The sequence below is a fragment of the Komagataeibacter sp. SM21 genome, assembly GCF_041402665.1.
Taxonomy (GTDB): domain Bacteria; phylum Pseudomonadota; class Alphaproteobacteria; order Acetobacterales; family Acetobacteraceae; genus Komagataeibacter; species Komagataeibacter saccharivorans.
In genome coordinates, this window is the sequence record NZ_JBGLOV010000009.1 from 1 (window position 1) to 108,940 (window position 108,940).

Here is a 108,940-nt window from a genome sequence, read left to right on the forward strand (position 1 = left end):
GCGGGGCTGCGCCACCCGGACCAGCCTGCGTGCAAGGTCGGGACGGTCGAGTGTCTGGGTGAAGAAAAACCGCAGCGCCGACACGATGGCGTTCATGGTCGGTGTCGGCATGCCAGCCGCGTTCTGCTCAATCTGGAACTGGCGCACATCCTCGACTGTTGCCGTGTGGGGTGAGCGGCCCAGAAACGTGGCGAAACGGCCGACATCGCGAAGGTAATTGCGCTGCGTCTCCCGGGAGAACCGCCGCACCGCCATGTCATCAAGCAGGCGCTGGCGAAGGGGACTGATTGCAGCAATGCACAGGGACTCTGTCATCATCCGGCTCCTTCTGGTGGGAAGAAGCCAGAGTGCTTGGTCCAATCAGGACAGTTCCAAATAAAACAGATCGCTCACGCCGTGGTGACAGACCTGCACACCGCACCATCCCCGCGCAGCGGGTTCGTTCTCCCCTCCCTAAACAGCCTGTCGGATCAGCAGAAACAAAGCAGACAGGCTGTAGTCGCCTTCATGTCAGTCATAAGCAGAGCTGTTCAAGTTTCCGGAAAGCGGACGGTCTGCAGTAGTTCTCGTTATCCGCCGATGTCTTCCTCCAGACTTCTGATTGCTGCATGTGCAGCTGATCAGGAGAAAGTATCATGGAAAAGAAAACGCGTTTTCCGTCGCCTACGCTGAAGGCGTCCGTGCCCTGGAATGCAGGAAAAATGGTTGGCCCCAAGCGGGCGCTCAAAGAAAAGCACGTCTGGGCTATTCGGTTCTGGCTGGGGAGCGAGCAGCGTGTCAGAGACAGAGCTTTGTTTGATCTTGCTCTCGATAGCAAACTCAGAGGCTGCGATCTTGTCAGCCTTCGTATCGGGGACATCGTGACCAGCGGTCAGGTGCGTCACCGAGCCACGATCGTCCAGCAGAAAACGCGGCGACCTGTACAGTTCGAAATTACAGAAACAGCCCGGGAAAGCGTGCGAACCTGGCTGGAACACCGAGGTGGCGGCCTGAATGAATATGTTTTTCCCAGTCGCCTAAGCCCCAAAGCTCATCTGAGCACAAGGCAATACGCCCGGCTTCTGGACCAATGGGTTCAGGCGGTGGGACTGATCCCGGGGGAATATGGAACTCATTCGCTCCGCCGGACTAAGGTTGCCATGATTTACAAACGAACCGGTAATATCCGGGCCGTGTAGATTCTGCTGGGTCATTCAAAACTGGATAGTACGGTTCGATATCTTGGGGTGGACGTCGAGGACGCTCTGGCACTGTCGGAAGCCACCGATCTCTGAAATCGAATATGTCTCAGGAATTCTCTACCTCCTCCTTATGTGTACATGTTATGATGACGCACAAGGAGGAGACTATGAGCGAGCATCTTTCAGATAACGCACCACCCCCACAGAAAATCGGAGTTCGAGAGTTCCGAGGAAACCTGACAGCGTATCTGCGTCAGGTCAGACAGGGCAGCACGATCCTCGTGACGTCTCATGATCAGGTCGTTGCTGAACTGCGGCCGCCGGCTCCTTCCTATCGTCCCCGTCGTCAGCCAGGATCTCTTCGTGGACGGATCAGAATGAGCGAAGATTTTGATCAGACACCTCTTGACGTTCTTGAAAGCATGGAACGCGACCTGTGAAGATTCTACTCGATACGCATGCCTTGCTATGGTGGCTCTCAGACTCCGATCGACTGGGCGAGACTGCACGGGAGATCATTGCAGATCCGGCCCACGATATTCTGGTGAGTATCGTGTCACTATGGGAGATTGCGATCAAAATCCGTATCGGAAAGCTGGATGCGGATATGAATGATATTCTGGCAACCATTCCTGCGGAAGGTTTCTCTCTGCTGGGAATACAGCCCGAGCACCTACAGATCCTGATGTCTTTGCCTCTGCATCATCGTGATCCGTTTGACCATCTCCTGATGGCGCAGGCGCAAGCTGAACACGCCACATTCCTTTCAGAAGACGGACAAATGGATCATTACTTCATCAAGCGAATACGCTGTTCGTGAAGCAGAAACTGCCGTCAGAACACGCCTTCGTGCCAGACATAGGATAATCCCGTCTTCATCATGATAGCAGATGTGGCCGCAGGTACATCCATGCTGTGAGTTTCTGGCGCTTCCAGCACAAAGAGTATGAGGGTGCTAAACAAAAAGACCATAAGAGCGGCTAGATCGGGCATCAGTTCTCCGCTGTTGGCGGTTCGTCACCGTGTTTCGACAGGTCGGAGTTTGCGAAAATTGTGGGAGGCGGGTTTGAGCGTAGGTTTTTCGAAACATCGTTAACTCGCTTGAAACGGGGAAACATCGACATTCCCACAACCTCGACGAAAGCCTCTTGTGCTGCCCGGTAGCAATTCGGCATCAAGTTTCCACGCTTTACCAACTCATCCTCGCTTCTTGAAATGAGCTCCTTCAAAGCGGTACCCCGCCGCGAAAGTGGAGCAATAAACATTGGCACCATATCCCGGAGTTCAAGATCGATAAGAAAGTCGGAATAGTCGGCATGAACTACAGCGTGTCGTCAGTTAAGCAGGATGATGATTGAGGCGAACTGCACGGCTGCGAGGAAGGTCGATTTCAGTTTATCGTAGCGGGTTGCGATAGCGCGAAACTGCTTGAGTTTATTGAAGAACCTCTCAACAAGGTTCCGTTCGCGGTAGAGAGAAAAATCGGTTTTCCGTCGTGTCGTTCTGTTGCGTTTTGGCGGGATGACCGGGGTAATCCCGCGCTGTATCAGCCGATCGATCAACCTGTCCGCGTCATACGCCCTGTCAGCAAGGAAAGCATCCGGGTCGATGTTTTCCAGAAGTGGTTCTGTCTGGGTGATATCGGCATCCTGTCCCGGTGTGATGCCGAGTTCCACCGGATTGCCCAGAGCGTCGCAGATGGCATGGATCTTTGTAGTCAACCCGCCTCGTGATCGTCCGATGGCCTGATCCGTGCCTCTTTTTTGAGAGCTCCGGCACTATGCTGATGCGCCCGGACAATTGTGCTGTCGATCATCATGTATTCGTTGTCGTGATCAGCGGCCAGATAACGAAATATCCGTTCGATGACGCCGCTTTCACACCAGCGGCGCAGACGCCGGTGCACGTTTTTCCAGTCCCCGAAACGGGCAGGAAGGTCGCGCCATGGAATACCAGCGCGATAGCGATACAGCACCGCCTCCACGAACAGACGGTTGTCCACCGCAGTGCCGCCGACATAGCCTTCTCGACCAGGAAGAAGATCCTTTATCCGCTCCCACTGGTCATCGCGTAAAATATAGCGCCGCATCTGTCTGTTTCCCTCAAAAAACGGGAAAACAGTCAGCACACGCAGACACAAAGTACAACCCTCACATGCCACACTCAGGGCTTAACTGACGACACGCCGTAAGTTCTGACTGACAAGAAAACGGATGTATGATTCAAGGAAGTCATGATCCGAATGTCCCAATCCTACGCCAAACTCGGACTTTGCCGATACGAGTTTATTTTCGGCAATCTTCAAGGCGAGGTCCATGCCGAAGTAGAGAGACCGGCAGATATTTGTCATTCCGAGGCAGAACAGATCAAAGAACGAGATGTCGAAAGCTGCATTCTCGGTCGTTCGGGTCAGCATGCACTCGAGTACAGCAGAGATATCTCTTACATACTCTGCCTGAGTGAAACCAGCATTCATGAAGAGGTCTTGCACCGTGGCAGCCATGAAGTTGTTCGACTTGGGTATGACTATCTTGTTCCCAGGGGCTTTGCCGGTTCGAAACTCCTGACGGGCATCCACCCAGAAAGTTTCCTTGCGATCAGGATGATGAAGGATGAGGAGCACGGGCACAGGATAGTGCTCCCAATATTTCTGGTGTTTTTTGTTTGCGGTGTAGGAAACGCTGTAATCCGTTTCACTAATGAAATACGACTGCCCTGATTTGACTTGAACACCAACCATCATCCCGGTCGGTTCGCTGTTTTCGTCAAGGAACTCGATGTGCCCGTCGATGCCAAAATCTCCGGTCGAAGTTTCTCGCCAAATTAGTTCAAGGTCGGCCAACTTGGCCTGAACGGCGGCGATGCCTTTTCGTTCGGTCGCGTAGTTTCCCGGCATGGTTCAGATTTCCAATTTTTTCAGCACTTGCACGATTATCACTTAAGTCATGCTGCGTCTTGTCATGGAGGTCGCAGAAGGGCGGAGAGCCGCTTCAAGCGTCTTGGACGCAAATGTTAGCTTTTGGGTCTATTCCACCCCCCCCTTAAACCGCCTGTCCGTTCAACGTGGGCGGTGGAGACAGGCGGCAACCGCCTTCATATCGGTTATTCAAAGCCCTATGAGGGGAACCGAGAAGCGGACACGGGATGAAAAGAATGCCCCCAAACCCGATGGATCTTGTCGTTACACGCGTTGACGCATAAGGTCGCCAATATGGCGCAATGTATTATTTGTAATCATAGCCTTACATCACAAAACGATTCTGCCGAGCACATAATTCCCAATGCAATCGGTGGTTTTCGAAAGGTGTGCGGATTTCTTTGCGATCGCTGCAACAACACAACCGGGCACGACTGGGATGCAGTACTTGCCTCACAGTTGAACGGGCTTTGTCACTTTTTTGATATCAAGCGTGAGCGTGGGTCCATTCCGGATCAAACAATCAGTACAACAGCAGGCGAGACCTTCCGAATGCTCTCCCAAGGAGGCTTTTCGTTACCGAAACCGACTGTGGACAAAACAGAGGCAGGCGGCAGAACCCAATATCAAGTAGTTGCTCGTGACATGCCCGAGGCACGCAGAATTTTACGCGATCTTCAAAGGAAGTTCCCAAAGATTGATGTTGAGGCAGAACTGACAAAGGTACAAGCCGGGACTTCCTATCCTAAAGGGATGGTCGAAATTCCCTGTCAGATTGGCGGGCTCCAGGCAGGGCGCTCAATCGTCAAATCGGCCGTTGCCCTTGTGCATGACAGCGGGATACCAGCCGTAGCTTGTGATCAAGCACTTGTTTACCTTCGAGATCAAAATGCCCCTGCCTGTTTTGGCTATTACTCGACCACCGATCTACTAATCGAACGTCCCGTCGGCGTGCCTCTGCATTGTGTAGCAGTTTCGGGAAATTCGACCACTGGGATGCTGCTTGGTTACGTAGAATATTTCGGTTTTCTCCGGGCCGTGATCCTTTTGTCCGAAACTTATATTGGTCCCAATATCGAAAATTGTTATGCGATCGATCCTACCACAGGGATGCAATTCGATCTTTCGGTCCGCCTACAATTCTCTCAAGCCGACATGGTGGATATCTTTGATTATAAGCACTGTGACAATGAGGCCACTAAGCAAGCGGCCGACGCGGTCTTCGGCCCCGGTATGGCTCGTAAGCGACAGCGAGAACAATCGCACGCTGTAAAAAAAGCCGTTCAATACGCTTTCGAGAACTGTGGTGCACAGCCAGGCGACATACTGACCGAGGAACAACTCAGGATCATTGCCCAGCTCACGTCCGAAAGGTTAATACCCTTCATCGTCAATCTAAATCAGCCACGCCCTCTCCCGCCAAGCAGCAATCTGCGTTCGGACATTAAGGACCAATCAGGAACGTAACTAGATGAACGGGTTCGTAGATAGCTCTGCGCTTGGGAGCAGATGTTGTCGATCATACGAGTTTCCGGTTCTCCACTCTTACCAATTTGCAGCTGACATTCCGTTTACCCTCCCCCTTAGCTGCCCGTCTGTTCAGTGAATATCAAGCAGATAGGCGGTAATCGCCCTCATGGCAGACGATTTGTGTCGCTCTTATTTGCCTGATATCGGACTTTGGTCTCCGGCGTAACGCGCGGGTCTGGTTATGAGAGGCGATCGCTCGTCGGGGCACCCATGTCTACCTGACACAAAACGAGTTCGACGCCCTCGTTTCGTTCGTCTACAATCCAAGAAGAGGTTGGCCGGGTGTCCGTGCTGCTATCAACACCGGCGATAAACGCAAGGCCGTCAGGATCATCGAGGAGCAGCTGCGCTCGGGCGGCAGATATCCACGCATCCACCAGTTTCCGCAAAAACCGGCTTTGAAACGCAGGAGAAAACAAACTGACAAGATTTTTTATCAACAGGATCCGATTCTGCGATGAAGTCAAAATGTCTTGCGATCCACCAGTCGCAAGTGTCGTTGGTAGTGTTCTCCTGCAACCACACAACGTTCAGAAAACCCCACGGGATCAATAGATCCGTGGAGTTTCCGTTATTCGTATGTCAGATTGAATTCGATAATTTTAAATTGTGCCAGTTCATGTCTTGTTACGAATGCGCGAAAACCACCCTGATTTTTTTGAAGGTGGTGGATAAACCTGTGTGCCAGCAAGAGATTCAATGCGTTCGCAATTCCAGACACCATCGTCTATTGCTTGTTGGAGCATGGCCAATGTGACTGGCACTGTTATTATTTTGCGGACTGGTTTGCCCAGTAAAAGTTTCCAGATCAGAAATCGAAAAAAAACAAAGAGGATAACAGGGATAATTAATAAAACCTGTGTTTCATCATTAAAATATCGATAATAATCAAAATCCCCCACCTTGATTGAGAATGTTTCTGCATAAGATTCCATGAAGTAATGATCATCAATTCCGTCCAGACTAAGATCCTCTACTACTCTTGTTGACGGTTTAATTTCTTCCTCAGAAATTTCTTGTTCAGAAATTAAGAAATTTTTTAGTTTATCTGAGATAATATACATTTAAAAAATCCTGTCTTCAGATTTAACCAGACGATTATACTGCTGAACAGTATTATAAAAAATTTTCGATACATCGTAAAAGGTTATAGCAACACCTACATACGGCTGCAGATTTTGAATGTTCAGGGTGTCTCAAAATACAGGGGCTATTCAGAAGGCGGCTGCGGCTTCAGATGAAAACGGGTGATCTCGGATGGCCTGCCCAGCCGGAGTGCGAAGCCCGGCCACAGTCCGGTGCCGTTACTGACGTAAAGCGTCATGCCGCCAATATTGTAACGCCCGGAGACAAACCTGTTGTTGCCACGTGCAACGAGACGGTCGAGACCGACAATCATTCCGCCATGCGTATGTCCCGATAACTGAAGGGCGACACCCTGTGCGGCAGCGGCGCGCGCATCACCGGGCTGGTGGTCGAGCAGCACGACCGGCGCCCCGGCGGGACGGCCTGCAAGGGCCGCTGCCAGATCCGGGCCAGCCTGTCCATGCCCGGGCGCCGACCGGTCGGTGACGCCAGCAATGACCAGCTTGGCTCCGTCCCGTGTGATGACCGCATGGCGGTTCAGCAGCATGTGAAAGCCCAGTTCCGACAGGTGATGTATCCAGTCGGCGTAGTCGAAGAAATATTCATGGTTTCCCGGTATCGCCAGAACACCGTCCGGCGCATGCAACTGCGCAAGAGGGGTCACGTCAGCGCGGCGCATGGCCACCGAACCGTCAATGAAATCGCCCGTCACAACAATCATGTCGGCGCCAGCCGCGTTGGTGCGGTCCACAACTGCCTGTACCCATCTGGCGGGGAAAAGCCGACTGATATGCATATCGGTCAACTGGACCAGCCGATACCCGTCAAACGCTGGCGGCAGGCCGGGAATGGTGATGGTCACGTCCCTGACCGGTGGAACCCGCAGCGCGTTGGCGACACCGATGGCAGACAGCATGCCCGCAATCGCGCCCACGGTTGCCCGCGCGCCCGCCGGGATATGCACCGGCTGCCATGTCACCAGCGCAACCAGCAATGCGCCGAGATCAAGCGTGATCTGAAGCAGCGTGAGGAACAGGATCGCCCCAAACGCCCAGTTGAACATGATGACAAGAGGGCGGGGGAATTCTGGCGCGAAGATGGAACCCGAAGAAAGCCGGGACCAGTAATGATAGAGTGCGGCTACGACCACCAGTGCGGCTACGGGTATTTTCAGGCCCAGCGGAAGTGGTAACGGCCAGAGCCAGTTCAGGATCACGACAAGAAGGGGTAAACCGAAAACAACAAGGCGCATTACAATCAATATCCTCGCACGAAAGCGCAGGGAGACATCTTCCGTCCCCCTGCGCACGGGCCACACACAGTGGTAAAATGTCTGTCTGGTCGTCAGGTGTGCCCGTTATGCCAGAAACAGGGGCACTGAGGCTTCAGGAGAATTTTTCTCCGACCATTTCCTCGCTCTTTGCCCACAGGGCTTCGGCGTGTACGGGATCGACCGCGTAGGCCCGCACGCCCTCACTGATCAGGGTGAGTGACCTGTCATCGGGCACGACCGGGCTTACGTGGCAGTCTTCGCAGTAATGGCCGCCGACCGCATCAGCTTCCGCCACCACACCGGCCCAGACCGACGTGGCCGCCCCCTGCGGAATGGTCTTGAACTGGAACGGTGGTTTGCCGTCTGCTGCGGCCTGTTCATTGATCCTCGCCACCATCGCCTCGATGCCGCCTGCTGGCATATAACGCGTCAGTTCGGTCAGGATTCCACCCGGATGTATCGCCGTGGCGCGCACGCCGCGTGCGCGATGCCGTGCGTCAAACGCAACGGCAAAGAGGATATTGGCCGTCTTGGAGCGCCCGTAGGCGACGAAGGGATCGTACGGTGTATGCTCGAAATTCGGGTCTTTCAGGTCAACATCGGCAAAGCGATGTCCGGCCGAGGATACATTGACCAGCCGGGACCCGGTACGCATCAGTCCCGCAATCCGGTTGACGAGGACGAAGTGTCCCAGATGATTGGTGCCGAACTGGGTCTCGAACCCGTCCTTCGTATGGCCGAACGGCGTGGCCATCACGCCCGCATTGGCGATGACCAGATCGAAGGGCAGAGCGGTTGCGTTCAGCTTATCGGCGCAGGCGCGCACACTGTTCAGATCCGCGAGGTCAAGGGCGATCAGTTCGAACGTACCGCCCCCACGTTTAGCGTCGGCACGGACCTGCCCGATAGCATGTTCCGCTTTTGCCAGATTGCGTGCGGCACCCACCACCTGGGCGCCATGTGCGGCAAGGGCGCGCGCGGTTTCAACGCCCAGACCAGCGGAAACGCCGGTCACAAGGACACGTTTACCCTTCAGGGATACGCCGGAGAGGACATCTTCTGTCGTCGAACTCGCGCCAAAAATCTGTGTCATGGGTGGAACTCCTTAAAAGGATGCATCCGTTTTTTGCCGAAGTGGCATGCAGGGTGTTATATGGAGCATGGCTCCGCTTGATATATGCGGAGAGTCACTCCGTTTAACAAGAGGGAAACCGGTGACCGACGAAAAAAAGCCGCGCCGCCGACCGCGCAGCGATGGACAGCGCAACAGGGAAAACCTGCTGAAAGTAGCGAAAGCCGCGTTTACGGCGGGGGAAGTCGATATCCCGCTGGACGAGGTCGCCCGTCGTGCGGGGGTCGGGATCGGAACGCTTTACCGTCACTTTCCCAATCGCGATGCGCTGATCGAGGCGGTCTATCGCGCTGAACTGGACAGTCTGGCGGATGCAGCGCCAATCCTTGCCGCGCAGCATCCACCAGTGGAAGCGTTGCGGGCATGGATGCGGCTGTTCGTGGATTACATTGCCGCCAAGCTGGTCATCGCTCCCGCCCTCAACGGGCTGGCGGGTGGCACGGGCGCGCTCTACGCCCAGTCCGGCACGGTCCTGCAGGACGCGATCGAGAAACTCATGGCGGCAGCCGTTGCCAGTGGGGACATCAGCGCGGATATCGAGCCAGTCGACCTGCTCCGTGCCCTGGCGGGGGTTTCTAACTACGCTGCTGGTCCCGGCTGGGAGACCAGTGCGAAGCGCCTTGTCGATATTCTCATCGCCGGATCACGGGCGCCGACATCGTGATGCCGCGTGATAGAGAGTTATGTCGATAGTGCTCTCGGATAAACCGAATGTCCATTCATGGCCGGGAAGCATGGAAACCCGACATTCGATCGGACAGCCATGATGGCAGCATGCCTGAAAGGCCATATTGTATCGAAACGTCACAGCGCCGTTCTTGTGTTGATAATGATTATTATATTCATATAAGGAGGGGCACTGACGCAAGCTGTCAAGGAACCTTCAGGCTGTGGCCTCGACCGATCACCTTCTGGAAACCTATCTTGCGAACCGGCCCCGTTTCGTATCTTTCGCAACCTCCATGGTCGGCTGCACGGCACAGGCGGAAGATATTGTGCAGGATGCTTTTGTTCAGGTCGCATCCGTAAAAAGGCAGGGCATTGTTTTCAATCCCGTCGCATACCTGACCGCAATAATACGGAACCTCGCGCTTGATCATCTGCGTGCTGCGCACAGGCAGATTCCAACCGAAATCGATCATACCCTGCTGGCTGATACAGGTGCGGGGTCCATATCGCCCGAAGCCCATTGCGGGCACCGGCAGGAACTTCATTCCGTGGCGAATGTCCTGACCAGCCTGCCGCCACGCACCCGCCGCGCGTTCGAGATGTACCGCATCGGCGGCTATACATTGCAAGAAATCGCAACTGTTCTGGGCGTCTCCACCACACGCGTGCATAAGATGATCCAGACCGCGCTGGTTGCCTGTGCAACGGCCCTGCCAGATATGGAGCCGTAAAGATTTTTTTCTTACCGTTGAAAAACAGGTCCCTGTCACGTCCCTGTTTCTGGGAACACGCTCAACGCTACTGGCGTGGAATACAGGAGAGGGGCAGATGAGCATACAGCCAACACAGGACGCCGGGCGCGTCATGCTGGAAGCCGCCACCTGGAAAATCCGCCTTAATGAAGCACGGCATGATGAAACGGTACAGGCGGAATGCGCCGCGTGGCGTGCGCTGGACCCTGCCCATGAACGGGCATGGCGCCGGATGGAACGCGTATGGGCCGTCACTGGCGAACTGCTGCCACCCATGGTGCAGGCACCTGACCAGCGGCCCGCAACATCCTGCCCGCCTGCGGCCAGCAGGTCATACGCCCCCTTGCGACGCCCCTTGCGGATTGCCGCAGGCTGCATGCTCCCGTTGGCAGCCAGCCTTCTGGCCTTCGCCACGCCGGACCTCATGTTGCGCCTGCGGGCTGATTATTACACAAAAACCGGTGAAACCCGCACGGTTATCCTGTCTGACGCAACGGCCGTGACCCTGGCGGGCCATTCCGCCATTGCCGTGCATTATTCGGGTCGGGAACGGGGAGTTACGCTGCTGGCCGGGGAGGCGTTTTTCAACGTCGCGCATGACGACAAACACGACTTTGCCGTCAGGGCAGGAAATGTCACGGCCCGCGATATCGGCACCACTTTTGATGTGCAGATGACCGGCCCTGATGTGCGTGTTGCCGTGCGTGAAGGGATTGTGGACGTAGCACGCCAGTCTGACCCCGCCCTGCGCCTGACCGCAGGCCAGCAATGGACGGTCGATCAGCATACGGGCAAGACGCATCGCGGCGCGATCGACCCGGATGAAGTCGGTTCATGGCGTTCAGGGCAGATGGTTCTGAACGACGTACGGTTCTCCGAAGCGATCGAGGTTATGGGGCGCTACTATCCGGGTACCATCGTGACCCATGGCTTGGAACACGACACCATCCCGGTAGGGGGGGTATATGACCTGCGCCACCCCAGGGAGGCGCTGGAAGCCCTATGTGCGCTGCATGGGAACAGGCTTGTTTCGCTCCCCGCCGGCTTCACCCTGATACTGGCCAGCCACAATGCGCCCTGACGGGCCGGAACGGCAACCCGGCGCTTTTTGTCTCGAAGTGCGAAAAAAAGTTTCACCGCCCCGTTAAAAAAAAATCGTCTCAACGGACATGAATATACGCGAGTGCAATTCGTTTGCATTTGCCCTCAACCGTCTGCCCGTGAGATCTGATCATGCCGTGTGTTCTTCTGTCATGCCGTCGCAATCGCATCCGGCCTTCCCGAATCAGCCTGCTTACCGGCACTTCGGCATTGATGTTCGTCATGTGGAACGCCACGGGCCATCATGCCGTGGCGTCACCGGTCGCGGCCAGTGTCGCCGTCCCGCCAGCACCGATACAGCCATTCAGTATTCCTGCGCAGCCGCTGGCCCACGCCCTCGTATCCCTGGGCGCGCAGACGGGCATGCAGATCGCGTTCGATAGCGCCACGATATCGGATGTACGGTCAGGGTCGGTAACCGGGCAGATGACAACAGAACAGGCACTTTCCGGCCTTCTGGCAGGCACCGGCATTACGTACCGGAAAACCGGGGCGCATTCCGTCTCGCTCGTCCGCGCAGCTTCCTCCATCACCCTTGATCCGGTACGAGTGGAAGGACAGGGGAACGTGGGCGGCAGAAAAGGGTGGAAAGAAGAACAGATCGCCGTTTACGCCATATCGGGGCGCGCGGGCCTCGTGCCCAAGAATTCCAGTGCGGCCACCAAGACCGACACGCCACTGATTGAAACCCCGGAATCCGTGTCTGTCGTGACCCGCGCGCAACTGGACCAGCAGAACGCCCGCACCATAGCCGAGGCCCTGCGATATAATGCCGGCGTGTCGGGGGATGTGGCATCGGGCTACACCACGCGGTTTGATATGGTTGAAATCCGCGGCTTTCAGGGCGCTGCGGGCGCGGATGAGTTTGTTGACAACCTGCGCCTGTTCAACGGCGCCTATTACGCTACCCAGCAGATCGACCCCTATCTGCTTGACCGGATCGACATTCTCAAGGGGCCGCCTTCTGTCCTGTACGGGCAGTCCAATCCCGGCGGGGCCATTGTACTGACCACAAAACAGCCGACGGCCACCCCGGTTCACTCCGTCTCGGTCGAAGGGGGGACGTACGGCTACGTACGCGGCACCGCCGATTTTGGCGGACGGATAGACCGTGATGGCAAGTGGCTGTACCGCATAGCCGCAACCGCCACCACATCGGGCACACAGGATGAGCATACCCGCAACGAACGCTTCGGTGTCCTGCCATCGCTGACATGGACCCCCAATGATCGCCTGACCATGACACTTTCCGCCTTCTGGCAGCGTGACCCGCGTGGCGGAAATTTTGATACGGCCCCCCTGGAGGGCACCATCCTGCCCAACCCGAATGGCAAGATTTCGGACCATTTCTATCCTGGCGACCCGAATTTCGAGACCTACAAGCGCACCCAGACGGCCGTCAATTACCGCCTGAGCTACCGCATTGCGCCCAACTGGACCTTCAAGTCATTTGCCCGTTACGCCAATGTGGGGGCGTTTTTCCAGCAGGTGTCTTCAGGCGGGATGCTTGATGATGACAACCGGACGCTGGAGCGTGCGGCATACGGGTCAGAGGAGCATTTCGACACGATTACGGTAGAAGAACAGATCCTTGGCCATTTCCGCACCGGCCCGGTCAAGCACAATGTGATTATTGGCGGCAACTGGCAGAATATCCGTGATTCCGCCAATCTGTATTACGGCGATGCCCCCTCACTGGACGTCTTTGCCCCGACCTATGGGCAGAGCATTGGCAAGCTGGATCTGTACGAAGCACAGAGCATCACCACCAATCAGGAAGGCATATATGGCGAGGACCAGATGACATGGGGCAGGCTGCATGTGCAGGGGGGCGTGCGGCATGACTGGTCCACCATCGACACCCGTGACCAGACGGATAGCGGCGGCAGCTTTAACCAGTCGGATCAGGCCACGACGTGGCGCGGCGGCATTCTGTACGCGTTCCCCATCGGCCTGTCGCCTTACTTCCATTACGCGGAATCTTTCCAGCCCGCGAACAACCTGTCGTTCAACGGCACGCCATTCAAGCCGACCCGGGGGCGGCAGTTTGAGGTGGGGCTGAAATACCAGCCGCACAACTTCAACGGCTTCTTCACGCTGGCGCTGTATGACCTCAAGCAGAGCAACGTGCTGGTCACCGATCCCGTCCATATCGATTTCTATACCCAGACCGGCGGTATCCGTTCGCGGGGGATCGAACTGGAATCCCATGTTGACCTGACCCGCAACCTGAACATCATTGCGGCCTATACCTATCAGGACGTGGCCTATACGCGCGGCAGTGGCGACCTGACTGGCGAACGCCCGATTGCGGTGCCCAAGCAGACATTCTCGGTCTGGGGCCATTATGACCTGCGCAATGGCCCGCTGCGGGGTCTGGGGTTTGGCGCGGGCGTGCGCTACAACGGCAATACGCTGGTGGACAATACGCTGGAATACGTAACACCCAGCTATGTGCTGGTGGATGCGCAGGCACAGTATTCACTTGATGCCGTCGCCCCCCGCCTGAAGGGCATGCTGTTTCAGGTAACCGCGCAGAATCTGCTCAACCAGCGCTATTACCCCAGTTGCGCGGGTGCCGATACCGGTTGCTATATCGGTGCCAACCGCAATGTCATCGGCAAGGTGACTTATAGCTGGTAACTTCCATGCGGCTTTCCCGTTCAGCCTCCCACCCCGGCGCAAAGATTCGATAGCCACCTGTCCCAACCGGCGGCCACCCAGCTTTTTCATGACAGCAGGCCAGATCCAGAGACAGCGCCGGAGTACCTGCCCGGCTGGACAGTATTTCCGCAGCGCAATGGCTCCCCGGCAAGGCCCGGCCATGACGCTGACCGGTCCCTGATTGTCCCGTATCTGGTCCTGATGCGCGAGAATGCGGAATAACGGCAGTCATTCCCGACAGCCGGACGGTTACGCTCGATGCCGGAAACCAGACCGCCTGCTGTCTCGTTAGAGCGGGCACGGCCTGCCGTTCCAACCAAAGCGGCAGCCCTGTTACAGGCGCGGAGTATCCTGAACGTGTACGCTGAAACAAGTCATGAAAACGTTGAGTCCTGCCTGACCGAGGCACTGGTTATCCATGCATCGCGTGATCTGCGGCTGGACCCCATTCTCCTACCTGATCCCGGCCCCGATGAAGTGCAGGTGAATATGGCCTGGGGTGGCATATGCGGTTCGGACCTGCATTATTTTTCCCATGGGGGCGTTGGGGCGTCCGTACTGCACGCCCCCATGGTTCTGGGGCATGAAGTCTCTGGCACCATCAGTGCGCTGGGCAGTGATGTAAAAGGCTTTTCTGTAGGTCAGGATGTGGCCATTCATCCGGCGCGGCCCTGTGGTCACTGCCTCGAATGTGCGCGGGAACGGCGCAACCTCTGTCGCAACATGCTGTTTTTGGGAAGTGCCGCACGTGATCCCCATACCGATGGCGGCTTTCGCCGGTCCATGACTGTAAAGGCAGCACAGCTTCATTCCCTTCCTCCCGGCCTGACTCTTCGTCGGGCATGTCTTGCCGAACCTCTGTCCGTCGCCCTGCATGCCATTGCACGTGCGGGCGATGTGCGTGGTCGTAACGTGATGGTACAGGGGGCAGGACCAATCGGGCTGTTAATCGTGGCGGGACTGGTCCATCACGGGGCAAAACGGATCGTGGTAACCGATCTGGAAGATTTTCCACTACAGTGCGCCACCCGGCTTGGCGCAGACAGGTGCTACAACACCCGCCATACCGAGGTAGAGGAAGAATTCGATATCCTGTTTGAAGCTACAGGCGTGCCGACTGCGCTGCCTGCGGCCATAGGCCATACACGGCGGGGTGGCATACTGGTTCAGGTTGGCATGTTCCCGCCAGGGGACATACAAGTGCCCGTTGCACAGATCATCAACCGTGAACTCGATTTCAGGGGTACTTTCCGTTTTGACACGGAATTCGACGCCGCACTTGCCTTATTGGCTGAACGGCCTGAAATTGCCGATATTCTGGTCACCCAGCAGTTTCCCCTGCACGACTTTGCCGCGGCCTTTGCCCTGGCGCCAGACCGCAGGCAGGCAGCCAAAATCCTGCTGTCCCTGAACAGTTGAAGGGATGGCGCCCATTCTCGCCTGACCAAACCTGCGGGAATGGGTAAAAAGTCTGGCTTCCATTTGTACGGAACTGGTTATGCCCCGGAAACCAGCAGGCGTGTACTGGTCCGTTCATCGAAGGACTGGTTCGTGGTGACAATGAGGGCGGTCTGTTCATATAGAGACGACTGACCATACGGAGCCAACAGTCCGCCAGACTGGACAAAGGGCAGGGCACCCGGTTCGTCGAGGACGACAAAGTCCGGTCAGCCGGCCCATACGGGTACAGTTCGAGCCAGCGGCCGTGGCCAGATGGATTTTGCGGTACCCCATGCGTCCCACAGACACGACATTACACGTGAGACCGAGGAATCCACTCCGGGCCAACTGCATGCACCGATTCACAGGTCCCATCCATCGAGTTCCTTGTAAGCGCCGAAACTTCAGGTGCCGGGAGACACGCATCCGCGCGCATATTTCACCCAGAGATAATGTGGAGGGGTTACGGGATTGCTGGGCAAGGGGATAATCATAGGGAGATTTTGCGTAATCCCAGCAATGCGTATTTTTATCCCATAAGAAATCTTATGCCAATAAAAACCATCTTCATATCTGGCATCGCGTAACGCGCCTGATCCGGTGTCTGGAACCGTATGGGCCTGACAGACCTGTATGTTGCTCCCGTCCCACATATCAAACCGAACCGGCATTCGTATACCGGACACAGCGGGAACTGCATGCGGGGTGATGTCCCACATGCCTTACTCCCGCTGTTCGCTACCCGTTACACGTATCAGGTCGCATGCCCATATGTGGCCGTCAGCCGTTCGCGCAGATAGTCGCCTCCGGTGATGGGGGGATAATGGGGCGTGTCGCCCGCAGTCGTGACGATCGGTTCCACCAGCGCATCGGCATCGGGGTCCAGAAAGAATGCGACGGAATACCGTTCGCTTGCGGGCTTCAGCACACGGTGGGGTGTGGAGACATATACGTCATTGCTCCACCGCATCAGGCAGTCACCGATATTGCATACGAATGCCCCCGGTATGGCCGGGGCGTCGATCCAGTCGCCACCGCGCGGGCGGACCTGTAGCCCTGCCACACCATCAACCGCCAGTATGGTCACGTTGCCATAATCCGTATGGGCCCCTGCCCCCGGCGCACCGTCGTCGCGCGCTTCGGTTTCCGCCGCGCAGTAATGCAGCAGGCGTAATGTCGCCATGGGGTGGCGGAATTTATCGGCAAAGAAATCCTCAGACACCCCCAGATCCAGCGCAAATGCCCGGTGCAGCGATGCCCCCAGTGTCTGGCATGCCTGAAAATAACCCAGCATCCGTTCCCGCCAGCCCGGCAGGTCCGGCCACGCATTGGCAGGCTCCCCTTCCGCTTCACGCCCGATGTTGAAGGCTTCCTTGCGGTCCGGCAGGGCCGTCGTATCCAGACGTTCCACACCGTAGCCGACATACCCGCGATTATGCCCGACACGACTGCGGGCAATGCCTTCCTTCTGCGCATCTGGCAGGGCAAACAGGGCATGGGCGGCGTCAAAGACGCCCCGCATCATCGACGGGTCAACACCGTGGCCGGTGATGTAGAAAAACCCCGTCTCCCGGCATGCCTGCCCTATGGACCGGGCGACCGCCCTGCGCTCATCCGGCGCGCCATTCCGCAGGCGCGTAATATCAATGACAGGGATATCATGGGTCATGGGACTGATCCTCAGCGCTATCAGGAAGGGCATTGTTTCTGGTGCGCAGGCCGTGGCCTGCCTCCACCGATCCGGGCTGGTGCGTGCCACGCTGCCTCAGCCCGCGCGGACTGTGGCCCGTCATGCGCCGCACCAGACGCGACAGATGAAAGGGCGAACCGTATCCGCACAGTTCGGCAATCGTCGCCAGCGGCATATCCGTACGCAGGATCATGCGGATGGCCGCCTGCGTCCGTACATTCCAGACATGGCGCATGGGCGTGGTACCAAAGTGCCGGCGGAATGACGCAACCAGATGCGGCGGCGTCACCCCCCATACAGCCGCCAGACGGGCGAGGTCGAGTGGCTCGAAATAATGTGCCTCTACAAAGGCATGTACCTTTACCAGCCCTTCGGGCAGGACGGGACGCGCATCGCGTACGGTTTCAAACTGCCACGCCGCGAACAGCGCTTCCCCCAGTGCATTGCGCAGCATGTCGGTAGAAGGTGAGCTGGCCAGTCCACAGCCCAGCCCCTCGCGGAACAGGGCGCGCAGGCGTGGCGTTGCGGGCATGGACTGGGCGATCATGCCGGTATTGCCCCGGTCGTCCACCGGCAGCGGCGTTTCGCACCAGCATACATGGCTACCCGGCGCGTAGGAGGAAGAGCGCCCCGCCCAGTTGACAAACAGCCCGCATTCCCCCGCCACAAGCCCATGTTCACGCCCGTCGACCAGGGTGCGCATCGAACCGGTTTCCAGCAGCAGTATCCACGCATAGGGCTGTCCGGCCACCCGGAACTCCCCACCACGCGGATAGCCGATTTCCCCGAAGGAGAATGTGGCCCCCCTGTTCAGAAACGACAGCATGCCGATTGTCTTGCCCCTTCATTTCATACCCTGCAGGGATAGCGTCTCCATCCCGGTGATGAAATGACCGCACGGCACAAAAACATATCCGTAATTATGATTTCCTGATCGACCGCCAACTCCCCCGATGGTGCAGCCTTTACGGTCATGATTCCATCATGGTCCGACCGCGTTGAACGGCTGGAGGATGATCAGGGGCCGGGTAATCCGTCAGACCGGACACAAAAAACGGACCGGATAACCGGTCCGTTATGCTCGGGGCGTCGTTCCATTTAAGAAATCCAGCATCACAGCCGGGCGGAAATATCCCGTCCTTCAGGATGGCTGCCCCCGCAGTTAGGTCATAAGGGGCAGTTGGAACTGACTGGCCGCACGCCCATGACCGCAAGGGTCAAGATCATGGCGGGCGGCGTTACCATAGAGGTTGTTACAGGGGTGAATGGGCGGCTGCGTCCGCCTCGACCGCGCAACTGCGCTGGTCTGGCTTCGGTGCGGTGGGGCGCAGGGCTGCAAGTTCGCTGCGGGCAGCATCCATATCGGCCCGGAAATCGGCGTTACCGTGCAGGGCGGCAATCTCGGTCGCGCCCATCAGGTAGCCTTCCTGCACATCGCTTTCCCAATGCACGCCACACACGATGCGGCTTTCACCAAATACGCGGCCGCGCTGCATGATGGCGGTCGCGCGGTCCGGCAGCAGCTCCGCCAGGATCAGCGCGGTGCTCCAGCCCAGCATGGTATGCCCTGATGGATAGGCCCCGGATGTAGCCAGATGCGCCCGGTCCGCTTCAGTGCAGATGGGCTGGCTGTTGCCTACGAAGGGACGCGGGCGGTGCCAGTATGCCTTGCTGCTTTTCATGTCCGGTATTTCCGACACGTCCATTTTATGGACAAGGGCGGCCAGATGTGGCGCATGCGCGCTATCGATCACAAAACCCGCCGCACAGGAAAAAGCATGCAGCAGCGGGTCCTGATGCAGGTCCGCATCGGATGTGGCCAGTGCCCAGCGCGGGGTGCCCACCAGCGCGCGTGTTGAAGTGAAGGCATGGTCATCGGTGGCCTGCCGTGCCGTGCCGGGCTGGGGCGGTGGGGGAAGGAAGCGCGTGGCGTCCGGCTGCGTGGCGGGTGTGAAATAACCCTTCTCCTGCGCCGGATCGGACAGCGGATCATCAGCGGCATGACACAGGCCCGCTGTCAGAAGACCGCAGGCGACAAGGGCAGGCAGCAGGGGACGCAGGCCAATACCCTGCCAACCACGCCGACCCGCGGGGCGTGTGGTCACACCAGGACTGCGGACGGACAGGGCCACGTTCCCGTCTGCCTGAGACGAACCGGCGGAAACGGGGGGGATGGCGTCCATATGTAGGGTCATTACGGTCCTCATGCAGGGTGTCAGAACAGGTCAGGAACAGATACTGGCATCGGTGGAGATCAGGTTACGCACAGGTGGGGTCACGCGGAAAGTCCATTCCGAACGGAAATCCGGTGTAAGCGGTCGCAGATGGCATGCGGCTGCGATGGCGGGACTGCCAACAGGGAAAATGCCTGCATGTAGTGAGGTGATCACGCCCGGAAGCCGGGGAGCCGATGAGGCCGGGTTTTCCGTAATAACGGCATGTTCGCCCCTGCACCTGTCAGTGGGCAGATTGATGAAATTACGGACAAAACGGGCTTCAGGATGCCTGATCCATCCATTCATCACGCATGCACACTGGCGGATAGGCAGCCGTTCCTGTCGGCTGGGCAACCTGTCTTCAGTCAGCAGCATCCTTACTCCCGGTTCTGGGGCATTGGAAAAGATGGATGCTGTTTAGATGATTCTACGGCCCTGAAATTGTGATAGTTTCATGAAAAGGCGTTTTGCCCGGGCCCGTGCACATCGTACCAAGGACGTGATTGGCAGGCGACTGCCCCCTATGGTGGTCATCATGCCGCCTCCCGTTTCACGACGTAACCCGGTACGGCATCACGCCATGTTCCCCATTACCGGTATCAAGGCTGTGTCCCACCATCGGCAGCGCGCGATGGCGGCAGTTTTCACGGGTGCAGGCACGGCAGCCGGGACCGATGGGAATGATCATTTTCGGATCGTTCAGGTCCAGACCGGCGGAATAGACAAGGTGCCCCGCATCGGCAATGGAACACCCCAGCACCACGGCGGTCAGGCGCGGGCGGTCGAAATAGGACAGGCTGCTGCGCCCGACCGTACGTGCCACATTCAGGTAAACCGCCCCATCCGTGGTGCGCGACAACTGCACCTGTACCTGAAAGGGCGTGCTGAAGGCGCGAAAGATATTCCATAGCGGGCACGGCCCCCCGAAACGCGATTGCGTGAAGCGGTTGGCGCTGAAGCTTTTCAGGATATTCCCGGCAATATCCGTTTTCAGGAAGTAAAACGGTATCCCTTCATGTCCGGGGCGTTGCAGGGAACTCAAGCGCTGGCAGACCTGTTCGAAACTGACGCCGAAATGACGTTGCAGCCGTTCCACGTCATGCCGCAGGTCACGCGCCGCCTGCCGGAAGGCTTCGTAAGGCATGAGCAGCGCGCCTGCAAAATAATTGGTCAGATAGACACGGGCCAGTCCCTTTGCCTCCCGCTCGCGCAGGGGGGACCGGCGGATGGCGCGCTCAAACAGGGTCCGGTGTTCGATCTGGCCCAGGGCCTGCGCCATCCAGAACATGCTGCTTTCCGATGGCACCCCTTCCGACAGGAACAGCGTGCGGGCGCGACGGTCGAGCCGCCACATCAGGCCGCGCTGGCCCATATCGAGGTCAATGGCGGTCCGGATGCCGTGATGATCGAGAAAATAGCGCGAAAGCTGTTCAACGGGGCGGCCTTCATCAAGGCGGATGGAGGCGGCCTGCCGTTCGGCTACGCGGTCGATCTCGTCAAAATAATTGCGTTGTGCCTGAACCCAGTCCGCTACTGCTTCATATGGTTCAACCCGATCCGGTGCATCATCCGCCAGCGGACGAAAGGATACATTCCCCGTCAGGGCGGGCGTGGCCTGTTCCTGACGCAGCAGGTAAGCCCGGTACAGCCGCACGAACTGGGCGCACAGATCGGGCGCGGCACGCATCGCCGCCTGAATGTCGTCCAGTCCGATGGCGCCTGCATTGAAAACCGGATCGGTCAGGATTTCACGCAATGCCTGCGTGCCGCGTGCTTCCTCGGTATCGCTGAAGTAATCCGCGCCGACAGAGAATATATCGCACAGGGCGCTGACCAGGCGGGGCGGCACCGGGCGCTGGTCATGTTCAATCTGGTTCAGGTAGCTGCCCGAAACCTGTAACCGCTGGGCCAGTGCGCTTTGCGTCATGCCGGCGCGGCTACGCTGATGGCGGATGCGCGATCCGGCAAAGGTTTTGGTAACGGGCTTTTTCATCTTTGCAATCTTTGCAACTGGCGATCCGGCATTAGCCGCTTTCAACCGCAAGGTATCTTCCCCTGCAGGGCGAAATTAAGACACTCTGCGCCCAGTAAAGACCAGGAACAATAACAGGAAAATCCATGTCATCGCGGCATATCCCGAAAGTGATCGCATGCGATGACATGACAGCCGGAAAAGTGACGTACCCCCTGCCCTGTTCCAACAGGGTCCATGATCGCACAGGAAAGAACCCGGACCATGACCCCCATTACCGAGGATAATCGCCATATCGCAGCGGCGCCCATACCCGCATGGCTGCACGCAGGCACACAGGACCGAATGCCCGACCGCCATGGCTTCTGGCTGGCGCAGTCGCGTCGGGTTGTCTGGCATCGCCCGCCGCAGCGCATGGCGACGGCAAGGCCGGATCGGGATGCCCGCTGGTTTGAAGATGGCACGCTGAATGCGTCCGTATCCTGCGTTGACCGCCATCTGGCGGACCATGGCGACAGGCTGGCGATATTCTGGCGGGGCGAGGACGCCGGGCAGGTTGATCGTGTCACCTATCGCGACCTGCATGAACGGGTGTGCCGTCTGGCCAATGCCCTGCGCGATCAGGGGGTGCAGCGTAATGACCGGGTGATGATCCATCTGCCCATGGTGGTCGAAGGCATCGTGGCCATGCTGGCCTGTGCGCGGATCGGGGCGGTGCAGGTCCTGATGTCCGGTGATTTCACGGCGCAGGAAATGGCGGGCCATCTGGTGGATTGCGGCGCTGTTGCCGTGATTACGGCGGATGAGACAGGCCATGGCAGCCGATCCATACCGTTGAAAGCACGGATGGATGAAGCCCTGCACATTGCCGGTCCGGACAGCCATGTGCGGCTGATGCTGGTCGTAAGCCATACTGGAACGCCCGTTCCCATGACAGCCGGGCGAGACCATAAATTCAATGATCTGGTCGATTGGTACGAACCTGACTGCCTGCCGGAAATCATGCATGCGGAAGATCCGCTATTCATCCTGCATACCGCTGGAACCAGCCGGGGAATGATGCATGCGACAGGCCGGTATATTGTCTGGGCATCCTATGCGGTGGACAGTACCGCGAACGGTGCCGGAACACAGCCCGGCATTGCGCAGGTCGCACGCCATATCGCCCTTGTTTACGGTGCGCTCGCCAACGGTATGACCATCAAGATTCATGAGGGACAGCCCGCTACGCTGGCCGCGTAACCAAACGCACGACAAAGGGGCATATCCGGTCATGAGGCGTAAGACGCACGGACCGCATATGCCCCTTTTCGCTGCTCTGATTGCGTATCCTGTCAACAGATGCTGACAGGGACGAATGGAGGACCGCGAACCCCAATGTTTCCTATCGTGGTAATAGAAAACGTGCATAGGGTTTACCGCCCCCTTCTGTCAGGCACTGACGGGCAGGGTGCAGTCTGTCACATGCGGGAATATGGGTTGGATAAACCGGTTCTGTGTGCCGACGGGCTGCGGCGCATGCTCTTGCCCGCCCGTCCGGCATGTAGATCTCTAATCCTGCGGATGGCTACAGGGTGTAAAAGCCTGATCGAAAACGGGTCGGTCGACGTGGCCCCGGGAACGACAGTAACCGGATCACACAGGTCCGTGGCTCAATAAACCTGTCCGTTCCAGCATCATGCTGCGTTCAGGCATCCCCGGATGGGCTGCCGGTAAAACACCACAGCGCCAGTGCGGGGCCAAAGCAGTAGACAACGGCAGCGCCAATCAGCCACGGCATCAGGTATGTCAGATCCGTTTTCAGCACGAAGCGACAGATCAGGTTGGCGAGCCCCAGCATGATGATGATGCAGAACAGCACGCCCACATTCATCAAAAGCGTCCGACCGCCGTTGATCTCACGCAGTTTCTCTATCATTGCCTCGCCCTGTCTTTTCACCCCGCGGTGATAGCGGATCAGGTCGATCTTGACCAGTCGATGTATGGAACAGACAGGGCGGACTTCTGTTGCGATACGACCCGAGCCAGACGTGGCGGCTTTATCGGGGAAAGCCCCGTCCCTGTTCACGACAGATAACATCATCTGACGCGCGGGGCAGCGCCCGGTATTCTTCTGTGTTCCCGCCGGTCAGGACGGTCAAAGCCCGATAATGACGGCTACGGACAAACCGGTCCGCATAAGGCGACTTTTCCGTCCACCCTTGTCTACGTCATGGCGGTTGACAGAAAACACCCCCGATATCGGGGTGCTGAACAGACTTCGCCCGTGGGCACAGATCTGGCATCTGTACCCACGGGCGATAAATCATCTGCTTTCAGTCAGGTAAGGCGTAGTCGGATTTTAGAACTGTGCCGAAACCGAACCGAAGAATTCACGCGGCGCGGCCACGAACAGGTTGTCGTTGTTATCCCCGCTCACACTCGCGGCACCATAGACACCACCGATATAGTTCTTGTTGAACAGGTTGGTGATACCGAATGTCGTCTTGATGTTCTGCGCGAAACCGACCTTGCCGAAGTTATAGCTGCCGTTGAGGTTCGAGGTCCAGTAAGCCGGAATCTGCTCGTCATTCATATAGGTCATCTGACGGGCGCTGCTATAGGTTGCATTGAAGTTGAACATCGCCCGATGCCACGTATAGGTCAAGTTCGCCTTATACATGAACTTGGGATAGTAAACCTGATGCTTGCCCTTCAGGCTGGTTCCATCAGGCAGGCTGCCCTGATAGACCGCGTTGTTCCAACTGAAGCTGTTGGAGATTTCCAGACCACGCACGGGACGGATCGCCGCCATTACGTCGGCACCGTTCATCGTTTCACGACCCACGTTCGCCATTGCGCCATACTGGTTGTTGGTCGGCCCGGTCGTGACCGTCGCAAGGCGGTTGTAGTAATCGGTATGATAGAAATCGGCGCTGGCGCTCAGCAGTTTGGAGTTGTAGCGATACCCCACGACATAGTTCCATGTGCGTTCAGGGCGCAGGGTCTGCTTTTCTGCGTTGAACGCCTGCTGGGCGCTGACACTGGTGCCATTACCCAGCGCGCCCCATGCCGTGCCGGAACTGGTCTGCTGCCCGTAGTCGTAGGCGCGCATGTTTTCAGCAATGTCGAAATAGACTTCGTGGTGATCCTTGAAGTGGTAATCGAAATTGAAGTGCGGCAGGAAGGCGTTGGCTGCCGTCAGGCTACCGGCAGCCGGATGGCTGTATGTATAGCTGGTCGGATCAACCGACTGGACCAGCCATGGCATGACGGAGGCGGAGTTATCCTGACTCGTGCCGCCATGGGTCGTCTGCAGCATCGACTTGAAACCGGCGCTGACAGTCATGCCTTCAATGATGTGATAGGTGTCCTGCAGGTAGAATTGGAACGTGTTGGTATTAAACGAGTCCGAATACCACGTCGTAGCCTGCGATCCCTTGAAACCCGAAATTGAATTGTGCGCCGAGGTCAGGCCGTCTTCATACATACGCATCGGGTAGTTGAAGGTATCGTTTTCGTACCAGATACCCGTCTGGATGACGTTCTTGTGCACATTGATGGTGAAGTTCTGCGTAAAGCCGATACGGCGCACATCCGGGTGCCCCGTTTCCATCACCATCGGCACGCCCGTTGAAGGCGAGGTCAGGAACGGGTTGGTGCCGCTGTAATCACCGTTGGACACATGCGCATAGGCGACCGTCTTGGACGTCACGTTCGGGAAAAGCTGGAACTCTCCCGTAATGGCCGACAGGTAATTGCGCTGGGTCTGGGTGCCGTCATAGGCATAGTTTTCCATGTCCCCCACGCTGGGGTCGCCCGGCAGGGCCGAAACCCCGGGATAGCCCTGACCAATCTGCGCATAGCGCAGGGCGGTCGCGTAATCGGGCTTCAGGTAGTCGGCGTTACGGCCTTCGCGCTGCCACATGCCCTTGGTCAGGCCAAGGTAGTTGTACTGCTGAAAGTCCGAATAATCGAAAATCGCCGTGATCTTGCCGCGATCGCCAACCGGCTGGACCAGCTTGAAGTTGGCCTGCATTTCCTGCTGGTCGCCGTACCCCTTCCACTTGTCCTGATCGGTGCGGGCGAAGGAGGCATAGAACTTGGTGCCCGTGGAATTCAGGACGCCACTATCCACGCGGCCGAACGTACGGAACGCGTTATAGCTGCCGAATGTCTGCCCCACGCGGCCCCCGGCCTTATCCTTCGGATCGGACGTGGTATAGGTAAGCGCGCCGCCCAGTGTCTGTGCCGATGGGGTATCAAGCGCGCCCGCACCCTGCGACATGGTCATGCCGGCCACGTTTTCCTGAATTTCCATCTGATCGACGCTCAGGCCGTTCCAGTTATGGAAACCCTGCCCGCCCATCGGGATGCCGTCCAGCGTCTCACCGAGCTGCGTCTGGTTGAAGCCGCGTACGTACAACGTGTTCGCCACGGTATCGAGACCGAAGGCATCATCCGACTGGAAGCTGGCGCCGGGCGTGGTCAGCGCCAGGATCTGGTTCGGGCTGGTGCCCTCCACAAAGTGGTCCATCTGCTCACGCGAAACAGCCTGAACCGCATTGTGGGTGTGGACGCGGCCGACACTGACCTTCAGCGTTTCAGGCGCGGCGTGCGATGTGATGGGCGTCGGCGCCTGGGTCGTGCGTGCATGCGTGGTCGTATGCGTGGCCGCTGCCCTGGAACCAGCCTGATGGGCACGATGGGTTGCGGGTGTCGTGTCCACATCACTTTCCGGGGCGGCGACCGCTGCGGAGCAGCCAAGGGACAGCAACCATACGAAGGCTGAACTGGCCAGCAATGGCCCGTACGTCAGCGTCTCTCTTTTCCGTCTTACTATTTTCAGCATAGAAGAGTGTTTCCAATCGCACCTGACGGCATAGAACATAAGCTGCCCTACCGTCCATTCCGCCATGATTTTCTGATATTAGCGCCGTGTATGGAGGGAAAAAGGCTGAACTGTTCCGGTCATTGCTTTTCCCTTCCCTACGGCTGAGTGCTTCAGCCGACGCTGCATGTTTCTAGGTGTCAATTATTACAGATTCAGAAGAGAGAATATTCAATAACGAAAAATGATCGGGCGGCATTTGGACGCTTATTGTGATTTAAAAGCAACATTTACTATAATGTATTCCAAAGTGAAGTTTCGCTTAACCTAAAGTGGTATACGATATTTTACGTTTTCTGGTTTCGGCGCTGGTATTCATATAAAGTAATTGATAATATAATTTGATTATATTTTAAGATTATCAGTCGCACATATCGTTTATGGCATTGTAATATAAAATAATTATGCCGTGTTATTAATATAATATATCCGGTCTATATATTTTGTATACGAGATATATATGACCTTGTTTTTAGAACACCTCCATTATGCGATATGTATGGCTTTTAAATACCATTTTTTACATTGATTTATAGCCATAAATGCCCGGAACGCATCCTGCGCAGACCGCCCAAACTGTCAGTCGGATGATGTGCGCAAAAGAACACGCCCGTACCGGGCATACAGGTCACACCTCCCTTTCACGCCGTTGCGATGGAATATCACAGGTATAGTTCCAGTCGGGAAAAATACTGCTAATATCGCCTCAGTTAAGAAACTTTACGGACAGAGAAGGCCGGGGATGAATACTATTGTTTCTTCCTGCCCGTTGTGACCGGGAAAGTTTTATCTTTCCTCATGCGAAGTTAAATAAAACAGAAACGAACACACCATCGCAGCCACGCAAAACCATCGTTACGATAACGATCATTGCTCCGGTCCGGTTGCGCATTGTATGCGTAATCGTGGACCGGGTTATATCATTTTATGCCTGTATATACGGGGTGTTGCCCCAGTTGGGCCGCCGCGCTTCGGAATGCGTTGTGACAGTTGGATAGTGGAGTGGAATAACGTGAAACGGCTTTCCTGGCAGTCCCTGCCCTCACTGGCGATCATGATTGCCTGCGCATCACTGGGTGCGGCCCAGACCCCCGCACTGGCCGCCGATGCAGGCACGCCCGCCACGACGCCCACCGCGCATGATTCCGCCCTGACGGTGCAGACGGGCAACGACATCCCCGCCCATGTGAACTTTCCCACCGACGCGCGCAATTATATAAAGCGCGATGTCATGATCCCGATGCGTGATGGCGTGAAGCTGCATACGGTTATCGTGGTGCCGCGCCATGCGTCCAACGCCCCCATCCTGCTGACCCGTACGCCCTATCACGCATCCGAACGCGCCAACCGTATTCCTGATGCGCCCGACATCCGCTCCATCCTGCCGCAGGGTGACGATACGTTTGTCGATGGCGGCTATATCCGCGTGTTTCAGGACATCCGTGGCAAATACGGATCGGAAGGCGATTACGTCATGACGCGCCCGCCGCATGGTCCGCTGAACCCGACCAGCACGGACGAGACGACCGATGCGTGGGACACGATCGAATGGCTGGTGCATAACGTGCCCGAAACCAACGGTCGCGTTGGCATGCTGGGTTCCTCCTACGAAGGGTTTACGGTGGTGATGGCGCTGCTCAATCCGCATCCGGCGCTGAAGGTCGCCGCCCCCGAAAGCCCGATGGTCGATGGCTGGATGGGTGATGACTGGTATCATTACGGTGCATTCCGTCAGGGCGGTCTGGACTATTACACCATGCAGATGTCCGTGCGGGGTGAAGGCAACACCATCCCGCGCGTCGATCATGACGACTACACCAATTTCCTGTCCGCGGGTTCGGCCGGACAGTTTGCGCATAACGCGGGGCTGGACCAGTTCCCGTGGTGGCAGCGCATGCTGGCCCATCCCGCCTATGACGCCTTCTGGCAGCAGCAGGCCCTTGACCACCTTCTGGCCCAGCACAAGGCGACGGTGCCGACGCTGTGGGAACAGGGACTGTGGGATCAGGAGGACATGTGGGGCGCCATCCATACATGGCAGGCCATGCAGGGCACGAACCCGACCGTTCCCAACGTGCTGGTCATGGGGCCGTGGCGTCATAGTCAGGTGAATTACGATGGATCGTCCCTCGGTCCCCTGCACTGGAATGGCGACACCGCCGCGCAGTTCCGCCACGATGTGCTGCGCCCGTTCTTTGACCAGTACCTGCGCCCCGGCACACCCGCCGTACATCTGCCCGAAGCCGTCATCTACAATACGGGCACCAATAAGTGGGATTATCTGGAACGCTGGCCGCTGGCGTGCGACGGACACTGTCCCCACCCCATGCAGCCGCTGTTCGTGCATGCGGATCATGAACTGTCGCTCCACGCGCCGGAACATGGTGAGGAGGATGCAGACCATTATACATCCGATCCGCAGCATCCCGTGCCCTTCCTGGCCCGTCCCTTCTCGTTCGTGACCGAGGCGGACCGCTGGAAGACATGGCTGGTACAGGACCAGCGCGCTGCCGAAAGCCGCCCCGATGTCCTGACCTATGAAACCCCAGTCCTGACCGCCCCGGTCAAGGTCAGCGGCGTGCCGGTGGCGGACCTGTATGCGGCCACGACCGGTTCGGATGCGGACTGGGTGGTCAAGGTGATTGACGTCAACCCGCCCACGACCGCCGACAGGCCGGAAATGGGGGGGTATGAACTGGCGGTCTCGATGGATATCTTCCGTGGCCGTTACCGGCACAGCTTCGCAAAGCCAGAACCCGTCAGCCCCGGTCAGGTGGAACGCTACCGCTTCACGCTTCCTGCCATCAATCATGTGTTTGAACCCGGCCACCGGATCATGATCCAGATCCAGTCCAGCCTGTTCCCGCTTTATGACCGCAACCCGCAGAAATACGTGCCCAGCATATTGCAGGCCCACAAGGACGATTTCATCACCGCGACGCAGAGCATCTATCACAACCAGAAATACCCCACGGCTGTATGGCTTCCGGTCGTGCCCTGAGGGCAGATCATATGCACAATCCGGAGTGTGAAATTACCGCGAGGCACATGACTGCCAAAGACCGGTCGGCGGCGTTTCGTGTGGTTGTCGCCATAGAGATATGGGAAAGGTTCGGCTTTTACGGCATGCAGGCGATCCTGCTGCTGTACATGATTGAAAAACTGGGTATGAACGATACTCAGGCCAACATGTTATGGGGCACCTTCTCCGCCATGACCTATACCGCCCCGGTCGTGGGCGGATGGCTGGGCGACCGGGTCATGGGTACGCGCCGGACGATGGTTGTGGGGGCCATCATCCTGGCGACGGGCTATCTCATGCTGGGGGGGCTGACCGGCAACGTCCATTCCCTGTTTTTCGGGATGGCGGTCATTGCCCTCGGCAACGGTTTTTTCAAGCCCAACTCCTCCAACGCGGTCAATATCATCTACCGCGATCAGGACCACAAGCTGGATGTCGCCTTCACGATCTACTACATGTCGGTCAATATCGGCTCCACTTTCTCCCTGATCCTGACACCATGGTTGCAGCAGACTTATGGGTGGGGTGTCGCGTTCATCTCCTGTGGCGTCGGGCTGGGACTGGGCATAGCGGGTTATTTCAGCCGTCAGCGCCGGCTTGCCTGTATCGGCACGGCGCCTGACTTCACGCCACTATCGCCACGACGGGGCATGCTGATTGCAGGGGCAACCCTTGCCGCCGTGGTATTGATGGCGCGGGTTTTTGAATACAGTTCGATACAGGGTGCGCTTGTCATCGCATCGGGCTGCGTCATCATTGCAGCATGGACCCTGCTTTACATACGCGCCGCCGCACATGAACGTCCCGGCCTGAAGATCATGTATCTTCTGACCTTTGAAGTGGCGCTGTATTTCATCTTTTACCAGCAGATGGTGACATCGCTTACCCTGTTCGCGCTGCGTAATGTCAGCAAGGAATTCACGCTGTTTGGCGTGAACCTGTTTTCCATGTCGGCTGGACAGTTCCAGGCGTTCAATCCGCTCTGGATCATGGGGGGAACGCCCGTACTGATCGCCATCTATAACTGGCTGGGACGGCGCGACGATGATGTGAGCATCGCCACGAAATTCGTGATCGGCTTCGCCTGCGTCACCCTGTCCTTCCTGATCTGGTGGTTCAGTGCGGCGATGTCGTCCTCTCCCTACGTGTCACCGTGGGTCATGCTGATTGGATACGGCCCGTTATCCATCGGGGAACTCATGCTCAACAGCCTTGGGCTTGCAGCGATCGCCCGCTATGTCCCGCCGCGTATCAGCGCCTTCATGGCCGGGTGTTTTTACGTCATGATCGGCTTTGCCATGTATGTCGGCAGTCTTGTCGCCAATCTGGCTGCGGTCGATAATGCGGGAACGCAGGGTGTCGATGCCGCCCGGACGTTGCCCATCTATGGTGGACTTTTCTTTTACCTGGCATGTCTGGCCGGGGGGGCTACGCTTGTATTTGCCCTGCTGCTGCCGCTGGTCCGGAAATGGGAGGACGCCAATGCGCGGGGGCAGGATGAAAGTGTGGGAATGGAAACCCGCCTTTCGTATTAAGATGATGTAAAGTGACGTTCCACGTCGCATAGGAACGTGGTGTGGAAACACTGCGGCCACTCGGGCTGCACGTCACTGACCGTCCCAGATCAGATCCAGCATTTCGTTGCTGGATCTTTTTTGTTTTAAAATGCCAGCACATCGAAAATGGGTGTCAAGCAGGCGGCAGGCTTGTGTAAGCAAGACTTCGTTTGTGACATTGGCACGACCCTGATGGTCGTGCTTACCGCACACCAGAAACCGACACCGGACGTATTTTTTCAACAGGGTCCGACTTCACTTCGATTTCCCCTGTTGGTCCGGTTTTCATCCTCGGTCATGAAGGCGGTCTGAAGACAGGCGTATTCCAGAATTATTATTGCGAAACAAAAACAATATCACGTTCATTTGATTTTTATGGCTGGCAACACTTCACCAGCATTACGTTAGGGGTTTCTGTCTGGCTCAATATCATCCGTCCATAATGGAGGCGTGTGTTGCGCAACGTAGCGAGACTGCTCACATCAGGACATATCCTTTTCATCCTATATTTTTCCCTGTTAGCCCTTGTAAATATCTATAATGCTTTTCCACTTGGCGGCCATCATCCGCTTTTTGAGGTGGATTTCAAAAAGGCCTACTATGCGGCAGGGGATGCACTGGTCCACGGCGGACCGCAAGCATTATGGCCGCTGATTGAACAGGCTGAATTCGTTAACTGGCCGATCACTGCCTATCTGTTCGTACCTTTTGCATGGATCGGATTACAGAATGCTGAGTGGCTTTTCACTGCTCTTGGGGTTCTGGCAATAGTTGCAACGTTTCTGCTGCTGTCAAAAGACTGCCCATCGGGAACACGATTACTGCTGGCCCTTCTGTTCCTTGGAAATGGCCCGTTATGGTACAGCCTTGCGGGAATGGGCAATACAACGCATTTCATACTTCTTGCCCTTATTATCTCCCTTCTTCTGTTGCGATCTGAACGTATGTATGGCGCTGGCATCATAATCGGGGCTGCTGCCGCCATAAAACCAATGATCTCCATTTTTATTCTATATTTTATCTATCGCCGAAATTATCGCGCAGCCTTCTCCAGCATGGCCGTAATCGCATTTATTGCAGTATTTTCAGTGATTGTATTTGGACAGACCATAACCCATGGTTGGTATGAACATTGTATTGTAGCATTCTCAAAGAATCCAATCGGGGCTTTCAATAACCAGTCCCTCAGCGCGTTTCTGCTCCGCCTGCAAACGGGAGAAAAATATTTCCATGACTGGCGTAGACATGATCTATCCTTTGACCTGCATTTCATTGCACAAATTGCACCGATACTGCTCATCGCCATAACGGCTTATGTCGGATGGAAAGAACGCCTGTCGCTACAATCCGAACATTCATCCGATACTGTGGCCGCGGATATTTTTGACTTCAGTATTCTTACTACATTCTGCATCGTAACCAGTCCCGTTTCATGGACGCATTACTACCTGCTGCTGCTTCTACCGTGGGGTTTTCATATCACGCGCCGGCTGCCATCAGATGACAGGCCCCTGACTTCATGGATGGTCTGGGGCAGCATGGTTTTTGGCTCACTGCCGGTTGTTAACCCGATAAGTCTGCCGTCCCCTCTGGAAGCCATAGCGACACGGACCGTTGCATCGATATGGTTTCTGGGCGGAATGCTTTTCCTGTTTTCGCTGTTTCGATCCGGTCTGTATAAATCTCGCGCAATCCCGCAGCCCATACCCGTGGATATTGCGTGGTTTAGCGGTACGGTCGAAACTCTACCGCTTGTATCGGCCGCCAATGATGATGTGTTATCACCTGTTACAATAGCGGATCGAACGGCTGAATCATCCTGACACATGTACGGGGAATGGTATACGCGCCCCCCGTTCCCTGACGGATGCCAGATCCCGCTTCCGGTTTTATTCCCGTCATTATCCGTCTGTTTCCTGTCCTGATCTGAAAAAGAAAGACCGTCCGGCAAACTACACACTCCGCCATGCGTCTGCCTGCTATCCCTACAGAGCAGGACATCGTCCCATGAAAGCACTGACCTGGCAGAAAAAGGGCAAAATCACATGCGAAAGCGTGCCCGATCCCGTCATTCTTGACGGGCATGACGCCATCATCAAGGTAACCGCCTGCGCCATCTGTGGCTCCGACCTGCATCTTATGGACGGTTTCATGCCGACCATGCAGTGTGGTGATATTCTGGGTCACGAAACGATGGGGGAGGTTGTCGAAGTCGGAAAGGAGAATACCCGCCTTTCGGTCGGCGACCGTATCGTCGTGCCCTTTACAATCTCATGCGGTGCATGCCGACAGTGTAAATGGGGCAACTGGAGCTGCTGCGAACGCACCAACCCGAACGGACACCAGCAGGCTGAAACCTTCGGGTATCCACTGGCCGGGCTGTTCGGTTATTCCCACATTACCGGCGGGTTCGCGGGCGGTCAGGCGGAATATCTGCGGGTTCCCCATGCCGATATCGGGCCGATTATCGTGCCACCGGAACTGGATGACGAAAAGGTTCTCTTCCTTTCCGATATTTTCCCGACCGGATATCAGGCTGCAGAATATTGTGACATTACACCCGAAGCCGAAAAGACCATTGCGGTATGGGGATGCGGACCGGTTGGACAGATGGCCGTCCGGTCATGTTTCCTGCTGGGGGCAAAGCGCGTCATCGCAATAGACGATGTTCCCGAACGTCTGGCCATGGCGCGGGCTGGCGGGGCCGAAACACTGGACTTCCGCGACAGAAACATCCAGCAGACCCTTATGGAAATGACGCAGGGTCTGGGGCCGGATGCGGTGATCGAAGCCGTTGGGATGGAAGCCCATGGCGCCGATACCATGATGCAGAAAATCGGGTCGGCCGTACTTTCGGCAACGACGCTGGAACGCCCCTTTGCGCTCAATCAGGCAATCCTTGGGTGTCGGCCGGGCGGGATTGTATCAATGCCCGGTGTCTATGCTGGTGCCCTTGGGCCGGTCATGATCGGCGCCCTCATGAACAAGGGTCTGACGTTGCGGACAGGACAGACGAACGTTCAGAAATATCTTCAACCCCTGCTGGAGCGCATTCGGAAAGGGGAGATTGATCCATCTTTCGTCATCAGCCATCGCACCACCAGTCTTGAGGATGGCCCCGATCTTTACCGGAAATTCCGCGATAAGAAGGATAACTGTACCAAGGTGGTCTTTTACCCTCATGGAAATGCGATATAGGATCGGCAAACTGCGGCATTTCTACACTTCCTGCGTATTCTGCCGTTCCTGCCGGGGCGTCAGATCATTTTCCATGCGCTTAACGCCCGTTCCCGTGCAAGCCGGTGGTCCACCACTGGCGGCGGATAATCGCGGGGAAGCGCTGCTTCCCACGGCGCATGAATGGCATCGTCAGAAAGATGCGAGAGTTCGGGCACCCAGCGGCGGATATACACGCCGTGGGGATCGAATTTCCGGGACTGAAGGATCGGGTTCATGATGCGGAAATAGGGGGCCGCATCTACGCCCGTGCCTGCGCCCCACTGCCAGTTCATCGGGTTGCTGGCCGGATCATGATCGACCAGCGTGTCGGCAAACCAGCGTTCCCCGTGTCGCCAGTCGATGAGCAGATGCTTTACAAGGAACGAGGCAACAACCATGCGCACCCGGTTGTGCATCCAGCCGGTATGCCATAGTTCCCGCATCCCGGCATCGACCAGCGGATAGCCCGTCTGGCCTTTCCGCCACCGGGCCAGCCCGACCGGATCGTCACGCCAGGGCATGACGTCAAATTCTGGCCGTAGATTCCGGTTGGCCATATCCGGTGTCACGAACAGCAGCGACCAGGCGAAATCACGCCATCCCACTTCAGCAAGAAACTGCTCGGGATATGTTTGTTCCGTTGCCGCCTGCCATATCTGGGCCGGGGTAATATGGCCAAAGCGCAGGAAGGGGGACAGCCGGGATGTGGCTTCCTGACCGGGAAAATCCCGCGCGGTTGCGTAGGTATCCAGATCGTTTTCGATGAAATCGGCAAGCTGGCTGTGCGCTGCCTCCTCCCCCGGTTCCCACATCGCCTGCAATCCGCCCGTCCAGTCATGGGTGGTGGGAAGCAGGCCGTATTCTCCCCCCTGCACGACAAGCCCGTCCGGCATGGGCGGAAGGGACGCAAATGTCAGCTTTTCAGGCGCGGGCGCAGGGGGAAAGGGGGCCGGACATGCTTTCATCGCGCGCCAGAACGCCGTGAAAATCTTGTACTGCCCGCCCGAGCGTGTGCGGATGGCCCATGGTTCGTGCAGAAGGGCACCCGCAAAACTGTGGGCCATGATACCCTGTGACCGGAGTTCCGACTTGATGATGGTATCCGTTTCACGCCCGCCGGGATCATAACGGCGATTCCACAGGACGGTATCCGCCCCGGTCCTTCTGATGATTTCCATCAGAACATCCCGCGCTGCCCCCCGAAAGACATGCAGCGTCCCGCCCCTTTTGCGCAGCGCACCGTCCAGCGACCGGATGGCCCCATCCAGCCACCACCGCGCCGCAGCGCCGGGCAGATGGGCGTCATCTACAATCACGATGCAGAGGACCGGTTTGCGCAGCTTTTCCGCCTCAAGAAGCGCCATGTTATCCGCAATACGGAAATCTTCGCGAAACCAGACGATAGTGGGGGGATACGTCAGGTTATGTCTCCTTTATACCGGCATGGGGCCTGCATGATCTGACAATAGATAAAGCCGTTTGCGGTATGGGGCAAATGGGCAGCCGGGGAGTGTCCGTTTGCAGAAAAGGCATTCTCCGAAGCTTTTTGGAAAAAGCTTCACCAAAAACTTCTTTCTGATCACGGGACATCAAATGGTGGTTGTGCTTCTGTTTATGTACAATGATTATATATTGTCGTTATTAATATATTTATAAATAATCAGAACTGATACGTGTTCAGTTTTGATGCGATAACCTTGTTTTTGATATATTTGCGCTGAAGCTTTTCCTGCACCACATGGATATTCGTGCAGCGTGCGTTCATTTCCTTCAGCAGCACATCTTTCCGGTCTTCTGGCAGGCTGCTGTCCCATTCGCCAGAAAGGTACTGACATATCTCCGCATTACGGACAAAGGCGGTAACATCCGCAGGAAACTGTTCCTCAGCCCTTGCAATAACCGGAAAGCCGACAAGTAAACAGGTAAGAAGAAATTCCATTTTCGTAATCATTGATGGATTATCGCATACTCCGCCTGTTTCTTCCATCCGGTGTCACGATGTATTCGCCCGAATGAATAATGACGTAAAAACCCCCTGCAACTTACGTCACAAGGGGTCTTTTCATTCAGGACCAGATGGACGCAGAGCAGCTATTGCCTGCGTCCGGTCATGGCATCAGAACGGGGCGTCGATATCCACCACGTTAATGAGCTTGTGGTTGACGAACTCCTTGATGCCAAGGCCGATCAGTTCCCGGCCATAGCCGGAGTTCTTGATACCACCGAAGGGCAGGTCTGCCTTGGGCGACAGCGGATGGTTGATGACCACCATGCCCGTGCGGATGGCGCGTGCCACGCGGGCGCCACGGGCTTCATCCTTCGTAAACACGCTACCGCCCAGACCGTAGGGGGAGTCATTGGCGATGCGGATGGCGTCGGCCTCGTCCTTCGCACGGTAGATCTGGGTGACGGGACCGAAGAATTCCCAGTGCCGTGCCTCGTTCTTTTCATCCAGATTGGACATGAGCAGCGGCTGGAAGAAAGCGCCATGCTCCGGCACCGGTGCGCCGATCACTTCAACCTTCGCGCCCAGATCCATCGCCCGCGTCACCTGATCGCGCAGGTCATCCGCAGCCGCCTTGGATGACAGCGGCGCAAGCGTGGTGGCCGGGTCCATCGGATCACCCGCCTTCAGCGCCGCAACGCCTTCCTTATACAGCGCAAGGAACCGGTCATAAATGGCATCAGCCACGATCAGCCGCTTGGCGGAAACACAGACCTGCCCGGCATTCCAGTGCCGGCCGATCACCGCCCAGCGGGCTGCCTTTTCCACATCGGCGTCATCCAGCACGATGAAGGCGTCCGCGCCGCCCAGTTCCATCGTCGCCTTCTTCAGCGCCTTGCCTGCAATACCGGCAATAACCGTGCCCGCCCCTTCCGAACCGGTCAGTGCGATACCGCACACGCGGGGGTCGTTCAGGATCATGGCGGTGTGCGGACGCGCCGCATACAGGTTACGGAACAGGCCCGCGGGCAGTCCGGCTTCCGCCATCAGCGTATCAAAAGCAGCGGCGCATTGCGGCAGGTTGGACGCATGCTTGAGCAGCACGGCATTACCGGCCGAAAGCTGCGGCGCGATAATGCGCACCACCTGATAGAATGGGAAGTTCCACGGCTCGATCGCCAGCACGATGCCAAGCGGTTCATGCACCAGCGTGGCCCTGCCTTCCGCCGCGTCCGCCACAGGCAGGATCTCGGGCTTCAGCAGTTCTTCGGCATGGTTTGCGTAATATTCGAAAATCTCGGCGGAAAGAATGACTTCCTTCTTTGACTCCTCGAACAGCTTGCCCATTTCCAGCGTGCCGAGGCGGGCATATTTATCAATGTCACGGCGCAGGATGGCAGCCGCCGCGTTCATGACCTTTGCACGATCGGCAAAGGATGTATCGCGCCAGCTTTCAAACGCGGCATGCGCCTGTGCCAGTGCGGTCTGTACTTCCGCATCCGTTGCATCGGGAAAGGTTGCAACGACTTCGTTGGTATAGGGATTGGTTGTGGCGTACGCCATTTTAAGCCTCGTTTCTTTTCAACTTATGGATGCCGGGACGACAGGGTTGTGCATCCCGGCAGCGGGAACCGGCGCAGCAGGTCAGGCTGCGGCTTCGAGGATTTTGCGGCTGACATCCAGCGTGACATCGCCATTTTCGCCCAGATGGGTCATGCCGTGGTCTTCAAGCTGCCTGACCAGATCGTTGATGCCTTCGGCCCCGATGTCATAGGCGGACAGGCGGGTCGGCACGCCCAGACCTTCGAAGAATTCCTCGGTCTTACGGATGATGGCGTCAATCCGCTCGTCTTCCGTGCCTTCGGTCAGGTTCCATACCCGCGCGGCATACTGCAGCAGCCTGGCGCGCTTTTCCGTGCGCCGCACCCGCAGCAGCGCCGGGAACACCATGGCCAGCGTACGGGCATGGTCGATGTGGTATTTCGCCGTGATTTCATGGCCGATCATATGCGTCGTCCAGTCATGCGGCACGCCCGCGCCAATCAGGCCGTTCAGGGCGAGGGTCGCCACCCACATGAGGTTGGAGCGCAGGTCATAATCATCCGGTGTCGCCACGATGCGCGGCCCGATTTCGACCAGACTGGACAGCAGCCCTTCGGAAAAGCGGTCCTGCGCCATGCCATCGACCGGATAGGTCATGTACTGTTCCATCACATGGACGAAAGAGTCCACGACACCGTTGATGACCTGCTTCATCGGCAGGCTCATTGTGCGCATCGGGTCCAGCACGGAAAAGCGCGGATAGACCAGCGGATTGGAAAACAGCAGCTTGTCACCGGTGGACTGGCGCGAAATCACGCTCAGGCAGTTCATTTCTGAACCGGTTGCGGGCAGGGTGACGACCGTGCCCAGCGGCAGCGCCTTTTTTGCGGCCTCGCCCTTGCTGACCAGAATGTCCCACGGCTCACCTTCATACGGCACGGCGGCGGCGACAAACTTGGTGCCATCCATGACCGAACCGCCGCCCACGGCAAGCAGGAAGTCGAGCTTTTCCGCCCGCACCATGGCCACGGCCTTCATCAGCGTCTCGTAAGTGGGGTTGGCTTCAATGCCGCCGAATTCACGGACAGTACGGTTGCCAAGGGCTGCGCGCACTTCGGCCAGCGTCCCGCTGCGTTCGGCGCTGGCGCCACCATACAGCACAAGTACGCGTGCTTCGGGCGAAAGCTGTTCATCAAGGCGGGCAATCATGCCTTTGCCAAAGAGGACCCGCGTGGGGTTGTAGAATTCAAAATTCAGCATTCTTGCACCTACTAGACCGGTCGTCTCTATTAGACCGGTCACTTATTAAATTCGTGAAACAGGACGCCCTGCCCCACCCTGAAACTAGATTTCCAGAAGCCGCCTGCTTGCCTCCCAGGCATGGTCAAACGGCGGGGAACTGCGGGTGATCTTCACCATCAGCGTCGAACCCAGCCATAACTGGTAAAGGGCCGCCGCCAGCATCGGGGCCGACTGCGTGTTGCCAATCGACCCTTCTTCCTGTCCGGCGGCAATGACCCTTGCGATCCGTTCGATCACGGAACGGGTTCCGATCTCCAGTATCGTGCGCATCCGTTCGGACAGGTCGGATACTTCGGCCGCCAGCTTCACGATCAGGCATTTGTTCCCGATCTGGCCATCAATATGGGTATCGCGCCAGAACTGGCAGTAACGCGTGATACGCTGCGCTGCGTTCCCTTCCCCATTATCAAGGATATCGTTCATTTTGATCAGATATTCCTCGATATAGGTCCGCAGGAGTTCTTCCCCGAATGCTTCCTTTGATTCGAAGTAGTGGTAGAATGACCCCTTGGGAATACCCGCGACATCCAGTATCTGCGCCAGACCGACGGCGGAGAAACCACGCTGGCCGATAAGCGGTCTGGCCGTTTCCAGAATATGCTGCCGGGCGGCGCGATGTTTCTCTGCGATCTTCATGGGAGTGTATATATGGGGTGCCTGATGGCGTGTCCAGATAAAAATTAGACCAGTCGTCTTTTTTTGGATCATGCCTGCTCAGGCACTCTGCCCGGCCATGATTTCCCCAATAATATCCTCCACCATCCGGGTGGTGCGCGAAAGCTGCCGCGTGCGGTCATGCACCAGCGCCAGCGTAAGATCCGGCACGCTGGCCCCGATCAGCGGGACAAAAGCCAGATCCCCCCGCATCACTTCGGACATCACATCCAGATAACTGAGCAGACAGATACCCGTTCCCGCCATGACAAGGGAAATGATCATCTGCACATTGTTCGCCCGTGCCGCGACGGACGGGGCCATGCGTCCCGCCGCCATCAGCCGGGCAAATACGGATGCCAGCGCCAGCGGCTGTTCCGGCACGATCATGGCATGGTCCGCGCACTGCGTCAGCCGGACGGCATCATGCTGCGCCAGCGGATGGTCGGAACGGCAGGCAAAGCCGAGCGGAAAGGACAGCCGCCGGACCACAACCAGATCACGCATTTCCTCCGGGTCCAGTACCAGCGCAAGATCGCCTTCGCCTGACAGCAGGGTGTGGTGAATACTTTTATTGTCGCGGATATTCACATTCAGCACGACACCGGGATGCGTGCGTTTTATGCGGCTGACCAGTTCGGGCAGGAAAGCACGCGACAGGGCTTCGGGCGCCAGCAGGTCAACCTGACCACGGCGTATGCCCTTCAGGTCATCGATTTCGCGCTTCAGGTCATCCAGATCCTTAACCCAGCGTCTGGCGCATCCATACAGCAGTTCCCCCGCCGCGGTCAGGCGCATGCCGGTGGGCAGGCGTTCAAATAACGGGGTCTGGAGCTGTTTTTCACCCAGCAGGATGTGCCGGTTGATGGCCGAACCCGCGATATGCAGTTCCTCTGCCGCCTTGCGTATGGATTTATGCCGCGCAACAGCCAGAAAATAGACCAGAAAACGGGAAAAAGGCTGCATGTGTTCTCATTTCGAGAATGGGAAAGGATCAATTATGATATATCTGAGAGCGCACCGCATGTGAAATGATCTTTCCGAAGACCCCGGACCGCTTCCGGCCCGTTCAGGAGGACCATCATGACCACAGCAGCCTGCGCCCGCCCGGCGGACATCCACCCCCTGCCCCGCACCATGACGTTTGAAGTGGATGACTGGAGCATCCTTGCGCGCTGCTGGCATCCGGTCGCCCTTGTGCGCGAACTGGGTGACAGGCCGCTGGGCGTGACCCTGCTGGATGCGCCGCTGGTGGTCTATCGCGCGGGCGACAGCATTGTCGTGGCCGATGACCTGTGTCCCCACCGTGGCGTGCCGCTAAGCATGGGCAAGGGAGACGGGCAGACCGTTGCCTGCGCCTATCACGGTTTCCGTTTTGGGGAAAAAGGCCGCTGCGTGAAGGTGCCCGCCCATCCCGACAGCGCCATTCCGTCAAAGCTCAACCTGCGCACCTATCCCGCCGTGGAACGCTATGGCCTGATCTGGACCTGCCTGCGACCGGAAGGGAACGGGGCCGATATTCCCCCCATGCCGCACTGGAACGACGCGGCCTTTCAGCAGATCAACTGCCCGTGGATCGATATTGCCGGTTTTGCGGGCCGTCAGGTGGAAGGATTCATTGACGTGGCCCATTTCGCCTTTGTCCATACCGACACGTTCGCCGACCCTGAAAACCCCGTGGTGCCCCCTTACAAGACCCGCATCACGCCCGACGGGTTCGAAGCGGAATACCGCAGCAGCGTGGGCAATTATCCCATTGGCAAAAGCGACCGGGGGCGGCCGGGTTTTGAATGGCTGCGGCATTTCCGCGTGCATGTACCCTTTACCGCGACGCTGGAAATCCATTTCCCCGATAATGGCCGCCTTGTCATCATGAACGCGGCGTCACCCGTGTCGGCCCGTAAAACGCGGATGTTCGCGCCCATGTGCCGTAACTTCGACAAGGACCTGCCACTACAGGATGTCTATGACTTCAACCTGCGGGTTTTCGAGGAGGACCGCGCCCTGGTGGAAGCCCAGAAACCGGAGAACCTGCCGCTGGACCCCACGCTTGAAGCGCATGTCATGGCGGATCGCAGTTCGATCGCCTATCGCCGTGCCCTGCGCACGATGGGACTGAGCCAGTTCTTCACGGCGTGAAGGGAATGATGCCCATGTCCACCCTGTTTTCTGTCCTTGTCGATGCTGTCACGCCGGAAGGGGACGACTGCGTGCGCCTGCGTCTGGTCGCCCGGGCGGGGCAGGACGACCTGCCACGCTTTGAACCCGGCGCGCATATTGATGTCATGACCCCTTCGGGCCTGATCCGTCAGTATTCACTGTGTGGATCAGCGGAAGATCGCACGGGGTATGAACTGTGCATCAAGCGCGAAGCGGCCTCCCGTGGGGGATCGGAATCCCTGTGCGCGGGAATACGGCGGGGCATGGAACTGCGGATTTCCCCGCCCCGCAATGCGTTCATGCTGCCTGACGCGCAACGCCATATCCTGATCGGGGGCGGTATCGGCATTACGCCCCTGCTTTCCATGATGATGTATCTGCAGGGCAGGAATGCTGACTGGCAGCTTCATTATTATACGCGTGATCCCGGGCGCGCGCCGTTTGGGGACATGCTACGCCAAGGTCCGTATGCGCCCCGCGTCCAGTTCAGCCGAAGCCTGAAAAACGGGTACCCGGATGTACTGGACACACCATCGCCTGACACCGCCATCATGCTGTGTGGGCCGGACGGATTCATGAACGCTGTTTTTTCCCATGCCGTCGCCGCAGGCTGGCAGGCGGATCAGGTCCATACCGAATATTTCCGCCCGACCGAAACAACCCACGCCCTGTCCGATCGGGCGTTTGATGTCGTGCTGGCGCGATCGGGGCAGACGGTGAACGTACCGGCGGGACAGAGCATTGCCGCCGCCCTGCTTGCCGCCGGGGTGGATGTGGACCTGTCGTGTGAGCAGGGTATGTGCGGTGCCTGTGTCGTGCCGCTTGTCGCCGGGGAAGGCGATCACCGTGATATGGTCCTGACCGCGGAAGAACAGGGGCGCAGTATTGCGCTATGCTGTTCACGCAGCCGCAGCCCGTCGCTGACACTGGACCTGTAACCGGGACCGGGCGGGGAATACCCGCGCGTTACTATGGCTGTCGGGAACTGTCCTCGGGGTCCGGTAATGCCAGCAGCGTCTCTTTCAGCGTATCCGGCAGGGCCGGAAAAGGATCGACCCCGACCGCGCGGATCAGCGTCGCCACATTGACAACCGTGCAGGTCGGGTTTTCCGTGTTCTTGCAGACATAGACACCGGCTGCGTTGACCATGGGGTCATACACCGCTTTCCATGTGGAGGAAGGCACCACAACATGATGCCCGATCCCCTGCGTGCTGCCGTAAAAGGCCGGTCCGGTCACGACATAGAGCGCGCCTTCCTGCAACGCCAGTTTCCGCACCGCCCGTTCCACATCGCTCCATATCCCCTTATTCAGTTCGGGTGTCTGTGGCACGACATTGGCCAGTGAAAACGCCTGATCGCGTCCCGCCATGTCGGGTGCTTCCGACGCCGGTGTCATGCGGCCACGGGCATAGCCCGAACGCCTGTAATCGGCAGGGTCGGCCCCATCGCCCGGCGGCAGGCGCGGGTCGGCATGGGGCCGGTCGGTTACGCGGCCCAACTGGCTGGCCCGCATGATTTCCCGCCGGGTCAGATATTCCGCCGACCATAGCGGTTCATGCACCAGACCGGAATTGAGGGCAGCATAATCCGCATTGCACAGCAGGGTCGTGCGTGGCAGCAGTCCGGGGGCAACCAGCGCGGGCAGGTGCCCCTGCGCGCCGAACTGCGGGCACGGATCTTCCTGGGCTGATGCCGCGCAGGGCATGCTGACAGCCAGGCACCCCATAACCGCACACACCCGGACTGATCTGCGTAACATACCGAACACCTCTGGATACCCTGCATAGGGCATTCCACATCAATCGGGCGCAAGGCAAGCCCCGGCCTGCGATAAGGTGTAATGGTCGCGGAATGGCAATGCTGCCGGAAAAACAGACTGTCTGAAAAACCTGCTTTTCATAAGAAAGGTTCTGGTGAAGCTTTTTGAAAAAAGGCGGCACTCAAAAACTTTTATTACATTTCAGGCCGAAACGATACGGATGGGACGTTCGGCTATGTCGATCCGGACGGGTGTGAACTGGCGAGCATCCCCGTCGCTCTGCACCGGTATGCCCGGTGGTGTGCGGATTTCGATGCACCGCGCGGTATGTATTTCTACATCCCGCTGCCGTGCCAGATTGCCACGCAGCAGGGACAGGCTGGCGCGCAGGGTAGCCAGAATGCCGGGCGCCCGGAACAGCACGACCGAGAAGCGTTTCTCCGCCAGCATGGAATCCCGTGTCAGGACGTATTTCCCGGCATAGAGAGAACCCTTCGACACGATGACGGAAACGGCATCATATTCCACGCCGTCCAGCAAGACATGCAGCGGTTCAAATCCGTACCGCCATAATGATCGCACGGTATTCAGAACATAGGCGAACTGGCCTAACGCGCTTTTCAGTCGCGTCGACACGGCATGTACCACATGCGCGTCGAACCCGATCCCCGCCATCTGGATGAACAGCCCGTTCCAGCCATCGGATTGCAGGTGGCCGGGCCAGATGACCCTGCTGTTTCCCCGCGCCATTACGCCTGCACTGGCGGCATCATCCGATGGAATACCCAGTTCATGGGCCAGCACATTGGCCGTACCCAGCGGCAGGATGCCAAGGATACAGTCGGACCCGGCCATCCCTTCGGCGATTTCGGCAATGGTGCCGTCACCCCCGGCTGCTACGATATGCGTGTATTTCTGGTCATGGACCGCTTTGCGGGCAAGCGCGGTTGCGTGGCCCCGGAAAGCGGTAGGGACGATATCGACCACAAACCCGGCGCCACGCAGGCACTGCGCGAAATGGGCGATACGGGTCCGGCTGTGCCCGCCGCATTTTTCATTTACAATAATGACGGCTGTTTTGTGCTGGACAGGCAAGATCTCTATCGCTCTGAAATAAAATCATACAAGACGGCCATGCCGCATCATGGAGGGGGGCAGGATCAGTCCTCCTGCCCTTCAGGCCAGTACTGATCCAGAAGCAGGTTGAGGGCCTCATGCCCCTGCGCCCGGCTTTTCAGGTCCGCAAGATGGAAGGTTACGGCAAGGGATTTTCCCGAACGCCGGTTTATCGTCACGACAGTCCTGCCATCGGATGGACGTTCTATGGTCGATGCCCCGGCAGCCCTGCGGGGGGCGGGTTCCGGTTTTTCCGCGGCCTTCTGCAATTCCCTTACCACGGCGGGCGCTTCGGTCAGGTAGGAATGATCACGCTTGCGCATATCCGCCATCTTTGCCGCCGCATCCAGCACGCGCCTGCGGGTGTCGATATTTTTCAGCAGGGGCTTGAGCTTCATGACATGCTTGATCCGCATGTCATGCGGGGAAGCAAAGGCCCCGATTACTGCGGCAGGCAGGCGGGCGAGATCAAGATAACGGCTCAGCCAGCTTTCCGATACCCGCAGCCGCTCGGCCATCGCCTTCTGTTCATTACCATAATAAAGGCCCAGACCCTTGAGGTAATCCCGCGCGCGTTCATAATCGCTCAGATCCTGTCGGGCGCGGTTTTCCAGATCGGCAATGCGGAAAGCCTGCTCATCGGTCAGTTCGCGCGGTTCCACGATGAAGCGGAATTCGGGATAGGTATTCGCCCGCAGCCATGAAATCGCCCAATGACGGCGCGCGCCGCAGATAACCTCGAATTCGTAATCGGGATCATCCTTCAGCCGCCTTACGATGGCGGGCATTTCCTGATGTCCCTGCGCCTTCAGGCTTTCGATCAGGTCATGGCAGCTTTCATATGTCAGGGCCGCGTAATCGCGGTTATGCTCCCCCCACATCCGGCAACGGGCGGGATCGACCGACAGATGGGTCTTGGTCTGGGCCAGTCCGCCCGCCATTTCCGCCAGCCTGTTACGCCGGTCCCCCAGCACGCCGCCCATCCGCGTGGCGGGCTTGCGGTCTTCGCGCAGGCCCGCACTGGCGGCGGCGGCTAGACCATCGGTGAATAACTTGTTCTTGGAGGACATCGTGGCCGACCTTCATGCTCTGGATCAGGGTATGGCGTGTAATAAAGAGGAAGAATGCCGCCGAACGCGGCTATCGGGGTGATTGCACCGGTGCAATCACCCCGGCACGGGCAGGATCACAGGACACCCGCCCGGCGCAGGCTTTCCCGGTGGCTGGGCCACATGGCGCGTATGTCCAGTTCCAGTTCCTGATTAACCGCGTTCAGGTAAGTCAGGCAGCGATCCCGCACCGATCTGCTGGTAATCGGCGCATCCAGTTCATAAACGGTCATGAGCCGCGCGGTCGCGTTATCGATCTCGGCTGAGTTTTTCAGTGATGAACGGGCAAGATGGTGCCCGAAAATGGATTTCATCAGCCCCAGCAGTTCACGCTGCATGGATTTGTTTTCATCCACGCGGGAGCTTACGAATTTCAGAAGCTGCAGGTTCGGCGCATGCCCCGCCCGCTCAAGCTCAACCAATGTTTCCTGCAACATGGCAAGGAAGGCCGCGGTAGAAGAAAAATCCATCACCGTCGGCGGAACCGGCACGATCAGCGCATTGGCCGCGCGCAGCACGGACAGTGAGATTGCCCCCAGCGCGGGTGGCGGGTCCATGATGACCACATCAAACGCATCGGAAACCGAATTGATGCCCTGCGTCAGCCGGTCGATCAGGCCGGGATCACCCTGCGCCATCCGCGCCGCCAGTTCGTATTCCGACTGGAACAGGCGAAGATTGGCGGGGATCAGCGACAGGCCGTCAAAATGGGTCGGCCGCAGCGCGTAGGCCAGCGATCCCATCTCATCATTGCGCAGGAACGGGTAAAGCGTATCGTCTTCCCCCAGATCCATGTCCGGCACGTAGCCAAACAGGGTGGTGGCGGATGCCTGGCTGTCACAGTCGATCAGCAGGACGCGATAGCCCTGTATTGCAAGATACTGCGCCAGATGCACGGCGACGGTTGATTTCCCCACGCCCCCCTTGAAGTTCTGTACGGCTATGACCGCGGGCGCATCCGTTTGCGCACGCCACGGGCGGGTGCCGAAAATGCCGCGCATGACATTGAGCTGTTCCAGCGTATAGCCCACGCGCCGGTTGTTTTCCCCACGCCGGGGTTCAGGCAGGCGGCCATCCTTTTCCGCTTCCCTTATTGCGGCAGCCGAGCGGCCGATCAGTTCCGCGGCCTGACCGATCTGGAATGTCGGCTCCCTGCGGTCCCCCGCCCGCACGGCCTGCGCATTGTTGCGCAGGGTCTCCAGCACCGAAGACGTACGCAGTGCAAGGTCTTCCACCAATGAGAGCACGTTCCCGCCCTCGCCTTCAGCTACCGTGTCCATCGCCTACCACCATTTCACAATCACGAACCGATTACGCAAACCTTGCACTTCTTGTGCCCGTTTAACGTTTTTTTCGCAAGGACATTAAATCCGACGATGTCTGCCGAAAGAATGGGCGTCGCCGTGAAACCGGCGATTTATCTTTGCCTGACAAAAACATGACCACCAGAATTGCACAACGCGACCGGGCCATGATCCAGCCTGTCCCATCGCGGGAATATCCCGTTTACACCGATGAAGGATTGTTTTCCGCTTATTTTATCGCATATACAATAAGGATGCGGTATGATTGGGATGACACAAAACGGGCAGCCAACATCGCCAAGCATGGCGTGGACTTTACCGCCGCTGAGGACTTTGAATGGGATGTCGCCCTGGTCATCGCCAGCCACAGCGCAACCGAACCCCGCCTTGTCGCCATTGCCCCGATCCGGCGGCGGCTGCATGTGCTGGTTTACAGCATTGAAACCCGCATTGTCCGCATCATCAGCCTGCGTAAGGCCAACCGACGGGAGGCAAAACTTTATGAAGCGCAAACCTGACTTCATCATGCCCACGGAAGATGAGGACGCCCGTATCAATGCCGGCATTGCGGATGATCCTGACAATCCCGAACTGACCGCAATGGATTTCACCCGCGCGGCAAGCGCATCCCGCGCGCAGCCTGATCTGGTGCGCGATTATGAAAGACGCGTGCGCGGCCCGCAGAAAGCGCCGACCAAGAAGCAGGTGTCGATCCGGCTGGATCAGGACGTGATCGAACGCCTGAAATCGGACGGTCCCGGCTGGCAGCGCCGTGCAAATGACCTGCTGCGCAAGGCCGTGGGCATACGATGACCCCGCTGCGGTGCAGGAGGCCGGGTTGCGCCTGATCGCAGGCATCTGTCTTGTTCTTGGCCTTGCGTCGTCCCTTGCGGGCTGTGCAGACCAGAACCCCCGCATGGACCGCAATGCGCGCGCCGCCTATGACCGGGGCGGCGGCGGATACCATGATGGCTGGGACGGTTCCGGCGGGTGGGGTGGCCCCGGTGGCTGGGGCGGACCGGGGGGCATGGGCTGGTAAGCCCGTGGCCGGATTTTCAGGGGTCCGCCCCGGAACGTCGCGGGGCGCAACGGGTTATTGACACGGGCGCATCTGCGCCCACACAAAGCGATCCGTCCTGACGTGACGCCGTCAGCGATCCCGAAAGCGCCCGTTGCGGATATCCCATGCCCACGCATATCAAACTGGTCCAGTCTGTCGAACGGGCCGCGGCCATTCTGGAAACCATCGCCCGGCAGGGTGGGGCCGCACACCTGCGGCAGATCGCGGCCCTTACGGGTATTGGCAAGACCACCGCCCATAACATCCTGCAGACACTGGACCATCTGGGCTATGTCCGTCGCCGCTCCGGCGATACGCGCTATTACCTCGGTGGCCGCATCCTCAACCTTGCGCGTATCGCGGGCAATGACAGCGCGACCCGCACCCGCCTGCGCCCCGTTCTGGAAACCATTGCCCGCAATACCGGCCAGACCGTCTGGCTTGCCGTGCCCGGTGGCGATGAAGCCGCGTATCTCGACATCGTTGATGCCACCAGCCCGGCAGGACAGGCCGATCGTGCCCCCTTTCGGGAAAAGCTGGAAGGCTCCGCCGTAGGGCTGGTCTTTCTGGCCTTCGTGCCCGGCATGGCCAAGCGCCTTGCCGCCGCCCCCGGTGAAGCGCCCACGCCCGCCATGGTGGAACAGATCCACACTGTACGCGCACGCGGTTATGCCCTTGATCTGGAACGATATCACGCGGGTATCCACGGTGTCGCCATCCCGTGGTGGGAAGATGGGGAAGTGCTGGCAAGCATCTGCGTAACCGGCCCGGCGTGCGAACTGCCGCGTGCGAAGCTGGCCGATATTGCATGGATGATGATGCAGCAGCAGCTTGTCCGCGTTCAGCAATGATGAATAAATCATCATTTCACGATCATCTGTATTCCCTCATCCGCCATTGCCGTTAGCGTGCGCTTTTTTACATGAAGAAGGTCCGCAATAATGAAACTCTCTGTCGCTTCCGCCATGATCGACGCGGCCCTTGCCGAAGCCACCAGACTGAAGGTGACGGTATGTATAACCGTCGTGGATGCAGCCGCATGGCCGGTGGCCTTCGCCCGCATGGACGGCGCACCGCTGGGCGTAATCGATGTCAGCGGAAAGAAGGCGAAAACCGCCGTCCTGTTCCAGATGGACACGGCGGCCTTTGCCAAAATCGCGCATCCCGATGGCGTTGCCTATTCGCTGGAAAACACCAATGGCGGCCTGACCAGTTTTGGCGGTGGCGTGCTGCTGAAGGCGGCTGATGGCGCCATTGCCGGGGCGATTGGCGTATCGGGCGCCACCAGCGCGGAAGATATCGACATCGCCCGGGCCGCCGCCCGCGTCCTGTCCGCCTGACAGCCCGACCCGGACCGCACATGACCACAGATACCGCAACGACCGAATTCAATCCCCGGCCCGTCCACCCGCCGCACGGTGCAGCAGCCGCCTTCCTTATCCTGACCTTTGGCACCTTTGTCGTGGGAACGGGTGAGTTCGCCATCATGGGCATGCTGCCCGAATTCGCATCCTCGCTCCGGCTTTCCACCGCCGATGCCGGTTACGCGATTACCGCCTACGCGCTGGGTGTTGTATTTGGCGCACCACTCATCACCATACTTGGCGCACGCCTGTCGCGGCGTGAACTGCTGCTATCGCTCTATATTCTTTTCTGCTGCGGCAATCTGCTGAGCATCGCCATGCCAACCCCCGGCCTGATCGAGGTCGCCCGTTTCATCACCGGTCTGCCCCATGGGGCGCTGTTTGGCATTTCCGCCCTTGTCGCCGCATCCATGGTCGACCACTCGCGCCGGGGCTGGGCCGTGGGGCGCGTACTGTCAGGCATTGCCATCGCCACCCTTGTCGGCGCGCCGTTTTCCACCTTCGCCGCCAATCACTGGGGCTGGCGGATTTCCTACTTCATCATCGCGCTGTGCGGTCTGCTGACCTTTCTGGGGGTATGGCGCTATATCCCGGCGGACCGGCCCAACCGTTCCAATTCCCCGCTGCGGGAAGTAACGGCGCTGTTCAACACACAGGTCATGCTGACCCTGCTGACCGCCGCCATCGGTTTTGGCGGCATGTTCACCATCTATACCTATCTGACCAGCATCCTGCAGAACGTGACCCGCGTGCCGGAATGGGAAACCATGGTGTTCATGGTCCTGTGGGGTGCGGGCATGCTTACGGGCGCCAATGCGGGGGCATGGGTGGTTGACCGCAACCTGTCCCTTGCCGCGATCCTCGCGCTGGCAGGCAGCGCGCTGACCATGCTGGTCTTTCCGCTGGTGCTGCACAGTATCCCTGCCCTTGTGGTGGTGGTTTTCCTGATCCCGTGTTTCGTCAATGCACTGGGGCCGGCATTGCAGACACGGCTTATGGATTACGCGGGGGATGCGCAGACACTTGCCGCCTCCCTCAATCACTCGGCATTCAATGTCGCCAATGCCATGGGGGCATCCCTGGGCAGCGCCCTTCTGGCCGCGCAGTTCAGTTATGGATCGCTTGGTTTTGGTGCGGCCGTTCTATCCACGGGGGGGCTTGTCGTCTATCTTCTGGCGCTTGCGCTGCTGAAGCGGCATGTCGTGCGTGCGTAACCACTCCGGCACGGATTACCGGTAAATAAACATCATGAAACGCCGCCATTATTTTAATGGCGGCGTTGCCTGAAGCTTTCTGAAAAAGGCTTCACCACGAACCTGCCTGATAATCTGTCGATACAGCCGGGACCGGGACAGCGCAGCCCATAAACAATAAAACCGGTATTGAATCCCATTCATGCGATCGCATTTATTCGGGCTGCGGAATCAGTAATCCCGACGGCTTCATGCCAATCGGCAAAAAAGATTACACACATCAGTATCGTTCCGGAACTTCCCTGTTCAGGGGACGTATAGCGATCATGAGGTGACAGCGGCATTTTGCATGACCTGTCATCATTTGCATCCCTGCATTCAATACATCCCAATACCAGTACATCGAGACGTCTCCGTTCATAAATAACCAGTACAGACGGAAGGCCCGACATGGTGGATATTTCTGAAATCTGGTCCCTGTTCATCTATGCGGTTGTGATCGGGGGACTTCTGGCGTGCCTGTTCGGGCTGTCCGCCATGACCGGCACCCGGCGACGTGGGGCCGCGATGGGCCGTTCCATGTCCCTGCCATTTGAATCCGGCATGATGCCGACCGGATCGGCACGGCTGCGCCTGCCGGTGCAGTATTATCTGGTCGCCATGTTCTTCGTCATATTCGACGTGGAAACGGCCTTTCTCCTGCCATGGGCGACCGTTGTGACGCGGGTCGGATGGATCGGGTATGGCGCGGCGGTTTTCTTTATCGCCTTTCTGGCTGCCTCCCTCCTCTATCTGTGGCGTGCGGGTGCGCTGGAATGGGGGCCGCAGCCGCGCCTGCCACGTATCGGGGGAAAGGCTTCGGTATCATGACATGGTCCCTCTCGCCCGTATCGCCCCCACGGAACACGCGGCCAGCGCAACATGACGACACGCCGACCTTCAGCGAGACGGTGCGGCGGAACCTTGTCATGGGACGGCTTCAGGATTTTGTGGCGTGGGGGCAGAAAAATTCGATATGGCCGCTCAATTTCGGCCTGTCCTGCTGCTACGTGGAAATGGCGACCGCCTTTACAAGCCGGTTCGACATTGCACGTTTCGGGTCCGAAGTCCTGCGCGCGACCCCGCGTGAAGCGGACCTGATTGTCATTTCCGGCACCGTATTCGTCAAGATGGCCCCGATCATCCAGCATCTGTATGACCAGATGCTGGAACCCCGATGGGTGATCTCCATGGGGTCATGCGCCAATTCGGGCGGTATGTACGACATTTACAGCGTGGTGCAGGGCGTGGACAGTTTCCTGCCGGTCGATGTGTATGTTCCCGGCTGCCCGCCCCGCCCGGAAGCCCTGCTTGAGGGCCTGATGCTGTTGCAGAAATCCATCGGCACGCGCAGGCGTCCGTTAAGCTGGATGATGGGACCGCAGGGCATGGAACCTGTAACGCCCCCCAGCATGCGCGATGAAAAACGCGCCGCCCGTCAGGGCGTGCGCGACATCCGCCAGCCCGACGGGATCTGACCCATGGTCCTGAGCGCATCCCCCATAACCGGACTGGACCAGCCCGGCATGATGGCCACCCAGTCCACGCGCGATGGCGTCCGCACGCTGTGGGTTACGGCGGACGACCTGCGGCCCACCCTTTCCACGCTGAAGGAACACACGCCCGCATTGCTCATGCTGTTTGACCTGACCGCCATTGACGAACGCGAACGCACCCACCGCGATGGCCAGCCACCGGCGGATTTCACGGTCATCTATCACCTCATGTCGCTTGCCACCCGCGCAGATGAAGTGCGCATCAAGGTGGCGCTGCTGGGGGACAGGCCCACGCTTCCCACCATCAGCGACCTGTGGCCCAATGCCAACTGGTACGAACGCGAGATATGGGACCTGTTCGGCATCCGGTTTGAAAACCATCCTTTCCTGCGCCGCATCCTGACACCACCCACATGGACCGACCACCCGCTGCGCAAGGATCATTACGCCCGCGCCACCGAAATGCCGCCCTACAGCCTGACCGAAGAACAGGAGCGGCACGAGCAGGACGCCATGCGTTTCGATCCCTCGGCATGGGGCATGCAGCGGCATAGCGACCACAGCGATTTCATGTTCCTCAATCTCGGCCCCAACCATCCCAGCGTACACGGGGTCTTTCGCATTATCCTGCAACTTGAGGGCGAACGCATCGTCGATGCCGTGCCCGATATCGGCTTCCACCACCGCGGGGCCGAAAAAATGGGGGAACGCCAGTCATGGCATACCTACATCCCCTATACCGACCGGGTGGATTACCTGGGCGGGGTCATGAACAATTTCCCCTACGTGATGGCGGTCGAAACGCTGGCGGGCATCACGCCGCCGCCACGCGCGCAGATGATCCGCGTCATGCTGGCGGAGTTGTTCCGCATTGCCAGCCATCTGGTTTTCTACGGAACCATGGCGCAGGACGTGGGGCAGCTTTCGCCAGTATTCTACATGTTTACCGACCGCGAGCGCGTATTCGGCATTATCGAGGCGATCTGCGGTTTTCGCATGCACCCGGCATGGTTCCGCATCGGCGGGGTGGCGATGGACCTGCCCACCGGATGGGAAGACCTGATCCGCGCCTTCGTCAACGACCTGCCCCGCCGCCTTGACGAATATGACGCGATGGTCATGCGCAACCCGGTTTTCCGGGGGCGGACGAAAGGGGTGGGCGCCTATACCACCGCCGAAGCCGTGGAATGGGGCGTAACCGGGCCGGGACTGCGCGCCACCGGCCTGCCATGGGATTACCGCAGGCAGGCCCCCTATGCCTGTTACGACCAGCTTGAATTCGACATTCCCACCGGCGCCAATGGCGACTGCTACGACCGGATTGCCGTGCATGTGGAAGAAATCCGCCAGAGCCTGCGCATCATCCGCCAGTGTCTGGACCACATGCCCGCCGGTCCCATCAAGGCGGACCATCCGCTCACCACCCCGCCGCCCAGGGCGCGGACGCTGCATGACATCGAAACCCTGATCCATCATTTCCTTGGCGCAGCTTGGGGGCCGGTCATCCCGCCGGGGGAGGCCAGATCCTGCGTCGAAGCCACGAAAGGGCTGAACTGCTATACCCTTGTCAGCGATGGCGGCACCACATCCTATCGCACCCGCATCCGCACGCCGTCCTTCGCCCATCTGCAGATGATCCCGCTTCTGGGGCGTGGCGTCATGATCGCCGACCTGATCGCGATCCTTGGCAGCATTGATTTCGTGATGGCCGATGTCGATCGCTGAACAGCCCCTGTCAGGCGACCTGCGGGCGGAAATCCGCGCCCTTGCGCAGGCGGAACCGCACCCGCGCGGGGCCAGTGTCGCGGCCCTGCGGCTGGTGCAGGCGCATGTGGGGTGGATCAGCACGCCGCACCTGAACGAAGTAGCCGATGTGCTGGGCATGTCCGCTGCGGATCTGGACGGCATCGCCACCTATTTCAACCTGCTGTTCCGCAGGCCCGTGGGGCGGCATGTCATCATGCTGTGCGACAGTGTCTCATGCTGGATCATGGGGCGTGAGCGGCTATGCGCCCATCTGTGCCGCACACTGGATATCCAGCCGGGCCAGACCACGGCGGATGACGCTATCACCTTTCTGCCCATCGTGTGTCTGGGACACTGCGACCATGCGCCCGCCATGCTGGTGGACGATACACTCTATGGCGACGTGGATACGCCCACCCTCGACCACCTGATCGACACCCTGCGGGAGCCGCCACCATGAGCCATGCCGAGCGCCCCCTGACCGCCATGATCGACCCCGTGGCCGGTCCCCCCGACTGCGCAGCCTATGAACGGGCCGGGGGATGGCAGGCCACGCGCACGGCCCTGCGCACCCTTGCACCGGCCGAGGTGGTGGACATCGTAACCCGCTCGCGCCTGCGCGGACGTGGGGGGGCGGGGTTCGGAACCGGGCAGAAATGGAGCTTCGTGCCCAGGGAACCCGCAAGCGAACGCTGCAAATACCTGATCGCCAATGCGGATGAGATGGAACCGGGCACCTTCAAGGACCGCTGGCTGATGGAAGGCAATCCGCTGCAACTGGTCGAAGGCATGTTACTGGCCGCCTACGCCATTCAGGCAGGCCATGGCATCATCTTCCTGCGCGGGGAATACTGTTCATTGTTTTTATTGAATAAGTTTCCCAGTTTTCCGCCCGTGCCGGCATAATTCGCCAACGGCGAAAGGAAACTATCTCTTGTACTTTGTTGCGCCGTGCCCTATGATGTAATCGCTGCGCTACACCCATCTCCGTGGGGCCTCCGCATGTGGCGCAGCACCTGACGCAGGGTAGAGCAGTCTGGTAGCTCATCTGGCTCATGACCAGAGGCCGCCGGTTCAAATCCGGACCCTGCAACCAGTGCGAAGCTTAGGTAGGGCGGTACCCTTTGTGGAACCCGTCCCTTCCAGCCGAGTACGCCGAGGACGGAAGGCTTATGCCGTGACAGCCGGAGAGACGGCACCAGTTTTAGGTTCTAACCGTCAAGGAATACTTGACGGTTGGCGGGAGCGTGGCCCGAGCGCGTTGTAGCGCCCCACGAAGTCCTCGGGTGCACACGGGGCAAAATGGTTGCTGCGGCTGCGTGGATGGACACGCACATAGTCCTGATGTGGTTATGGTCCCTAGCAGGTTGTGGAGCGCATAGACGCGAGGTGGTTGGCTATAAGCCGGTATCAAGCCCGGACCGCAGCAACCGAATGCAGAACGGCAGGGCCTTAACGGGTTCCTGCCGTTCTGTTATGAAAACCCGGTTTTGCTAACACGACATGCCAATGCGTTAGCGTTGTCGATCGATCGTTAACATCAAAATCGCTTGTCGATCACTTCCGGCACCCTCTCCGCAAGCAGAACATCCGGTGAAGCCATCGCCAGATCATCGCTTGCCACCAACGAAGGCAGGAGCGGGAGAGCGACCGATACACTCCGTAGACGACCAGGTATCAATCATGGCCTGCACGCGGCCACGAAGTTCTTCCCGGTCGGTAATCAGTCGCGCCGCCTCGGTATGTCGCGCTTCATCGTTCTGGGCGAACATGGACGCCTCATAACCAAGCTGACGCCCCATCTCCACGTCCGGCATGGATGACAGGGGCGCGTAAGACACCGGAAGGCTGACCGTCTGCCCGCGCGTCCGGCTGGCGTTGCCGCCAACGCTGAAGGTGGGAGCAGTCGTGATCGCGCCTACATCGAATTGCCCTCCCTGCGTGAACTGGCCGGATAGCTGCAAGGTCACATCGCCCGCAATCGTGCCCACCACCGGATCGGCCCGGTCCTGACTGCACTGCGCCGCCCGGACGGCACGGACGAACAGCGCATCCTGAGCCGGTGTCCAATCGCCCGCGTGCGATACCGATACCACCCCGGACCGCGCCAGACTCTCCTGTATGCCGCCCATGGCTTGCGGAATTGTTGTGGAGACTTCCTTGGGATGGATCGCACAGGCAGAAAGACCGATTAGACAACCGATCACAAAAACTACCTGATCGCCCCGGTTCATGACGAACCCCGCAGATACGACGCATTCGCTTCGACAAGTGCGGTCCAGTCATCGCCTGCCGGATACAGGCCGCCGGGTGGGTGCAGTTGGGACCATGCCAAACCGTGCGCTTCCATGATGCGAGACCGGACCCAGCGCCATGTGGCCTTCTGCCTGCTTCCCCATGTCAGCAGCGTGACCAGATCGGTATCAGCGGTGCCAGCGTAATCCCACAGCAGCGGGCAGTGACCGCCCGCGCTGCCCGGTGTCGGATCACCATGGTCGGCTGGACTGTCCGTGTCCCATACGGGGGGCAGGTTGCCGACCTGATCTTCCCACATATCTGCCTGCGCAAGTTGCACACCCAGATACGCGGCGGACAGGCCAGCAGTGATGTTGCGGATGCCGTTCAAGTCGGACGGATCGGCACTCCCCCAGCACGGATACAGGGTCTGGTCTGCCAGAGCGTAGCCATCGCGGGAAGCCGATGTCAGCACATCGACCTCCACGCCGCCGTTGTCCGTGTTCGGGTTGCCCGGCACGTAGCCGGTGGACTGGCTGTAAAACCGGATGGCCGCCGCTGTGGTGACACCAGCCACGTCAAAACCGGACAGGGCTGCCGTGGCGTGAAGATGGTTGCCGATGCCTGCTGCCGTGCAGTCCCTCAGAGCGTCATTCCCCAACATCGCGGGGCGCGGGTCAATATGGCTACGGTCCAGTCTCGCAGGGGCTTGCCGGGAACAGAAACCGCGCATGACGGATAGATGCGGCTGGCCGGGCCGGTGTTCAGCCGGGCGGCAGCCGAGTAAGCGCTTTTTCATTTCGTATTGTCCGATGGGTCAGGCGCGGGAGGCCCAAGCGTGTCGTCGATCTGCCGTTCGCGCCGGGCTTCACGCCATGCATCAAGCCCGAAGGCAATCACCTGAAAGAAAGCGCCGCCGGTCAGGAACAGTCCTGCACCGGCGAGGGTATGGGCGGTCATCCCTGCGAAGCCGCAAAGATGGCGATCTGCCCGATGGCCGCATTCGGGTTGGCGACTGCGGCGCGCAGGCGCGGCCCGGACATGTCCACCATGGCCTTGAGCAGGTCGATCAGCGTTTCCGCCGCCCCGGCTGCCGTCTTGGCCTCGGACGCAACGCTGCTGGACAGATTGGCCGCCGTGCCGGTGATGGTGGCGATGATCAGCGTGTCCACCTTCTCCACATCGGCAAGAATGCTGTCGAAAGCCGCCTTCACGCTGGCGGTGCTGTAGCTGACAGACGTGCTGGATCCGGCGGCGGTCTGGAATGCGGTCAGGCCAGACTTGAGGCCAGCAATAACCGTGTCCGCCAGCGCGACATTCGTGGCGCCCATTGCGGCAGACACGAACGAAAGGCCAATCGCGGTGTTGGCAAATGACAGGACAGCGTTTCCGTAATCCACGACTTCGGCCACGTTCAGGGTGACGGTGGTGGTGGTTCCGCTCTTGGTCACGGTGCAGGCAGCCAGCAGGCCAGCCGCCAGCGTTCCGGCCCCGGCGCGCAGCAGGGACCGACGGGAGATGTTCGGGTTCATGACGTTTTCCTTGTTGATCGGTCAGGAAACAGTGGCGACAGTCTGGGTCGCGGTCGCCGCAGGCTTCGTCTCGATCGCCGTCTTGAGATCGGAAATGCCGGTGAGGATCTTGGTCAGGGCGGCGTCGATGCCGGACAGATCAAGGTTCGGCGCGGCTTTCTCGACGATGACCGGCAGAAGCGTCTGCAACAGGTTGCCTGCCAGAGCGATATCGGCCTGCGTCGTGGCCGAGTCCTTCTTGCCCAGCGCGGTTTCAACGAGACCTTCAAGGGCCGGGATGGTGGTGATGTTCGTATCGGGCATATCTGCCGTCTCCATATGAAAAAACCGCCTCTGGGGCGGTTCGGGAATGAGGATGATCGAGCCGGGTCCGGCCAGTCACGTAGGGGTTTCGGGCTTGCCCTTTTTGTTCAGGACGGGGATGCCTTGGGCCTGCACGGCTTCCTTCGCCGCAGGCTTGTCAGACAGGGGAACCCGAACGCCCGAAACGCTCGGCTTGGCGTGATTTTCGGCCCATCCGATATTTAGGCCGATCATGGTGATGATCTGATACGCCACCACCCACCGGCTATGCACAGAAGGTGGCGGGATGGCCGCCGAAACCGCGCTGCATGCAAAGATCAACATGGCCACGTAGAAGGCGTATTGCTCGGGAACGAAGGCTAAAAGGCCGGTAAACACGGCTCCCAGCCCGGTCAGTCTTGCCGCAGTATTCATGTCATGCCTCAATGGCCTGCTGAAACAGGGCAACGTGTGCTGCGTCTACGTCCCCCGCCCCAAGCGATGTGTTGTAGATCCGCTTCCATGTGTGAGCCTGCCCCAGCGCATCATTCGCGGCGGGAAGCGGGTCAGGAGACCGGTAGTATTTCAACCGGGCCATGGCGCAGGCATATCGCCAGTTTGTAATAAGCTGGCCAGTGCGCGGCATGTCCCGCGCCAGCATGGCCTGCATGGCCGTTTTCAGGCCGGACAGCCGCGCGTTTGACAGGAAGGTTGCCCATATATCGCTTTCCGTGAATGGCTCCATCTGCCACGCACCAAGCGCGGGTCCGCCAATCTGGCGCAGATACACCAGCCCGCTTTCAGCAAGGGCCGTGCCGGTCAGGAGATTGACAGCCGCTTCTCCCCCCAGCCCTATCGCGTTCAGGGTGGGGGTGACGATTTCCGCCTTGAACTGCGCGAGGCAAACGCCGGTCATGGCCCATATCCAAACGCACGCTTGCAGAACGACCATGCCGCATCGCCAATCTGCCCCCAGCCCAGCAGGCCGGTCGCCAGAACAATGAACGTCATGGTCATCCATGATGTGAGCTTAAGGCCGCCCTCGATGCGGGCCAGCCTGCCCGAAATCTCGGCATTTCGTTCCGTGGCGGTGTCGGTCATGTCATCCACGCGCTGCATGATCTCGCTGCGGGTCTGGGCCGCTGTGTCAGTGACCGATCGCGTGAGGTCGCGCCTGAGTTCCGAAAACTGGACTGACAGGGTGCTTAGTCCGTCGCGCAGGTTGTCGTGGCCGCCTTCGACCTTGGCCTGACGCTCACGCACGCGAGCAATCTCCTCACGCACGCGCGCCAGATCCTCGACCGTGGCGCAGCGCATGGGGACGGCCTGCTGCGGCTGGGCCTCAGCAGGATAAATTGTGGTGGTAGGCATTGCGTTATCCTGTGAGGGTGTCAGAGAACCTTGCGCCACGACAGCGTCGTGCGCTTACCGGCCCCGGACCCGAAAATATCCACGATGTAGAGGCTGCCGCCGACGCCAATATGGTACGTGCCCCACGCGTTCGACGAGAGGTAGAATGTGCTGTCAATCACCGTGGCGGTCGTGGTGATGGTGCCGCCGTAAAGGGTGTAGCCCTTGAACGAGGTCGTTCCCCATGCCGCCGTTTCGTAGATATCGACCGGCGTGATGCTGCCGGACGTGGAGACAATCGACAATGATCCGGTGCCGCTGGCGGAGTAGGCCATGGTGAGCGTCAGGCCGCTCGACCCCAGCGTCAGGGACAGACTGCTGCCCGATGCGGACAGGTCGCCCGTGACCGACCCCTGCATGGCGCCAATCGTGTTCTGCACAAACGCTGTTGACGCCGCGTAATTTCCGTTGTCTCCGGTTGTGCGCGTTGGAAGGTTGACCCTACCTGTGATCTCAAGCGCCCCATTTACCGCGATATATCCATCCGTCGCGTTATAGTTCAGCCATTCAGCGCCACCAAACTGGATGCCGTTATTGCCGGACAGAATCCAGTTTCCCTTGCCGTCTGTGGTCAGCGCGCCACCGTCGATCGATGGTTCCGTGATCGTCGGGGTGGTCAGCGTGCCATTGGTCGCAAGTGCATATTTCGACATACCGGTGATCGTCTCATACGTCGCGGCGGCGTTGTTCACCTGCGTATTGAGCGCCGAGATCGTCGCGTAGGTCGATGCCGCCGTTGTCTGGCTCACGAACCGCGCTGCCGCAGATTCCGTGTTCAGGGCGGCGGTCGTGCTGTCTGTCGTCGTGGTATCGGGCACGTAGGCGGCTGTGGTAACGCTCAGGGTATCGGTCTTCGTGCCGCCAGAGACCGCAATGCCCTTGTCCCCGAACTTGGCATCTCGTGAGACATTGTTGTCGGGATCAGCAAAATAGACGGATGCGAAACGCTGCTCCCCAAGGTAACTGTTGCCGCCGCTCAATTGCGAGTAAGTGGCCGCCGCAGCGGTGGTGGTCAGATACGACGACAGGTCAGGTGTGCTGGAGAAGTCGCATATCTGGGGCACGCCTGAACTGTCTACGGAACAGACGGGAACTGTAGGGATGACCGCCTGATACTGCCCGTTAGCCATTTTGTAAGCCATCCGCGCATCAGACGTGCTAGCTGTGCCCGAGGCGTCGCATACCAGAGGCGTCCCACTGCTACTGACCCCGCAGGTCGGGGCCGTAGCCATAACGGCCTTGTATTGCCCGTCTGTCGCTTTATAGGCCAGCCGCGCATCGGTCGCATACGAAGCCGCAGGGAGGGACAGGATTGCGAATATGGCCCCGATTACGGCGTTTTTCACAGCGGTCTCCATATAAAAAAACCGCCTTGTCGGCGGTCTGGAAGGAACAGATTGCGGAATTCGTCAGGCCGCGGCGGAGACCGTAACGCTCAGGCTGGCCGGGTTCGTCAGGCTACCGCTATTCGTGGCACTGATCGTCACTGTTCCCGCAGCCTTGGGCGTATAAGTCACGGTCTGCACAGTCTTTGTGCATCCGCTGAGCGTCGCTGTGCTGGACGAAAATGTCCCGCCGGCGCCCCCATCCGACAGGGTAACGGTTACATCGCCGGTCGGGCCGTCGTTATTCGGCGTCAGGTCCAGCGTCAGCGCGGTCCCGGCGGTCGCCGTGGTTGCGCCGGTCAGCGTGTAATCGGTGGATGGAATATAGATGCTGCCAACAGGGTAAGCCTTCGCCGCATCCAGCGCATAGGCGAACCCTTCAGGGACAGTGATGCCGGTTAGCGCGCTCAACTGCGACGTGCCGATAACCGTTCCCAGAGGCGATGAGATTATCGCCGCCGGAATATCGGGCGTCTGCCCTTCTGTGTAGGTATATCCCGGCTGATACATGAAGGCTGCCGTGCGATAGAGGATGTAGTTCTGATAGCCGTCAGACATATTTCTTTCCTTTCATCAAGACGATACGGGGCCTTCAATGGTCATCCATACGTCCACACCGTCTCCAGAAACAGCAACGTCTGGCGCGCCCCGCGATATGTGCAGGGTGCAGCCTGTGGCGCTCAGAAGAAGGTTATCGCTGGTGTCGCGCTGAATGTTCGCAAAGGCGGTATTCTGCGTCGTATATTCGGTAGACGTTCCGAACGTTACGCACGGAACCGCCGAATACGCAGTGGGGAACGTCACAACCGGATTATCGATCAGCTTTTCAAGGAAAATAACCTGACGCAATATGGAACCGGTCTTTGTCCAATAGCCGCCTGTAATATTTCCTGAAGCTGCAATGGTCCCGCTGGAACTCGGCGCGTAGGTATTGGTTGTGCCGGTCGCATCCAATACGGTTAAGGCACTGCTCTCTCCGTAAACAGTCGCGTTCTTGATCTGATTAAAGCCAGTTCCGGGATTTGTCTGGACAAGACTGAAACTGATTCCGTTGGCAGAGGCCCACGGGATACCCGTTCCCAGATAGTAATTCATCAGGGTGATAGGCGCGTTCGTCCCATCGTTTGTAGCGTTGGTGGGGACGCGTGCCGCGATTTCACTGGAGAACGTGCTGTTCTGGTCAGACTGCTGCGTCTGGAATGTTGCCAGACTGGTTTGCAGGGTCGTCACATCGGCATAATTCGCAATGCCCTTGTAAACCGTCGTGGTGCCGTCATTGAACACTACGATGGGGCGTCCGGTGCTGCTCTGCTGGTATAGGCCAAGGATCTGATAGTCGGGGGCGCCTTTGCCGTATATCCCGGAGACGCAATCACTTATATCAGATGAAAATTCCGCATTAGTCGCCGCTTGACTGGTTTGGAAATTAGTAAGGTTCGTCTGAATGGAAGTATCAGCAGCCTCACGTGCGGACGCTTCAGCCGTGACATCGGTATAGTTCGCAATGCCATTGAACACGTTCGCCGTGCCGTTGCTGAATACGGCAACGGGGCGTCCCGTGCTGGTCTGGAAATAAAGACCCAGTATCTGGTAGTCGGGGGCGCTTTTGCCATACGTTCCCGACAGCAGGCCGCCCGCATCACTCCCATTGATACTGACGCGCATTATCCCCGAATGGCTGGTGTCCTGCCCCAGATTGACCTTGTCGCCGGTTTGATCCGGGCCGCCGCCCTGCTGGACCGGGGTGAAGCCAAGCGCGTCCTGCTTGGCGGCCTGTAGCTGCGGGATGGTGTCGTAAAACGGCGCGCCCGCCGCCTGCGTAAGCATATCCGCCGTAATGGCCGAAGCCCCCGCGGGCACCGTCACGGTCCACAGCGGGTATGCGCCAGCGGGGACGGATACGCCAATCCCCAGTTGCGCCAGATCCTGCCGCACGGTGGGAGCAGTAGCCCCGGTGTTATCCGAACCCGCATAGGTTACGGACGGGTCGGCTGCATTGTAGAACGGCAGCACGATGGCATCACCGTCTATCGTGACGGGCGTGACATACACCGTATAGGTTGCTGCCGTCCCCGGTACCTCCAGCGCCAGCGGGTCACGGCTGGTATACTGACGCACAAGTGCGCTGCTGACCGGTGCCAACGTGCCATAGGAGGTGCCATCCACCACGCCGGGGGCCAGCAGTGAACCCGGCGCAATGATTACGGCCAACCCAGTTCCCGGTGCACACGCAAAGCCGCTGGCGGCTACGGTATCCCATCCGTACGCCATGCCCGCAAACTGACCCAGCCCCACATAGGCATTGCGCTGGGCGTTAAGCTGGTCGCTATCCAGAGGGATCTGGGCAGGGTAGACGATTTGTCTGTCCATCAGTTAAGGATCTCCACATCCTGCACCCACGCGATGGTGCCCGCGGGCATGACCGCCGCGATGCGGGTCAGGGTCTGTGTTTCGGGTGGGTTCGTATCGCCCGTGGGAAGCTGGGCAAAAAGTTGAAAGGGTGCGCCGCGTGAACCGTAGCGCAGGGCCGCTACATTGTAGCCGTAGCCGCCACCCACGGCAGGGCTGGCAAGGCTACCCAACCCCTTGCAGTCGGTGGCGTTGCGCGGCTCGATCACGCGCCCGGCCTGCCCCACTTCATCGGCAATGGTGTTGACCACATCGGGCCGCGTGCCGAGCGAGGGGAACAGGGCTTCCTCGATGCGGGTGCGGAAGGCATCATCACTTTCGCCGGGGTTGCGGGCCAGCATGGTGCCAAAGAAGTCGGCTGCGAACATATCAAGGAACGCGCCGGTCATGGTGGCCAGCCGGGTCTGGGCATCGGTGGCCGCCAGAACGGCCCATACCCATGCAAACACACTTCCATAACCCTGAAGTAGGGCATTGAGTACCGGGGCCTGTTCCGCCTGTCCTGTAGCAGGCGTGGACGGAAACCAGCCGGTCGGTAGCAGGCGGCGGATGCGCAGGGCGAAGCCGTTCTGTGTGGTATCAGCCAAAATCCACCGTCCCGGCCCGGTAGGCCGTGCCAGTTGCCGCAGGCAGGTCCACAACGCCACCGGCCAGCGTCACGCCGGTCACGTTGGTAACGGATGTGCTGGCGGCGTAGGCGATCTGGATCAGGCGTGAATAGCTGGCGGCATCGCCAATAGCCAGACCGTTGAGGTAGGTTGCAATGTTAGTGCTGATCGTGGCCTGAATAGTGTCTAGATCGCCCGTGCTGTCTACAGTAACCGTCATGGTCACCGCAGGGCGCACCACATTGGGCCTTACAACCTGAATGGACACCGCCGCCGGGCGCACGGCATCTACGGATGTGTAAACCGCATTGATGACGCTATCCGCTACATCGCCAGAACCGTCATCGATATATACAACGACATTGCCCGGAAGAAACGCTCCGGACGTATCCACATTCTCCACCACCTGATAGATCAGGTCGGCAGATACGTCAGTGACCGCGTTCTCAATAGCGGCCACCGTGGCCTTGGACCTGCTGTTGATATACGCGACGAACCGCGTGCGCAGGGCGGCGTCCGTTTCCCCGTCGCTACCATTAGTCAGGGCCGCAACGTTGGTAACGGTGTCAATGCCTGAAATGGCCGTTCCGAGAAGGCAGATCGCGCCCGCCGCGACGTTCCCCGCCGTGCCTGTTGTCTCGCATTGGACCGGAACAGTGATGGACGCCGTGCCCGCTGGGCGGATATAGGCACCATCCGCCGCTGACCACGCCGCATTAGTGCTGTCCTCCACTACATCATACACAATGCTGGAAGCCGTCTTGACAGACGTGCCCACTGCAATCGTGGCGGACTGGCTGGCTGGCGTGAATGACGTGAACGTAACCGTCCCGGTTGCAGCCGTCCCCGGTTCGCGCGTCAGCCCAAAATCCTCAACAAAGCTGTCCACATCTGCCCCGATGGACGTGGACAGCCTCGTGCGGGACAGTATCTGAAGCGCGATGAACTGAAACCATAATCCCAGCCCCGCAACCGCTTCCAGCATGGCGCGACCGGCTGACCCTACGTTCAGGTCAAGTAGCGACGGACATGCGCCCTGCGCCGCCGCAACCATATTGGCCAGCGTCGTCTTGAATGACTGGAAGGTAATGGCCAAGCGGGCCTCCAATAAAAAAGGCGGCTCCTAAGAACCGCCCGTCAGGTAGTCAGTGTCAGTTCCTGAACCGTGCCGCTCGCGGCGTCCGTGTAGGATATGGCCAGCAGATAGGCCCCTACTTTCGGGTTCGTGATGGTCACGTTAATGGGCTGCGACTGGTCAACGCCTGCTTCATCGTTCATCTGTTCAAGCACAAGCGACCGAACGGCGCTTTCGTCCATGACCGACCCAACACGACCGGGCAAGCCCGCGCCATAATCCGGCTGCCAGATGTAAGCGCCCGCGTTGGTGCACAGGCGCCGCAGAAGGGCCTGCCGGGTCTGTTCGGAACCAGACACAACCGCCACGCTTCCGGTTCCAGACAGATCCAGATCGCCGCCTATGGTGTGGGATAAGGCGCTCATGATAGTTTCAGCAGAAGAGACATCTTATGCCGTTCCAGCATCCCAATCGTTTCCAGCGTATTCAATTCTCCTGCACTGTAATTGCTGAACTCCCGGTCAGGATGAACGGCCAGTGCCATCAGACTAATGATGTCGCCAGACTCCACACTAGAACGGATACCATCCAGCATTTCGAGCATATGCTGTTTGTATGGCGCTTCTGCTCTATGTATGGGAATGACCGTTCCACTCATTGAGGCGCCCCCGTCGATCCGCTGCCCGGCTGCACGCCGCTATGCGTGTGTCCCTTGCCGGAAATTCCTGCTGCCAGCACATCCGTTTTGCCGGTCACGGTGCCCTGGGCGGTCATGTCCTTATCGGTGGTGATCGGGCCGCCGGTAACGTCCAGTCCATTCGCGTCCAGAACCATGCTCACGCCGCCCACCTTCCACGCCTTGGAGCCGCTGGTCAGGGTCTCGGTCGCGTTTCCGGCTCCGCTATATATCGTGTCCTTGGTGATGTGCCACCAAGGCGCATTCTGTGCGGCATTACCCGGCGTTGTGCTGCCATCGGCAGGTGGCGCACCGCACCCTGCTACGATCAGCAGTTCTCCCGGCTGCGCGGGTATCCCGGTCGCCGGGGAACTTGGGGGCATGACCACGGCGTCATAAACCGGCACGGCAGCCACGCCATGCTCGGCATCCGCCTCCACATGAACCACCAGAACATGTGTTCCAATGTCGGGTGGACAGGTAATGCGCAGGGTTCCCACCTGCACGGCAGCATAGGGAAGCCATCCGCTTTCGATATTGGACGGCTGGGTCATGACCTTTACGGCGTGGTTCACCGGGTCAACCGCGCTGACAATGCCAAACCCCGGCTGCGCCTGCGCGTTGGCAATGCCCGAAGCGATCATACGGGTATCAGCCATCGGTGTTTTCATCCTTCGTTACGTCACGGATACGCAGTGTGATCTGCTGGGAAAATCCGCCTGACCAAGAAAAACGGCTGCTAACGGCATCTACATCCAGCGTCCCATCCCATGTCGTGCCTGTGCCGGTAATCTGCATGAACTGGCGCGGAGCCAGCGTGATGCGTCCGGGTATCTGGCCGGTAATGGTGCGTTCGTGGGCTACGATCTGGTTGTATTTCTGTTCAGCATATTGCTGAAGCAGATTTAGACGCGCGCCCGGCAACGTAAAACTGTGCAGATTTCCGGTCCGCTCCGCCATTTTTGGGGAACCACCTTCAGCCGACCAGTAATATTCTACCCGGCTGCGCTGGCGACTGTCCCATGATGAGACATGAACCATAACACCCTTGGCGATCTGGTAATCCCGCGTGAAACGCAGGCCGGATGCTCCCATCTTGATTGGGTTGAGCGGGCCGGTGTCGCTATAATCCAGTGTCTGGGTGTTGTCCCCGTTGGCAGTCGGATACGGCGCGCATACGATTGTCTTGCCGTCCGCATACAGATCGCACCCGGTCATGTTTGCCAGATAACTGGCCAGATCGAACGCCGTCTGAAACCGGCTGTGGCTGCTGGCTGACTTGCGCTTGTGTTCGATCTGCCAGAACTGCCCCACCATGCCGTCTGTCATGGTTACATTCGGCGTCAGTCCGGCATCCGTTATCATGGCCTTGACCACATCCGCCCCGGTCATATTCATCCAGCCGTCAAGAACGCGCATGTCCAGAAGTTTCGCAAGATAGTCCCGACACTGGATATGGACGGACGTTTCCGCCGGGGACCATTCGACATGATCCACGATGCCTTGAAACATGGTGGTCCACTGTGCGCCCGCTTTGGCCTCGTCGCGCATCTGTAAGGTGATGTCGATATCGGCAAGCGCCTGCCCTTCCGCCGGGGCAGCCAGATCGAACCACAGACCGTTTGCCGGAATCTTGGTCCGGTCCAGCGCCAGCGTCAGATCCAGCGTATCCGCCCGGCTGTAGCGCGTCCGGGTCAGCGCGAACTCTTCCAGCCCCGTTTCCGTACGCTCAACCCCATTGACCAGAAGCCGCGCGCGTGGAAGCCGCCAGATACGATGACGCGAAGATGTTACCGTAATACTCTCGCTCATGCCGACACCCCCGGAACACCACTACTCAGGGACGCATCCACGGTCGGCAGCACAAGCTGAACGGGCGTTGCAAAACCGGACAGGTCCGGGTCTGCCATTCCGTTCAGTTGCGCAATGCGCCACCATTGCGTTGCATCACCAAGCTGCCGGGCCGCCACATGATAAAGCGACACGTCTGCTGCCGTGACCTTGATCGTAGCTGCCATGGAAAATCCTATTGGGCGCTGACAAGCGGCCCGTTCTGCGTGCCGTCCGTGGCCGTCAGTGTGTTGGCATAAGCTCGGTTGACCAGTCCGCCAGATGTAACGGAAGTGCTATGAAGCTCTGCATTCTGCGTCAGGGTGGATAACCCGGCTGCGTTGGTCAGGCTGATCCCTTCAAGGTTCGCCCCCGTTTCACTGATGGCCGTATTAAGGTCGCTTCCCGAAGCCTCAAGTCCAGATAGCAGGCTCGCCGCGCTCTCAGGCGTCGAGGCCAGATTGACCCCTGCACCAGACAGGCCATTGACCACACTCAGATTGTCCTGAATCCCGGCAAACACACCACCCGCACCCACCATATCGGCAATGGGCGTCACCTGACCAACAACCGTAGATAGCTGCCCTTCTATATTGCTGGCGATGGTGGAAACATCGTCCAGCGCCCCGGTTATGCCTGATATGGATGAGGCAGCATCACTGCCAATCAGGGCTGATAGGCTGGATGTGATCGCGCTGGTCACTGCCATCTGGGGCGGCTGCTCCAGCACGAGCCGGTAAGGGATAACGCCCCCCTTCCGCTGATAATCGAACGAATACTGCACGATCTTGACCGTCAGGGACAGCCCCGCGCCCGTAAACTGCACCGGTTGCCCACGAATGCGCATCTGTTTCAGCAGAAGCGCGCGCTCATAGGCAGTCGGGCCGACAAACCGCCCGCTCAGCTCCAGACGGTCCGGGTCGTTCCCGACCGCATCGATGATCCTGTTGCCACCGGGCAGCCGATGCACGGCAACCTGCTGCGTGCCACCATCGCGGATCAGGTCCGGCACTTCCATGCCGGTCAACGTCAGGCCGCCGATAGTAACCGGCGCGGACGCCCACAGCCGCCCGATGGACCCGATTGCGGTCTCGGCATTAAGCAGCGTCAGCGACATTGGAAATCCAACAAAAAAGCCGCCTCAACGGGGCGGCTGACAGGCAAAATCAGGGCATGATGGAATAAATAATGCACATTACTGGAAAAAGTACAAGACCGAAATCAGAAGGGGTTTTCTATCTCCCCTGTAGACAGCGTTCCCTCTGGCTGCCGATCGCCTTCCGGACCGTCTTTATCGACATTACCGTGACGGCCTGAACGATTGTGCTGTCCCGCCGGGTGACCCGTGCCACGAACGCCTGACATATGACCACCGTTTGTAGCAGCCTGCTTCTCGCACACGTAAGCACCATTCTTCGTATGCCCATACCAGCGGTCGCCCGGCAGGTGATAGGCACCCGTGCGCTGGTTCAGCCATACCACCGTATCGCCGGGGCAGGATGGTATGGCATAGGCCGGTGGAATGGTGCCAAACAGGGATACGGCAAGGATCAGATGGCGCATGATCTTGATATACCGGCACCGGTGAAGGGAAACAAGAAAGGCCGATCCATATCTGGACCAGCCTGTTTCCTACCCGATCAACTCACGCTCCCTCACCTTCTGCGCCCCGACACGCCTACGCCCCATCCAGTGCGCAGACCGAACCAGTCTGCCCCAAAGGGGACCAGCCCGTGTGGGTCAATACCCGATCCAGCGTCTACCATTACCGGCATGAACGCTGGCACGGGAACACGAAATACGGGCAGTATGAGTGCGAGAAGGACGCGCAGGCCGAGGGGCGCAGGGCTACGCGGAACGGGCAGTAATCACCGCCCAATAGCCCTGCCCGGCAACTGCGGGTGCTGGATCACATCTGGGGAAGTGCCAGATGCGCGCATTTGCTGCTGGGCATCGCGCTGCTGTCGCATCATGATCTGGGCGGCTATCTGCTTGCTGTCCAGATAGACAGAGACAAAGGTGTTGCAGCCATTCGAACCATGCATTCCAGATCCCCCCTGCTGATCAGAACGTTCCCTGCCCACATCAGGGGGCGGCGTAACGGCGAGAGCAGTGGCCGGAGAACGGGTTGGCGGCAACACGTTCGGAAGCGGCTGGGTGACATTGGCCACAGGCGCCGCATAACGGCGCATATCAACCCCCAGCATGCCAAACGTGTGATCGTATTCCCACTGGTTCCAACGAGCTACACGCTGATCGTGTAATCCAATCTGTGCCCGCGCATCGCGGGCAGTCTGGTCCGCTCCATAGGCAAGCGCCCCTGTGGCCAGAATAGCACCCCCTTGCCGTAGCATTGCAGCACGACTGGTAGCAGCGCCCGTTGCCCCAGCCGCCCCGGCTACCGCAGTTGCCCCCGATGTCGCTCCCGCCAATCCGGTGCCAGTTGCTGCGGCCGCAGCCGAAGCCCCGGATGTTGCTGCCGTTGCGGCCGGAGCGCGCTGTAAGGCTGCAAACAGCAACCTCAAACCAGATGCCAACGGCCCGAGCGCCGCACCTGCGACGGCAATTGACCCCGACAGTGCCACCAGTCCAGCAATGCCCGCCACGCCCAGTTCAATATCCGCCACTGCGCGCGGATGAGCCTGCGCCACGTTGGTCAGTTGCGTGATTACACCAGTGAGGCGACCAATCATCCCTGTAGCGTCGTTGACAATAGGCGCGCCCAAGGCCGTCATAAGATTGTGCCAAGCGGTCTGAAAGCTATTCAGGCGCGTCGTCGGGTCGGTGCCTTGTGCAACGCGATACTGATCGACCGCCACGGCGCGGTTGATATTATCCGCATCGCGCTGAAACGCAGGTAGGTTGCGCACAACCTCGCCCAGTAGGCCAATGACCGTTGAGCGCAGGTGACTGCCTTGCAATGCTTCGGCCTGCGCCTCAGACGAAACTGCTCCGTGCTGGTTGAGTGCGGGAATGAGGTAATCGCGCACCCAACTCACCGGGTCACTCTGCAACTGAGAAGCACCGGACAGCGCGCCAGGATCGAGAGTTAGGTGGCCACCTCTTCCCTCATGAACCATGCGACGGTCCATAAGCCCCATGCTTTCCAGCCAATGCGCTCCGGCTGAGGTCATGACCCCGCCGATGAGTTGCTGCTGCAAGGATGAAAGTTGAGTGCCAACGCTGGACGCTGAACCGGATGCCGCAATAACCGGAGCAAGGTTCATCAGCCCCTGATCCGACAGGGATGCCCCTGCCAGTCGGGCATACTGCTGAAATGCAAGCAACTGGTCCGGTCCGGCGCGCCCGCGGGTGCCAGTAGCAATCCCCTCCAGCAGTCGCATCTGCTGTGTCAGGTGCTCAGTGCTTATTTCGTGCGTATTGGGGTCGATCAGGGAGCCGCGCTGGTCAAGGAAGCGGATGGCGGTGAAACCTGCCCGCTCCTGATCTTGCCCGGTTAGATTTTGGAGAACGACGCCCATTTGCGCAACTTGGGGCATAGCCGCAACTGCTTCGCGCATCGTGCCAAGCTGGTTGCGCAAATCGGCCACAAGCCCGATATTTTTTTCCGCCGATGATCCGATGACAGTTGATGCAGTCTGCCACGCGGTTGCGGTGGCCTGCGCCACCTCCTGATGCGACAGACCTGCCTGCAACATCAGACTCTGTTGGTGAACGAACTCCTTTCCCGCATTAACCAAATGGCCCATGCTGGACAGCATGGCACCCCCACCAATCACGCCAGCCAAACCAACAGCCGCTACTCTCGCCCGGTTAAGCCCCCCTTCAAGATGCTGCGCTTGCAGGTTTACCCCCAGCAGGCTGCGGGATAAGGTTCCCAGAACCTGAGAGGCGTTGTCGGTCATCCCGATTGCTACGCCAACGCGATACACGTCTGCCATTTGAATTCCTGATTGGTATTAAAAAAAATGACACACAGAAAATTGGTAAAAACCTTATTTTCTATGGGGATTATTGGCATTGTGATGCACGGCATGGCCCATGCTGATGATGGGTTTGATTATAACGCAAAATACGGCAGTCTTTTCGTTCATGGCTGGACAGATGGAAGCCAAATATCGTGCGGCGTTGATAACGGGCCAGATATTCACGAAGTCGGATATTTCGGATTTTACGAACAGGTCTATGACCTAAACCTTCCCGCTCCGGCGTCCCCTACAACCTATTGGGGGTTCGACCTGACAACCAAATTGCCGCCAGGGACTCGCGCAACAGTTTCGTTTTCCAATAATGGGAGCAATCTTGAGAAATTCCCTCGTGTCATTCAGTCGACCGCGAACGATGCGCCCATTTCCATTATCCACACAGAAACAACGGACTGCATCGATAACCAAAACTGCGTCAATTCTCCTGAGAATAAGCTACTTGAGAAAACTTTTTTAGAAGCCAACCTGACAGGTATTGTTGAGATGAAAGCCACCAGTGATGCGGAAACCATCGCAAGTAGAATGTCCGGCTTGAAAGGGATTAAGAAAGCCCTTGACCGTTGTTTGGCAGTGCTTAGACCGAAACTTGATCCTCCATTGCCGTGATGTAGGCCGATCCAGATATGGACCGGCCTGTTTCCTACGCGATCAACTCACGCTCCCTTACCTTCTGCGCCCTGAGCGTCACCACCCGCCGTCTCTGCAACCAGTCCTGCCGGGCCTGCTCGACGTGAGGGTGAATGCCGGGGCGACGCTTGACCCGCACAAAGAGCGTGGCCGACCTTAATCTAGCGAAATGGTTGCCCGGCTCAGCCTGCACCATCCTCTCATACCCCTCACACTCCGCCATCCAGATAAGAAGCTCTTCATCTGGCGGCAGGTGTCCGCTGATGGGGTTTTCTGTCAGGGCTACGCCGGGGCAGGCTCCGGCTGCTTGGCGAAAGGGACGCGGATGCGACCGGCCTCCATCACCCCAAAGATTTCCGCCAGACGGGCAATGCCCTTCCGCGTGATGCGGAAATCATCGGAAATCTTTTCCTGCCCGGTCAGCTTGTCCTCATACAGGCGCGGGACGAGACGCACATACCCGTGTTCAAGACCGTATGATGCCGGGCGGATACCCCGGCCCTGACGACACACCCACTTGCGGTCAAACAGCATGTCGCGCACGCGGTTCTGCCCGACCTTCAGTTCGCGCCCCGCATCGCGGATGCCAAGTTCTCCGTCTTTCTCGGCGAGGATGGCCAGACCGGCGGCCTTCGGGGCCAGTTCAGCGATCTCCTGATCCTTGGCCGCAAGTGCCTTCTGCTGCTCAAGCGCCAGCGTCAGGGCTTCAACCATGTTGGCCGGGGCTTTGATGGCCGGGGCCTGCTGCGCTTCCAGTTCCATCCAGCGGCGGACGACTTTCAAGCGAAGGTCAGTGCGGTAGCCGAGAACGAGAGTGTATGTCAGATCCTGCGGGAGGTTGTAGCAGCGATATTCCTGACCATTCTGCGGGTTTTTGTAGGTGTCCCCAAACTTGGGGAGACCCTCTCCAGCGTCCTTGAGCATCTTCTCAATGTCACGAACCACATGATCATGCCTTTTGCCTGTCAGCTTCGCGATTTCACGGGAGGACATGGTAAGCGGAATCATGGTAAGGGCAGCATTAGCTGTCGTCATGGGGGTGTTTCCCTTGATGATGGTTAGGGCCGGTTGGAAGTTGCCTCTTCCTTCCGGCCTGCTTTTACGCTATACGGAAACGCATGAGCGCATCAACAAAAAACGTAATACGTAAAAAGGGACGCCCCCCCACCGGGACGGACCCGATGCTGGCTGGCCGCGTCCCCGCCGAAATGATTGAGGCCGTTACTGATTGGGCCAAAGCCAACGGCATTACACGCTCCGAAGCCATCCGCCGCCTGATCGCGAGGGGGCTTGAGGTGGAGCAGGCGGACTGATCAAACTATTCCCTATTCAGAAACAACCCTGCCAACGTCCTCGCCCCCAGCAATGGGTATGCTGCCGCCAACCACGCCCTCCCCAAACAGTCGTCCGACAAAGCGATGCCCAACCGCATGCGCGACCGCATCGGTTTTTCGGATCAATGATCCGGCCAGCACGGCGCGAGGCGGCTGCTTGACGGCGCCCAGTTCAAAAAAAACCAACTTGTCATCGTCGGACCCGACATGAGCCGTTCGGCCTTGCACAACGTGTTGTATGCCGTCACGCATCGCACCAGACCGCAGCCCCGGCTCATTTTCAGGGTATCCTTGGCGGACACGATCATCCTTCGTGCTGTCAGCCAGTTCAGCCCATGGCGCAAAGGGGCCAGCGCCCTGCTGGTAATGACCCAATTCCGCCTTGGCTTCACGTTCCACAATCTGCGCGGCCTGCTCCAGCCCTTCATGCGCGGCATGTTCAATTTCGCCAACCATGCCGGTCAACAGGCTCGCAAACTCGGTCAGGGATAGATCAGGCATTAGATTGCTCCATCGTCATCGTATCCCAATTGAACCGCCCGCCCTCCATTTCAGAGAACGCAACGGAATGAGCAAGCACCTCAGCATCGCCCATTTCTTCCATCGCTACGGTGTAGGGCACCCCATTCTTTACGAGCCAGCAGCGTTGCTGGAAGCCTGAGGTGCGGAAGAGTTTTTTGCCTCATCCACCAGCGCCTCCTGCTTTTCGATCAGCCACTTCAATGCAGCAGATGCGGCATCAGCATCAACGCTGTCCCACAGACCGTCCATCTGGCCAATATTCTGGGGCGCGGGCGGCGCGGGCACGCCGTCAATTGCCTGCACGGCGGCACGGGACAGAGTGCCCGTGGTCCATGCGTTTTCTCCCCATGCGTCTCCGGCAATACGGGTCATGCGTGCGAGGGCGCTTCCCACCACTTCCCTGACCTCGATCTTGCGCCCCTTGGTGTCGGTTACATATTCACTCATGAGATTTTATTCCTGCGGCGTGCGGTGAACTCAAGGCGCTGGCTGACAATGTTTTCCGACTGGAAATTGCCAGCTTCGGGCTGGCGCAGGGATGCGCCCACGTATTCGTATGTGCTCTGCGTGCCGTCTACTTCGGTCACATACTGGTAGATCGTGCCAAGAAGCATGGTCCCTGCGCTCCAGAACTCCGCCTCTATGGCAATCATCAGGTCGTCAAGGGCGCTCCCATCCCGCTGGACGGTAAATGTCCCACGCCAGCCGTTTGGCACATCGTAGAACACCGGCTCGTCGTTCAGCGGCTTGGACGTGAGTTGTGTGGTCTGCTGCTGGGACTGGAATCCCGTGACGGTGGGCAGGTCAATACGACTGCCATTGTAAACAAGGACCACCCGGCAGTCGCGGCCCACATTGAACAGCTTGCTTGCCATTCAATCCTCCAAGAAAAAAGCCGCCCGTGAAGGCGGCTGGTGAAGCAAATCGGGATCAGGAAGCTGTGGTCGTGGTCGTGCTGACCACCACGCTGGAGCCGCCCTGAAGATTGACCACGAAGAAACGGTTGATGCCCTGATACTGCACCTGCACGTCCGCGCGGACATACCCCAGCGCCGTGCGCGACTGCGGGTTGTTGGTGCTGTCGCACACCACGGCATACGCGGTGCTCGATCCAAGAATGCCCGCGCTTACCATATTGGACAGTGTGCCCAGCAGTACGGCGCGGATATCGCCAAACAGTGTATCGTTGATGACATCGCCCACAAACGCGCCCATGCCGGAGTTGATCGTCTCGGCAATGTAGTTCGTCATGCGGGTATAGCTGTCATCCAGCGTCGCATCATCGGACGATGTGTTGATGCCACCCCGGACTGCCCAGTAACTGCCGCCCGGGGCCGGGTTGCAGATTACGTCAAGCCCGGCCTCGAACAGCGCACCCAGTTCCGCGTCGGAATATGTCTGGGTCGTCCCGCTCGATACAAGCCCGGCCTTCTGGCTGCCGATCACGCCCGAAAGCTGCTTGTTCAGGCTGGACTGTTCGGGTGACAGGCCGCCAAACAGACCGGCCACAAACGCCTGTGGGGGCACCAGCATAACGCCGTTGGTATCATCGTCCCACCACAGCCAGTCGCCGAACATCAGCTTGACGGCATAATTGTCCAGCCCCGCCGTATCCTTCTGGGTCACAGCATTCGTGATGGTGTCCCCGGACGGACCGCAGGCGATCATATAAAGCCCCTCCTGCTGTCCGAATGTCCCCATCGTGGTCCATGCGGTGTTGTCAGTCAGGCCGGACAGAACACCAAGCGCGCATCCCTGCCCGCGCAGGGCATACATCCCCGTCCGTGTCGTGCCGTCCGCGCCGATGAATTCCGCCGTGGTGGGTGTCCCCCCATCCGCCCCCCCGGACAGCGTGACGGACCCGGCAGCCAGATCAGGAACCGTAGAGGGAGCCGTCGCCACGACCAGAGCGGACGTATCTGCGGCGATGGCAGCGGCAATGGCCGTCCACGTTGTGCCGGTATAGGAGCGGCTACCAAGCACACTATGACTTGTCGTCAGCGTGTATTTCGTGGTGACGATGGTGCCCTGCGTCAGCGTGGCCGTAATCGCGTTGCCTGCGCTGCCTGTGTATTTCGCCGTAAGGGTAACGCCAGCCATCGTGCCGGTTGCGGCGGCATCCGTCCCATCAGACACGCGCACGCACCGGAAATCGGTAGCGCCCTGGAGGATGGCGATATTGACTGCCGTGCCGATATCGGTAGCCAGAGCCTGCTTTGCACCAAAAGCGGCGAGACTGTCCCCCATGGACCCGACGATGACAGGCGTGTTGAGCGGTCCCCATGCGGCTGTGCCGACCAGACCGATACGACCGCTTGAAACGCCGTTCAGCGCCAGCGTGGCGGGCTTCTGGATCTGCACATACAGATCAGGCACGATCAGGCTGTTCGTGTTCAGGTCGCCTGCCTGATATAGACGGGTCATATGTTACTTCTCCTGCTTGAGCGGCACGCGGACGGTGAAGCGGCCAAGAGTGCCATTGGCTTGCAGCTTCGCGACGGTGGCGGCGTCCGTAATCTGGGTTCCCATCGGGTAGCCGTAGCCCGGAAGGGTCACGACATAGCCGACAGTCGGCGCCGCTGCGGGCTGGCCAGCCGTCTGGGTCGCCACAACAGCCGGGGCTGCGGTCTGGGGTGAGGTCGTCATTGAATGTCCTTGCGGAAGGGTCAGGACGTGGCCAGAAGCGGGCCGTCTCCTGCGGTGATGGTATGGCTGCCCGGCAGGCTGAACACCTCAGCGCCAAAAAGCATCTGAGCCATGTTCTCACGCATGTCGGTGTCGTAGGTGGCGATGAACCGGAACGGGCGCATGAAAATTCCGCTGTTCTGGGCGGCATCATTGTTCCAGTCGCCTCTAGCCTCGATCTGGAAGGTCGAGCCGTTGGCATCCATCAGCCAGTCAATGAAAGCCATGCCGTTTTCGATGGCCGTCCCCAGCGCATCACGGGCATCCGGCGTAGCAGACCAGACTGTGACCTGAAACAACTGTTGCTGCCTGCGCGCGGTGCGGACTGCCGGGGCATAACCGCCCGCCGCGCCGGTCAGGCTGGATGCGTCCGGCACGTTGACGGTCGCGCCTCTGGACGTAGCGCCGGATATCTGTTCAGCCAGCGCGGCCGCGATGGTAGCCACGGTATCGGTCGCCTGCACCGCATAAGCCGCAACGGCACGGTCCGGGATGGCTACATCATCGGAGCGGATGCGTAGACCAACGATACCCGCAGGCGTTGCATCATCCTGTAGCGCGATTGTGGCCACGTTCCCCTTGGTCGTGACTGACACGGTGGCTGGGATTGTGTCCTCCTGCCGCCACGGTCGGCCAAGTGGTTCATCAATTCGACGCCAGCCGCCTTGCAGGTCCATGACAGTGATAAAATCGACACCGTTCCCCAGCGCGCAGTCCGCGCCCGTGTAATCGGCCTGCGTGATCCAGCCACGGAATATTTTGGTTGGCCTGCCCGTTACGGACGGATTTCCTTTCCCGTTCGGGTAGGCGATGGCCGCCATCTGCGCCACGATGGCGCGAGAGATTGAGACGATATCAGCCATTATACCTGCCTCACGTTCATCAGGCAGCGATTGCCGTATTGGCTAGGCTCCACTGCGGTCAGGGTGTAGGTCGTGCCCAGATCGGTCGTGACCGCCATCTCTATGGTGGGCACAAATCCGGGCATGACCGGCAACAGCATCTCGTAATCCGCCGCCTTGATCGAACCGGGAATGCCATCTCCGGTCGGAATGCCTTTCCCCTTGATCTGGATAAAGGCCGGCCATCCCTTTATCAGCGTAGTCTGGTTGGTTGTGTTGCCTGCCGTGCCGTAACTGTCCGATGCGCCAACATCCGTGCAGACCGCGCCATCTCCATTGGTGCTGCCCTGTCCTGCCTGCCCCGCGATAGACACGACCCGATTACACAGCATGCACAGCGGTGGCCGGAATGGCTCAAGGCGTGCCACAAAATAATTTTCACCTGCGCAGGTCAGCAGGTCGCCCGATTGCACGTCCGTGGTATCGAACAGGCCGAATACGGCAGGTTTCCCCCACAGGGCTGGCCTGGCAAACCCGAACGCCTTGTCATCGTTGAACGCGGCCAGAAACGTCGCGTGGACGGTCTCCATCGGCGCGGTTACCGATGCCGGACGGTATTGCGTGGTCGTGGCCCCCAGCCGCAGGGCGGCCTTGGCATAGCCTTTTGCAACCTTCTGCTGGACAAGGGCCTGATACATTAGTGACGCCGCCCTTTGGTGGATGTGCGGTTCATTAGCGAGACCATCTGCCGGTCAATGGCTTTGGCCTGCTGGGTCTTTTTGAATGCCGCTGTGGTCATACCTACCAAGGCGGCGTTCTGGCCGTCCTCCTTCCGGTCGGTGTGCGATTTGAGATACTGCGCCATGGTCATGCGCCTTGCGGGACGTGCCATTTACTTCTTCCGCCGGATGATGCTGTTGGCCTTGGCGTTGATTTTCGCCTGCGAGGATTTGGACAGGTTACCCGCCTTCACCTGCTGGGCCGCGCGGGCTTTCGCGTTAATCGCATGGGCGCGATCGGGCATCGGGAACCGCCGCGACCCGGGAAGGCCGAAAGCAGACTTCGGCAGGGCGTTACGCCTGCGGGTGCTCAGGGCTGCCATTGGCATCCTCCTGTTTCTTTGCCTTGTTCTGCGGCCAGTTTGCGATGTGGTCTGGATCTTTGGTGGGAACGATCCCCGCCGATGTCAGAGCGACGGAAAGCGGCCCGGACATGGGGGCAGGAACCGGCGGCCCTTCAAGATACGCGGGCTGACCATCAGGTATCGGACCGGTCCGGCGCTCGCGCGGGGTGACGTTTCCCATGCGATCAACCATATACCCGATCTGCGCATCGGTGCCCGTAACCTCGACCACGCGCCCGGCATCCGGCCCGAATGGCTGGGGCTGACGCGCAAGGGCACATTTGATAGCGACGATTACGCCAACCCTCACCTGCGCCCATAGTCGCGTGGGGCGTGGGCGGTTACTGTCAACAGCGAACATGCTGCCTCCTATATTGTAATGCGATTGGCGGGGCGTAGTCCGGGGCCGGGCGGCACGCCCAGAAACGCGCACAACTGTTTGCGCCACCGGTTGTAGAGACCGAACCGGTCCTGAACCTCAGAACGGTTGTGATGCCACACGGCGGCCTGATCCGTGTCAAGATTGTCCGACGCGCCCATGATGGCGGTCTCCAATGTCTGGCACTGGGTCAGGAAGGTGCGGGCCTGCACGCATTCGTCCGGCGCAAGATTGCGCATGCGCCATTCGTTGAAGCCATAGACCTGAAAGAACCGCCACGACTGCTGGCCGCTGTTGATGCCGCCCATGGCGGGATAGCCCATATATCGACGGCATTGTACCAGTTCGTCGTCGGTCAGGGGCGTGTCAACTACGGTTGTTCCAGACATTCGACCGGCTCCATCTCCGCTCCGCGTTCGCGTAAGTGGGCGATTTCCGCGGGGTTGGTAATGATCTCACCAGCAGCCCAGTGATACCGACCTCGGTTGAAACGAGTCTCGATATATCCGTGGTCCCGCGCGAGGCGGACGGGGGCGGCGATTTCGCCAGCCCCCTCCCCCTGCACCTTGCGAGGCCGCGCCATTACGCGCTGGCGCCAAGACTTTCGATCACCACGCCGCGCTTCAGGTAACTGTTGGTCGCGGTCGGGATGATCGTGGTATCAGCCGTCAGGTCGGTGGGCAGCGCAAATCCGCCAATCCACGACCACGACTGCGCGATGATCTGCGCCAGACGATCCAGCGCCGGGCGGGTGATCATGCACACATCGTCCACATGCGTCAGTTCGCCGCCATCCAGCATGCTGGCATAGTGGTTCCCCATATTCGCATAGTCGCCCTCGATCAGCGCTCCCTGACCGCAGATGATGGCGCGGTGGATGGCCCCTGCCCCCAGAGACGCCTGCTGCGGCGCTTCTGTCGTGGGGATGAAGCGCATACCCAGCAGGTCGAAGATCTGGCCGGTCTGGTAGGTATCGGACCCATACTGACCACGATACAGCAGCTTGAAGTCGTCATCGCGGAACAGGCCCAGAAGCTGCGCATTGTCGAGGTAGCAGTGATAGACGCCACCTTCCAGCGTAGGCACGTTGTTGTCACGCAGCGCGGAAAGGGCGGCCAGCATCGCCTGAATGGTCAGAAGGTCGCCAGTCACCACGTTTCCATCGGAGTCCTTCTGCCCGCCAGCCAGAAGGCCAAGCGTTGTCGAACGCCCGTTGGGGCGCAGAACCAGAGGGGCCGTGGCGGCAACCACAGGCTGCCCGGCGGTGCCGTCTGCCACGGTCACGTTGCCGGAGAACGTCAGCGTGCCGGAAATCCCGTTGGGGGCGGTTGTGGTGTTGGTCGCATCCGCCGCGACACCTACCAGCGTGTAAGCGTCGCCACCAACGGTAACCGTCATCCCGTTGCTGCTACCGACTGCAACCACCTGCCCCTCATCGGACAGGATATTCTGGAAGCCGCGGATATCATCCACCGCGACCGTGGTGCCCGCAGCGGTCAGTGTGGTGGTGACGCGCGTATTGCCACCGAGGTAGCCACCGACACCGCTCTGAACACCACCGAACAGCGCGTTGCGGGCCAGCCGGTCGAGCGTCTGACGGGCATTGATGCCGAGAACCTGCGCGTTTTCCACAAACTGATTGGCAATACCCACGCCTTCGGTCACCTGGTTGAGGTCCATGGTGTTGCCATACTGATCGATCGACAGCGTGTACTGCTCGACCGACCAGTTCGTGGGCGACATGCCGTTATCGAAATTGGTGTTGCTGCTGGGGTTCAGCGGGGTTGTCGCGGGAGCCAGCAGGCCGCGCCGGGTATCGGTAATGGTCTGGCCGATGCGGGCGGGGAAATCCATCCGGTCTGCAACGGAACGAAACCCGAGACGCGATTCAAGGGAATCCTGAAAGGCGCGCGCAAGGTAGCCCTGCTGAATGACGGGCTGAAGAACTGCGGGGAAATTGGCGATGGCCATGTTTATATCCTTGATGTCAGAAATTCGCCCCAGCATCAGCAGGAAGCGGCGCGCGCATCAGCGGCGGTATGGTTTGAGGTTAGCGGGGCGGCCAGCGCAGGCCGATGGCTGCGGCATTTGCTGCCACGTCTTTCGCGTCTGCCGTTACCGCGTTGAACGGTTCGGGGTCTCCGGCCTTGGGCGCGGGCGTCGTCTTGGTCGTTCCGGTTTCTGTGCCGGGCTTGGCCGGTTCGGTGAACAGATAGCCACGACTTTCCTTTGCGGCTTCCATCACAGCATCAAGACCGTCGATCTTCCCGTCCTCGCCCATCTTGACGGTGCCGAGGTCGATCAGCTTGACCACATCATCGGGGTTGACTGCGCCCAGACGGACGGCGGCGGCCTTGGCCTCGGCGCGGATAACGGCGGCGTTCGCCTTTTCCGTCGCGCCCTTGGTCGCGGCTTCGGCATCTGCCTTGGCCTGCTCAACGGCGGCGTTCGCGTCGGCCAGAGCCTTTTCGCCGTCCGACTTCTGCTTGTCGAACTGCGCCTTAAGGCCGTCACGGGATTTGATCGCATCGTCTCGCTCGGTGCGGATCGCATCCCGTTCAGCGCGCGCGGCGTTCAGTTCGGCGCGCACCGTCTTGATATCCGCACGCGCCTTTTCGAGTTCGCGCACCGTGTTGGGATCGATTACAGGCGGTGTGTTTTCGGTCATCTGACTCTCTGTTGCATGAATGATCCGGCATCAGCCGGGGGAACGTCAGGCCGTGACCTGTCGTGTTTCTGTGCGCCCTGACGCGCCTGCCTTCCGGTCAATCTTGGCGGCGTTCGCGGCATCCTGCCGCTTTGCGACCAGAACAGGGTCGGACAATTCATCCAAAACCTTGTTCCACTCCTCCTGCGGACTGGCTGTGCCCACCTTGGCGGCATAGATGTTGCAGGCGGTCTCATTGGACATGAATCCGCCAGCTACAGCCGTCGCCAGCCCCTGTGCCAACTGGAGAAGTTCAGGGTCCGTGCTAGGAAAGTAGGGTGGCCATTGGAGCGCCAGACCAGCATCAGGCAGATTGACGTGATCCTTGCCACCAATCTGGATGCCGCCAGCCACTACGCTGGAAAACCGGCAGATCATGCGATACAGGGCCAACAGCCCGTATTCGCCATATGACAGACGCAACCGGTCGGCCAGCCACACGAGGCTCTGACACATCATCTCCATCGCGCGGCCAGAGTGCGCGGCGCTGATCTTATCCGCACTGGCCCGGTTGCCATGGATCTGTTCCATTACAATGGCGCGCAACTCTTTGTATTGCGCCAGCATCGCGCCCGATGCGTCCCCGTTGATTTCCAACATCTTGGCGTCGCCATCCATGGGCACGATGAGAGCCGATGCCGAACCGCCGGTTGTACCGTTATCGCCGTCTGCGCCTGCCGGATCGGCTTTCCCTGCCTTAATCACCAGTTTCGGATCGGAACTGTATTTCAGGCCGCGTCCGGACTGGGACAGCAGATAATCGCACTCAATAACCGTATCAATCGCACGCTCGAAGGTGCACGGCCCATCCACAACGCCCGGCTGCGCCAGATTGGCCATCCAGATCCACGGGACAAAGCCGAGGCCATGTTGGGTGGTGCGTGAGGCATCTATCTGATCGGGCGTGCCTTCCGATACAAGGCGTGGCATGTAAACCCGGCATTCCGTGCAGCCCCACTCACGCCGCCACCAGAACATGGCTGGCCCGTCATCCTCGGAAATTGGCCAGCCATTCGCAGCCAGATCGGACCCTTTGACCTTATAGCACTCAGTCACACTGGTCAGGTTGTTCGCAGCATCCCATGTAGGTGTGAGAAAACGGGTATCGTGCTTTGAGACGCAGGGCACACGATCCACGGTTTCAACCAGAAGGGCGCATGAACCAACAGACCCGGCGATAACCGCTTCAACCATAACTGCGGGCAACGCGCATTCCCGGTCAAGATCAGCCATAACGCCCGCAACGTCCGGGCTGTCTGCGGTCAGGGTCGGCCAGTGGCATTCCCCAAACACCAGCGATGCGCTTTCATCCACTACCGTCGCGCACATATTGGTGCGAACAGATGGCCTGCGCTGCGATAGCGGGATGTATTCCCCCGCCCCATTATATTCACTGCTGAACGGGTTCGGGATCGCGTCATATTGCGTGCAGTCCCGCACTTTCATCAGCGCGGTCAGGCGATTTGCGCGCGCGGGCAAATGCTGGTCCTGCGGGTAGGTTTTCTTTAGCTGCAACCAGTCCATACGACCCCGTGGCCGCTACCGGCCCAGATTGAAACGTGTTGGCACAAATCGCGCCGGTGCGGCCGGTGGCGGCCCCAGCATGAGGTCAGTCAGTGCCCAGACCAGCGCATCGGCCCGGTCGGGTGAACGTGCTCCCTCGAACCCCGACATGGAGAACTGACAAAGCTGATCCTCCAGATCGGGAAATCTGCCATGATGCACGACCTTCCCCTGCTCATAGAGCGCCGCCACCGGCTCGGCCCGAGCGAACTTTCCGCGCGAGGCTGTGACCAGCGTAACCGGGGCTGTAGCGCGCGCTGCCCTGATCGTGCTTTCGACCATCGCGCCGCCAAAGTTCTTTTCCGCCACGATGCGGTCGCCCCGCCACAGGTCCAGCGCATCCAGTGCGATCTTGGCCCATCCTGCGGGTCCGGTGCGACACGATAGGTCAGCCAGCACATGGCCGTTGCCGTCAACGTCAACGCCGCACACCGAAATCCCTATCTCATCCGAGCGATAATCCTCTGGGCCCGAACAGCCCGAGGGATCGACCGCCACAACAATGCGCCGCATGCGCGCCAGCACGGCGGCACGATTAGCGTCCGTTATCGCGGCCTCACGCCGGATGCGGTCCAGCGTCCACAGCGCGCCCTCGATAGCAGTCTGATAGTTGCCGAACAGGAACCGCTGGCGCTCCTTCTCCGGCAGGCTTTCCAGTTGTTTCAGGTATTCAGGCGACAGGTTGGCCCGGTTGCTGTCCGGATTGATCTGCATCGTCGCATAGTCGGCAGGATCAGGTAGAGGCTCGCCAGATTTCGGCTCAATCTTCCGCTCAAACAGGCTGTAGAGCCAGTGCGAAGTTGTTGGCGGGTTGGCGTCGATATATTCCTTGACGCTCAGCGCCGATTTCTGCGCCAGACGTGTCAGCAGCATGTTGCGTGCGCCGTATCCGATCTGGCTGGCCTCGTTCAGGTAGACCGTGGCGAACTCAAGCCCGAGGATCTTCTCGGTGCGGTCGGAACTGTCGAGGCCGTGGAACAGGATTTCAGACCCGTTCGGCAAAGTGACGAACCAGTCCGTGCGGTTCAGGCTATAGGGCACATCCGGGAAGCACAGGCGCATTACCTTGGGAAACGTGTCCCCGATGATGGAATGCTTCAGCGCATTGAAGCGATGCCGAAAAATGCCGTGCCGCGTGCCTGGCGCTTTTGCGGCGCGGATGACCAGAGCGCGGATCAGAAGAAAGGTTTTCCCCGACCGCGAGCCGCCACGAAGCAGGATGTGCGTAGCCGGACTGCCGAGCAGACGGTTTGCCTCCTGCTGGGCCGGGTTCAGTTTGGCGACCATTACAGATCGTCGTCATCCGGTGTGATGTTCATGGTGATGTTTCCGGTCGTTTCCAGCTTGTCTTTGAACATGCCTAGATGCCGACCGATCTGCGTCAGTGCGCCCAACTTGTCCCATGACTTCACCTTGGCGACCTTCTCTACTTCACCCGGAGAACCCGGAACCGCGCGCAATATGACTTCAATCGACGCAACCGATGCGGAGACCGCCGGGTCCATATCAGCGGGACTTTTCAGTTCGCCATCATCTCCAAAGATGTTTCGGACATCGCTGAACCCAAGTTTCGCCAGTTCCTGAAGAACCCGATCTTGCGTGATCTCGGTTCGCTTTGACCGTTCTAACTGCGCTTCCGAAATCGCAGCCTGAATATCTGGTTTTGTCAGGTTTTCATGACCGATTTTAACCGCGGTCTTTTTGCTGTATCCGGCACGGATTGCCGCCTGCGTGGCGTTCAGGTCGATCAGGTATTCCGCAACGAACCGAACCTGCTTTGCCGTCAGGTTCGCCATCGCTATATCCTCTTTTTATGAAGTCGCACTCCCCGCCTTACCCCCTATGCCTTGCGGACTGACAGGATTTACCCATACCGATCGGCAATAAAACTAACGGGCACCAATCGGTTAGGGAGGCGGGGATATCGGCTCCGTGCCACAACCGTAAGGTTGTCAGCCGCCCGAAACTGGACATGGAACAGGGAAGCCCGCATACGAAAAACCACCCTCTATGGGGTGCAAAGTGTGTGCCGTTGCGGCGCATTTATTCCATGATGAGCCAAATAATGCACGTTACTGGAAAAAGTACAAGTGTTATTTTTTGAACCATAGATCGGCCAGTTTATCCAACCCATAACAGATCGTTTTCCCGCGCATACCCACGCGCTCATCCTCACCGCAAACCGCCACGATTGCACGGCGCTGGGCCGAAGACAGAACCTCCAGCGCCTCAGAGACCAGTTCACGCGCATAACAGGCATTCTCCTGCCCGCTCAAATCACCCCCGCGTTCGATTTCCTGCGTGTCGTAAGTCTGCGTTACGCGCGCCCTGCGGGCCGACCGTAGCCATGCCTGCCGGAAGCGCATACCTGCCGCATACTGCTGCGATGTCAGGCTGCTGTTTGGTCGATGGTAAAATCGGTCCAGCGCGCATTCATCCGCGACCCGGCGCACTGCCTGCGTCTTTCCACCGCTTCCCGCGATAGAGATTGCATCCTGCACAATCTTGCGGCGCAATGCGGCGGGTCCGTCTGTCCCTGGGTCAGTGGCGGTTCCTGCTGCAATTTCCCGGCATAAGCGATTGTAACGCCGGTCGGATTTCAGGATATGAGCTACACGCTCAGCTTCAATGGTCGCGGCCACTGGCATCTCCAATTTACTTTGTTTCGAGCTCTGCGATGCGCCGCGCCGTTAGTTCAATATTCTTAGCCAAAAGACGGGCCGTATGCACAAGATTTTCCGCGCTTTTATCAGAACCGATTAGCATCTCATTGAAATACAACTCCCCATTACGCCTGATAAAATACATCACCTTTTCTTCACCTTCGTATGGGACCTTCACGTATCCTTTTGAATCTACGGTTCCACTCACTTCTCCAACCTCCTCATAGCCGCCCGAGCGTTCTTCACCGCCCTGCGGTCACCCGGCGTTCCTGCCGAGAAATAGATTGCGCCGTTACTGTGGGTCCATTTCAGGTGTCCGCCGCGCGAGACGGAAACGGACCAGCCACGCTCCTGCATTTCCTGCTGGAGGTGGCGTTGGCGCCTGGGGATCATGCTCCGTGCCACCAAACAACCACCCAGCACACAGCCGACACAGGCGGGATCACGAGCAGGAACAGGGTCCAGATCAGGGCGATTTTTAGCGCGTTAGTCATCCTTGATGAACCTCCCATCCTTGCCGCGTGGGCGTTCGTATTGGGCGAGACGCCTATTCAGATCGCGAATGTCTCCTTCAAGGCACGAAGCTAGACATTCTGCCTGCTGCCACTTTGCAAACACGTGCTCAAAATTACTTGCCATTCGATCCTGAGCGCGCGTCAGCCTCTCAATCTCCGACCAGGGCCACACGTGGCGTTTCAGGAAGCGGATCATTCGATTATGGCACCCACAATAAAGCCACATATCCCAAAGCAAAATGCCGATACAAGATCGGCTGCGGCCGATGCGGGCGGCACGAACATCAACGCACCCTGCACGGCGCAAATTGCACAGCAAACGCATATCGTGAACGTCTTCCGGCTCATAGCGTCACCTGCTTCATCTTCCCGCATTTCGTGCAGCGCATGATGTATTTGGTCCCGACCGGGAGATCGTCCGGATTATCGAACATCCGCATGGATCTTACCTCGACCCATTTATGCCGACACTTCCGCGACCACCCGAACAGGATCAGGGCTGTGGCGGAGAGGATTGCTGCGGCTGCGATCATGCGCCTTCCACCACCGACCAATAACCGCCAACAAATCGTATTTTCCCGGCCTTGCGCAGTTTCTGAAACATGCGGTCAACGAAGCGGTCTGCAACTACGCCCAGCACCCCATTCCGACGCGCCTTTTCTTCCATTTCGCATGCCGTAAACGGTTCTTTCTGGCGCAGAACATGGCCTGTGAACCATTCAATGATTTCAGGATCTATTTCCTGACCCTCAACAATCATCACCGCGTCCCCACAACCATCCACGCAATACTGCCCGCAAAACCTACGGCTATGATGACTGCCCCGATCGTATCAGCAATCTGGGCTATGGCCTGCCATTTGCTCATCCGAACCAGCCCTCCATATTCGCCCACACAGAGCCTTTCTCATCATCCACGGTCAATCTCCCTCGGAACCGGTTACACCGCCATCAGCGCCAATCCTCGACGCTCTCAGGGGCATATCAGCCAGCACAGCCCGACCCGTTTCCCCGATATCGCACCCGGCCTGCATCTGGCAGATCGTGACAGCCACGTTCCAGTCCTTCGGCGGCGCAAGCTGGGAGCGGTAGTCATCGCCGCAGCGTTCGGGCCAGATTTCTGCGGTATTATCCATGCCGGATAGTACCATCCCCGAGGCTGCATTGGTACCATTTTCTTCGCGGTTTTCAGGCATTTTTCACATACCCGAGCAACGCATCGGCAGCTTCAGCGGCCCGTTTCAGCACCGCAATCCGCTCCACGGTGAAGCCCCGCATCTCGCCGGACATCTTCGGCAGGTCTGCTTCCAGCGCCCGCACCAGATCCCATCCGCGCAGGGTCGCGTCATTGCCGGGCATGTAGTCGCCAAAGCGCCGGACGCGGGCTTCTTCGGCCTCACGGGCGGCACGTTCCGCGCTGACCTGCCGCATCGCTTCAGCCACGGCCTTGCGCTCGGCCTCGGTCGGCGCGGCGCGGCGCGTATCGGGCTTCCGGGCGGCAACGGCCAAGATCGCCTCGCATCCCTCGACCTCGTGGGCGATCCGGTCGGCAACGGGCCGGAGCAGCGCGTAAAGTTCCGCTGGGCGGGGCCAGAACGTGCCGGGCAGTCGGCCATTGACCGCAGGCTGGCGGCACCACGCCTGACGCGATGCGGGACACCAAACCCCGGCAGGCAGGTCGCCGCAAACTTCGACAACGGCTTCGACCGATGCCGCGAACGGCCCCTTGTCCGCAGGCGCATTAGCAACCATCCCGGACAGCTTCTTCAGCCACGCCATGATCATTCCCGGACTGGCGGCCTGCATGGCCAGCCGCGCGGCGGCAAGGTGTGCTCGTGCCTGACTGGCAACGGCAGGCGTTACATCGCGCGGCAGGATCGCCATGCCGCCGCGTCGGGCGTCGATCAGCGCCGCGATGGTGGGTTCAGCCGGTCGGTAGGCCGCGACAACGCCGGGCCGGATCTTCGAAACTTGGTTCACGGTCAAACTCCCGGATAGTCAGGCACAGCGTCCCAGATGGCGGGGCGGCCTTGGGTGCGTTGGGGCGGCGTTGCTGGCGATGCGGCGGCGGAGGCGCTGGGATCATCCTGCCAGCCGCCGTCGTTGAGCCATGACGCGGGATAGGGGATGAACTGCGCCCGATCGGATTTTCGGTCCGGCCAGACATCCACATGCCGCGAAAGTCCAAGCATGATCTCGGCTTGCGTCGCTCTGGTCCGCGCCTTGGTGTGCGCCTTGCGGGCCGCGTCCTTCCCGGCACGCCGGGGATAGGCTTCCCAAAACTCAGCGAATTCGTCCGCCTGCTTCTGGCGCTCATCGCGATGGGGGCTTGGGGGTATATCCGAACGTAGTGAGGATATATGTGATTGTGATTGTGATTGTGTATCCAATTGCATATTTTTTGCATGGTCGTTTGCACCTGCATTTGCAGATGCTTTTGCATTGCTTTTGCTATGCACTTGTTCTGCATTTGCATGAGGTTTGCATGTATTTTGCTGGAATTTTGCATCCGTTTTGCTGGTTCTGACCTCATGCCGCTTGGATGCGGCCTCAGACCGCTTTCGACTGATTTCCTCAGCCTTCTTCCGTTCAGCGCGCAGCCGCTTCTGGTCAAGGCAGTCATCCTCAAGGAAGAAGAAGTCCTGCAGGTCCGGCCAAATCTCTTCCTGCCACGTTTGCAGGTCAGTCTTGGCAATGCGCGCCAGCCGGGCAGAATTGTTTGGTAGCGGCCCCTTGCGCCAGATCTCCATCATTAACAGCACGTAGGCACCATGCTGCAGCGTTGAGAGACTGGCGGTATCAGCCAGGTAATCGCCTATGTAGAGCGGCATCCATGTCTTTACGTTACTCATGCCTCACCTCGCGCCATACAGAGGGGCCAGCGAAAGCGCGACGCGCTTCCCTGATTTCGTCAGATGGAAATACACATTCGTGTCTTCCCAGCAGGGCGCTTTCCCCGGATGCATCAGGCCTTTATCGACAAGCGCCCGCATCGTTTCATTTTTCGATGATGTGAAGAAATGGCCGCGATATCCAGCATTCCACGGTTCATACTCATTCACGCCAAAAGCGTGCAGCAGGCACCCTGTTTCCTCTTTGGAAAGCGTGTCTGCAATGGGATCGCGATCCGGCAATACCTGGTCCCTATCGCGCCACCGACGAGCATGTATTTCGATGATCCTTCCGCGCGCGCAATCCATGTGACGCCAGCAAATCATGCGGGCCTGACCGGCGGTATGGGCGAAGTAAAGATTTTCGCCGTCATAGCCATCAACCGTGACGCGCCACGCCTTGCGTAGACGGGTAGGGGATGTTGTTGTGGTCATGCCGCCACCTCATCCACATTCCCGCGGATGACCTCGAAGTCATAGACCCATACCCACGGGTTGGCGTCCCAATGTTCAGGCCCGTAACAGGCATCCCACACGGCCTGAAAACCGCGTTTGTAATGCCCCTTCCAATCGGGACTGAACGGACGCTTGATCTTGGTTGAGCTGGAGTATTGTGGCGCACCTTCAGCCATCGCATCGGACTCAGAAATGTCCTGCAACCGCTCGGCCCGGACGTTTGTGATGCGCAGGGTCAGGCGGCTGGCCCAGCGCGGCATGAACATGGAAGGGCGATTTTTACCCCACACCCAAAGAGGGTTCCGCATGTATCCAGACGCCGCGTAATCGATATTGTCGATATCATCCATCAGATGGCGGGGTGCCATACAGTCCCATTTCTGCAAGGTACGCCATGTTTCGCGCACCCACAGAAGATCACCGGGAATATAAGGGCATTTCCCAACAAGAGGCCCGCATCGATCGTCCTTAGTCCACCAGCACCATTCGTTGCTCATGCCTCGGGGATTAGAGGCTGTTTTCTTTTCTGAGCAATAAGCATCTATGTAGGGTGCTGCATGCTTGGCAACGTGACCTGGATACACTCCGCCCTTAAAAGGCACAGGCTGCGCCTTCATCACCCGCCGCGTCTGTGTTTTCCGCCCATCAAGGATGGCATGCATCATATCAGTATTGAAAGGCATTGGGAATTTCTTAGTCATGCCGACACCTCAGTAATCGTAACAACAGTCCGCTGCTCACACAGGCGGCATTTCACGGATCTGACCTCAAGGGTCATGTGCTTGGGAGCGTCATCCACGACGAAGCCCAGACCACGCCTATTCTTCACGCGCTGCCGTGCGCCCGGCGTGCGGACGTTCAGGAGGCGCGGCGTCGTCAGGGCATCCACCAGAAACTTCGCGCCGCCGTACAGGCCGTCTGTATCCGGCGTGCCGGTTGAATAACGCTCGATCAGCACATGCGCCCGCTGGAACGGCTCAGAGGGCCGCAGATGAAGTGCCGCGTTCTCGACTGCACGCGCCATCTTTCGACGCATTCCAGTAAGCGCAAACCGGCTCTGGCCGATGCTGTGATTGAGCAGGGGGAAGGGTTTGGGGATGGTGAAGGTTATCATGCGGCCATCTCCCGCGCCGGGAACGGGCATGCGCGATCGCCCGGACCAAGCGCTTCATAGCGCAGCCCCGTCAGCCGGACCCTGATCCACTTCCAGTTTTCAAGCCACAGCCAGTCCTGCGCCTCACGCTCGGACCGGACGTTGAATATCCCCACGAAATACGTGCCGTTCTGGTCTACGCCGGATACGCGGGTCCATGTGCGGTCAGACATGATTTTGCCCCCTCATCGGCAGGCAAACGGTCTGGGTCACGTAGCCCAGCGCATTGACGATGCTCTCCGACACCTCGCGCCGCTCATTCAGCGTTTCGGATACGATTGACTGGGGGATGCCAGTTTTGCGGCTCCATGCGTTCTGGCCGCCCGCCATCTCGACAGCATCGGCAAGTATTGATCGCATTGATGCGATAGGGCGGCCAGTAATGTGCTGGGTCACTCTCCGGCCTCCCGTTTCAGTTCATCAGCCCGACGCTTCAGACGGTCGGCCCGTTCGTTCAGGTATTCGGCCCAGCGCCGCAAGGAAATTGCACGCTGGAGTGCGCGGTTTGCCCGCCATCGGGTGATGGCAGCACGCCGCAGGAGGATGTATCTCCCCATGTGTCGTTCCATTCTTGACTGAGGGCGCGGTAGATGGCGGCCTGATGCTCGGCCTGCCGCTCTGCGCGCGCCAGATGTTTGCGATAGGCATCAACCAGTCGCAGGTAGATGTGCGCCGGGATGCGTTCCCATTCTCCGTAGTAAAGGCCCTTCGCCTGCCGGTCGGTGATCCGCAGCATCCGGGCAATACGGTGAATGATTTCCTTGACGCCGAGCCCGCGCTCGAACGTCTCTGAAAGGGTTCGAGCCATTGTCTGGGCATTCTGCGTCACTGTCTCAGCAGTAAGCATTTCGCATTTTTCCAAACTGGCGGAATTGATTTCCAATTTTTTGGACAAGGTTTGCTCCACATTCCGAACAGCGACGAACGGAACTGGAGAAAAGCTTGTTGGAGAAACCACCAATCGAATTGGCGGACGGGATGAAGGAAGGAGACCGCACCCTGTCAATCCCCCAGATGCTGGTCCTGATGGCGCGGGTATGGGCGGCAACCCATCCCGACGCTACCATCGAGGTCCGGCAGCATCTGGCGGCCATGGTGGCCACGGAACTGGCAGGGCGGTGAAGCATCAGATGAAGGCAGCCCCGCGCACGAACGGACCGCACGCGCTGCACAGGCGGTTCACGCGGCTTTCCGCCTCAAACGATCTCCCGCAGCGCAGGCAGGCGCGCTTGCAAGGGGCGTTCATGTGCTGCCGAAACCCCGTTTCGGGATTCATAAGGGCGCGCGCTTCATCCCTTTTCCACTGCTTGAGCTTGCTGTTCACGACATACGCGCTACAGCCCAGCAGTTCGCCTATTTGCTTTCCTGTTTTCCCCGCGGCCTTGAGATCACGCAAAGCGCCCTCCCTATCCGCAGTCCATTTGAAATACCGGCAGTCTCTGCACTTTGTGGAATCGCCCTGGCGCAGATTGAATGCCGAAGCGATAAACTCACCCCCGCATTCGCATTTGCAGCGCCACTTGGGTTTTTCGCCAAGTCCACTCGGCGCAAGCTCGATCACCGTCAGTTTTCCGTATTTCTGACCGCGCAGATCCATGGGCTTTGGCATCACCGGTCCTCCCTATCACGGGTGCCATGCATGCGACGGCATAGGTCGCACGAGCAACGGGACATTACAGTTTCAGCGCCGGAGAGAGTCGCACCCCTCTCCGGCTTTTCTCCACCCTGTGCAGAGGATGAAGCTTTATGAGTATTGACCAACTTTCCCGAGAAGGACTGATCGAGCGTATCGCCAATAGTCTTATGAGCTCTGACACCAGCGCACCCGACGTCTTTGACCGGAAGTATATCGCCAGCGTTTACGCCGAGGCCGTTGCCATTGTTGATGGGAAAACATCCCCCATCCCCATGATCGTTACTCCCGACGACACGAACCTGTAGGGCACCCGTAAGATAGGCTTCAATGACGGCAGCCGCCTTCACAAGATCAGTGCTGGTGGCTGCCTGTGCGCCGCCGCGCGCTTCAGTCCAGCGGAGTGCAAGGTCAATGGCTTCACGTCGATTGTTCTGGGTGTTCACCGCGCACCCTCCCCTTCGGGGCGCACGACCGGCTTTCTGAAAATGTCAGGCCTGAGAACAGTTTCAGGCACACCGAATACGTGAGCGATGTCCACAGTGAGCCGTGCCGGAAACTGGTTTTTTCGGCACCACTTCACCACAGCGGGTCGGGTAACACCGAAGAGGTCGGCAACCGCCTGCGCCCCCCCGTTCTTCCTGACCAAATCAGATACTGTTTCCATAGATCGGACTGTTACCTATGGTGTCGGTATCCGTCAAGCGGATTGTTCCTATAAGTGTCACCAGCAAAAAAACCTATGTGCCAAAATGGTTGCATGACGACAGCAACACGTATAAGAACGTTAAGGGAACAACAGGGGCTTTCGCAAGAGGCATTTGCGAAGGTGATTGGTCGCTCACGCTCGCTTGTTGCGGCATGGGAGGCCGGACGCAAAGAGCCGGGGAGAGATGCGTTGCGCGTCATAGGAAAAGCCTTCAATCTCCCAGTTGACTACCTATTGGGCGAGAACAACGAAATCGGCGTTCTGGCGAGCGGTCCGCAAGAGGTCACCCTTGTGGAGATGTTCCGGAATGCTGATGAACAGACGCGCATATCTGTTCTTCATATGCTGAACCTATCCCGAGGCTTAAAAAACTCATCCTAAAAAAACGACACCAGTGGTAACATTCCCCTTGCGCAGCTCCGACACCTAGGGTAACAGTTCCCCATCACCAACACGGAGATGGGAAGTGTCAGACAATATTGGCTTTGGTGCCGTATTCGGCTTGGGAATGGTCGTGGCGCTGTGCGCTGGAACAGGGATGTATGGTTGCCCTCAGTATTCTGTCTATTCGGCCAAGATGAGCGGAGAGGCCGAACTGGCTCAGGCAACGCAGAACCGGCAGGTGCTGGTTCAGACTGCGCAGGCGGAGCGTGATGCGGAAGTCCTTCGTGCCGAAGGAACTGCGCAGGCCAACAAGATCATCGGCGACAGCCTGAAAGAGAACGCAGATTACCTGCGCTGGCTCTGGATCAGTAAGCTCGACAATCAGAACAACAAGACAGTGGTCTATGTGCCGACAGACGGCATGGTCCCGCAGCTTGAGACTGGCCGTATCGGGGAGGCGCACTGATGACCCACACACAGCCCGAGCAGCAGACTGCTCCCGAAAACACAAAATACGAACTCCTGACCACAGACACCGTGAAGTCGTGGGATGGTCGCACGCTCTATCGTATCCGCGCCCTCGTCGCGATCGCGGCAATCGGTGTCGCGGCTGGAGATCTGGGCGGATATGTCGAGGCCGAGAATAACCTGCATATCTCCGGCAACGCGTGGGTCTCCGGCAACGCGTGGGTCTCCGGCGACGCGCGGGTCTACGGCAACGCGCGGGTCTCCGGCGACGCGCGGGTCTCCGGCGACGCGCAGGTCTACGGCGACGCGCGGGTCCTCGGCAACGCGCGGGTCTCCGGCGACGCGCGGGTCTACGGCAACGCGCGGGTCTCCGGCGACGCGCGGGTCTACGGCAACGCGCGGGTCTCGCTCGACATCCACTTCGGATGGATGAGCCATGTTGGATCTGAAAATGGCACGCTGACCTGGTATCGGGCTACGGATGGGATTCAGGTCAATCGCGGGTGTTTCCATGGGACGCTGGACGAGTTTGAGAGCGCCGTAAGCAAAACACATGGCGATAACCAGTCGGCTAAAGAATATCGCTGCCTGATCGACTTTATCAAGCTGCGCTCGTCCTCATGGGTCAACGAAGAAGCAGAACAGGAGGCAGCATAATGCCTCCCATCCCCGACAACCACCTAACCCGCTTCATCGGCATGGCCGTTATTGGCGCGATGTTTCTTGGCACGGTGTTCTACGCATTCGCCACTGTTGTGATGCCCTGACACGTCCGGGCCACCGGGGCTTCGGTCCCGGCAGTCTGGCCGAGTTAGCCAAGTATTTTTCAAGTAATGAGGGGAATGTATTATGTGCAGTAATCTTCCTGACGGTTGTTCGCAGGGTGATATTGACCATGCTCTGGGTGGTAACTTTCCCACTTGGGCAGAGGACGGATATCAGCGCCTGTGTGAGTATCGGTCGTCTTTGATCGCTCTGCGTGAACAGGCAAAGGGCGTTGATACCCGCTTCCACGACGTGAGCGACATGACGGGCGGTCTGCATGGCGGCGCGCTGGATGATGAAATCGTCATGGTGAACAAGTCCATCAAGGACTTCCCGGAAACGGTTGAGAGCATCGAAGCGGACGAGCGGGAGAGCCTCGCTTTTGACCGTGCCGATTTCCGCCGGGCCGAGCGTATGGAGTGCGTGGCATGACGAGCCGGTATGAACAGCCCCTCGATAACATCTACGAGGGCCTGTCGCGCGCTGAAATCGTTCTGCGCCGCGACGTAGAGACGGAAACCCGGCCCGAGATCAAAGCAGATCTTGAGGATGTTCTGGCGTGCGTGTGCGAGGCCCGCAAAAGCCACTCATTTCTTGCGGGAGACCTGCCATGACCTTCACCCTGACGGAACACCAGCGCGTGCGGATCAACCGGCGTGTAGCCCAGAACCCTACTGGAAAGCGAGGGCTGTGATGGGCGAGATTGCAGACATGATGCTCGATGGAACGCTTGATTGCGTTACGGGCGAATACATCGGTGATCCGTGCGGCTATCCCCGGACATTCGAAGAAGACGAAACGCACGCCACGGCTGCAAAACGCAAGAAGCGCCGCAAGAAAAACATGCGGAAGAAGGGAGGTGAAGCATGACCCCTCTCACCCCGCGCCAACTCGAAGCCGCGCGCCGGAACCTGCGCATGATGGATGCGCGGACAGACTGGGATAGCATAACCGGACCGCAGAAGCGGAAGGACTGGCCCTTCCCCGATTACGAGACCCTGTTCCTGCCCGGTGGGCAGAGGGTGCCGTTTTTTGAGGGGCGGGTGTGATGTCTGGCCTCTCAAAGATCATGGACTGGATATACGTCAAGCAGGTCTCTCCCGCGATCAAGGCATTCAATGCATCGCGTCTGGCATATCAGGAAGGCGAAGCGCGCCACCAGCAGGTGGCATTGGACCAGATCGCAATGCTCGAACTCTGGGCAAAAGAAAGCGCGGCGCAAGCCAAGGAACTGCGCAAGGCTCTAGTCGAGGATATGGAGGAAACCGGCACGCTTGGCCTGTTCAGTGACAAGTACGAAGGCGGCCTGTCTCATCCCCCTCGTGAGTTGACGATCACCGATGAAAAGGCCCTGCGCACCTCGCGTCCCGACCTGTTCGAACCGCAGCCGGACAAACTGAACCGCGCCGAACTGACCAAAGCCCTCAAGAAGGGCGAAAGAATTGATGGAGCCATGTTGAGCAACGGCGGCGCGATGCGCCTCGTGATCCGTGGCAAGAAAGGAGTTGCAGCATGAACGCAGTCGTAACAACCCAAAATGGCACACAGATTACTGAACGCGATCTGATGGATGTGCTCAAGAACAGTCTTTATCCCGGCGCTTCCGACGCATCTGTCGCGATGGTGATGGGCTACTGCCGCGCCGCCGGTCTGGATGTGATGAAGAAGCCGGTTCACATTGTTCCTATCTGGAACAGGGACGCTAACCGCATGGTCGATGTGGTTATGCCGGGTATTGCACTCTACCGCACGGAAGCCGCCCGGACCGGCGAATATGTAGGGAAGTCTGAACCGGAGTTCGGCCCTGACAAGACGATGAACCTTGGAGGATCGGAAGTAACGTTCCCATCATGGTGCCGGATGACGGTCCGTCGCTTGGTGCATGGCAAGGTCTGTGAGTTTACGGCGAAAGAGTTCTGGCTGGAGAACTATGCAACCGCCAAGCGCGACACGCAGGCGCCCAACGCCATGTGGAGAAAACGCGCTTATGGTCAGCTTGCGAAATGCACCGAGGCTCAGGCGTTGCGTATGGCATTCCCGGAGCAGACCGGCGGCACCAACACTGATGACGAAATGTCTGGGAAGGACTTCGTAGGCGAGACCATAGATTTGACGCCTCAGGCGCGCCGCGTCGAACAGGAGCGTCCGTTCAATCACATTGCCTATTTCGAGAAGAAGTTGGCCGACTGCCGCAATATCGCGTGCGTGGATACCCTCTGGCAGAAGTGGAAAGACACGATCAATAAGGCCGAGGATGCGGGACGACCCATTGCGCCGGAGACCATCGGGCGTGTTCAGGAAATGCTCGGTGAACGCATGGGCGAAGTTCAGAAGGCCGAACAGAAGCAGGCAGAAGAACTGGCAGCAGCCCCCGTTGAAGAGCCGGTGGCATGACCCCCACCAGCGACGCCGCCGAACCCGACTACCTCGCCACGCGGCTTACGTGGATGCAGCAGGTCGGTTTGCACATGAGGGCGCACAACTCCGCGCCCCTTAATGCCCGGCAAATGCAGCGCCTGACCTTTGCCCGCAATAACGGCCTGACCCCGTGGGAAGCCTTCACCCAGATCGTGGGAACCGACTATGTGCAGTTCTGAACACGAACTGATCCATGACGTGCGGCAGGTTCATTTGGAAGAATTGATTATGAAGAACGAAGAACAGTTTGTGATGGTGCCCGTGCGTTTGTCGGAAGAGGAATTATCTCTTGTCGGCGCTATTGTTGCTCATGATTGGGGAATAATCATCCAGCATGTAGGCACCCCCATCCCGCCGTGCGCGGATGTGGAGACGGTTGATCTGTCCGAATATATGCCAGAATACCACGATCAGGGTATGGGCTGCGGACTAGAAGACCGCGGCATAACTGACCGATATGAAGCTATGGGGTATGGATGGGATCAAGCCCTAGAACGCGTTTGTTCGGAGCTGCCTGAAATGGTCCGCTACACCGACATGGAAGCGCAGGTTGCGAAGGTGGCGGCGGAGAAGGATGCGGAGATTGCGCGGCTGAAAGAAATCCTGTCACTTTTTGCTCAATATGAAAACTTAATGGACGCCGGAGCCGACACCCCTGCCATGGCAGCATACGCTATTTTCTCCCAGACCGTCGCAAAAACCCTCAACGAAGGATCAGCCGCATGACCAAGACGAAACTCGAAATCATCGGCCCTTACACGCCGGAGCATGAGGGGCCGTTTTGCACGCGGGATGGGAAACCTGTTCGTGTTCTTTGCGTAGACAGAATAAACAATATTTATCCTATTGTTGGGCTTATACTTGACGAAGGCACGGAAGAAACGGAAACCTTCACCAGCGAAGGGAGATACTTTCATGAAAAAGTATTCTCTATCAAGTGTGATAGTAGAAAAGATATTATGAATGCCCGCGAAGTCCTGCCGGGGGATGGGGAATGAGCAAAGAAATAGACGCGACATGGTGCAGAAACCCCACGTGCCCATATTGCGGAGATGAATGCGATGACTATTACGAAATCAGCCACGATGACGGCGAAGAAACAGAAATGACCTGCTGTGCGTGCGGCGACGATTACGTGGTCATGGCTAACGTCATGATCCGGTGGAATAGCCGCAAGATGAATGAGGACTACCCATGACCGCCTCCACAAACTGGCCCAACCTTAAACAGCCTGGCGTTCCTCTGTTCCATGAGCGAGATGGAAAGCATGTCATAGACGTTGATCCAGAAGGCGCTGGTAATGAACTAGTCTATTATTGGAAAGCCAAGCATCAAGTGTGGGTTGAATACGATTACGAAGGCCCTGACGATGCGCTTGAAGGATACGATCTTACTGGCTGGGCATATGTCGGCCCTTTCCTAACCCATGCGCAAATAGCCGAGTTGCTGGCGGGAGAACGGGAACGGTGTGCGAAAGAATGTGACGCAATAGCCATAGAGGCAGCTTCTACGTGGAAAGCTGCAGCGTATGATTCATATAATCGTGCTGGAGAAGCTGCCGAAGAAACCGCAGAAATATGCGCACAGAAAATCCGCAACCTAGGAGCCACGCCATGAGAAGTCGGGAAGAACACATAAACGATCTTGCTATCTCAATGATGGATGAAGGGGGGAGGAAAGAGGCATCGTATCGCTTCGCCCAAGAAACTATAGACGAAGCCGAACGCCGGGCAGAACAGCGCGTCCGGGCAGAGATTTCTAAGCGGCATACATGGTTCTATATGGTCGATGATCCTGAAAGCGGCCATGCTGATCTGGCTGATATGCTTTGCGAGACAAAGCCTTTTGAAATTGTGGAAACGTCTGAGGCCGCAGATGTTCGTATTTTCTTCGCCTACCAAGATGAGGATGGAGAAATTCACGAATTCCCCAATCGGAATGAGGCTGAGCAAGCAGTTCGTGCCGCCATCGACGTAGAACAGGACGCACCATGAGGACAAGAGAAGAACAGATCAAGGTGCTTGCCGCTGACTTTGCTGATCCTCCAGAATCTTATCAGATGATGGAAGTAGCAGAATTACACATCCTAGAAGCCGAGCGCCGCGCAGAACAGCGCGTGCGGGCGGAGATTGCGCGGGATAGTGAGCGGTTGGATTGGTTGGAGGACATAGTGGACACAGGATTCCGCGTTTCCCCTATAGGAAGAGGGATTTCTGGCGCTTCTTTTAATCATGGCTATGGAGGTATAAGCGCAGCCACCCTTCGCTCAGCCATCGACGCAGCGCGGGAGGCGCAGGGATGACCATCACAGCCACATCCATCCTCGCCAGCGTTGACGAGACGGGAAAGCGTATCGACACGCTCCTGCTGCGGTATCCTCGGTTTATTCATGCGGAGTTTATGACGCACCGCCAGTTTAGCCGTAACGCAAGCAGCAGCCGGGCTATACCGGTTGAGCGATTGATTGCGGATATTGAGCGCGATCCCGTTTCGCCCTCATTCTGGGGCGCTAACCAGGCGGGAATGCAGGCCAAGCAGGAACTGACCGGGGCTGCGCTTCAGGCGGCAAAAGACCGCTGGAGCATGGCTTTTCGCGACATGATCGAACACGCCAAGGCGATGGCAAATATCGGTGCCCACAAGCAGATCGTCAACCGCATCCTCGAACCGTTCGCCCATATCAACGTAGTGGTGACGGCAACGGAATGGGACAACTTCTTCGCCCTGCGCGATCATGAGGATGCCCAGCCAGAAATCCGTGCGCTGGCGAAGGCGATGAAGATAGCGATGCTGGCCGCGCCAGTGCAGCCTCTTGATCTGGGCCAGTGGCATTTGCCGTTCGTATCGATCGATGAAATACACGAGCATCAAGGCCTTATGGACCCGACTGGAAACCTGCGGGTCGTATCATCTGCCCGGTGCGCCCGTACATCCTACCTGACCCATGATGGTCGCAAATCATCTCTGGTCGAGGATATCGCCCTTGGCGAACGTCTGACGCGCTCCCGGCCATTCCACGCATCGCCGTTCGAGAATCAGGCCACGCCCTACGTTCCCGGTTTCCACGACGAAACCGACCAACGCAATTTCCGGGGCTGGGTCCAGAACCGCGCCCTGATGGAGAAAACAGTATGACCAACGAACCCACACACACGCCATATCAGCGCGGGCGCAGGGCGGCTGAGCGTGGCGCTCCGCGGGATGTTCCTGGAGATATTCTGGGCGTCATGGTCCTGACCTATCCGCCCCAGTTCCCCGGCGAAGAATGGCTCAAGGGGTTCGACAGTGTGCCGAAGATGGATGCCTGTATGGGTATTCTGGAAAGCGAACCAACACCCGCAAGCATGGTTAACCATCCCCATCACTACAATGCCCATCCGTCAGGCATCGAATGCATACAGGTGGCCGAACACATGTCCTTCAACCTCGGTAATGCCATGAAATACATCTGGCGCGCCGATGAAAAGGGCAATGCGCTGGAGGATCTGAAAAAGGCCGAGTGGTATATCAGGCGCGAGATCGCGAGGCGGGAGGCAGCATGAACATCTCCACGCACTTCGGCTTCTTCTACAACGGGTGCCGGGTGGAATGCACCTGGAAAGAAGCGCGGATTATACTAGATGGGAAGCTCGTGGGGATATCCAAGGGTGCTACGCGGTCCGCTATCGAAAAGGATATAGAGAGGGTGATGGCCGGAGAGGAATTGGCATGACCCACGAAATCCGTATAACTGGCGACCTCCACGAAACCGTGGAGTTGATCGCCCAGAACCGATACCGCGTATTCCTGCGGTGGCGCGGAGAGATTGTGTCCGCCAGGGATCAGACGTGGCAGGCGTTGGTGGATAGCGGGCGCGTAGTGGAGGTTCGGAATGGGTGAAGCGCTGGAACGCTGGCTTAGCCGAGAGGGGCTGGCCCGACGCATAGATGTGAAGCCCCACAATGTGGCCCGGATGGTTAAGCAGGGGAAATTGCCACGCCCCAGCTATCACCTTGGCGAGCGCAGCCCGCGATGGGACAGGCACGCAGTTGATGCCCTCATGATGAAAAGTCAGGGCATTGAGATCAAACGGGACATGGACGAGATATTAGAGCGGCATTGTGAAGAAAAAATCAGACAGCACGCGGCGCTTCAAGGTCGTAAAAAAGCGACTGGCAGACGGGTCAATTAAGGAATACCGCTATCCTGTTAAATCTGCTGGCGAGGGCAACTCTCGGCTGCCCGCACAGGGATCTGTAGAAAGCGTCATCCGGTCATATCGGCAAAGTATTGAATTTAAACAAACCCGACCGGCAACGCAGAAGATCAAACAATACTATCTTTGCGAGCTTGATATTTTTAGGGATATGCCGATCCAAGATATCAAGAGGAGGAATATACTGGCGATCAGAGACATGATTGCCTCATGTCGGGGGCATGGCGCTTCTAATGGTTTTCTTTCAATAGTTCGGTCATTTTTTGGGTGGGCAGTTACCCGAGATTGGATTGAAGTAAACCCAGCCTCGGGGATTAGGATGCTCCCCTCCAAGCCGCTGCCTACATGGACACCGGAAATCGTCCAGCAGGCAATGGGTAGCTTAAATCATGCACTGCAAAGAGCGATTATTATGGCTCTGTTCACTGGCCAGAGGCGCAGTGATCTTTGTCGGATGAAGTGGTCCGATATATCAGGGAACTTTATCCATGTGATCCAAGGAAAAACTGGAACCGCGCTAAAGATTCCCATCCATCCTAAACTTGCAATCTATCTGGATCAATGGAGGCACTCCGGAGAATTTATTCTGACCAACACCAATGGCGATCCATGGAAGCCTAACAGCATCACATCCTCATTGAGCGAGGCGTCTTTATCCGGGAGAATACCACCGGGCTTCAATATCCATGGCCTGCGCAAAATGTCGGCAACGCTTCTGGCTGAAGCCGGATGCACGACCCACGAAATTGCCGCCATAACAGGGCACAAGACGCTTGCGATGGTCCAGCATTATACGATAGCAGCCAGTCAGGAGAAGTTGGCAAAGGATGCGATCGCACGCATAGATACCAGTTTCTTAAACCAGAAAGAAACTAAGCCATAAGTTATTGATTACGTTTGATTAGGTGTCCATGCGCGGGGAATACCACCTTGCCCGCACCCGGCTGCACGACGCCATTGCGCAGGCGCGGCATGGGGGGTGGCTGGGTCAGGATATCCTCGGCACCGGTTTCAGTTTCGACATTCATGTGCATGTCAGCGCCGGGCGCTACATATGCGGCGAGGAAACCGCCCTGCTGACCGCGCTGGAGGGACGGCGCGCCACCCCGCGCAGCAAGCCCCCCTTTCCACAGACAGGCGGACTATGGGGCGCGCCAAGCGTGGTGAACAATGTCGAGACATTAAGCAACCTGCCCCACATCATCGCCAACGGACCGGAATGGTTTGCGGGTCTGGGCATCGGGCCGGATGGGGGCACCAAGATATACGGGGTCAGCGGGCGCGTAAGACGGCCCGGCGCATGGGAACTGCCCATCGGCACGCCGCTGCGTGAAATTATCGAGGAGCACGCGGGCGGCATGCAGCCGGGCTACGGACTGCGCGCCCTGCTGCCCGGCGGGGCTTCCACCGCATTCGTGGATGACACGGCCCTTGATATGGCGATGGATTACGCATCGGTTGAAAAAGCGGGCAGCCGCCTTGGCACCGGCATGGCCATCATCCTTGATGACCGCACCTGTCCGGTGGGCATGCTCCGCAATCTGGAACATTTCTTCGCACAGGAATCCTGCGGCTGGTGTACCCCATGCCGCGATGGACTGCCCTGGGTCGAACGCCTGCTGGACGCGATCGAGGCGGGTACGGGCATGGCGGAAGACATCGACCAGCTTGACCGCCACGCCCGCATGCTGGGCACGCCGGGGCATACGTTCTGCGCCCATGCGCCGGGGGCCATGGCGCCGCTGGCCAGTGGGCTGAAACTGTTTGCGCGCGATTTCGCGGACCATATCGCCGGGCGCGGCTGCCCGCTGCGTCACGCAGCCTGACGGCGGGCAGGAGATCCGGCCATGACCACCATCAGGATCGACGGGCGCGAATGGCCCACCCGCCCCGGCATCAACCTGCTGCAGGCGTGTCTGGAAGCGGGTGCGAACCTGCCCTATTTCTGCTGGCATCCCGAACTTGGTTCCGTGGGGGCCTGCCGCCAGTGCGCGGTCCGTCAGTTCAGCGGTCCCGATGACAGGACCGGTCGCCTTGTGATGGCGTGCATGACGCCGGTAAGTGACGGGGCCATCATTGCGATCGAGGATGCGCAGGCACGCGCGTTCCGTGAGGGCGTGATCGAATGGATGATGGTCAACCATCCCCATGACTGTCCCGTGTGCGAGGAAGGCGGCGAATGCCACCTGCAGGACATGACCGTCATGACCGGCCACAACCAGCGCCGCTACCGGTTTACAAAACGCATGCACCGCAATCAGGATCTCGGCCCGTTCGTGAAACACGAAATGAACCGCTGCATCGCGTGCTATCGCTGCGTGCGGTTCTACCGCGATTATGCGGGGGGCGACGATCTGGCTGCCTTCGCATCGCATGACAGTGTCTATTTCGGCCGCGCGGAAGACGGTGCGCTGCAAAACGCCTTCAGCGGCAATCTGGTGGAAATCTGCCCCACCGGCGTATTTACCGACAAACCATTTTCCGCCGTCTACACACGCAAATGGGACCTGCGCGGCGCCCCGTCGGTATGCGTCCACTGCGCCGTGGGCTGCAACATTATCGTCAATGCGCGTGAAGAAAGCGTGCGGCGGGTCGTCAACCGGTACAATGCAGCCGTCAACCGCTACATGCTGTGCGACCGGGGCCGGTTCGGGCATGGCTTCGTCAATGCCGACAGCCGCATCCGCATGCCCATGCGCAGCATTGATGGACACCCCGCACCCGTTCCCACGCGCGACGCGGTGATGCAGTTCGCCCGCATGGCCGCTGATGGCCCGGTCGTTGGCATAGCCTCCCCCCGCGCATCCATGGAAACCTGTTTCAGCCTGCGCGCCCTTGTCGGGGAGGCACGGTTTTCGACCGGGCAGACGCAGGTTGAACAGGCATGCGGGCAATTGGCCTGCACGCTGCTGCGGCAGCATCCGGGTGTCATTCCCAGCCTGCATGAAATGGAAAGCGCGGATGGCGTGCTGGTTCTGGGGGAAGATGTCTGCGCTACCGCCCCCCGGCAGGGCCTGTCGCTGCGCCAGTCCGTCCGCCAGCCAAGCTTCCCTATGGCGGATGCGGCGAAAGTGCCGCGCTGGATGGATGCCGCCGTGCGTACCATCGGCTGTGATGCGCCATCCGGCCTGTTCATCCTTACCCCTGCCCCAACGGATCTGGACCCCGTGGCCGCGCAGTGCTTTCGCGCGGTGCCTGACGATATCGCGCGTATCGGTTTCGCCATAGCACACCGGATCGACCCGTCCACCCCCGCTGTTACGGACCTGACCGATGAACAGGTCCGACTGGTGGAGCATGTCGCAGCCACGCTGCTCGCCGCAAAAAAGCCCCTTGTGGTATCGGGCATGCAATATGGGTCGCCCGCACTCATGCGCGCCGCCGCCGCCATTGCATCGGCCCTTGCACGCACCATCCCCGCAAGCGGGCTGTCACTGATCCTGCCGGAATGTAACAGCATGGGGCTGGCGCTGCTGGGGGGGCTTACGCTTGAAGCCGTGATGGCGCAGGCGCGGGCGGGAAAGATCGCAACACTTGTGATTGCGGAAAACGACCTGACCCGTCGCCTGTCCCCCGCTGCGGTGGTCGAACTGCTTGAGGCGGTGCCCAACATCGTCATCATCGACCATACGGACACGCCGCCATGCCGCGATGCGACGCTGGTGCTGCCCGCCGCCGCCTTCAGCGAATGCAGTGGCACGCTGGTCAGTCAGGAAGGCAGGGCGCAACGCTTTTTTCAGGCGGTTTATCCCCCCCAGCCCATCCGGGCGGGATGGCGATGGATGCAGGCCCTTGCCCGCGCGCAGGGCTGCGTGAACGTACAGGCAGCGGCACGGATACAGGCAACCGGACTGACCACATGGCAGGGGCTGGATGATGTGATTGCCGCGCTGGGGCGCGCCTGCCCCATTCTGGCGGGCATGGTGGATGCGGCCCCCGGTGCCGATTACCGCATTGATGGCCAGAAACTGCGCAGCCAGACTTACCGCGCCAGCGGGCGGACTGTTATCCGCTCCCATATCAGCGTGCGTGACCAGCCCCCGCCAGACAGTCCGGACACCCCGTTCAGCAGTTCGATGGAAGGGGCGTACACCCCGGACATGCCGCCGTCTCTTGTCCCCGGCTATCAGGTGCCATCATGGAACTCGGTCCAGTCGCTCAACCGGTTCCAGCACGAAATCGGCGGGGACATGCGTGGGGGGATATCCGGGGTCCGGCTGTTTCCGGCACCTGATGCTACCGACCACCCCACCCATCCCTGCGCCACGGATATTCCCGCCGCGTTTGCGCGCGCTGAAGATAGCGTTCTGGTGCTGCCCGATACGCGCCTGTTCGGGAGCGAGGAACTGAGCATGCTTTCCCCGCCCGTCGCCGCACGGGCAACACCACCCACGCTGCGTGTGCCGACCGGGGCTGCAGGACCAACACACATGACCCTTCACCTGCCGGACGGTGCGCATACCCTGCCGGTGGAACCCCTGGCAGGGCTGCCGGATGGCGTGGTGCTGTGCCCATCGCACATGGTGTCCCCCGCCTTCATGTTTCCCTGCATGGCGCGCATCACCCCGGCGGGAGAGGCGACATGACGCCGCTTCCCCTCGCCCCCATCGTGCTTACACCCCTTGTGGTGCTGGCACTTGCCACCGTGCTGACATGGGTTGAACGGCGGCTGCTTGGATTATGGCAGGATCGCTACGGTCCCAACCGTGTCGGGCCGGGCGGGATGTTTCAGGCGGTGGCGGACGGGATCAAGCTCCTGTTCAAGCAGGACTGGGTGCCCCCCTTTGCCGACCGGGGGGTCTTCATTCTCGCACCCGCCATCGGCATGATGACGGTGCTGCTGTCCTTCGCCGTCATTCCGCTTGCGGCAGGGGGCATTGCGGGGGGCCTGAATGTGGGCCTGCTGTTCATCCTCGCGATGATGGGTCTGGGCGTTTATGCGGTCGTTCTGGCGGGGTGGGCGTCGGACAGCAAATATGCGCTGCTGGGCGGGATGCGCGCGGCGGCGCAGATGATCAGCTACGAAGTCTTCATGGCGCTTTCGCTGCTGGGTGTTGTCATGGTCGCCGGGTCGTTCAGCCTGCGCGACATCGTGGCGGCACAGTCCGGGCTGTGGTTCATCATCCCGCAGGGGCTGGGGTTCGTGGTCTTCCTTCTGGCCGGAATTGCGGAGACGCACCGCCTGCCCTTCGACCTGCCGGAAGGGGAAAATGAACTGGGTGCCGGTTTCCATACCGAATATTCAGGCATGAAATTCGGCATGTTCTTCATTGCCGAATATGCCGGGATCGTCCTTGTCAGCGCCCTTGCCACAACGCTGTATCTGGGCGGCGGCAATGGCCTGCTCCTGCCCGCGCCGGTGTGGTTCGCGCTGAAGACCGGCGTAATCGTCGCCTTCTTCATCCTGTTGCGCGCGGGGCTGCCACGTCCGCGTTATGACCAGCTTATGGGGCTGGGGTGGAAGGTGCTGCTGCCGCTTTCCCTGCTCAATGTCCTTGCCACCGGAACCGTAATGATGCTGCGCGCGTCATAACCACGCCTGCAAGAAAAAGGCACGTCCCATGCTCGATACCCTGCGCACGCTGCTGCTGACGTTCCTGCACGGTTTTCACCGGCGCGCCACCGTGCAGTATCCCGAACAGCAGCCCTACCTGCCGCCGCGTTACCGTGGGCGCATCATCCTGTCGCGCGACCCCGATGGCGGGGAACGCTGCGTGGCGTGCAACCTGTGCGCCGTTGCATGCCCCGTGGACTGCATCAGCCTGCAGAAGACCGAACGCGATGGCCGATGGTATCCGGATTACTTCCGCATCAACTTCTCGCGCTGCCTCTTCTGTGGTTTCTGCGAGGAAGCCTGCCCCACCTACGCCATCCAGCTTACGCCGGATTTCGAGATGGGCGAATATGCCCGCCCCAACCTTGTCTACGAAAAGGAAGACCTGCTGATCAGCGGGACGGGAAAATATCCCGGCTACAGTTTCCATCACGTCGCGGGCGTTCCCATACCGGGCAAGGACCGGGGCGCGTCGGAACATGAACGCGCGCCCATCGACCTTCACAGCCTGCTGCCCTGACGCATCATGTATGTCCTGCCCCTCCTTTCCGGTGGTCTGACCCTTGTGGGGGCGATGATGGTCGTCACCTGTCCGGTGGCGGTGCATGCGGTGCTGTACCTTGTGGTAACGCTGCTCTCGCTGGCCATGGTGCTGGCCATGCTGGGCGCACAGTTCGCGGCGGCGCTGGAAATCATCATCTATGCCGGCGCCATCATGGTGCTGTTCGTGTTCGTCATCATGATGCTCAATCTGGGCCAGCCTGACCGGGACCGGGAAAAAGAATGGCTCCGGCCACGCGCATGGATCGGGCCGGGGCTGCTGGCGGTCGTGGCGTGCGGCGAACTTCTTTACGGCCTGCCCACGCTGTCCGACCCGGATGGTGCCGTTTTCCCGATTGATGCGCGCGACGTGGGGCTGAGCCTGTTCGGGACGTATGTACTTATGGTCGAACTGGCATCCTTCCTGCTGCTGGCCGGGCTTGTTACCGCCTTTCATATCGGGCGAACCCTGCGGGAGAGGCCCTGACATGACCGCCTTTCCATTCAACGCGGCGCTGCTTCTGGCCGCCATGCTGTTTTCCATCGGACTGGCTGGCGTGCTGGTGCGGCGCAACCTCGTCTTCATGCTGATGTCGCTTGATATCATGCTGAACGCGGCGGGGCTTGTTTTCGTCGCTGCGGGGGCACGGTGGCAGGATGCGTCGGGTCAGGTGATGTTCCTGATGATCCTTGCCCTTGCCGCATCAGAAACGGCGGTGGGACTTGCCATCATCCTGTGCCTGCATGCGCACGGACGCCCATCGCTTGACGCCGATACCGGCAACCTTCTGCGAGGATAGGATCATGGCGGCACTCCTCCCCCTTGTGGTTGTCTGGCCGCTGGCCGCCACCGTGATCGTGTTCCTGTCGGCGGGATGGATCAAGGGGCGCTCCGCCGGGATACTTGCGACCGGTGCGGTGGGGCTTTCCGCCATGACGGGTGGTGTGCTGGCGGCGGGGTTTATGTCCGGTGCGGTGACTTATCCGCTGCATGTCATATTGTGGGAATGGATGCGTGTTCCGGGCTTTTCAGCCACCATTGCGTTTGCGCTGGACCCGGTTTCCCTTGTCATGATTGCGGTTGTTACCATCGTTGGGTTCCTGATCCATCTGTATGCCATCGGGTACATGGCGGCTGATCCCGGTAGCGCGCGGTTCTTTGGCTGCATGACCCTGTTTGTGGCTGCGATGCTGGTGCTGGTGCTGGCGTCGGACCTGCTGTGCCTGTTCATCGGGTGGGAAGGGGTGGGGCTGTGTTCCTACCTGCTGATCGGGTTCTGGTATGACAGCCCCGCCAATACCGCCGCCGCGCGCAAGGCGTTCTACATCACCCGTATCGGGGACG

Annotated in this window: 133 protein-coding genes, 1 tRNA gene and 2 pseudogenes (1 of these 136 cut by a window edge); 59 read left to right on the top strand and 77 right to left on the bottom strand. The window is 58.9% G+C overall.

What is annotated here, in order from left to right; translation table 11 throughout:
• Positions 1-318, bottom strand: a 318-nt coding sequence (locus tag ACBR42_RS10000) for a phage integrase N-terminal SAM-like domain-containing protein (RefSeq protein WP_371207876.1), incomplete at its 3' end; no start/stop codon positions are given.
• Between the two features lie 317 nt (positions 319-635).
• On the opposite strand from ACBR42_RS10000, the gene ACBR42_RS10005 reads away from it, so the two are divergent.
• The 3 genes from ACBR42_RS10005 to ACBR42_RS10015 all read left to right on the top strand — a co-directional run bounded on the left by ACBR42_RS10005 (position 636) and on the right by ACBR42_RS10015 (position 2,001).
• On the top strand, positions 636-1,178 hold the full coding sequence (locus tag ACBR42_RS10005; protein ID WP_371207877.1) for a tyrosine-type recombinase/integrase: 543 nt from the start codon (positions 636-638) through the stop codon (positions 1,176-1,178).
• Between the two features lie 104 nt (positions 1,179-1,282).
• On the top strand, positions 1,283-1,621 hold the full coding sequence (locus tag ACBR42_RS10010) for a type II toxin-antitoxin system Phd/YefM family antitoxin (protein WP_371207878.1): 339 nt from the start codon (positions 1,283-1,285) through the stop codon (positions 1,619-1,621).
• Positions 1,618-2,001 (top strand): type II toxin-antitoxin system VapC family toxin, encoded by a 384-nt coding sequence (locus tag ACBR42_RS10015; RefSeq protein ID WP_371207879.1) that lies wholly within the window; start codon positions 1,618-1,620, stop codon positions 1,999-2,001. The genes ACBR42_RS10010 and ACBR42_RS10015 overlap by 4 nt, the downstream gene beginning before the upstream one ends.
• Before the next feature lie 14 nt (positions 2,002-2,015).
• Here ACBR42_RS10015 and ACBR42_RS10020 read toward each other — a convergent pair whose 3' ends face one another.
• The 3 genes from ACBR42_RS10020 to ACBR42_RS10030 form a co-directional block, all read right to left on the bottom strand.
• Positions 2,016-2,174, bottom strand: coding sequence for a hypothetical protein (locus tag ACBR42_RS10020; RefSeq protein WP_371207880.1), 159 nt, complete (start codon positions 2,172-2,174; stop codon positions 2,016-2,018).
• A gap of 341 nt (positions 2,175-2,515) precedes the next feature.
• Positions 2,516-3,270, bottom strand: a protein-coding gene (locus ACBR42_RS10025; protein ID WP_371208005.1) for an IS5 family transposase whose coding sequence is annotated in 2 segments (ribosomal slippage) — positions 2,516-2,940 and positions 2,940-3,270 — 756 coding nt in all. Because the reading frame shifts where the segments join, the coding sequence is not laid out codon by codon here.
• Positions 3,271-3,351: 81 nt separating this feature from the next.
• Complete coding sequence (locus ACBR42_RS10030) at positions 3,352-4,077, bottom strand: DUF4365 domain-containing protein (RefSeq protein WP_371207881.1); 726 nt, start codon at positions 4,075-4,077, stop codon at positions 3,352-3,354.
• A gap of 315 nt (positions 4,078-4,392) precedes the next feature.
• Here ACBR42_RS10030 and ACBR42_RS10035 point away from each other — a divergent pair, with 315 nt between their 5' ends.
• Positions 4,393-5,565: an HNH endonuclease gene (locus ACBR42_RS10035; RefSeq protein WP_371207882.1), complete on the top strand. Its 1,173-nt coding sequence runs from the start codon at positions 4,393-4,395 to the stop codon at positions 5,563-5,565.
• Positions 5,566-5,819: 254 nt separating this feature from the next.
• Positions 5,820-6,089, top strand: a complete 270-nt coding sequence (locus ACBR42_RS10040) for a glycoside hydrolase family protein (RefSeq protein WP_371208006.1) — start codon at positions 5,820-5,822, stop codon at positions 6,087-6,089.
• 156 nt (positions 6,090-6,245) lie between these two features.
• Here the strand turns inward: ACBR42_RS10040 and ACBR42_RS10045 are convergent, their stop codons facing one another.
• From ACBR42_RS10045 to ACBR42_RS10055, 3 genes are all read right to left on the bottom strand, one after another.
• A complete protein-coding gene (locus ACBR42_RS10045) occupies positions 6,246-6,692 on the bottom strand; it encodes a DUF1493 family protein (protein WP_371207883.1) in 447 nt (148 codons plus the stop codon).
• Between the two features lie 146 nt (positions 6,693-6,838).
• A complete protein-coding gene (locus ACBR42_RS10050; protein WP_371207884.1) occupies positions 6,839-7,966 on the bottom strand; it encodes a metallophosphoesterase in 1,128 nt (375 codons plus the stop codon).
• A 133-nt stretch (positions 7,967-8,099) separates the two neighbouring features.
• Positions 8,100-9,080 carry an SDR family NAD(P)-dependent oxidoreductase gene (locus tag ACBR42_RS10055; protein WP_371207885.1) on the bottom strand — a complete coding sequence of 327 codons (981 nt, stop codon included), beginning with the start codon at positions 9,078-9,080 and terminating at the stop codon, positions 8,100-8,102.
• A gap of 121 nt (positions 9,081-9,201) precedes the next feature.
• On the opposite strand from ACBR42_RS10055, the gene ACBR42_RS10060 reads away from it, so the two are divergent.
• The 5 genes from ACBR42_RS10060 (at position 9,202) to ACBR42_RS10080 (ending at position 15,724) form a co-directional block, all read left to right on the top strand.
• A complete protein-coding gene (locus ACBR42_RS10060; protein ID WP_371207886.1) occupies positions 9,202-9,783 on the top strand; it encodes a TetR/AcrR family transcriptional regulator in 582 nt (193 codons plus the stop codon).
• Between the two features lie 226 nt (positions 9,784-10,009).
• Positions 10,010-10,519 (top strand): sigma-70 family RNA polymerase sigma factor, encoded by a 510-nt coding sequence (locus tag ACBR42_RS10065; protein ID WP_132306372.1) that lies wholly within the window; start codon positions 10,010-10,012, stop codon positions 10,517-10,519.
• 97 nt (positions 10,520-10,616) lie between these two features.
• Positions 10,617-11,621 (top strand): FecR domain-containing protein, encoded by a 1,005-nt coding sequence (locus tag ACBR42_RS10070; protein ID WP_371207887.1) that lies wholly within the window; start codon positions 10,617-10,619, stop codon positions 11,619-11,621.
• A gap of 152 nt (positions 11,622-11,773) precedes the next feature.
• The gene (locus ACBR42_RS10075; protein ID WP_371207888.1) at positions 11,774-14,284 is read left to right on the top strand and encodes a TonB-dependent siderophore receptor; all 2,511 of its coding nucleotides are present in this window, start codon (positions 11,774-11,776) and stop codon (positions 14,282-14,284) included.
• 378 nt (positions 14,285-14,662) lie between these two features.
• Positions 14,663-15,724: an L-idonate 5-dehydrogenase gene (locus ACBR42_RS10080; protein WP_371207889.1), complete on the top strand. Its 1,062-nt coding sequence runs from the start codon at positions 14,663-14,665 to the stop codon at positions 15,722-15,724.
• A gap of 775 nt (positions 15,725-16,499) precedes the next feature.
• On the opposite strand, the gene ACBR42_RS10085 is transcribed toward ACBR42_RS10080, so the two are convergent.
• The 5 genes from ACBR42_RS10085 to ACBR42_RS10105 form a co-directional block, all read right to left on the bottom strand.
• Entirely contained in the window at positions 16,500-17,414 is a 915-nt protein-coding gene (locus ACBR42_RS10085) for an isopenicillin N synthase family oxygenase (RefSeq protein ID WP_282760378.1), read from the bottom strand.
• On the bottom strand, positions 17,404-18,261 hold the full coding sequence (locus ACBR42_RS10090) for a helix-turn-helix domain-containing protein (protein ID WP_118963795.1): 858 nt from the start codon (positions 18,259-18,261) through the stop codon (positions 17,404-17,406). The genes ACBR42_RS10085 and ACBR42_RS10090 overlap by 11 nt, the downstream gene beginning before the upstream one ends.
• Positions 18,262-18,688: 427 nt before the next feature.
• Positions 18,689-19,630: a phosphatase PAP2 family protein gene (locus tag ACBR42_RS10095; RefSeq protein WP_371207890.1), complete on the bottom strand. Its 942-nt coding sequence runs from the start codon at positions 19,628-19,630 to the stop codon at positions 18,689-18,691.
• A 30-nt stretch (positions 19,631-19,660) separates the two neighbouring features.
• Positions 19,661-20,026 carry a hypothetical protein gene (locus ACBR42_RS10100; protein ID WP_371207891.1) on the bottom strand — a complete coding sequence of 122 codons (366 nt, stop codon included), beginning with the start codon at positions 20,024-20,026 and terminating at the stop codon, positions 19,661-19,663.
• A gap of 175 nt (positions 20,027-20,201) precedes the next feature.
• On the bottom strand, positions 20,202-21,644 hold the full coding sequence (locus ACBR42_RS10105; protein ID WP_282760385.1) for a short-chain fatty acyl-CoA regulator family protein: 1,443 nt from the start codon (positions 21,642-21,644) through the stop codon (positions 20,202-20,204).
• A gap of 243 nt (positions 21,645-21,887) precedes the next feature.
• On the opposite strand from ACBR42_RS10105, the gene ACBR42_RS10110 reads away from it, so the two are divergent.
• The gene (locus tag ACBR42_RS10110) at positions 21,888-22,865 is read left to right on the top strand and encodes an AMP-binding protein (RefSeq protein ID WP_371207892.1); all 978 of its coding nucleotides are present in this window, start codon (positions 21,888-21,890) and stop codon (positions 22,863-22,865) included.
• Positions 22,866-23,310: 445 nt separating this feature from the next.
• Here the strand turns inward: ACBR42_RS10110 and ACBR42_RS10115 are convergent, their stop codons facing one another.
• Both ACBR42_RS10115 and ACBR42_RS10120 read right to left on the bottom strand, forming a co-directional pair.
• Positions 23,311-23,691, bottom strand: coding sequence for a hypothetical protein (locus ACBR42_RS10115; RefSeq protein WP_371207893.1), 381 nt, complete (start codon positions 23,689-23,691; stop codon positions 23,311-23,313).
• A gap of 273 nt (positions 23,692-23,964) precedes the next feature.
• The gene (locus ACBR42_RS10120; protein ID WP_174234171.1) at positions 23,965-26,454 is read right to left on the bottom strand and encodes a TonB-dependent receptor domain-containing protein; all 2,490 of its coding nucleotides are present in this window, start codon (positions 26,452-26,454) and stop codon (positions 23,965-23,967) included.
• 1,051 nt (positions 26,455-27,505) lie between these two features.
• Between ACBR42_RS10120 and ACBR42_RS10125 the strand changes: the two genes are divergently transcribed.
• The 4 genes from ACBR42_RS10125 to ACBR42_RS10140 all read left to right on the top strand — a co-directional run bounded on the left by ACBR42_RS10125 (position 27,506) and on the right by ACBR42_RS10140 (position 34,269).
• On the top strand, positions 27,506-29,494 hold the full coding sequence (locus ACBR42_RS10125) for a CocE/NonD family hydrolase (RefSeq protein WP_371207894.1): 1,989 nt from the start codon (positions 27,506-27,508) through the stop codon (positions 29,492-29,494).
• A gap of 47 nt (positions 29,495-29,541) precedes the next feature.
• A complete protein-coding gene (locus ACBR42_RS10130) occupies positions 29,542-31,050 on the top strand; it encodes a peptide MFS transporter (protein WP_371207895.1) in 1,509 nt (502 codons plus the stop codon).
• 476 nt (positions 31,051-31,526) lie between these two features.
• Complete coding sequence (locus ACBR42_RS10135) at positions 31,527-32,894, top strand: glycosyltransferase family 87 protein (RefSeq protein ID WP_371207896.1); 1,368 nt, start codon at positions 31,527-31,529, stop codon at positions 32,892-32,894.
• A 184-nt stretch (positions 32,895-33,078) separates the two neighbouring features.
• Positions 33,079-34,269, top strand: coding sequence for a zinc-dependent alcohol dehydrogenase (locus ACBR42_RS10140; protein WP_371207897.1), 1,191 nt, complete (start codon positions 33,079-33,081; stop codon positions 34,267-34,269).
• 59 nt (positions 34,270-34,328) lie between these two features.
• Here ACBR42_RS10140 and ACBR42_RS10145 read toward each other — a convergent pair whose 3' ends face one another.
• From ACBR42_RS10145 to ACBR42_RS10170, 6 genes are all read right to left on the bottom strand, one after another.
• Positions 34,329-35,711, bottom strand: a complete 1,383-nt coding sequence (locus tag ACBR42_RS10145; protein WP_371208007.1) for a deoxyribodipyrimidine photo-lyase — start codon at positions 35,709-35,711, stop codon at positions 34,329-34,331.
• A 239-nt stretch (positions 35,712-35,950) separates the two neighbouring features.
• Positions 35,951-36,277, bottom strand: coding sequence for a hypothetical protein (locus ACBR42_RS10150; RefSeq protein WP_371207898.1), 327 nt, complete (start codon positions 36,275-36,277; stop codon positions 35,951-35,953).
• Between the two features lie 129 nt (positions 36,278-36,406).
• Positions 36,407-37,798 carry an NAD-dependent succinate-semialdehyde dehydrogenase gene (locus ACBR42_RS10155; protein ID WP_110547674.1) on the bottom strand — a complete coding sequence of 464 codons (1,392 nt, stop codon included), beginning with the start codon at positions 37,796-37,798 and terminating at the stop codon, positions 36,407-36,409.
• Positions 37,799-37,879: 81 nt separating this feature from the next.
• Positions 37,880-39,037 (bottom strand): iron-containing alcohol dehydrogenase, encoded by a 1,158-nt coding sequence (locus tag ACBR42_RS10160; RefSeq protein ID WP_371207899.1) that lies wholly within the window; start codon positions 39,035-39,037, stop codon positions 37,880-37,882.
• 84 nt (positions 39,038-39,121) lie between these two features.
• The gene (locus tag ACBR42_RS10165; protein ID WP_371207900.1) at positions 39,122-39,715 is read right to left on the bottom strand and encodes a TetR/AcrR family transcriptional regulator; all 594 of its coding nucleotides are present in this window, start codon (positions 39,713-39,715) and stop codon (positions 39,122-39,124) included.
• 78 nt (positions 39,716-39,793) lie between these two features.
• Positions 39,794-40,699: a LysR family transcriptional regulator gene (locus tag ACBR42_RS10170; protein WP_371207901.1), complete on the bottom strand. Its 906-nt coding sequence runs from the start codon at positions 40,697-40,699 to the stop codon at positions 39,794-39,796.
• 117 nt (positions 40,700-40,816) lie between these two features.
• Here ACBR42_RS10170 and ACBR42_RS10175 point away from each other — a divergent pair, with 117 nt between their 5' ends.
• Positions 40,817-41,872: a Rieske 2Fe-2S domain-containing protein gene (locus tag ACBR42_RS10175; RefSeq protein WP_371207902.1), complete on the top strand. Its 1,056-nt coding sequence runs from the start codon at positions 40,817-40,819 to the stop codon at positions 41,870-41,872.
• Between the two features lie 14 nt (positions 41,873-41,886).
• The gene (locus tag ACBR42_RS10180) at positions 41,887-42,831 is read left to right on the top strand and encodes a 2Fe-2S iron-sulfur cluster-binding protein (protein WP_371207903.1); all 945 of its coding nucleotides are present in this window, start codon (positions 41,887-41,889) and stop codon (positions 42,829-42,831) included.
• Positions 42,832-42,862: 31 nt separating this feature from the next.
• On the opposite strand, the gene ACBR42_RS10185 is transcribed toward ACBR42_RS10180, so the two are convergent.
• The 4 genes from ACBR42_RS10185 to ACBR42_RS10200 form a co-directional block, all read right to left on the bottom strand.
• Complete coding sequence (locus ACBR42_RS10185) at positions 42,863-43,654, bottom strand: DNA/RNA non-specific endonuclease (RefSeq protein WP_110547723.1); 792 nt, start codon at positions 43,652-43,654, stop codon at positions 42,863-42,865.
• A gap of 201 nt (positions 43,655-43,855) precedes the next feature.
• Positions 43,856-44,749, bottom strand: coding sequence for a diacylglycerol kinase family protein (locus ACBR42_RS10190; RefSeq protein WP_371207904.1), 894 nt, complete (start codon positions 44,747-44,749; stop codon positions 43,856-43,858).
• Between the two features lie 65 nt (positions 44,750-44,814).
• Complete coding sequence (locus tag ACBR42_RS10195; protein ID WP_371207905.1) at positions 44,815-45,840, bottom strand: ParB/RepB/Spo0J family partition protein; 1,026 nt, start codon at positions 45,838-45,840, stop codon at positions 44,815-44,817.
• A gap of 116 nt (positions 45,841-45,956) precedes the next feature.
• Positions 45,957-47,159: an AAA family ATPase gene (locus ACBR42_RS10200; protein ID WP_110547681.1), complete on the bottom strand. Its 1,203-nt coding sequence runs from the start codon at positions 47,157-47,159 to the stop codon at positions 45,957-45,959.
• A gap of 158 nt (positions 47,160-47,317) precedes the next feature.
• On the opposite strand from ACBR42_RS10200, the gene ACBR42_RS10205 reads away from it, so the two are divergent.
• The 12 genes and pseudogenes from ACBR42_RS10205 to ACBR42_RS10260 all read left to right on the top strand — a co-directional run bounded on the left by ACBR42_RS10205 (position 47,318) and on the right by ACBR42_RS10260 (position 55,177).
• Positions 47,318-47,701: a BrnT family toxin gene (locus tag ACBR42_RS10205; RefSeq protein ID WP_371207906.1), complete on the top strand. Its 384-nt coding sequence runs from the start codon at positions 47,318-47,320 to the stop codon at positions 47,699-47,701.
• On the top strand, positions 47,685-47,996 hold the full coding sequence (locus tag ACBR42_RS10210) for a BrnA antitoxin family protein (protein ID WP_254058035.1): 312 nt from the start codon (positions 47,685-47,687) through the stop codon (positions 47,994-47,996). The genes ACBR42_RS10205 and ACBR42_RS10210 overlap by 17 nt, the downstream gene beginning before the upstream one ends.
• A 25-nt stretch (positions 47,997-48,021) precedes the next feature.
• On the top strand, positions 48,022-48,222 hold the full coding sequence (locus ACBR42_RS10215; RefSeq protein ID WP_118963780.1) for a hypothetical protein: 201 nt from the start codon (positions 48,022-48,024) through the stop codon (positions 48,220-48,222).
• 146 nt (positions 48,223-48,368) lie between these two features.
• Positions 48,369-49,094, top strand: coding sequence for an IclR family transcriptional regulator (locus ACBR42_RS10220; RefSeq protein WP_282760419.1), 726 nt, complete (start codon positions 48,369-48,371; stop codon positions 49,092-49,094).
• 90 nt (positions 49,095-49,184) lie between these two features.
• Complete coding sequence (locus tag ACBR42_RS10225) at positions 49,185-49,583, top strand: heme-binding protein (protein ID WP_110547684.1); 399 nt, start codon at positions 49,185-49,187, stop codon at positions 49,581-49,583.
• Between the two features lie 20 nt (positions 49,584-49,603).
• A complete protein-coding gene (locus tag ACBR42_RS10230; protein WP_110547685.1) occupies positions 49,604-50,821 on the top strand; it encodes an MFS transporter in 1,218 nt (405 codons plus the stop codon).
• A 429-nt stretch (positions 50,822-51,250) separates the two neighbouring features.
• Complete coding sequence (locus ACBR42_RS10235; RefSeq protein WP_110547687.1) at positions 51,251-51,670, top strand: NADH-quinone oxidoreductase subunit A; 420 nt, start codon at positions 51,251-51,253, stop codon at positions 51,668-51,670.
• Positions 51,667-52,317 (top strand): NADH-quinone oxidoreductase subunit B, encoded by a 651-nt coding sequence (locus tag ACBR42_RS10240; protein ID WP_110547688.1) that lies wholly within the window; start codon positions 51,667-51,669, stop codon positions 52,315-52,317. Before ACBR42_RS10235 ends, ACBR42_RS10240 begins: the two co-directional genes overlap by 4 nt.
• Before the next feature lie 3 nt (positions 52,318-52,320).
• On the top strand, positions 52,321-54,060 hold the full coding sequence (nuoC, locus tag ACBR42_RS10245; protein ID WP_371207907.1) for an NADH-quinone oxidoreductase subunit C/D: 1,740 nt from the start codon (positions 52,321-52,323) through the stop codon (positions 54,058-54,060).
• The gene (nuoE, locus tag ACBR42_RS10250; RefSeq protein ID WP_371207908.1) at positions 54,047-54,541 is read left to right on the top strand and encodes an NADH-quinone oxidoreductase subunit NuoE; all 495 of its coding nucleotides are present in this window, start codon (positions 54,047-54,049) and stop codon (positions 54,539-54,541) included. The genes nuoC and nuoE overlap by 14 nt, the downstream gene beginning before the upstream one ends.
• Positions 54,538-54,933 (top strand): annotated as a pseudogene (locus ACBR42_RS10255) (NADH-quinone oxidoreductase subunit F); the annotation flags it as partial. The gene nuoE and the pseudogene ACBR42_RS10255, both read left to right, overlap by 4 nt.
• A gap of 168 nt (positions 54,934-55,101) precedes the next feature.
• A tRNA-Met gene (locus ACBR42_RS10260) sits at positions 55,102-55,177 on the top strand.
• Between the two features lie 514 nt (positions 55,178-55,691).
• Here ACBR42_RS10260 and ACBR42_RS10265 read toward each other — a convergent pair.
• The 21 genes from ACBR42_RS10265 to ACBR42_RS10365 all read right to left on the bottom strand — a co-directional run bounded on the left by ACBR42_RS10265 (position 55,692) and on the right by ACBR42_RS10365 (position 71,425).
• Positions 55,692-56,315, bottom strand: coding sequence for a hypothetical protein (locus ACBR42_RS10265; protein WP_371207909.1), 624 nt, complete (start codon positions 56,313-56,315; stop codon positions 55,692-55,694).
• Positions 56,312-57,115 (bottom strand): hypothetical protein, encoded by an 804-nt coding sequence (locus ACBR42_RS10270; protein WP_371207910.1) that lies wholly within the window; start codon positions 57,113-57,115, stop codon positions 56,312-56,314. The genes ACBR42_RS10265 and ACBR42_RS10270 overlap by 4 nt, the downstream gene beginning before the upstream one ends.
• Entirely contained in the window at positions 57,112-57,276 is a 165-nt protein-coding gene (locus ACBR42_RS10275) for a hypothetical protein (RefSeq protein WP_371207911.1), read from the bottom strand. The genes ACBR42_RS10270 and ACBR42_RS10275 overlap by 4 nt, the downstream gene beginning before the upstream one ends.
• Complete coding sequence (locus ACBR42_RS10280; protein WP_371207912.1) at positions 57,273-57,848, bottom strand: hypothetical protein; 576 nt, start codon at positions 57,846-57,848, stop codon at positions 57,273-57,275. The genes ACBR42_RS10275 and ACBR42_RS10280 overlap by 4 nt, the downstream gene beginning before the upstream one ends.
• 21 nt (positions 57,849-57,869) lie before the next feature.
• A complete protein-coding gene (locus ACBR42_RS10285) occupies positions 57,870-58,151 on the bottom strand; it encodes a hypothetical protein (protein ID WP_371207913.1) in 282 nt (93 codons plus the stop codon).
• Positions 58,152-58,226: 75 nt separating this feature from the next.
• Complete coding sequence (locus ACBR42_RS10290) at positions 58,227-58,565, bottom strand: hypothetical protein (RefSeq protein WP_371207914.1); 339 nt, start codon at positions 58,563-58,565, stop codon at positions 58,227-58,229.
• 1 nt (position 58,566) lies between these two features.
• On the bottom strand, positions 58,567-59,046 hold the full coding sequence (locus ACBR42_RS10295; protein WP_371207915.1) for a hypothetical protein: 480 nt from the start codon (positions 59,044-59,046) through the stop codon (positions 58,567-58,569).
• Complete coding sequence (locus ACBR42_RS10300; protein ID WP_371207916.1) at positions 59,043-59,501, bottom strand: hypothetical protein; 459 nt, start codon at positions 59,499-59,501, stop codon at positions 59,043-59,045. Before ACBR42_RS10300 ends, ACBR42_RS10295 begins: the two co-directional genes overlap by 4 nt.
• Positions 59,502-59,521: 20 nt before the next feature.
• Positions 59,522-60,886, bottom strand: coding sequence for a hypothetical protein (locus tag ACBR42_RS10305; protein ID WP_371207917.1), 1,365 nt, complete (start codon positions 60,884-60,886; stop codon positions 59,522-59,524).
• A 63-nt stretch (positions 60,887-60,949) separates the two neighbouring features.
• Positions 60,950-61,483: a hypothetical protein gene (locus tag ACBR42_RS10310; protein ID WP_371207918.1), complete on the bottom strand. Its 534-nt coding sequence runs from the start codon at positions 61,481-61,483 to the stop codon at positions 60,950-60,952.
• 15 nt (positions 61,484-61,498) lie between these two features.
• A complete protein-coding gene (locus ACBR42_RS10315; protein WP_371207919.1) occupies positions 61,499-63,295 on the bottom strand; it encodes a hypothetical protein in 1,797 nt (598 codons plus the stop codon).
• Positions 63,295-63,921, bottom strand: a complete 627-nt coding sequence (locus tag ACBR42_RS10320) for a hypothetical protein (RefSeq protein WP_371207920.1) — start codon at positions 63,919-63,921, stop codon at positions 63,295-63,297. The genes ACBR42_RS10315 and ACBR42_RS10320 overlap by 1 nt, the downstream gene beginning before the upstream one ends.
• Complete coding sequence (locus ACBR42_RS10325; protein WP_371207921.1) at positions 63,914-65,038, bottom strand: baseplate J/gp47 family protein; 1,125 nt, start codon at positions 65,036-65,038, stop codon at positions 63,914-63,916. The genes ACBR42_RS10320 and ACBR42_RS10325 overlap by 8 nt, the downstream gene beginning before the upstream one ends.
• 41 nt (positions 65,039-65,079) lie before the next feature.
• Positions 65,080-65,442 (bottom strand): phage tail protein, encoded by a 363-nt coding sequence (locus tag ACBR42_RS10330; protein ID WP_371207922.1) that lies wholly within the window; start codon positions 65,440-65,442, stop codon positions 65,080-65,082.
• On the bottom strand, positions 65,439-65,675 hold the full coding sequence (locus ACBR42_RS10335; RefSeq protein WP_371207923.1) for a hypothetical protein: 237 nt from the start codon (positions 65,673-65,675) through the stop codon (positions 65,439-65,441). Before ACBR42_RS10335 ends, ACBR42_RS10330 begins: the two co-directional genes overlap by 4 nt.
• Positions 65,672-66,352, bottom strand: a complete 681-nt coding sequence (locus ACBR42_RS10340; RefSeq protein ID WP_371207924.1) for a baseplate assembly protein — start codon at positions 66,350-66,352, stop codon at positions 65,672-65,674. Before ACBR42_RS10340 ends, ACBR42_RS10335 begins: the two co-directional genes overlap by 4 nt.
• Complete coding sequence (locus ACBR42_RS10345) at positions 66,345-67,505, bottom strand: hypothetical protein (RefSeq protein WP_371207925.1); 1,161 nt, start codon at positions 67,503-67,505, stop codon at positions 66,345-66,347. Before ACBR42_RS10345 ends, ACBR42_RS10340 begins: the two co-directional genes overlap by 8 nt.
• Positions 67,502-67,711, bottom strand: coding sequence for a hypothetical protein (locus ACBR42_RS10350; RefSeq protein WP_371207926.1), 210 nt, complete (start codon positions 67,709-67,711; stop codon positions 67,502-67,504). The genes ACBR42_RS10345 and ACBR42_RS10350 overlap by 4 nt, the downstream gene beginning before the upstream one ends.
• An 8-nt stretch (positions 67,712-67,719) precedes the next feature.
• On the bottom strand, positions 67,720-68,640 hold the full coding sequence (locus ACBR42_RS10355) for a hypothetical protein (RefSeq protein ID WP_371207927.1): 921 nt from the start codon (positions 68,638-68,640) through the stop codon (positions 67,720-67,722).
• A 104-nt stretch (positions 68,641-68,744) separates the two neighbouring features.
• A complete protein-coding gene (locus tag ACBR42_RS10360) occupies positions 68,745-69,086 on the bottom strand; it encodes a hypothetical protein (RefSeq protein ID WP_371207928.1) in 342 nt (113 codons plus the stop codon).
• 305 nt (positions 69,087-69,391) lie between these two features.
• On the bottom strand, positions 69,392-71,425 hold the full coding sequence (locus tag ACBR42_RS10365) for a hypothetical protein (RefSeq protein WP_371207929.1): 2,034 nt from the start codon (positions 71,423-71,425) through the stop codon (positions 69,392-69,394).
• A gap of 27 nt (positions 71,426-71,452) precedes the next feature.
• On the opposite strand from ACBR42_RS10365, the gene ACBR42_RS10370 reads away from it, so the two are divergent.
• Positions 71,453-72,076, top strand: a complete 624-nt coding sequence (locus ACBR42_RS10370; protein WP_371207930.1) for a hypothetical protein — start codon at positions 71,453-71,455, stop codon at positions 72,074-72,076.
• A gap of 303 nt (positions 72,077-72,379) precedes the next feature.
• On the opposite strand, the gene ACBR42_RS10375 is transcribed toward ACBR42_RS10370, so the two are convergent.
• Complete coding sequence (locus ACBR42_RS10375; RefSeq protein WP_371207931.1) at positions 72,380-73,132, bottom strand: Rha family transcriptional regulator; 753 nt, start codon at positions 73,130-73,132, stop codon at positions 72,380-72,382.
• A gap of 83 nt (positions 73,133-73,215) precedes the next feature.
• Here ACBR42_RS10375 and ACBR42_RS10380 point away from each other — a divergent pair, with 83 nt between their 5' ends.
• Complete coding sequence (locus ACBR42_RS10380; RefSeq protein ID WP_371207932.1) at positions 73,216-73,410, top strand: ribbon-helix-helix domain-containing protein; 195 nt, start codon at positions 73,216-73,218, stop codon at positions 73,408-73,410.
• Between the two features lie 12 nt (positions 73,411-73,422).
• Here the strand turns inward: ACBR42_RS10380 and ACBR42_RS10385 are convergent, their stop codons facing one another.
• From ACBR42_RS10385 to ACBR42_RS10525, 29 genes are all read right to left on the bottom strand, one after another.
• Positions 73,423-73,932 (bottom strand): hypothetical protein, encoded by a 510-nt coding sequence (locus ACBR42_RS10385; RefSeq protein ID WP_371207933.1) that lies wholly within the window; start codon positions 73,930-73,932, stop codon positions 73,423-73,425.
• Between the two features lie 129 nt (positions 73,933-74,061).
• The gene (locus tag ACBR42_RS10390) at positions 74,062-74,400 is read right to left on the bottom strand and encodes a hypothetical protein (protein ID WP_371207934.1); all 339 of its coding nucleotides are present in this window, start codon (positions 74,398-74,400) and stop codon (positions 74,062-74,064) included.
• Positions 74,397-74,828 carry a hypothetical protein gene (locus ACBR42_RS10395; RefSeq protein ID WP_371207935.1) on the bottom strand — a complete coding sequence of 144 codons (432 nt, stop codon included), beginning with the start codon at positions 74,826-74,828 and terminating at the stop codon, positions 74,397-74,399. The genes ACBR42_RS10390 and ACBR42_RS10395 overlap by 4 nt, the downstream gene beginning before the upstream one ends.
• Positions 74,829-74,883: 55 nt before the next feature.
• The gene (locus ACBR42_RS10400; protein ID WP_371207936.1) at positions 74,884-76,377 is read right to left on the bottom strand and encodes a phage tail protein; all 1,494 of its coding nucleotides are present in this window, start codon (positions 76,375-76,377) and stop codon (positions 74,884-74,886) included.
• Between the two features lie 3 nt (positions 76,378-76,380).
• Entirely contained in the window at positions 76,381-76,599 is a 219-nt protein-coding gene (locus tag ACBR42_RS10405) for a hypothetical protein (protein ID WP_371207937.1), read from the bottom strand.
• A gap of 20 nt (positions 76,600-76,619) precedes the next feature.
• On the bottom strand, positions 76,620-77,501 hold the full coding sequence (locus ACBR42_RS10410) for a hypothetical protein (protein ID WP_371207938.1): 882 nt from the start codon (positions 77,499-77,501) through the stop codon (positions 76,620-76,622).
• A complete protein-coding gene (locus tag ACBR42_RS10415; RefSeq protein ID WP_371207939.1) occupies positions 77,501-78,178 on the bottom strand; it encodes a hypothetical protein in 678 nt (225 codons plus the stop codon). The genes ACBR42_RS10410 and ACBR42_RS10415 overlap by 1 nt, the downstream gene beginning before the upstream one ends.
• On the bottom strand, positions 78,178-78,372 hold the full coding sequence (locus ACBR42_RS10420) for a hypothetical protein (protein WP_371207940.1): 195 nt from the start codon (positions 78,370-78,372) through the stop codon (positions 78,178-78,180). The genes ACBR42_RS10415 and ACBR42_RS10420 overlap by 1 nt, the downstream gene beginning before the upstream one ends.
• A complete protein-coding gene (locus tag ACBR42_RS10425; protein ID WP_141262492.1) occupies positions 78,373-78,582 on the bottom strand; it encodes a hypothetical protein in 210 nt (69 codons plus the stop codon).
• Positions 78,554-78,964: a hypothetical protein gene (locus tag ACBR42_RS10430; RefSeq protein WP_371207941.1), complete on the bottom strand. Its 411-nt coding sequence runs from the start codon at positions 78,962-78,964 to the stop codon at positions 78,554-78,556. The genes ACBR42_RS10425 and ACBR42_RS10430 overlap by 29 nt, the downstream gene beginning before the upstream one ends.
• Positions 78,965-78,972: 8 nt before the next feature.
• Positions 78,973-79,371, bottom strand: coding sequence for a hypothetical protein (locus ACBR42_RS10435; protein ID WP_371207942.1), 399 nt, complete (start codon positions 79,369-79,371; stop codon positions 78,973-78,975).
• Between the two features lie 193 nt (positions 79,372-79,564).
• The gene (locus ACBR42_RS10440; protein ID WP_371207943.1) at positions 79,565-80,953 is read right to left on the bottom strand and encodes a DUF4043 domain-containing protein; all 1,389 of its coding nucleotides are present in this window, start codon (positions 80,951-80,953) and stop codon (positions 79,565-79,567) included.
• Positions 80,954-81,032: 79 nt separating this feature from the next.
• On the bottom strand, positions 81,033-81,650 hold the full coding sequence (locus ACBR42_RS10445; protein WP_371207944.1) for a phage scaffolding protein: 618 nt from the start codon (positions 81,648-81,650) through the stop codon (positions 81,033-81,035).
• A gap of 45 nt (positions 81,651-81,695) precedes the next feature.
• Positions 81,696-83,213 carry a portal protein gene (locus ACBR42_RS10450; RefSeq protein ID WP_371207945.1) on the bottom strand — a complete coding sequence of 506 codons (1,518 nt, stop codon included), beginning with the start codon at positions 83,211-83,213 and terminating at the stop codon, positions 81,696-81,698.
• Between the two features lie 15 nt (positions 83,214-83,228).
• Positions 83,229-84,539 (bottom strand): phage terminase large subunit, encoded by a 1,311-nt coding sequence (locus ACBR42_RS10455; RefSeq protein WP_371207946.1) that lies wholly within the window; start codon positions 84,537-84,539, stop codon positions 83,229-83,231.
• Positions 84,539-85,048 carry a terminase small subunit gene (locus ACBR42_RS10460; RefSeq protein ID WP_371207947.1) on the bottom strand — a complete coding sequence of 170 codons (510 nt, stop codon included), beginning with the start codon at positions 85,046-85,048 and terminating at the stop codon, positions 84,539-84,541. The genes ACBR42_RS10455 and ACBR42_RS10460 overlap by 1 nt, the downstream gene beginning before the upstream one ends.
• Positions 85,049-85,345: 297 nt before the next feature.
• Positions 85,346-85,894, bottom strand: a complete 549-nt coding sequence (locus ACBR42_RS10465; RefSeq protein WP_371207948.1) for a hypothetical protein — start codon at positions 85,892-85,894, stop codon at positions 85,346-85,348.
• 13 nt (positions 85,895-85,907) lie between these two features.
• Positions 85,908-86,123 (bottom strand): hypothetical protein, encoded by a 216-nt coding sequence (locus tag ACBR42_RS10470; RefSeq protein ID WP_371207949.1) that lies wholly within the window; start codon positions 86,121-86,123, stop codon positions 85,908-85,910.
• Between the two features lie 651 nt (positions 86,124-86,774).
• Positions 86,775-86,963: a hypothetical protein gene (locus ACBR42_RS10475; RefSeq protein WP_371207950.1), complete on the bottom strand. Its 189-nt coding sequence runs from the start codon at positions 86,961-86,963 to the stop codon at positions 86,775-86,777.
• Positions 86,960-87,190 (bottom strand): hypothetical protein, encoded by a 231-nt coding sequence (locus ACBR42_RS10480; RefSeq protein WP_371207951.1) that lies wholly within the window; start codon positions 87,188-87,190, stop codon positions 86,960-86,962. Before ACBR42_RS10480 ends, ACBR42_RS10475 begins: the two co-directional genes overlap by 4 nt.
• A gap of 159 nt (positions 87,191-87,349) precedes the next feature.
• Positions 87,350-87,565, bottom strand: coding sequence for a hypothetical protein (locus tag ACBR42_RS10485; RefSeq protein WP_371207952.1), 216 nt, complete (start codon positions 87,563-87,565; stop codon positions 87,350-87,352).
• 52 nt (positions 87,566-87,617) lie between these two features.
• Positions 87,618-88,409: a hypothetical protein gene (locus tag ACBR42_RS10490; protein WP_371207953.1), complete on the bottom strand. Its 792-nt coding sequence runs from the start codon at positions 88,407-88,409 to the stop codon at positions 87,618-87,620.
• A 2-nt stretch (positions 88,410-88,411) separates the two neighbouring features.
• Positions 88,412-89,281 (bottom strand): YdaU family protein, encoded by an 870-nt coding sequence (locus ACBR42_RS10495; protein ID WP_371207954.1) that lies wholly within the window; start codon positions 89,279-89,281, stop codon positions 88,412-88,414.
• Between the two features lie 3 nt (positions 89,282-89,284).
• The gene (locus ACBR42_RS10500; RefSeq protein WP_371207955.1) at positions 89,285-89,755 is read right to left on the bottom strand and encodes a hypothetical protein; all 471 of its coding nucleotides are present in this window, start codon (positions 89,753-89,755) and stop codon (positions 89,285-89,287) included.
• A complete protein-coding gene (locus ACBR42_RS10505; protein WP_371207956.1) occupies positions 89,752-90,477 on the bottom strand; it encodes a hypothetical protein in 726 nt (241 codons plus the stop codon). Before ACBR42_RS10505 ends, ACBR42_RS10500 begins: the two co-directional genes overlap by 4 nt.
• Positions 90,474-90,890 (bottom strand): hypothetical protein, encoded by a 417-nt coding sequence (locus ACBR42_RS10510; RefSeq protein WP_371207957.1) that lies wholly within the window; start codon positions 90,888-90,890, stop codon positions 90,474-90,476. The genes ACBR42_RS10505 and ACBR42_RS10510 overlap by 4 nt, the downstream gene beginning before the upstream one ends.
• Positions 90,887-91,102, bottom strand: a complete 216-nt coding sequence (locus ACBR42_RS10515) for a hypothetical protein (RefSeq protein ID WP_371207958.1) — start codon at positions 91,100-91,102, stop codon at positions 90,887-90,889. The genes ACBR42_RS10510 and ACBR42_RS10515 overlap by 4 nt, the downstream gene beginning before the upstream one ends.
• On the bottom strand, positions 91,095-91,325 hold the full coding sequence (locus ACBR42_RS10520; protein WP_371207959.1) for a hypothetical protein: 231 nt from the start codon (positions 91,323-91,325) through the stop codon (positions 91,095-91,097). Before ACBR42_RS10520 ends, ACBR42_RS10515 begins: the two co-directional genes overlap by 8 nt.
• Positions 91,326-91,383: 58 nt before the next feature.
• On the bottom strand, positions 91,384-91,824 hold the full coding sequence (locus ACBR42_RS10525; RefSeq protein WP_371207960.1) for a hypothetical protein: 441 nt from the start codon (positions 91,822-91,824) through the stop codon (positions 91,384-91,386).
• 50 nt (positions 91,825-91,874) lie between these two features.
• Between ACBR42_RS10525 and ACBR42_RS10530 the strand changes: the two genes are divergently transcribed.
• On the top strand, positions 91,875-92,051 hold the full coding sequence (locus ACBR42_RS10530) for a hypothetical protein (RefSeq protein WP_371207961.1): 177 nt from the start codon (positions 91,875-91,877) through the stop codon (positions 92,049-92,051).
• A 4-nt stretch (positions 92,052-92,055) separates the two neighbouring features.
• Here ACBR42_RS10530 and ACBR42_RS10535 read toward each other — a convergent pair whose 3' ends face one another.
• The gene (locus tag ACBR42_RS10535) at positions 92,056-92,538 is read right to left on the bottom strand and encodes a hypothetical protein (protein WP_371207962.1); all 483 of its coding nucleotides are present in this window, start codon (positions 92,536-92,538) and stop codon (positions 92,056-92,058) included.
• Positions 92,539-92,675: 137 nt separating this feature from the next.
• Between ACBR42_RS10535 and ACBR42_RS10540 the strand changes: the two genes are divergently transcribed.
• Positions 92,676-92,870: a hypothetical protein gene (locus tag ACBR42_RS10540; protein WP_371207963.1), complete on the top strand. Its 195-nt coding sequence runs from the start codon at positions 92,676-92,678 to the stop codon at positions 92,868-92,870.
• A gap of 134 nt (positions 92,871-93,004) precedes the next feature.
• Here ACBR42_RS10540 and ACBR42_RS10545 read toward each other — a convergent pair whose 3' ends face one another.
• On the bottom strand, positions 93,005-93,229 hold the full coding sequence (locus ACBR42_RS10545; protein ID WP_371207964.1) for a YdaS family helix-turn-helix protein: 225 nt from the start codon (positions 93,227-93,229) through the stop codon (positions 93,005-93,007).
• A 93-nt stretch (positions 93,230-93,322) separates the two neighbouring features.
• Here ACBR42_RS10545 and ACBR42_RS10550 point away from each other — a divergent pair, with 93 nt between their 5' ends.
• From ACBR42_RS10550 to nuoL, 26 genes and pseudogenes are all read left to right on the top strand, one after another.
• The gene (locus ACBR42_RS10550; protein WP_371207965.1) at positions 93,323-93,652 is read left to right on the top strand and encodes a helix-turn-helix domain-containing protein; all 330 of its coding nucleotides are present in this window, start codon (positions 93,323-93,325) and stop codon (positions 93,650-93,652) included.
• An 85-nt stretch (positions 93,653-93,737) separates the two neighbouring features.
• On the top strand, positions 93,738-94,121 hold the full coding sequence (locus tag ACBR42_RS10555; protein ID WP_371207966.1) for a hypothetical protein: 384 nt from the start codon (positions 93,738-93,740) through the stop codon (positions 94,119-94,121).
• The gene (locus ACBR42_RS10560) at positions 94,121-94,780 is read left to right on the top strand and encodes a hypothetical protein (protein ID WP_371207967.1); all 660 of its coding nucleotides are present in this window, start codon (positions 94,121-94,123) and stop codon (positions 94,778-94,780) included. The genes ACBR42_RS10555 and ACBR42_RS10560 overlap by 1 nt, the downstream gene beginning before the upstream one ends.
• 309 nt (positions 94,781-95,089) lie before the next feature.
• Positions 95,090-95,320 carry a hypothetical protein gene (locus ACBR42_RS10565; RefSeq protein WP_371207968.1) on the top strand — a complete coding sequence of 77 codons (231 nt, stop codon included), beginning with the start codon at positions 95,090-95,092 and terminating at the stop codon, positions 95,318-95,320.
• A complete protein-coding gene (locus tag ACBR42_RS10570) occupies positions 95,317-95,502 on the top strand; it encodes a hypothetical protein (protein ID WP_371207969.1) in 186 nt (61 codons plus the stop codon). Before ACBR42_RS10565 ends, ACBR42_RS10570 begins: the two co-directional genes overlap by 4 nt.
• A 79-nt stretch (positions 95,503-95,581) precedes the next feature.
• Entirely contained in the window at positions 95,582-95,758 is a 177-nt protein-coding gene (locus ACBR42_RS10575) for a hypothetical protein (RefSeq protein WP_371207970.1), read from the top strand.
• On the top strand, positions 95,755-95,937 hold the full coding sequence (locus tag ACBR42_RS10580; protein WP_371207971.1) for a class I SAM-dependent methyltransferase: 183 nt from the start codon (positions 95,755-95,757) through the stop codon (positions 95,935-95,937). The genes ACBR42_RS10575 and ACBR42_RS10580 overlap by 4 nt, the downstream gene beginning before the upstream one ends.
• Positions 95,937-96,404 (top strand): siphovirus Gp157 family protein, encoded by a 468-nt coding sequence (locus ACBR42_RS10585; RefSeq protein WP_371207972.1) that lies wholly within the window; start codon positions 95,937-95,939, stop codon positions 96,402-96,404. Before ACBR42_RS10580 ends, ACBR42_RS10585 begins: the two co-directional genes overlap by 1 nt.
• On the top strand, positions 96,401-97,282 hold the full coding sequence (bet, locus tag ACBR42_RS10590; protein WP_371207973.1) for a phage recombination protein Bet: 882 nt from the start codon (positions 96,401-96,403) through the stop codon (positions 97,280-97,282). The genes ACBR42_RS10585 and bet overlap by 4 nt, the downstream gene beginning before the upstream one ends.
• Entirely contained in the window at positions 97,279-97,485 is a 207-nt protein-coding gene (locus ACBR42_RS10595) for a hypothetical protein (RefSeq protein WP_371207974.1), read from the top strand. Before bet ends, ACBR42_RS10595 begins: the two co-directional genes overlap by 4 nt.
• Positions 97,472-98,032: a hypothetical protein gene (locus ACBR42_RS10600; RefSeq protein WP_371207975.1), complete on the top strand. Its 561-nt coding sequence runs from the start codon at positions 97,472-97,474 to the stop codon at positions 98,030-98,032. Before ACBR42_RS10595 ends, ACBR42_RS10600 begins: the two co-directional genes overlap by 14 nt.
• Complete coding sequence (locus tag ACBR42_RS10605) at positions 98,029-98,304, top strand: hypothetical protein (protein WP_371207976.1); 276 nt, start codon at positions 98,029-98,031, stop codon at positions 98,302-98,304. The genes ACBR42_RS10600 and ACBR42_RS10605 overlap by 4 nt, the downstream gene beginning before the upstream one ends.
• A gap of 196 nt (positions 98,305-98,500) precedes the next feature.
• Positions 98,501-98,923: a hypothetical protein gene (locus ACBR42_RS10610; protein WP_371207977.1), complete on the top strand. Its 423-nt coding sequence runs from the start codon at positions 98,501-98,503 to the stop codon at positions 98,921-98,923.
• Positions 98,920-99,300 (top strand): hypothetical protein, encoded by a 381-nt coding sequence (locus tag ACBR42_RS10615; protein ID WP_371207978.1) that lies wholly within the window; start codon positions 98,920-98,922, stop codon positions 99,298-99,300. The genes ACBR42_RS10610 and ACBR42_RS10615 overlap by 4 nt, the downstream gene beginning before the upstream one ends.
• The gene (locus ACBR42_RS10620) at positions 99,297-99,608 is read left to right on the top strand and encodes a hypothetical protein (RefSeq protein WP_371207979.1); all 312 of its coding nucleotides are present in this window, start codon (positions 99,297-99,299) and stop codon (positions 99,606-99,608) included. The genes ACBR42_RS10615 and ACBR42_RS10620 overlap by 4 nt, the downstream gene beginning before the upstream one ends.
• Positions 99,605-100,441: an FAD-dependent thymidylate synthase gene (locus ACBR42_RS10625; protein WP_371207980.1), complete on the top strand. Its 837-nt coding sequence runs from the start codon at positions 99,605-99,607 to the stop codon at positions 100,439-100,441. Before ACBR42_RS10620 ends, ACBR42_RS10625 begins: the two co-directional genes overlap by 4 nt.
• Positions 100,438-100,848, top strand: coding sequence for a DUF3310 domain-containing protein (locus ACBR42_RS10630; RefSeq protein WP_371207981.1), 411 nt, complete (start codon positions 100,438-100,440; stop codon positions 100,846-100,848). The genes ACBR42_RS10625 and ACBR42_RS10630 overlap by 4 nt, the downstream gene beginning before the upstream one ends.
• A 329-nt stretch (positions 100,849-101,177) precedes the next feature.
• A complete protein-coding gene (locus tag ACBR42_RS10635) occupies positions 101,178-101,477 on the top strand; it encodes a helix-turn-helix transcriptional regulator (RefSeq protein WP_371207982.1) in 300 nt (99 codons plus the stop codon).
• Positions 101,407-102,384 carry a tyrosine-type recombinase/integrase gene (locus ACBR42_RS10640; protein WP_371207983.1) on the top strand — a complete coding sequence of 326 codons (978 nt, stop codon included), beginning with the start codon at positions 101,407-101,409 and terminating at the stop codon, positions 102,382-102,384. The genes ACBR42_RS10635 and ACBR42_RS10640 overlap by 71 nt, the downstream gene beginning before the upstream one ends.
• A 22-nt stretch (positions 102,385-102,406) precedes the next feature.
• Positions 102,407-103,327: pseudogene (locus ACBR42_RS10645) on the top strand (NADH-quinone oxidoreductase subunit F); the annotation flags it as partial.
• A gap of 21 nt (positions 103,328-103,348) precedes the next feature.
• Positions 103,349-106,087 carry an NADH-quinone oxidoreductase subunit NuoG gene (nuoG, locus tag ACBR42_RS10650; RefSeq protein ID WP_371207984.1) on the top strand — a complete coding sequence of 913 codons (2,739 nt, stop codon included), beginning with the start codon at positions 103,349-103,351 and terminating at the stop codon, positions 106,085-106,087.
• Complete coding sequence (gene nuoH / locus ACBR42_RS10655) at positions 106,084-107,034, top strand: NADH-quinone oxidoreductase subunit NuoH (RefSeq protein WP_371207985.1); 951 nt, start codon at positions 106,084-106,086, stop codon at positions 107,032-107,034. The genes nuoG and nuoH overlap by 4 nt, the downstream gene beginning before the upstream one ends.
• 28 nt (positions 107,035-107,062) lie before the next feature.
• A complete protein-coding gene (gene nuoI / locus ACBR42_RS10660) occupies positions 107,063-107,575 on the top strand; it encodes an NADH-quinone oxidoreductase subunit NuoI (RefSeq protein WP_371207986.1) in 513 nt (170 codons plus the stop codon).
• Positions 107,576-107,581: 6 nt separating this feature from the next.
• Positions 107,582-108,082, top strand: a complete 501-nt coding sequence (gene nuoJ, locus ACBR42_RS10665; RefSeq protein ID WP_110547695.1) for an NADH-quinone oxidoreductase subunit J — start codon at positions 107,582-107,584, stop codon at positions 108,080-108,082.
• A 1-nt stretch (position 108,083) separates the two neighbouring features.
• Positions 108,084-108,395 carry an NADH-quinone oxidoreductase subunit NuoK gene (nuoK, locus tag ACBR42_RS10670; protein WP_118963769.1) on the top strand — a complete coding sequence of 104 codons (312 nt, stop codon included), beginning with the start codon at positions 108,084-108,086 and terminating at the stop codon, positions 108,393-108,395.
• 4 nt (positions 108,396-108,399) lie between these two features.
• Positions 108,400-108,940: the beginning of an NADH-quinone oxidoreductase subunit L gene (nuoL, locus tag ACBR42_RS10675; protein WP_371207987.1), read on the top strand. 1,388 nt of this gene lie beyond the right edge of the window; the window shows 541 of its 1,929 coding nt (coding positions 1-541); the start codon lies at positions 108,400-108,402; the stop codon falls past the right edge of the window.

What these genes read in the sequence shown, in the direction of transcription:
- ACBR42_RS10085 (WP_282760378.1), bottom strand. Translation starts at nt 17,414, where the DNA reads ATGACCCATGATATCCCTGTCATTGATATTACGCGCCTGCGGAATGGC.
- ACBR42_RS10200 (WP_110547681.1), bottom strand. Translation starts at nt 47,159, where the DNA reads ATGGACACGGTAGCTGAAGGCGAGGGCGGGAACGTGCTCTCATTGGTG.
- ACBR42_RS10090 (WP_118963795.1), bottom strand. Translation starts at nt 18,261, where the DNA reads ATGCTGTCGTTTCTGAACAGGGGGGCCACATTCTCCTTCGGGGAAATC.
- ACBR42_RS10480 (WP_371207951.1), bottom strand. Translation starts at nt 87,190, where the DNA reads ATGATTGTTGAGGGTCAGGAAATAGATCCTGAAATCATTGAATGGTTC.
- ACBR42_RS10380 (WP_371207932.1), top strand. Translation starts at nt 73,216, where the DNA reads ATGAGCGCATCAACAAAAAACGTAATACGTAAAAAGGGACGCCCCCCC.
- ACBR42_RS10290 (WP_371207914.1), bottom strand. Translation starts at nt 58,565, where the DNA reads ATGAATACTGCGGCAAGACTGACCGGGCTGGGAGCCGTGTTTACCGGC.
- ACBR42_RS10510 (WP_371207957.1), bottom strand. Translation starts at nt 90,890, where the DNA reads ATGATAACCTTCACCATCCCCAAACCCTTCCCCCTGCTCAATCACAGC.
- ACBR42_RS10540 (WP_371207963.1), top strand. Translation starts at nt 92,676, where the DNA reads ATGAGTATTGACCAACTTTCCCGAGAAGGACTGATCGAGCGTATCGCC.
- ACBR42_RS10355 (WP_371207927.1), bottom strand. Translation starts at nt 68,640, where the DNA reads ATGTCGCTGACGCTGCTTAATGCCGAGACCGCAATCGGGTCCATCGGG.
- ACBR42_RS10340 (WP_371207924.1), bottom strand. Translation starts at nt 66,352, where the DNA reads ATGGCTGATACCCGTATGATCGCTTCGGGCATTGCCAACGCGCAGGCG.
- ACBR42_RS10430 (WP_371207941.1), bottom strand. Translation starts at nt 78,964, where the DNA reads ATGTTCGCTGTTGACAGTAACCGCCCACGCCCCACGCGACTATGGGCG.
- nuoJ (WP_110547695.1), top strand. Translation starts at nt 107,582, where the DNA reads ATGTATGTCCTGCCCCTCCTTTCCGGTGGTCTGACCCTTGTGGGGGCG.
- ACBR42_RS10615 (WP_371207978.1), top strand. Translation starts at nt 98,920, where the DNA reads ATGAGAAGTCGGGAAGAACACATAAACGATCTTGCTATCTCAATGATG.
- ACBR42_RS10235 (WP_110547687.1), top strand. Translation starts at nt 51,251, where the DNA reads ATGGTGGATATTTCTGAAATCTGGTCCCTGTTCATCTATGCGGTTGTG.
- ACBR42_RS10175 (WP_371207902.1), top strand. Translation starts at nt 40,817, where the DNA reads ATGACCACAGCAGCCTGCGCCCGCCCGGCGGACATCCACCCCCTGCCC.
- ACBR42_RS10505 (WP_371207956.1), bottom strand. Translation starts at nt 90,477, where the DNA reads ATGACTAAGAAATTCCCAATGCCTTTCAATACTGATATGATGCATGCC.
- ACBR42_RS10140 (WP_371207897.1), top strand. Translation starts at nt 33,079, where the DNA reads ATGAAAGCACTGACCTGGCAGAAAAAGGGCAAAATCACATGCGAAAGC.
- ACBR42_RS10395 (WP_371207935.1), bottom strand. Translation starts at nt 74,828, where the DNA reads ATGGCAAGCAAGCTGTTCAATGTGGGCCGCGACTGCCGGGTGGTCCTT.
- ACBR42_RS10275 (WP_371207911.1), bottom strand. Translation starts at nt 57,276, where the DNA reads ATGACCGCCCATACCCTCGCCGGTGCAGGACTGTTCCTGACCGGCGGC.
- ACBR42_RS10300 (WP_371207916.1), bottom strand. Translation starts at nt 59,501, where the DNA reads ATGCCTACCACCACAATTTATCCTGCTGAGGCCCAGCCGCAGCAGGCC.
- ACBR42_RS10440 (WP_371207943.1), bottom strand. Translation starts at nt 80,953, where the DNA reads ATGGCCATCGCCAATTTCCCCGCAGTTCTTCAGCCCGTCATTCAGCAG.
- ACBR42_RS10045 (WP_371207883.1), bottom strand. Translation starts at nt 6,692, where the DNA reads ATGTATATTATCTCAGATAAACTAAAAAATTTCTTAATTTCTGAACAA.
- ACBR42_RS10475 (WP_371207950.1), bottom strand. Translation starts at nt 86,963, where the DNA reads ATGATCGCAGCCGCAGCAATCCTCTCCGCCACAGCCCTGATCCTGTTC.
- ACBR42_RS10055 (WP_371207885.1), bottom strand. Translation starts at nt 9,080, where the DNA reads ATGACACAGATTTTTGGCGCGAGTTCGACGACAGAAGATGTCCTCTCC.
- nuoI (WP_371207986.1), top strand. Translation starts at nt 107,063, where the DNA reads ATGCTCGATACCCTGCGCACGCTGCTGCTGACGTTCCTGCACGGTTTT.
- ACBR42_RS10225 (WP_110547684.1), top strand. Translation starts at nt 49,185, where the DNA reads ATGAAACTCTCTGTCGCTTCCGCCATGATCGACGCGGCCCTTGCCGAA.
- ACBR42_RS10005 (WP_371207877.1), top strand. Translation starts at nt 636, where the DNA reads ATGGAAAAGAAAACGCGTTTTCCGTCGCCTACGCTGAAGGCGTCCGTG.
- ACBR42_RS10170 (WP_371207901.1), bottom strand. Translation starts at nt 40,699, where the DNA reads ATGCAGCCTTTTTCCCGTTTTCTGGTCTATTTTCTGGCTGTTGCGCGG.
- ACBR42_RS10185 (WP_110547723.1), bottom strand. Translation starts at nt 43,654, where the DNA reads ATGTTACGCAGATCAGTCCGGGTGTGTGCGGTTATGGGGTGCCTGGCT.
- ACBR42_RS10295 (WP_371207915.1), bottom strand. Translation starts at nt 59,046, where the DNA reads ATGACCGGCGTTTGCCTCGCGCAGTTCAAGGCGGAAATCGTCACCCCC.
- ACBR42_RS10455 (WP_371207946.1), bottom strand. Translation starts at nt 84,539, where the DNA reads ATGGTCGCCAAACTGAACCCGGCCCAGCAGGAGGCAAACCGTCTGCTC.
- ACBR42_RS10165 (WP_371207900.1), bottom strand. Translation starts at nt 39,715, where the DNA reads ATGAAGATCGCAGAGAAACATCGCGCCGCCCGGCAGCATATTCTGGAA.
- ACBR42_RS10580 (WP_371207971.1), top strand. Translation starts at nt 95,755, where the DNA reads ATGACCCCTCTCACCCCGCGCCAACTCGAAGCCGCGCGCCGGAACCTG.
- ACBR42_RS10545 (WP_371207964.1), bottom strand. Translation starts at nt 93,229, where the DNA reads ATGGAAACAGTATCTGATTTGGTCAGGAAGAACGGGGGGGCGCAGGCG.
- ACBR42_RS10345 (WP_371207925.1), bottom strand. Translation starts at nt 67,505, where the DNA reads ATGAGCGAGAGTATTACGGTAACATCTTCGCGTCATCGTATCTGGCGG.
- ACBR42_RS10630 (WP_371207981.1), top strand. Translation starts at nt 100,438, where the DNA reads ATGACCAACGAACCCACACACACGCCATATCAGCGCGGGCGCAGGGCG.
- ACBR42_RS10270 (WP_371207910.1), bottom strand. Translation starts at nt 57,115, where the DNA reads ATGAAAAAGCGCTTACTCGGCTGCCGCCCGGCTGAACACCGGCCCGGC.
- ACBR42_RS10610 (WP_371207977.1), top strand. Translation starts at nt 98,501, where the DNA reads ATGACCGCCTCCACAAACTGGCCCAACCTTAAACAGCCTGGCGTTCCT.
- ACBR42_RS10600 (WP_371207975.1), top strand. Translation starts at nt 97,472, where the DNA reads ATGTGCAGTTCTGAACACGAACTGATCCATGACGTGCGGCAGGTTCAT.
- ACBR42_RS10620 (WP_371207979.1), top strand. Translation starts at nt 99,297, where the DNA reads ATGAGGACAAGAGAAGAACAGATCAAGGTGCTTGCCGCTGACTTTGCT.
- ACBR42_RS10560 (WP_371207967.1), top strand. Translation starts at nt 94,121, where the DNA reads ATGACCCACACACAGCCCGAGCAGCAGACTGCTCCCGAAAACACAAAA.
- ACBR42_RS10390 (WP_371207934.1), bottom strand. Translation starts at nt 74,400, where the DNA reads ATGAGTGAATATGTAACCGACACCAAGGGGCGCAAGATCGAGGTCAGG.
- nuoC (WP_371207907.1), top strand. Translation starts at nt 52,321, where the DNA reads ATGGTCCTGAGCGCATCCCCCATAACCGGACTGGACCAGCCCGGCATG.
- ACBR42_RS10605 (WP_371207976.1), top strand. Translation starts at nt 98,029, where the DNA reads ATGACCAAGACGAAACTCGAAATCATCGGCCCTTACACGCCGGAGCAT.
- ACBR42_RS10330 (WP_371207922.1), bottom strand. Translation starts at nt 65,442, where the DNA reads ATGAGCGCCTTATCCCACACCATAGGCGGCGATCTGGATCTGTCTGGA.
- ACBR42_RS10550 (WP_371207965.1), top strand. Translation starts at nt 93,323, where the DNA reads ATGACGACAGCAACACGTATAAGAACGTTAAGGGAACAACAGGGGCTT.
- ACBR42_RS10265 (WP_371207909.1), bottom strand. Translation starts at nt 56,315, where the DNA reads ATGAACCGGGGCGATCAGGTAGTTTTTGTGATCGGTTGTCTAATCGGT.
- ACBR42_RS10575 (WP_371207970.1), top strand. Translation starts at nt 95,582, where the DNA reads ATGGGCGAGATTGCAGACATGATGCTCGATGGAACGCTTGATTGCGTT.
- ACBR42_RS10500 (WP_371207955.1), bottom strand. Translation starts at nt 89,755, where the DNA reads ATGACCACAACAACATCCCCTACCCGTCTACGCAAGGCGTGGCGCGTC.
- ACBR42_RS10415 (WP_371207939.1), bottom strand. Translation starts at nt 78,178, where the DNA reads ATGTATCAGGCCCTTGTCCAGCAGAAGGTTGCAAAAGGCTATGCCAAG.
- ACBR42_RS10130 (WP_371207895.1), top strand. Translation starts at nt 29,542, where the DNA reads ATGACTGCCAAAGACCGGTCGGCGGCGTTTCGTGTGGTTGTCGCCATA.
- ACBR42_RS10240 (WP_110547688.1), top strand. Translation starts at nt 51,667, where the DNA reads ATGACATGGTCCCTCTCGCCCGTATCGCCCCCACGGAACACGCGGCCA.
- ACBR42_RS10050 (WP_371207884.1), bottom strand. Translation starts at nt 7,966, where the DNA reads ATGCGCCTTGTTGTTTTCGGTTTACCCCTTCTTGTCGTGATCCTGAAC.
- ACBR42_RS10150 (WP_371207898.1), bottom strand. Translation starts at nt 36,277, where the DNA reads ATGGAAGAAACAGGCGGAGTATGCGATAATCCATCAATGATTACGAAA.
- ACBR42_RS10075 (WP_371207888.1), top strand. Translation starts at nt 11,774, where the DNA reads ATGCCGTGTGTTCTTCTGTCATGCCGTCGCAATCGCATCCGGCCTTCC.
- ACBR42_RS10310 (WP_371207918.1), bottom strand. Translation starts at nt 61,483, where the DNA reads ATGTCTGACGGCTATCAGAACTACATCCTCTATCGCACGGCAGCCTTC.
- ACBR42_RS10635 (WP_371207982.1), top strand. Translation starts at nt 101,178, where the DNA reads ATGGGTGAAGCGCTGGAACGCTGGCTTAGCCGAGAGGGGCTGGCCCGA.
- ACBR42_RS10335 (WP_371207923.1), bottom strand. Translation starts at nt 65,675, where the DNA reads ATGAGTGGAACGGTCATTCCCATACATAGAGCAGAAGCGCCATACAAA.
- ACBR42_RS10625 (WP_371207980.1), top strand. Translation starts at nt 99,605, where the DNA reads ATGACCATCACAGCCACATCCATCCTCGCCAGCGTTGACGAGACGGGA.
- ACBR42_RS10010 (WP_371207878.1), top strand. Translation starts at nt 1,283, where the DNA reads ATGTCTCAGGAATTCTCTACCTCCTCCTTATGTGTACATGTTATGATG.
- ACBR42_RS10445 (WP_371207944.1), bottom strand. Translation starts at nt 81,650, where the DNA reads ATGACCGAAAACACACCGCCTGTAATCGATCCCAACACGGTGCGCGAA.
- ACBR42_RS10385 (WP_371207933.1), bottom strand. Translation starts at nt 73,932, where the DNA reads ATGCCTGATCTATCCCTGACCGAGTTTGCGAGCCTGTTGACCGGCATG.
- ACBR42_RS10570 (WP_371207969.1), top strand. Translation starts at nt 95,317, where the DNA reads ATGACGAGCCGGTATGAACAGCCCCTCGATAACATCTACGAGGGCCTG.
- nuoH (WP_371207985.1), top strand. Translation starts at nt 106,084, where the DNA reads ATGACGCCGCTTCCCCTCGCCCCCATCGTGCTTACACCCCTTGTGGTG.
- ACBR42_RS10410 (WP_371207938.1), bottom strand. Translation starts at nt 77,501, where the DNA reads ATGGCTGATATCGTCTCAATCTCTCGCGCCATCGTGGCGCAGATGGCG.
- ACBR42_RS10405 (WP_371207937.1), bottom strand. Translation starts at nt 76,599, where the DNA reads ATGACGACCTCACCCCAGACCGCAGCCCCGGCTGTTGTGGCGACCCAG.
- ACBR42_RS10105 (WP_282760385.1), bottom strand. Translation starts at nt 21,644, where the DNA reads ATGAAAAAGCCCGTTACCAAAACCTTTGCCGGATCGCGCATCCGCCAT.
- ACBR42_RS10350 (WP_371207926.1), bottom strand. Translation starts at nt 67,711, where the DNA reads ATGGCAGCTACGATCAAGGTCACGGCAGCAGACGTGTCGCTTTATCAT.
- ACBR42_RS10515 (WP_371207958.1), bottom strand. Translation starts at nt 91,102, where the DNA reads ATGTCTGACCGCACATGGACCCGCGTATCCGGCGTAGACCAGAACGGC.
- ACBR42_RS10495 (WP_371207954.1), bottom strand. Translation starts at nt 89,281, where the DNA reads ATGAGTAACGTAAAGACATGGATGCCGCTCTACATAGGCGATTACCTG.
- ACBR42_RS10095 (WP_371207890.1), bottom strand. Translation starts at nt 19,630, where the DNA reads ATGACCCTACATATGGACGCCATCCCCCCCGTTTCCGCCGGTTCGTCT.
- ACBR42_RS10220 (WP_282760419.1), top strand. Translation starts at nt 48,369, where the DNA reads ATGCCCACGCATATCAAACTGGTCCAGTCTGTCGAACGGGCCGCGGCC.
- ACBR42_RS10360 (WP_371207928.1), bottom strand. Translation starts at nt 69,086, where the DNA reads ATGCGCCATCTGATCCTTGCCGTATCCCTGTTTGGCACCATTCCACCG.
- ACBR42_RS10160 (WP_371207899.1), bottom strand. Translation starts at nt 39,037, where the DNA reads ATGCTGAATTTTGAATTCTACAACCCCACGCGGGTCCTCTTTGGCAAA.
- ACBR42_RS10420 (WP_371207940.1), bottom strand. Translation starts at nt 78,372, where the DNA reads ATGGCACGTCCCGCAAGGCGCATGACCATGGCGCAGTATCTCAAATCG.
- ACBR42_RS10400 (WP_371207936.1), bottom strand. Translation starts at nt 76,377, where the DNA reads ATGACCCGTCTATATCAGGCAGGCGACCTGAACACGAACAGCCTGATC.
- ACBR42_RS10435 (WP_371207942.1), bottom strand. Translation starts at nt 79,371, where the DNA reads ATGTCTGGAACAACCGTAGTTGACACGCCCCTGACCGACGACGAACTG.
- ACBR42_RS10100 (WP_371207891.1), bottom strand. Translation starts at nt 20,026, where the DNA reads ATGCTGCTGACTGAAGACAGGTTGCCCAGCCGACAGGAACGGCTGCCT.
- bet (WP_371207973.1), top strand. Translation starts at nt 96,401, where the DNA reads ATGAACGCAGTCGTAACAACCCAAAATGGCACACAGATTACTGAACGC.
- ACBR42_RS10450 (WP_371207945.1), bottom strand. Translation starts at nt 83,213, where the DNA reads ATGGACTGGTTGCAGCTAAAGAAAACCTACCCGCAGGACCAGCATTTG.
- ACBR42_RS10070 (WP_371207887.1), top strand. Translation starts at nt 10,617, where the DNA reads ATGAGCATACAGCCAACACAGGACGCCGGGCGCGTCATGCTGGAAGCC.
- ACBR42_RS10120 (WP_174234171.1), bottom strand. Translation starts at nt 26,454, where the DNA reads ATGCTGAAAATAGTAAGACGGAAAAGAGAGACGCTGACGTACGGGCCA.
- ACBR42_RS10370 (WP_371207930.1), top strand. Translation starts at nt 71,453, where the DNA reads ATGACACACAGAAAATTGGTAAAAACCTTATTTTCTATGGGGATTATT.
- ACBR42_RS10460 (WP_371207947.1), bottom strand. Translation starts at nt 85,048, where the DNA reads ATGGCGAACCTGACGGCAAAGCAGGTTCGGTTCGTTGCGGAATACCTG.
- ACBR42_RS10315 (WP_371207919.1), bottom strand. Translation starts at nt 63,295, where the DNA reads ATGGACAGACAAATCGTCTACCCTGCCCAGATCCCTCTGGATAGCGAC.
- ACBR42_RS10230 (WP_110547685.1), top strand. Translation starts at nt 49,604, where the DNA reads ATGACCACAGATACCGCAACGACCGAATTCAATCCCCGGCCCGTCCAC.
- ACBR42_RS10210 (WP_254058035.1), top strand. Translation starts at nt 47,685, where the DNA reads ATGAAGCGCAAACCTGACTTCATCATGCCCACGGAAGATGAGGACGCC.
- ACBR42_RS10595 (WP_371207974.1), top strand. Translation starts at nt 97,279, where the DNA reads ATGACCCCCACCAGCGACGCCGCCGAACCCGACTACCTCGCCACGCGG.
- ACBR42_RS10020 (WP_371207880.1), bottom strand. Translation starts at nt 2,174, where the DNA reads ATGCCCGATCTAGCCGCTCTTATGGTCTTTTTGTTTAGCACCCTCATA.
- ACBR42_RS10035 (WP_371207882.1), top strand. Translation starts at nt 4,393, where the DNA reads ATGGCGCAATGTATTATTTGTAATCATAGCCTTACATCACAAAACGAT.
- nuoK (WP_118963769.1), top strand. Translation starts at nt 108,084, where the DNA reads ATGACCGCCTTTCCATTCAACGCGGCGCTGCTTCTGGCCGCCATGCTG.
- nuoG (WP_371207984.1), top strand. Translation starts at nt 103,349, where the DNA reads ATGACCACCATCAGGATCGACGGGCGCGAATGGCCCACCCGCCCCGGC.
- ACBR42_RS10485 (WP_371207952.1), bottom strand. Translation starts at nt 87,565, where the DNA reads ATGGATAATACCGCAGAAATCTGGCCCGAACGCTGCGGCGATGACTAC.
- ACBR42_RS10195 (WP_371207905.1), bottom strand. Translation starts at nt 45,840, where the DNA reads ATGTCCTCCAAGAACAAGTTATTCACCGATGGTCTAGCCGCCGCCGCC.
- ACBR42_RS10030 (WP_371207881.1), bottom strand. Translation starts at nt 4,077, where the DNA reads ATGCCGGGAAACTACGCGACCGAACGAAAAGGCATCGCCGCCGTTCAG.
- ACBR42_RS10375 (WP_371207931.1), bottom strand. Translation starts at nt 73,132, where the DNA reads ATGACGACAGCTAATGCTGCCCTTACCATGATTCCGCTTACCATGTCC.
- ACBR42_RS10205 (WP_371207906.1), top strand. Translation starts at nt 47,318, where the DNA reads ATGACCACCAGAATTGCACAACGCGACCGGGCCATGATCCAGCCTGTC.
- ACBR42_RS10110 (WP_371207892.1), top strand. Translation starts at nt 21,888, where the DNA reads ATGACCCCCATTACCGAGGATAATCGCCATATCGCAGCGGCGCCCATA.
- ACBR42_RS10365 (WP_371207929.1), bottom strand. Translation starts at nt 71,425, where the DNA reads ATGGCAGACGTGTATCGCGTTGGCGTAGCAATCGGGATGACCGACAAC.
- ACBR42_RS10585 (WP_371207972.1), top strand. Translation starts at nt 95,937, where the DNA reads ATGTCTGGCCTCTCAAAGATCATGGACTGGATATACGTCAAGCAGGTC.
- ACBR42_RS10285 (WP_371207913.1), bottom strand. Translation starts at nt 58,151, where the DNA reads ATGCCCGATACGAACATCACCACCATCCCGGCCCTTGAAGGTCTCGTT.
- ACBR42_RS10155 (WP_110547674.1), bottom strand. Translation starts at nt 37,798, where the DNA reads ATGGCGTACGCCACAACCAATCCCTATACCAACGAAGTCGTTGCAACC.
- ACBR42_RS10425 (WP_141262492.1), bottom strand. Translation starts at nt 78,582, where the DNA reads ATGGCAGCCCTGAGCACCCGCAGGCGTAACGCCCTGCCGAAGTCTGCT.
- ACBR42_RS10180 (WP_371207903.1), top strand. Translation starts at nt 41,887, where the DNA reads ATGTCCACCCTGTTTTCTGTCCTTGTCGATGCTGTCACGCCGGAAGGG.
- ACBR42_RS10280 (WP_371207912.1), bottom strand. Translation starts at nt 57,848, where the DNA reads ATGAACCCGAACATCTCCCGTCGGTCCCTGCTGCGCGCCGGGGCCGGA.
- ACBR42_RS10535 (WP_371207962.1), bottom strand. Translation starts at nt 92,538, where the DNA reads ATGCCAAAGCCCATGGATCTGCGCGGTCAGAAATACGGAAAACTGACG.
- nuoE (WP_371207908.1), top strand. Translation starts at nt 54,047, where the DNA reads ATGTCGATCGCTGAACAGCCCCTGTCAGGCGACCTGCGGGCGGAAATC.